Below are 108,745 nucleotides of genomic sequence, written 5' to 3'. Positions count from 1 at the left end.
GGGGGGGGGGGGGGGGGGGGGGCGGCGGGGGGGGGGGGGGGGCCCCCGAGGCGGATGAACTGACGGCGACTGGTGGTGTGCATGGCTTCCTCGCTGATGTTCCCGGCAAGCCACTGTATGTGCGACGCAACAACAGGTGAAATTTATTGTTTATATCGTTTTGATAAGCGGGCTTAATAGAACGATGCTCGCTCCGCTCGATCTTCGCCTGCTGCAGACCTTCATCGTCCTGGTTCAGACTGGCAGCTTCTCGGAAACATCGCGCCGGCTTGGAAGAACCCAGCCGGCCGTCAGCCTGCAACTAAACCGGCTGGAGGAAGCCACCGGCGCGCCGCTGTTCTCAAAGGTCGGCCGCAGGCTTGTGTTGACCAATCACGGCGAGCTGGTGCTCGGCTATGCGCGCACCATCATGGGTCTGCAGGACGAGCTACGCGCACGGCTCGCTGCACCTAAGCTCGACGGCGTCGTCGTGCTCGGAATACCGGATCTATACGCAGCGTATTTGCTTCCCGGCATCCTGGCCGAGTTTCGCAGCGCCTATCCTAATGTCGACGTCGAACTCAGATGCACGCTGTCGAGCAAGCTGATGGCGGCGGTCGAGCGTGCAGAGATCGATCTTGCGATCGTCACCGGCATGCCGGCGTTCAAGGTCGGCGAGTTGGTAGCACAGGAAACGCTGGTGTGGGTGGCGTCCGAGCGCGGTTCGGTCCACCTCGACAATCCGGTGCCGCTGGCGATGCTGCCGCCCGGCAACATCTTCCGCGATTTCGGACTGGCTGCGCTGGAAAGCATCGGCCGGACGTGGCGGCTCAGCTGCGTCAGCGAAAGCATCAGCGGCATTCAAGCCGCGGTGTTCGCCGGGATTGCCGTCAGCGTGGTCGGAAAGAGTTCAGTGCTGCCGGGGATGCGTGTGTTGGGCCGAGGCGACACCTTCCCAGCGCTGCCGAAAGTCGACCTCGTGCTCTATCGGTCTGCTCGCAGTTCCAATGCCGCTGCGGAGGCCTTAGCCAGCGTCATAGTTCGTCACTTTGCCAACTCGGCAATCGCACCCGCCGCGCGGGTCGTGCGAACCCAGGCCGGCAGCGGCTCTCACGACTGATGCTACGGCAGCCGCAAATGCGGAGCGCCGATGACGATTGCAGCGATCAGGCCGAAGGCAGCGCTGACCATCAGAACCTCGGCATTGGCAAGGAACGCCGGCCAGGTCCGCTCACGCGGGGCCGCCTGGGTCTGAATCGGTGAAACCTGCCGTCGCATCGTTCGCACTCCCGTGTTCCAGAGCAACAGAAAAGCCTGAACGCCTGCGTCCGCAAGGCGGCCGCCGTAATAACAATGAACCTGTCGCTCGGGTCCCCGTGCTAGAACGAATTCTCTCAGGGGAACCGGCTTCGGAGATGTCCGTTCTAGCGCGGCTTCAGTTCCGGGCAGGCTTGCCAGGACAGTCGAACCGGTTTAGCTCGGGGCCTTCAATCAGGCAGTTTTGGACCAATGCAGCAGGCCGCAGCGCCAAAGATCAGTTTCGTCTCGTTGGGATGCCCGAAAGCGCTGGTGGATTCCGAGCGGATCATCACCCGGTTGCGCGCCGAGGGTTACGAACTCGCGCGGCAGCACGACGGCGCTGATCTGGTGATCGTGAACACCTGCGGCTTCCTCGACAGCGCCAAGCAGGAGTCGCTGGCGGCGATCGGCGAAGCGATGGCCAGCAACGGCAAGGTGATCGTCACCGGCTGCATGGGTGCCGAGCCCGAGCAGATCGAGCAGGCCTATCCGGGCGTGCTGTCGATCACCGGTCCGCAGCAATATGAGAGCGTGCTCGATGCGGTGCACCGCGCCAAGCCGGCGCTGCACAATCCGCATCTCGACCTCGTGCCCGAGCAAGGCATCCGGCTGACGCCGCGGCACTACGCGTATTTGAAGATTTCCGAGGGCTGCAACAATCGCTGCAGCTTCTGCATAATTCCGAAGCTGCGCGGCGATCTCGTCTCGCGCCCCGCCGCCGAAGTGCTGCGCGAAGCCGAGAAGCTGGTCGCGGCCGGCGTCAAGGAACTGCTGGTGATCTCGCAGGACACCTCGGCCTATGGCGTCGACCTGAAATACGCCGAGAGCACCTGGAAGGATCGCTCGGTCCGTGCCAAGTTCATCGACCTCGCCCGCGAACTCGGCGAGCTCGGCGCCTGGGTGCGGCTGCACTACGTCTATCCCTATCCGCATGTCGACGAAGTGATCGGCCTGATGGCCGAAGGCAAGGTGCTGCCCTATCTCGACATCCCGTTCCAGCACGCCAGCCCCGACGTGCTCAAACTGATGAAGCGCCCGGCCGCGCAGGACAAGACGCTCGACCGGATCAAGCGCTGGCGCGCCGAATGTCCCGAGCTGGCGCTGCGCTCGACCTTCATCGTCGGCTTCCCTGGCGAAACCGAGCGCGACTTCGAGTTCCTGCTCGACTGGCTCGACGAAGCGGAGATCGACCGACTGGGCGCGTTCAAATACGAGCCGGTCGCCGGCGCACCGTCGAACGCGATCGAGGGCCAGGTCAGCGACGAGGTCAAGCAGGACCGCTGGAACCGGCTGATGTCACGCCAGCAAGCGATCTCGGCGCGGCGGCTGAAGCGCAAGGTCGGCACGCGCCAGCAGGTGATCATCGACGAGATCGGCCCCACTGTCGCCAAGGGGCGCTCCAAGGCGGACGCACCCGAAATCGACGGCAGCGTCTATCTAACCAGCCGCCGCCCGCTCCGCGTCGGCGAAATCGTCACCGCCAAGATCGACCGCGCCGACGCGTATGATCTGCACGGGACGGTGGCGGGGTTCTGAGTCGAGTAGCAAAGTCGGGCGATCGCGCCAGCGTCTTCTCCCCGCGGCAGTCGACACACTTTCAGTAGTCATCGCCCGGCTTGACCGGGCGACCCAGTATCCAGAGCGCTGGCGATCGGCCCTCAACTCTCTGCAATACTGGATCCCCCGCTTTCGCGGGGGACGACGACGTCTTGTGAGACAGCCGCTGTGCCTTACGGCTTCAAGATCGACGCACCTGTCGTCACGCGCCCTTCCAGATCGATATGCGCCTTGGCGGCGTCCTTCAGCGCGTAGGCGTGATTGATCGGCACGTGCAGCTTGCCCTCGATCACCGCCGAGAACAGCGTGTCGGCGCCTTCGATCAGTTCCTTGCGGGTGCCGATGTAGTCGTTGAGCTTCGGACGGGTCGCGAACAGCGAGCCGTGGGCGTTGAGTTCGGCGAGCGAGAACGGCGGCACCGGGCCTGAGGCATTGCCGAACGACACGAACAGGCCGCGCGGCTTGATGCACTTCAGCGAGCCCGGGAACGTGGTCTTGCCGACGCCGTCATAGACCACGTCGCAGAGTTCGTTGCGGCTGATCTGCTTCACCCGCGCGACGAAGTCTTCCTCGTTGTAAAGGATGACGTGATCGCAGCCATTGGCGAGCGCCAGATCAGCCTTCGCCTTGGAACCGACGGTGCCGATCACATGAGCACCGAGCGCCCGTGCCCACTGGCACGCGAGCAGGCCTATGCCGCCAGCCGCCGCATGGATCAAGACGCGATGGCCGGACTCGACCTTGAAGGTCTTGTGCAGCAGATACCACACAGTCAGCCCCTTGAGCATGAGCACGGCGCCTTGCTCATAGGTGATATGATCGGGCAGCTTGACCAGCCTCGCGGCCTCGATGTTGCGCTCGGTCGCATAGCCGCCGAGGTTCGAGTAATAGGCGACGCGGTCACCGGGGTGGAAATTGGTGACGTGCGGACCGACCGCCACCACCTCGCCGGCCGCCTCGTTGCCGGCGACGAACGGCATCGTCGGCGCCTTGTACAGGCCGGTGCGGAAGTACACGTCGATATAGTTCAGCCCGACGGCATGCTGGCGGATGCGGACTTCGCCATCGCCGGGAGGCGTCAGTTCGACGTCCTCATAGACCAGCGCCTCCGGCCCGCCAACCTGATGCACCCGCACCGCTTTTGTCATTCTCGTCCCCTTGGGAATAAATCTGCCCGGCAACCGAATGCCATCCCCATGGCATTGTCAACCGACCGTCGTTGGGGAGGAGCGGCCTCCGCAGCAGGCGTCAGAGCGCTTTGCTGCGGTTGCGTTTCGCCAGGACGTTGAACAGTTCGACCGCGGCCGAGAACAGGATCGCGAAGTAGATGTAGCCGCGCGGAATGTGAAACTCGAAGCCGTCTGCCACCAGCGCGACACCGATCAGCACCAGGAATGCCAGCGCCAGCATCTTCGTGGTCGGATGTTCGGAGACGAACCGCGCCACCGGGCCGGACGAGATGTACATCACCGCCATCGCGATCAGCACCGCGGCGACCATGATCTCGATATGCTCGGCCATGCCGATCGCCGTGATGATCGAGTCGACCGAGAACACCAGGTCGATGATGACAATCTGCACGATCACCCAGAAGAACGCCTTCTGCACGTCCGAGGTCTTGTGCTCGGCGTCGCGTGCTTCGACCTCGGCGTGGATCTCGTGCGTCGCCTTGGCGATCAGGAACAGACCGCCGAGGATCAGGATGATGTCGCGCCATGAGAAGTCCTGCCCGGCCAGACTGAAGACCGGTGCCGTGAGCCCGGTCAGCCAGACCAGCAGGCTGAGGAGAATCAGGCGGAAGATCAGCGCGAGCGCCAGACCGATCCGGCGGGCGCGAGTCGCCTGCGGTTCGGGGATGCGGGACACCAGCACCGAGAGGAAGATGATGTTGTCGATGCCGAGCACGATCTCGAGCGCGGTCAGGGTCAGCAGTGCAGCCCAGGCTTCCGGGCTGTAGATCAGGTCGATCATCTTCGGACTCGTTGATAGATGCGGATTGCGGCGTCAGCCGCGACTATATAGAGCGCTATCGCACAAAGCGTGATGGTGATTGGGGCCGGCACGGCGAAGTGTCGCACGAGGGCATAGGCCGCCAGCACACTCCAGAGCGCCATCAGCGTCAGGTTGAATTCGCGTAGTCGCGCTACCCGAACCGGGTGCAGTACATGCACAGGAACAAACGTCAGCACGATCAGAGCGGCAATGGCGAGACTTCCGATCAGCGCGGGCGGATGCAGCAGGAACAGGTAGAACGCCGCCGCATTCCACAACGCAGGGAACCCGCGAAAGTGATTGTCGTCCGTCTTCATCCGCCGGTCGGCGAAATAGAGTGCCGAACTGACCACGATGCCGACACCAAGCACCGGCGCGGCGATCGGCAGCAGCAGCCCGCTGGCCGCGATCGCGTAGGCCGGGACGAACACATAGGTCAGGAAGTCGACAACGAGATCGAGCACGTCGCCCGACCAGTCTGGCTGCAGCCGGCCGACGTCGAGGCGGCGGGCGAGCGGACCGTCGATCGCGTCCACCAGCAGCGCCAGCCCGAGCCAGCCGAACATCGCGGCCCAATGGGCGCGGACAGCCTCCAGCATCGCCAACAGCGCAATGCCGGCGCCGGCGGCGGTCAGCAGATGCACCGAGAACGCGGCCAGGCGGCGGGTGCGCGTGGCCGGCGGCGATGGCGTCTGGTCCAGCGGATTCATCTGATCATCGGCATATCAGGTTCGCAGCGGGTCTGCCTATCCGTCCGCCTGAACGGCCGCGCCAAACCGCAGCAGCGTTAATGTTCCGGTACGGGCTTGAAATCGGCGCGGCGACTGACGATTGTCTCCAGCATGACCCAGAGCCTGATCGAACCCAACCGTTATGATGTCATCGTCGTCGGCGGCGGCCCCGCCGGACTGGCGGCCGCGCTCGCGGTGGCCGGCACCGGTGCCTTGACCGCCCTGGTCGCCCGCAAGGCGCCCTACGCCGACAACCGCACCACGGCACTGCTCGGCGATTCGATCGACCTGTTGGAGAAGCTCGGCGTCTGGGGCCGCTGCGCCGGCAAGGCCGCGGCGCTGCGCACGATGCGGCTGGTCGACGACACCGGCCGGCTGATCCGCGCCCCGGAGGTTCGGTTCACCTCCGCCGAAATCGGCATGGACGCGTTCGGCTATAACATCGAGAACCGCAATTTGATGGTGGCGCTGGAAGCGGCCGCCGAGGAGATCGGCAATCTCGATCGCTTCGACGACGAGGCCGAGTCGGTCGCGCCGCGGGACGACTCCGCTGTTGTCCGCACCCGGCAGGGCGAGACGATTGCCGGCCGGCTGGTGATCGGCGCCGACGGCCGCCACTCGCCGTGCCGCAAGGCCGCCGGCATCACGGTTCGCAGTCGCGCGCTGAACCAGTCCGCCCTCACCTTCAACATCACAACGTCACGGCCGCACAACGAGATCTCGACCGAATTCCACACCGCCGAAGGCCCGTGCGTGTTCGTTCCGCTGCCCGGCCGTCGCATGAGCATCGTCTGGGTCGCCGCGCCGAAAGAAGCGCAGCGGCTGATGGCGCTCAGCGACGACGAATTGTCGGCCGCCGCCGAGAAACAATCGCATTCGATCTTCGGCAAGGTCAGCGTCGAGCCGGGGCGCAATCTGTTTCCGCTCGCGATCGAAAAGCCGAGCGCCTATGGCCGCAACCGTATCGTTCTGGTCGGCGAAGCCGCCCATGTGGTGCCGCCGATCGGCGCGCAGGGACTGAATATGGGCCTACGCGACGCCGGCGACATTGCCGACATCGTCGAGGACGCGATGGCGCGCGATCAAGATCCTGGCAGCGACGCGGTGATCGCGCGGTTCGGCCGTGCCCGCGGCGCCGACGTCGCCAGCCGCACCTTCGCGATCGATATGGCCAATCGCACGCTACTGAGCAATCTGTTGCCGGCGCAGGCGGCTCGCGCGGCCGGCATGCAACTGATCAGTTCGGTCGGACCGCTGCGGCGGATGGCGATGCGCGAAGGTCTGTCGCCGTTCTGGCGGTCGCTCTGATCGTTACAGCAGCGGCATGTGGCCGGTCTTGATCAACCACATCACGGTGGTCAGCGTGATGACCGACACGAACGTGCCGATCAGCACTGCGACCGACGCCGGCTCGACCCAGGTGTTGTACTGACGCGCGATCACGAAGACGTTGAGCGCAGGCGGCAGCGACGCCATCAGCACTGCGGTGCCGGCCCATTCCGGCGTGAACGGTCCGAACGCCAGCATCAGGCCGAGCGCGATCACCGGATGCAGCAGCAGCTTCACGCCGATCAGTGACGGAATCTCCCACGGCACGCGACCGAACGGGCGTAGCGCGACGGTGACGCCGAGCGTGAACAGCGCCACCGGCGCGGCGGCGTTCTGCAGAAACTGCAGCGTGTTGTCGACCGCTGCCGGCAAATGCAGGTGCAGCGCGGCGGCCGCGGCGCCGAGATAGGCCGCGACGATCAGCGGATGCAGCACGATCTCGCGCACGACGTGCAGGATCGTCGGCAGCAGCGGCCGCCGCTGGCCCGCGGTCAGCGCCATCGCAACCGGGACGATCGAGAACAGGAAGATGCTGTCGAAGCAGAAGATCAGCGCCACCGGCACGGCGGCCTTGGGCCCCAGCACCGCCAGCGCCAGCCCCGGCCCCATATAGCCGATATTGCCATAGCCGCCGGCGAGGCTCGCCATGGTCGCTTCGCGGATCGACAGCCCGCCGATGATCCGGCCGAGCGCGCCGGATAGAAAGAACGCGATGGCGGTGCCGAGCGTCGTCGCCAGCACGAACGGCAGGTTGTTCAGTTCCTCGAACGGCGTCTTCGACATGATGCGGAAGAACAGCGCCGGCAGCGACACGTACAGCAGGAAGAAGTTCATCCAGGCCAGGCCGTTCTCCGGAAGCCGTTTCAGCCGGCCACAGGCGAAGCCGACGAAGATCAGCCCGAAATACGGAAGCGCCAGATTGAGGATATCGATCATGTGCGGGGGATCACGGTCAGAGCGGCAACGACGGCGGTGCTGGGACACCGAAAATTCTGGACTTTCGAGCCAAAGGTCTGTGGCACATCGGACTATGGTCCAATCGGCCGTTGAGAACACTAGGCAATTTACCGAAGCACCTCTCAGGCCTCTCCGGCAAGATGCGGCTGCAGCAAACGGCCTCGGCCTTTCCCTGCCAGTATCTTTCCGCCAGGGCCGCCAAAGCGGCAGTTTGCTTCCAAATCGATTGACAGGCCGAAGACTCTATCGTCCCGCGCTACCCCCGCTTCGGCGCTGATTAAGACAACGCAAGAACATCGCAGGAACATTGGCGTGCGATGGTCCTAGCACGTAGAGCGTGTTCTGAGGTTTTGAAGAATTGTCTCGAGGAGAACAAGCGTGAGGCTTTGCAAGGCGATGGTTTTGGCTTCCTCCCGACACCGAAGGAAGAGCCCAGAAACATTTGCCTCGACCAGCTGATCACGGCCGCAGAGGCGATGCCCGAACGACTATTCGATCAAGCTCGGCGTTTTCGGCCGCAAATTCAAACGAACGAACCGCCTCAATACAGGTTTCGCTTGGCGTCCTGGCCGATCACGAAGTCGATCAGTTTGGCCGGCACGAATGCGCGTCCCTGCTTTCGCAGCATCTGCCCCCAGGTCGGCAGCACCGATCGATCGATGCGCTTGTCTGGATTCCACAGCTCGGACCGCTTCAGCGCCTTGCTACAATGTAGATAGACTTCGACCACCTCCACCACGATGACCGAACGCGGCAGTTTGCCATCGGCCATAAAGCGCTCCATCAGTTCAGCATCGGTTGTGATCGAAGCCGTCCCGTTGATGCGCAGGGTCTCCTCGAAGCCGGGGATCAGGAACAGCAATCCTGCCGCTGGCGCATGCACGAGGTTGGTCAGCGTATCCAGCCGGTTGTTGCCGGGCCGGTCCGGAAATGCGATCCGTTTGTCGTCGAGCACATGGACAAAGCCCGGCTCGCCGCCGCGCGGCGACACATCCGCGAGGCTGTCGGGTCGGCTCGATCCGATGCAGAAAAACGGCGAGAGCGCGATGAACTGCCGCGCGAAGTCGTCGATATGATCAATCGCCTTGTCGCGCACCGGATTGGACACTTCGGGATACACCGTGCGTAAAGCTGCCTCATCAGCGATGACCTGTCCCGCGCGCGGGCCCTTGAAGCCGAATCCCATGCTGATGCCCCCCTGTATGAACGCGCTCACGACATGCGGCGCGGCCGAAGCAGAAAGTAAGCGAACAACGCAATCGCAAGGCCCAGCGTTAGCCACGACACGCCATCCCATACGTCGTCGCCGACCAGCGCGGACACCAGGCCGATCGAGCTGAGCACGCCGATCACAGTCGGCATGCGGAAGATCTGCCCGATGGTCTGACGATCGGAACGCGCGCTGTGTTGCGGCAACGCCGGATCCGTCATGACGAGAGCACCTGCTCGGCTTGGCTCGCCTCAGCATGCGATCGCGTGCGAGCCCTGACCGGTTGTCGTCGCCGGAGCCACAGATAGAGTCCTGTGATCAGCACCACGATGGTGACGATATCGAGGATTGCCCAGATGATCCGCAGCGGCAGTCCGCCATAGTCGCCGAAATGTAGCGGCTGCGAGATCAGCAGGGTTTTGACATACCATGGCAGGTCCCTGGTCTCGGTAAAGGCGCCGGTCTGCGCGTCGATCAGCACCGGCCGGGCAAGCCGCGACGTCAGTGGCGTGTTGCCGCGCATGAAGACGGCATAGTGCGCGCGGCTGCTGAAGATCGAACCGGGAAATGCGACAAAAGCCGGCTTCATGTCTGGCGCGATCTTGCGCGCAAGATTGACTGCGGCATCGATGGACGCGGGATTCACCGGCAGTGGCCGATCCTTGTAGGGCGCCGTCATTTCGCCGAGCTGGCCGAACTCCCACACCTTGAGCACGAGATCGGCCCAGGTGTTGATCACCCCGGTGAAGCCGACCACCAGCATCCACATCACCAGCAGGATGCCGGACAAATTATGAATATCGAGCCATCGCACGATCCGCGGCCGATCCCTGCGATAGGCCCCGAAGCGAAGCTTCCGCATCGAAGGCGCATACACAACGATGCCGGAAACGATGGCGATGCAGAACAGAAAGCCCATCAGACCGAGGAACAGCTTGCCCGGCAGCCCTGCGAACATGTCGGTGTGCAGTTTCAGCATGATGTAAGTGAAGCGGCCCGTGACATCGGGCGCTTCAAGATAGGTGGCGCGATAGGCATCCACTTTGGCGAGGCGATTGTCGGCCGGGTCGCCGTCGATTGACTTGCCGATGCTGACCAGCACCGTCGCAGCATCATCCGGATCCCAGATCAGGAAATGCGGGACATGGCCGGGCTCATGCGCAAGCGTGCTCGCGATCACCTGATCGAGATTGGCCAACGGAGTTCCCGCCGCCACCGGCGCCGGTTTCACTTGCTCATGCAACAGATCATCGATCTCGTGATGGAAGATCAATGGCAGTCCGGTCACGCACAGCATCAGCATGAGGGTGGTGCAGATGATGCTGGACCATTTATGCACCCACATCCATTTGCGCAGCGATGAATGACCGGACGTCAAGCCAGCGCTCCCTTAGTTCCAGGCATAGGTCAGCGTACCGAGCACCGCGCGGCCGGCGCCCAATCCGCAATAGGCCAGACCACTGCGACAGGACGTGACGTAATAGGTGTTGGCCAGGTTGGTGGCGTTAATCTGCGCCCGGAAGCCCTTCAAATCCGGCCGCAGATAACCGAAATCGTAGCTGATGGCAGCGTCGACTACCGTATAGGACGGGATATAGAGCGCATTGGCGGAGTCGCCGTAATTCTCGCCGACATAACGGACACCGGCACCAAGGCCGAGACCTGCCAGCCCGCCATCGTACCAAGTGTATTTGCCCCAGAGCGAGGCCTGGTCGCGATTGACGTTGGGCAGATACTTGCCGCTATTGCCGGCAATGCTGTTCGTCACCTTCGGATCGAGGTGGCTGTAGCCGGCGACGACCTCGAATTCGCGGGTGACATTGCCACGCGCCTCGAATTCGATGCCGCGCACGCGCGCCGAGTCCGTCTGCACGTTATAGAATGGATTGCTGGGGTTGGACGTCAGCACATCCTTCTGCTCGATATCGAACAGTGCTGCGGTGAACATCAGGTTGGTCCCGCGCGGCATGAACTTGATGCCGATTTCCTTGCCTTCGCCCGTCGTCGGCCTGAACGTGCTACCCGTGATGGTCGCGCCCGAATTCGGGACGAACGAGGTCGAGTAATTGGCATAGGGCGACAGGCCGATGTCGAACAGATAGTTGAGACCGACGCGTCCAGTCATCGCAGAATCGCTCTGCACATAGCGTCCCGGCGGCGGGAAGAAGCCGTCGATGCTGTTGACGTTGCTGCTGGCCCAGTCCTGCCTGCCGGTCAGCGACAGCGTCCAGCGGTCGAGCTTGATCTGGTCCTGCAGATAGATGCCGGCCTGGCTTGCCCTGCTGTCGAAATTGATTGCTTGGAATAGCGAGCTGACCGGCGGGATCGGGCGGCCATAGACGGGATTGAAGACGTCGATCGGCGATACCGGCGCGCCGTATTTGCTGTCATTCGTGCTGCGCGTGTTCAAATAGTCGAATCCGGCAAGCACCTTATGCGTCATCGGCCCGGTCCGGAAATCGGCCTGCAGCTGATTGTCGATGGTGAAGTTGCTAGCCTTGGTGTTGACGAGGATCGGCGTGCGCAGAAAGGTGCGGGGCGCCATGAAGGCATCGCCGCGCATCGCAACCATGTCGTTCGACACTTCCATGTAGCGCAGGTTCTGGCGGAACTGCAGATTGTTGTCGAAACGATGCTCGAATGCATAGCCGACCGACGACTGCTCCAGCACGTAACGGTCGTGGCCGGGCTCACCGAGATAAGTGCTGCGCGACAGCCGACCGGCTGCGCTCGGCAACAGCGTCACCTGGCCGGGCACATATTGCTGATAGCCCTTGTTGTCGATCTTCTGATAGTGCGACAGCACCGTGAAGCTGGTGTCCACGGACGGCCGCCAGGTCAGGCTCGGCGCGATGAAGAGCTTGTTGTCCTGGACGAAATTGGTCTGGGTGTCGCTCTGCCTGGCTAGACCCACGATGCGGTAAAGCAACTCGCCATTCTTGTCGACGGGACCGCCGATGTCGAACGCGCCCTGCAGACGATCGAACGATCCGAACGTGCCCTGCACTTCGTAGTGCGCGCGATCCTGCGGCCGCTTGCTGATCATGTTGAGAAGGCCGCCGGGCTCGGACTGGCCATAAAGGCCCGACGACGGGCCCTTCAGCACCTCGATCCGCTTCAGGCCATAAGTCTCGATCCGCGGCACTGCGAACATCGAGGAGTCCGTGGGAATCCGCAGGCCGTCGAGGTAGCGCGGCGCATCGAAGCCCCGGATCTTGACCGAGTCGAAGAAGGCGCCGTCGTTGTAGGACTCCAGCGACACCGCAGGCGTGTAGTGCAGCGCCTCCATCACCGTCTGCGCCCCCTGCGTCCGGATCTGGTCACGGGTGACGATGGAGATCGCCTGCGGCGTTTCGAGCAGTGGCGTATCGGTCTTGGTGCCGCTGGCGCTGCGGGTGGCGAGATAACCTGCCACGGGCCCATTGGCGCGCTCGCCCGCCGTATGCTCCCCGGTTGGCGCAACCGGCGCAGCGATGCCCGCATTGCGACGCACCCTGCTCTGTCCGGTCGCGGCCGTGGGAGCGCGCCGCGTTGCCTGCGCCGCTGGGCGTGACCGGTTTGGCGCATCGACCATCACGGCTGGAAGCGCTGTTCCTGATGCCCTCTGCGACGACTGCGCCCATGCCGGAGCGACCTGCAAGCCAAGCCCGACGGCAGCCAGAGTGAGTGCCGCTTTGAACGTGTTCGGCGCCAGGTCGCCTGATCGCAGTGTCATCGAAATCCCCATCGCGACCACAGTGGCCGTGCTCAGGGAATAACCAAATTTGACAGAGACTCGCCTTTGCGCTTGCGCCGATTATCTTTGATCGCGTGTTGAAGCGTTCGAGATCCGGCAGACTATGACCCGCGGATCACGTGCGGCCGATCAAGCCATCTTCTCGTCCCGACATTGGCTCGGCGCGCAGCCGAAACGGCGTCGGAATGCGGTGGCGAAGTTGGCAGGATGGGTATAGCCGACGTGATAGGCGGCATCCGCAATCGACATGTTCTGATGCACCAGGGCATCCCTGGCCGCGTCGAGCCGCAGTGCACGTAGATAGTCGCTGGCGCTCACCCCGTACGCCGCGCGGAACTGCAGATTGAAGGTGCGGCGGCTAAAACCGGCGCGATCGGCTAATTCCGCAATACTCCAGGAGTGTCGCAGATCTGACTGCACCAATTCCCGGATCGCCTGCAGCCTGTCGCGCTTGTTCCCGGTCGGGCCGTCGAGGTCGATCTGATGCCGCAGCACGAACATCGATCGGGTCAGAATCTCGGTCGCCTGCGCCCCGAGCAGCAATTGCCCGGCGTGCCCCCCGATAGTGGGCTTCAGCATCTCCGCGGCGACAGCCTGCACGCGCGGCGGCGCTTTTGCCTTCGTATAGAGAAGCGTCTGATCGGTCTTGCTGAACAGGTCCATGAAATCGGGCTCGAGCCCGAGCGCGCTGATCGAGGTCAACGGAAATGCGACCCCGATCGCGCGCATATGCGCGCCCCGCACGGCCGCACCACCGCATCGCGTGGCTTCACGCAGCGCCATGGCGATCAAGTCGTTCTCACCGTAACGCTGCCGTCCATCGCCCTCCAGCGGACCACCCTCGCCTGCGCCCTCCAGCACGATCGACAGATAGAGACCGGGTTTCAGGACACCGTCGGTGCGCATGTCGCCCGGCAACTCGAAATCCGTGCGCTGGATCGCGCAACCCGGTTGGTCGAGCCAGAGCGCATGTTGGGCGAAGACATCCTCGATGAGCTGATTGTTGCTGTCGAGGATCCGAAAACTATCGAAAATTCGGTCGTAAGCGTGATGCATCATGCTGTTCCATCGAGAACACATTATGCTGCAGTTCAAAGATCGACGGAATGCCAGCGAATTAGAACGCTTTCAAATCCCCCAGCCTGCGGACGAGGCGACCCACAAGAACGATTATGTCATTTTCTTCGCTGTCCGCTTTGCGCCGAGCGGTAAGAAGTTAGCCCGCGAGGGCTAACAGCCAACCGACCGTCCGGGCACGGGATCGTGACATGGCAGCCCGGCGCGCCGGACGAGCTCCGAAAAGCCCGGCGCCGGCGGCAAGAAAACGCACGAAAACAACGTTCTAGCACTTCAGTTGAAAGATCGTTCAAACCGAGGCACTAGCATCGGCAGCAATCCTGGTCTATGCGACTCCGATGATCAAAACGCGAACCGCCAAATTCCAGATCGGACAGATCGTCCGCCACCGGATATTTTCATTCCGCGGCGTGGTGTTCGATATCGATCCTGAGTTCAACAACACCGAGGAATGGTGGCTGTCGATCCCGGAAGAGGTCCGGCCGCACAAGGACCAGCCATTCTATCACCTGCTCGCCGAGAACGCGGAGTCGGAATACGTCGCCTATGTGTCCGAGCAGAATTTGCTGCCCGATGATTCCGGCGAGCCGATCCGGCATTCGCAGGTCGCCGAAATCTTCGTGAGGGACAAGGGCGGCGGCTATCGGCCACGCAACTCGTCGCTCAATTAGTTCGCACGGATTCTGGCTGCGCGCCGCGGACCTCGCTGCTGCATCGACCTTACCCACCTCCACAAACACAAAGGGCGCCCGTTGGGGCGCCCTCTTTTATTCGCGAAAGACCCGCCGTTACTTGGCGGCCGGATTGGCGCCGGCAGGCGCCTGCGCTTCGAGCTTCTTGCGCTGCTCTTCGGCACGCTTCTGCAGCTCTTCCTGCAGCTTCTTCTGGGTCTCTTCGAACTGCTTCGGGTCGGTCGGCGGGCCGTCATAGGCCTTGGCGAACTCGGCCAGCGGCAGCGGCAGCGTCAGCGGCGCGCCGTTGGAATTGATCGCCTGAACCACGAGGTTCTGGCCCTTCTTCATGTTGGCGATCATTTCCGGCGTGGCTTCGTAGTCTGACATGCAGCCGTTGGCGAAGCAGATCACATAGGGGCTCTGCTGCGGCGGGTTGTTGTCGACGATGATGCGGGTGCCGTGCACGAGCTGCATGCCGAGCGGCAGCGTCACGCGCAGGATCTTCTTCGGCTCGCCTTCCGGCTCGATGATCACGGCGGCGATCACCGGCTGGCCGGACTCGATGCGGCCGTCCTTGCCGGTGAAGCAGACCTGCTTGGCGTTCGCGTCCTGGCCCTTCAGACAGAACTTGGTCCAGGGCGCGTAGATCAACTGAACCTGCTGCTGTTCCTGCGCCTGACCGGCGGCCGGCGCTCCAGCGGCCGGCGCCTGCGCGGCAGGACCGCCTTTCGGCGCGGCCTTGGGTGCCGCCTTCGGGGCGGGAGCGGCCTTTTGGGCTGCCGGCGGCTGCGGGGCTTGCGCTTGCGCGGCGGAAGCGACGGCCAGGGCGGAAACAGCCGCCGCCGTCAGCAGAGCTAATGCCCGCCCGCGCGGCCCGGCCGACGCGACCAAGTTGCAAGACTTCATTGCGGAAAACCCTTTCTGAAACGGTCGCGCCCCCCGCAGCGTCGCGGGGGCCGGAATCTGGCCGTTGGGCCGGTGTCTCTGAGCCAATTGAGGCAGTTACGTGACGATCCGGTCAGGCGTCGCCGCGTGCTCGCTTTCAATACAACGGCATACGAAAAGATCAATGGCGGCAATCATCCGCGACCCGTTCGATCACTCCCTTGTGGTAAATCCTTTTGGGTGGACGACACCGAATCACACAGCCGATTCGCGACCGGCGCACGCCTGCTGGCGGCCGCGCTGGCGATTTTGATCGCTCAGGTGATGGCGAGTGTGCCCGGCAGCGACGCCGAAGCCGGAACGGGCGCAGCCCAACCCTCGCATGCGATGGCGATGCACGGCGAGCCGGCCCTGCCCGCCGACTTCACCGCGCTGCCCTACGCCAACCCGGACGCGCCTAAAGGCGGCCGGCTGGTCGAGGGCGTGCTCGGGACCTTCGACAGCCTCAATCCCTTCATCGTGCGCGGGCTCGCGGTGCAGCGTATCCGCGGCTATGTGGTCGAAAGCCTGATGGCCCGCGGCAATGACGAGCCGTTCACGCTGTATGGCTTGCTCGCACGATCGGTCGAGACCGACGACGCCCGCAGCTACGTCACCTTCCACATTGATCCGCGCGCCAAATTTTCGGACGGCATGCCGGTGACGGCCGACGACGTGTTGTTCTCCTGGCAATTGCTGCGCGACAAGGGCCGCCCTAACCATCGGCTCTATTACGCCAAGGTGGTCCGGGCCGCGGCTCCCGATCTTCGTACGGTGCGGTTCGATTTCGGCGACGTGCCGGATCGCGAGCTGCCGCTGATCCTCGGGCTGATGCCGATCTTCCCCAAACACGCGGTGAACACCGAGACGTTCGAGGACACGTCGCTGACGCCGCCGATCGGATCGGGACCGTATCGCGTCAGCGCCGTGAAGGCCGGCAGCAGTGTCACGCTGACGCGCAATCCGGATTACTGGGGCCGCGAGCTGCCGATCAATCGCGGACTGTGGAACTTCGACGAGGTCCGCATCGAGTATTTCCGTGAGGCGAACTCACAGTTCGAAGCGTTCAAACGTTCGATCTACGACTACCGCGTCGAAACCGAGCCGCTGCGCTGGCACGACGGCTACGACTTTCCGGCAGCGCGCAGCGGCGATGTGATCCGCGACGTCATCAAGCCCGGAACCCCGCAGCCGACGGAGTTCCTGGTCTTCAACACCCGCCGGCCGGTGTTCGCCGACATCCGCGTGCGCGAAGCACTGATGCAGATGTTCGACTTTGCCTGGATCAACCGCAACTACTTCTTCGATCTTTACAGCCGCGCCGGCGGTTACTTCGCCGGCTCGGAATTGTCCGCTTATGGTCGCCCCGCCGGACCCGAGGAATTGAAGCTGCTTCATCCGTATCTGGCGCGGCTGCGGCGCGACTTCGTCGACGGCAGCTACCGGCTGCCGGTCAGCGATGCGTCCGGCCGCGACCGCACCGCGCTGCGCCGCGCGCTGATGCTGCTGTCCGAGGCCGGTTATCAACTCGACGGCACGGTGATGCGACGGCGTGACACGCATCAGCCGCTGAGCTTCGAGATCCTCGTCACCAGCCGTGAGCAGGAACGCATCGCGCTGGCTTTTGCGCGCGACGTCAAGCGGATCGGCGTGCAGGCCACGGTCCGTGTGGTCGATGCGGTGCAGTTCGACCAACGACGGATCACGTTCGACTTCGACATGATACCGAACCGCTGGGACCAATCGCTGTCGCCGGGCAACGAGCAGTCGTTCTACTGGGGGGCAGAAGCTGCCGACATCCAGGGAACGCGTAACTACATGGGCGTCAAGGACCCGGCGATCGATGCGCTGATCGCAACGATGGTCGCTGCGCGAGGCCGGCCTGATTTCGTGGCGGCGGTGCGTGCGCTCGACCGCGTGCTGACCTCGGGCTTCTACGTGATCCCGCTCTACAACATCCAAGAGCAATGGATCGCCCGCTGGAATCGGATAGAACGACCCGACGCAACCGCGGTGACTGGTTATCTGCCCGAAACCTGGTGGGCGCGCCCGACGGCGCCGTAGCGTTGACGCAGCAAGGTGATGCAAGCAGAGGTGATCCATTGAGCCAGCCCAACGCTTCACCGACTCTAGACGGCTTGTTTCGGCGCACCCTGGCGCGGCAGCCCGATGCGATCGCGCTGATCGACCCGGCCGACAAGCAGCGCATCACCGGCCAACAACCCGCCCGCCTCACCTACGCACAGGCCGACCGGGCGATCTCCGCGCTCGCCGCCCATTTCACCGCGGCCGGTCTGCCGGCCAATGCGGTGATCGCGATGCAGCTGGCGAACACCATCGAATTTCCGCTGGCGATCCTCGCCGCCCACCGCGCCGGACTGGTGGTGGCGCTGTTGCCGCAGCTGTGGCGCCAGGCCGATATCACCACCGCGCTGAACCGCACCGGCGCCAGAGCGATCATCTCGTCGCGCTGGATCGACGGAGTCAGCCATGCGGATCTGGCGATGAATGCCGCAGCCGAGGCGTTCGCGATCCGCTATGTCGGCGGGTTCGGCGACGATCTGCCCGAGGGCATGGCGTCGCTCGACGTCGCGATGACCGATGAGGTGCCGGATACCGAACCAGCCGCGCAGGATGCACGCCGCGCCGCGATCATCACCTTTGACACCACGCCGGATGGCGTCCGGGCGATCCCGCGAACACATCTGCACATGATCGCCGGCGGTCTGGCAGTGTTCCTCGAAGCCCGCCTGCCGCAAGGCGCGATGCTGATGTCGGCGCAAACCTTGTCATCCTTCGCCGGCCTCGCGTCCTCGATGGTGACCTGGCTGCTCAGCGGCGGCACGCTGGCGTTGCATCATCCGTTCGACGAAGCGATGCTGGAATCTGATATCCAAGAACTCGGCTGCGACACGCTGGTCGCGCCGGCGCCGCTGGCTCTGCGGCTGGGCGATGCGGGGCTGCCGTTTCGGGCGCCGACGCTGCAGAACGTGATCGGGATGTGGCGCGCGCCCGAGCAGGTCGCGGCCAGCCCCGCCTGGACCGCTGGACCATCGGGCTTCACCGACGTCTATCTGTTTGGCGAGGCCGGCCTGTTCGGCGCACGACGCGGCGCGGATGGCGCAGCGGTGCCGATCATGCCTGGCCCACACACCGCTCCGCGAGGTCAGCCCGGCGGCAGCATCGCCGGCGAGGTGCTGATCACCGCGAAGGGCACGCTGGGACTACGCGGTCCCATGGTGACGTTGGCGGCCTACGTGCCGCTGCCGCCATTGAACGGTGCGGCAAAGCCTCTGCCCGCTCCGGACTTCGTCGACACCGGTTTCGCCGCACGGCTCGACCGCACGACCGGCGCCGTCTGCATCACCGCGCCGCCATCCGGCATCATGGCGGTCGGCGGCTATCGATTCCTGGCTCAGGATCTCCAGGAATGGGCCAAGCGGCTCGGCCAAGGCGCCCTGCTGACCGCGCTGCCGGATCGCTGGAGCGGATACCGGCTCGCCGGCCGCGCCCAGGATAATCCACGAGCTCGCGAAGCACTTTCAGAACTCGGGCTAAATCCATTGATGGTCGAGGCCTTCCGGGATGGCCCCGCACGCTCCGAAGAATCCGCGGGTTCACATTGACGCTGCGTTAACAGTGCAGAACTAGGGTCGACCGCTGTGACTGCGGAGAACCGGCTTTCGTCGATGTCGTATCACGCGCCCATTCTCGTCATCTCCGATGACGACAGCTCGCCCCTGCTCGCGGCGCTTTCCGAGGCCCGGCTGGAACCTTCGGCGATCGCCGGCTGGCACGACGCGGTGGATGCGGTAACGCGGCTGCGGCCGTCCGCCGTTGTCGCGACCGCTGGGCATGATGCCACGCTCCATACGCTGGCTCGCCTGGTCGCCACCATTAAGCCCTACGTCCCGCTGATCGCGCTCGGGCCGCGCAGTGATCTTCCTGAAAACGCCATTGGGTTCGACGGTATTGGCTTCGACGGCGATGATCTCGCCCGCCTCACCGCCCGGCTTCGTGCGGCGCTACGGGTCCGCACCCTGCACGCTACGACGCTGCGCCGGCTGATCGAAGACGGCGGCGTCACGCCCACCCAGGCTCACGACCCGGCGCAGGACGCGACCGTGCTGCTGATCGGCCGCGGCGCCGCCTACCCGGCGCTATCGGTCGCGCTCGGCGAGCGCGTCGGCGTGGTCGGCGCGCTGTCGATCGAGGCCGCCGCAAAGCATCTCAACGCACGCGAACTCGACGGCATCATTTTGGCCGAAGGCTTCAGCCCCCGCGTGGTCGATGCGTTTCTCACCGTGCTGTCCGAGGACGCGCGGTTTCGCAATCTGCCGATCGTCGTCACCGCGCCGCCGCCGGAGCGGCCGATCGATCTGCCCAATCTCGATTTCGCACAGGGCGAACCGACGCGCATCATCACGCGAGCGCTGCCGCTGATCCGCCAGCACGCATTCGAGGCCCAGCTCGGCCGCGTGTTGCGGTCGCTCGACGCCGGCGGTCTGCTCGAACCGCGCACCGGTCTGCTCACGCCCGCCGCGTTCGAACGCGATTTCGCCGCCGCGGTGTATCACGCGCAATCGCGCGGCGACGGCCTGTCGGTGGCGAAATTCGTGCTGCACCGGGCGGACCCGCGCTCGCGCTTCGACACCGCCCGCATCGTCAGCCGCCTGATGCGCAAGATGGACTTCGGCACGCTGCAGGACGACGGCAGCATTCTCGTGGTGTTCGCCGAAACAGATCTGCGCGGCGCGCAGACCATCGCTAGGCGGCTGATGGCGGTGATGAAGCAGACCTCGCATTCCGCACGTCGCGAGACCCGCATCGACCCCGACGTCTCCCTTGCGACGCTGCAGCCCGACGACTCCGCCCGCGCCATCCTGTCCCGCCTGACCAAACTCGACACCCGCCGCGCGGCGTCGTAGGCGACCGCTATTTTCTCACAGCCCTTTCCCCGTCATTGCGAGCGAAGCGAAGCAATCCAAAAGCGCCGTGGACGGAGCTGGATTGCTTCGTCGCGGAGCCTGCTCGGACGGCGCGAAGCGCCGATCCGAGTGCTCCTCGCAATGACGGGGGGAGGTTGAGGCGTCAGTGAGCCAACTACGTCCCTACGCCGCCTTCTTCGTCCCAGCCAACTCCGCCAGCTGCTTCATAATGTTGGTCGTCCCGGCAAGCCGCTCCTCCGGGGTCTTCCAGACCTGGAAGAACACCACTTTCATGTCGGGCCGCACCTTGGCGGCCTCGCCGTGGCGCTTGATGAAGAACACCAGCTTGTCCGGATGCGCGAAGGAATTGTCGCGGAAGGTGATCACGACGCCCTTGGGGCCGGCGTCGACCTTCTCGACATTGGCGTGGCGGCAATACGCCTTGATGGCAGCGACCTGGAACAGATAGCGGACCTCGTCCGGCGGCGGGCCGAAGCGGTCGCGTAGCTCGGCGCCGAAATTCGCGATCTCCTCGTCGGAGTCGAGATCCGCCAGTCGGCGATACAGCGACAGCCGCACCGCCAGATCCGGCACGAACTCCTCGGGGATCAGCACCGGCATGCCGATGGTGATCTGCGGCGACCAACGGTCGGAAACAGGCTCGTCGACGATGCCGGCCTTGAGGTTGGTGATCGCCTCCTCGAGCATCTGCTGATACAACTCGAAGCCGACTTCCTTGATGTGGCCGGATTGCTCCTCGCCGAGCAGATTGCCGGCGCCGCGGATGTCGAGATCGTGCGAGGCCAGCTGGAAGCCGGCGCCGAGCGTCTCCAGCGACTGCAGCACCTTGAGCCGGCGTTCCGCCTGCGCGGTGATGCCGTGCTGCGGCAGCGTGAACAGCGCATAGGCGCGCAGCTTGGAGCGGCCGACGCGGCCGCGGAGCTGATACAGCTGCGCCAGACCGAACATATCGGCGCGGTGCACGATCAGCGTGTTGGCGTTGGGAATGTCGAGACCGGATTCGACGATGGTGGTCGACAGCAGGATGTCGAACTTGCCCTCGTAGAACGCCGACATGATGTCCTCGATCACCGTCGGCGGCATCTGGCCATGCGCGACCGCGACCTTCATTTCCGGCACGTGCTTGTCGAGGAAGTCCTTGACCTCGGCGAGGTCGTCGATCCGCGGCACGACATAGAACGCCTGGCCGCCGCGATAGCGCTCGCGTAGCAGCGCTTCGCGGATCATCAACGGATCGTGCGGCGCCACGAAGGTGCGTACCGCAAGCCGATCGACCGGCGGCGACGCGATGATCGACAGGTCCCGCACGCCGGTCATGGCGAGCTGCAGCGTACGCGGGATCGGCGTCGCGCTCAGCGTCAGCACATGGACCTCGGCGCGCAGCTGCTTCAGCTTCTCCTTGTGGGTGACGCCGAAATGCTGCTCCTCGTCGACGATGACGAGGCCGAGATCCTTGAACTTGATCGACTTGCCGAGCAGCGCGTGGGTGCCAACGACGATGTCGAGCGTGCCGTCGGCGATGCCCTTCTTGACCTGCGTCAGCTCCTTCGGCGACACCAGCCGCGAGGCTTGGCCGACATGGACCGGGAAGCCGCGGAAGCGCTCGCTGAAGGTCTTGGCGTGCTGCCGCGCCAGCAACGTGGTCGGCACCACGACGGCGACCTGCTTGCCGTCGAGCGCGACCGCGAAGGCGGCGCGCAGCGCCACCTCGGTCTTGCCGAAGCCGACGTCGCCGCAGACCAGGCGGTCCATCGGCGCGCCCTTTTCGAGATCGCCCAGCGCGGCGTTGATCGCGGCGAGCTGATCCTCGGTTTCGTCATAGGGAAAGCGCGCGCAGAATTCGTCGTAGAGATGCGGCGTGACAGCGAGCTTCGGCGCCTGGCGCAGATGCCGCTCGGCCGCGATCTTGATCAGCTCGCCGGCGATCTCGCGGATTCGCTTCTTCAGCTTGGCCTTGCGCGCCTGCCAGCCCGAACCGCCGAGCTTGTCGAGTTCGACATTCGTGCCGTCCGAGCCGTAGCGCGAAAGTAGTTCGATGTTCTCGACCGGCAGAAACAGCTTGGTGTCGTTGGCGTAGTGCAGCTCGACGCAGTCGTGCGGCGCGCCGCCGACCTCCAGCGTCTGCAGCCCGATGAAACGGCCGATGCCGTGTTCGACATGCACGACGATGTCGCCGGCCGACAGGCTGGTGACTTCGGAAATGAAGTTGTCGAGCTTCTTGCTGGCCTTGCGTTGCCGGACCAGCCGATCGCCGAGCACGTCCTGCTCGGTGATCACCGCGAAAGCGTCGGTCTCGAAGCCGGATTCGAGGCCGACCACCGCCAGCATTGCTTCGTTGCGCGGCGTCGCCTGCACGGTGCGCCAGGAATTGACGCTGGTGAGATTCACCAGCTTGTGATCCTTCAACATGCTGGCCATGCGGTCGCGCGAGCCTTCGCTCCACAGCGCGATCACCACCTTCTTGCGCACCGCCTGGAGGCTTTGCACGTGGGCGACCAGCTTCTCGAACACGTTGATATTGGCGTCTGCGCGCTCCGGCGCGAAGCTGCGCCCAGCCCGCGCGCCGGCGTCGATCACCGCGCCGCCTTCGGTCGGCACGTCGAACGGCGTCAGCCGCGCCAGCGGCCGGCCCTCCAGCCGCTCGCCCCATTCCTTTTCGGTCAGATAGAGCTGATCCGGCGGCAGCGGCTTGTAGATCGCGCCGGAGCCCGGGTGATCCATCGCCTCGCGCCGCGCGTCGAAGTAATCGGCGATCTGCTTGAAGCGCTCACGCGCCGCGTCCTCGCTCTGCGGCTCGATCGCCACAGGCGTGCCGCCGAGATAATCGAACAGCGTGTCCATCCGCTCCTGGAAGAGCGGCAGCCAGTGCTCCATGCCGGGATGGCGGCGGCCTTCGCTCACGGCAGTGTAAAGCTGGTCGGCGGGGTTGGGCGCGCCGAAGGCGGCGACGTAGCCCATGCGGAAACGGCGGATCGTTTCGGTGACGAGCTGGAATTCCGACACCGGGACGAGGTCCAGGCCGCGCATCGTGTGCAGCGTGCGCTGGGTCTCGGCGTCGAAGGTGCGGATCGATTCGAGCTGATCGCCGAAGAAGTCGAACCGCACCGGCTGGTCGAGGCCGGCCGGAAACAGATCGAGAATGCCGCCGCGCACCGCGTATTCGCCGGCCTCGCGCACCGTCGAGGCGCGGCTGTAGCCGTTGTGCTCGAGCCAGGCGACGATCGAATCCATCGGCACGATGTTGCCCGGCGCGACCGACAGCGCCTGCGCGGCGATGATCTCGCGCACCGGCACGCGCTGCACGGCGGCGTTGACGGTGGTCAGCACGATCAGCGGCTTGTCGCTGCCGGTCAGGCGCGACAGCTTCGCCAGCGTGGTGACGCGCTGCGCCAGAATGCCGGCATGCGGCGAGACGCGGTCGTAGGGCTGGCAGTCCCAGGCCGGAAACTGCATCACGCCAACGTCCGGCGCGAAGAATTCCAGGCTTCGGGCGAGCTGCTGCATCCGCGGGCCGTCGCGGCAGATCACCATCAGGCTGACTGCCGGCGGCTTCGGCCGCGCCGCGACCGCGCGGGCGAGATCGGAGACGATCAGCCCCTCGGCGCCCTCGGCGACATTGGCAAAAGTCAGCGCCTTGCCGGGCGCGAGCAATTCCGCGGGCGACCGCGCCGGGGTCTTCATGCCGCGCCGCCCTGGTGGCCGTAGGTCCGGACCCGCTCGAACAGCCCGCCCTTGAACTCGGCGGGCAGCGTGTCGCCGCCGGCGACGGCCGCATAGAGGTCGTGATCGTTCAGCTCGATCAGCCCTTCGAGCTCGTCCAGCTCGGTATCGGTCAGGGTCCCGATCTCGGCATCGGCGAACTGGCCGAGAATCAGGTCCATCTCGCGGGTGCCGCGGTGCCAGCAGCGGAACAGAAGCCGCTTGCGACGCTCATCGAGCCCGCCGCTCGATCGTGTGGTGCCGGTCATTGGGGAAACCCTCGGTCAACGACGAAAGCCCGGACGTGCCGGGCGGGATCGATATAGCGGTCGCCGGGACGGCTGTCAGCCCGCCGCAACGCATTGCAATCCGCGCGAAATGCATTCAAGCCTGCTGCAAACCTCCGTTCACCCGAACCGGTTCGATGCGCCCCGCTCTGCTCAATCCCCTGTTCGCAGCGGTCACCACCCTCACCGGGGTCGGACCGAAGCAGGACAAACTGTTCCGCTATCTGCTGGACCGCGACGACACCCCGCGGCTGGCCGACCTGCTGCTGCATCTGCCGGTCAGCGTCATCGACCGCCGCTCGCGGCCGACGATTCGCGACGCCCAGCCCGGCACCGTGGTGACGCTCGAGGTGACGGTCGACCGCCACCGCCCGCCGCCGCCCGGCCGCTCGCGTGCGCCGTATCTGGTCTATGCCAGCGACGACACCGGCGACGTCATCCTGGCGTTCTTCCGTGCGAAGGCGGAGTACATCGAGAAGCTGCTGCCGGTCGGTGAAAAACGCTACGTCTCCGGCACCGGCCAGCTCTATGACGGCACGCTGCAGATCGTGCATCCGGACCGCGTCGTCGACGAGGACGGCTTCGCCAAGTTGCCGAAGATCGACCCGGTGTATCCGCTCACCGAAGGGCTGGCGATCGGATCCCTGCGCCGCGCGGTGGCGCAGGCGCTGACCAAGCTGCCGGCGATGCCGGAATGGATCAGCCCCGAGGTGCTGCGCCGCTGCAGCTTTCCGCCGTTCGCCGAGGCGCTGCAGCGCGTCCATATCCCGAATGACCCGACCGACATCCTGCCGGCGGGCCCGTTCTGGTCGCGCCTCGCCTATGATGAGCTGCTCGCCGGCCAGTTGGCGTTGGCGCTGGTCCGCGCGCAGCTCCGCCGTCCCGCCGGCGCCCGCAATGCAGGCGACGGCAGGTTGCGCCACAAGATCATCGACGCGCTGCCCTATGCGCTGACAAATTCGCAGCGCGACGCCGCCGCGGCAATCGCCGAGGATCTGCAGCAGCCGGTGCGGATGCTGCGGCTGCTTCAGGGCGACGTCGGCTCCGGCAAGACCGTGGTGGCGTTGCTCGCCGCGGCCGCGGTCGCCGAGGCCGGCAAGCAGACGGCGCTGATGGCGCCGACCGAAATCCTCGCCCGCCAGCACATCAAGACCATCGCTCCGCTGGCCGAGCGCGCCGGCATGCAGGTCGCGATTCTGACCGGCCGCGAGAAGGGCAAGGAGCGCCGCGAGATTCTGGCGCGGCTGGAAAGCGGCGAGATCGACTTCCTGGTCGGCACCCACGCGTTGATCCAGGACGATGTTATCTACAAATCGCTGGCGCTGGCGGTGGTCGACGAGCAGCACCGTTTCGGCGTCCGCGAGCGGCTGGCGCTGACCAGCAAGGGCGCGGACGTCGACGTGCTGGTGTTGTCGGCGACGCCGATCCCGCGCACGCTGGTGCTGACTTATTTCGGCGACATGGACGTCTCGGAGCTGCGCGAGAAGCCGGCCGGCCGGCAGCCGATCGATACCCGCGCCCTGTCGGAGCAGCGTCTGCCCGAAGTGATCGACGGCATCGGCCGCGCGATCGCCTCGGGCAAACGCGTTTACTGGATCTGCCCGCTGGTGGAGGAATCCGAGAACGTCAAACTCACCGACGCCGAGCAGCGCTACGAGTCGCTGCGGCAGCGCTTCGGCGACCATCAGGTCGGCCTCGTGCACGGCCGGATGAAGGGCACCGAGAAAGACAGCGTGATGGCGCAGTTCGCCAGCGGCGAAATCAGCGTACTGGTCGCCACCACCGTCGTTGAAGTCGGCGTCGATGTGCCGGAAGCCAGCATCATGGTGATCGAGAACGCCGAGCGTTTCGGGCTGGCGCAACTCCATCAGCTCCGCGGCCGCATCGGCCGCGGCAGCGAGGCATCGACCTGCCTGCTGCTCTACAAGGAGCCGCTCGGCGAGATGTCGGCGGCGCGGCTGCGGGTGATCCGCGAGACCACCGACGGCTTTCGCATCGCCGAGGAAGATCTGAAGCTGCGCGGCGAAGGCGACGTGCTCGGCACACGGCAGAGCGGCCTGCCCGGCTACCGCATCGCGCGCTCGGAGGTTCACGGCCAGCTGATCACCCAGGCGCGCGACGAAGCGCTGCGCATCCTGAAGGACAATCCGAAGCTGGGCGGCCCGCAAGGCGAAGCACTGCGCTGCCTGCTGTATCTGTACGAACGCGACGAAGCGATCCCGCTGCTGGGTGCGGGGTAGAAACACCGCGTGATAATCACCTCGTCTTCACCGCAACGTTCGACGCCGTAGGGTGGGCAAAGGTCTGCCGAAGGCGCGCCGTGCCCACGCCGAAGCGCCGCGCGTGGGCACGGCGCAAGAGCGCCTTTGCCCACCCTACAATTTCAATTGACGATTAGGATGCACACGCCAACCGGTCCGACACGCCGACCTAATCGACCTTGTCGGCCGCCTTGATCTTGCGCCGCGCGAACGCGGATTCCGGCTCGCCAGTGGCCTTCTTGGCGGCCAGCGCGGTCGCGGCGAGTGCGGCGATCTTCTTCTGCGGGTCGGAGCCGGGCTGCACCACACCGGCCGACATGATCAGCGTCGCGGCTTCTTCGGCGCTGAGGTCGATCGGGATGACCTTGCTGCGCGGCACGTAAAAGAAGAAGCCGGTGGTCGGGTTTGGTGCGCACGGCAGAAACACGGAGATGTGCTCGTCCTGGCTCGGAATCTTGGTCGCGACCTCCGGATTGGGCGGCAGCGAGATCAGCACGATCGACCACATTCCCGGCGACGGAAACTCGACCAGGCCGACCTTGCGCAGGCTGTTGCCGTTGCCTGAGAACAGCGTCTCGAACACCTGCTTGAGGCCGCGATAGATCGCCCGCACCACCGGCATCCGGCCGAGCAGTCGCTCGCCGAGATCCACCAGCGACCGACCGATCAGGTTGGCCGTGAGGAAGCCCAGCAACGTCAGCGCGACGAACGCGACCACCAGACCCGAGCCGGGAACGGCGAACGGCAGATAGGTTTCGGGCCGGTAATCCATCGGCACGAACGGACGGACGAAGCCGTCCACCCAGTTCACGAACCACCATGTCAGATAGAAGGTGATCGCGACCGGGCCGGCAACGATCAGGCCGGTCAGAAAGTAATTTCGGATTCGTCCCATGAATCCGCGCGGCGGATCCTGGACGGTCTCACCGGGGGGCAGATTGGGCGTATCGTTCATGCGGCGTCCAGGTCGGCAACATTCAAATTCGCGGCGAAGCGCCTGCGCGCGGCCAATCTAGTGCAGTTTGAAGTCCAATGGCATTGGAACCACACCTCACAACCAGGTTCGGAGGCCTTTTTCCACGCGATCCGCTGCCGTCGTCTATGCGACAGAAGGGTATGGACAGGCTTCCTTGCGCCATCGGTCAAGCCGCGAGGCCCGCGCCGATGCAACGAGATATAGGCGGTTCGAACCGTCCCGCCAACAGCCGCTTGGAACAGATTTCCGGCGGCGCCTATTCGACCGTCACCGACTTCGCCAGATTGCGCGGCTGGTCGACGTCCGTGCCCATCACGACGGCCGTATGGTACGCGAGCAGTTGCACTGGGATCGCATACACCAGCGGCGTGAACGCTGCCGCCATATCAGGCAGCACGATCGTCACCAGCGATTCGACCGTCGCCTCCTCGGCGCCCTTGGCGTCGGTGATCAGGATGATGCGGCCGCCGCGGGCGGCGACTTCCTGCATGTTCGACACCGTCTTTTCGAACACCCGGTCGTAGGGCGCGATCACCACCACCGGCATCTTCTCGTCGATCAGCGCGATCGGGCCGTGCTTGAGCTCGCCGGCGGCATAGCCCTCGGCGTGAATATAGGAGATTTCCTTGAGCTTCAGCGCGCCTTCCAGCGCCAGCGGATAGGACGTGCCGCGGCCGAGATAGAGTACGTCCTGCGACTTGGCGATGTCGCGCGCCAGCTTCTCGACCTGATGCTCGGTGGCAAGCGCCGCGGCCATCAGTCGCGGCAGCTCGATCAGGCCACGAACCAGCTTGGCCTCGTCCAGTTCGGACAATTCGCCGCGCGCCCGCCCGGCAGCCACGGCTAGCGCAGCGAGCACGGTGAGCTGGCAGGTGAAGGCCTTGGTCGAGGCGACGCCGATCTCGGGGCCGGCCAAAGTCGGCATCACCGTTTCGCTGTCGCGGGCGATCGTCGAGGTCGGCACGTTGACGACCGACAGCGTGTGCAGCCCCTGCTCCTTCGCGTAACGCAGCGCGGCGAGCGTGTCGGCGGTCTCGCCCGATTGCGAGATGAAGATCGCCAGATCGCCCTTGCGCAGCGGCGCCTCGCGATAGCGAAACTCGGATGCAATATCGATCTCGACCGGCAGCCGCGCGAACCGCTCGAACCAGTACTTGCCGATATAGCCGGCGTAGTTCGCGGTGCCGCAGGCGGTGATCGAGATCCGCTGGATGTCCTTGAAGTCGAACGGCAGCTTGGTCGGCAGCGACACGCACTCGTTGCCCATATCGAGATAGCGCGCCAGCGTGTGGCCGACGACTTCCGGCTGCTCGTGAATCTCTTTCGCCATGAAGTGGCGATAGTTGGCCTTGTCGACCACGAAGGACGACGCACCGGACTTCATCACGCCGCGCTGGACGACATCGCCCTTGGCGTCGCGGACCTCGGCGCCCTTGCGGGTCAGCACCACCCAGTCGTCGTCGTCCAGATAGCTGATGTCGTCGGTCAGCGGCGCCAGCGCGATGGCGTCGGAGCCGAGATACATCTCGCCATCGCCATAGCCGATCGCCAGCGGCGAGCCCTTGCGGGCGCCGATCATCAGGTCGTTGTGGCCCTTGAACAGGAACGCCAACGCAAACGCGCCGCGCAGCCGTGGCAGCGCCGCCTTCACCGCGTCGACCGGCGATGCGCCCTTGCGGATGTAGCTGTTGACCAGATGTGCGACGACCTCCGTGTCAGTCTCGCTGGCGAATTGGGCGCCTTCGGCCTGCAACTCGTTCCGCAGCTCGCGGAAGTTCTCGATGATGCCGTTATGCACGACGGCGACGCCGTCGGCGGCGTGCGGATGCGCGTTGGTCTCGTTCGGCTTGCCGTGGGTCGCCCAACGGGTATGGCCGATGCCGGAATGGCCCGACAACGGTTCGCGCGCCAGCCTTGCCTCGAGATTCTTCAGCTTGCCTTCGGCGCGGCGGCGTTCGAGCTGCTCGCCCTCCAGCGTGGCGACGCCGGCGGAATCGTAGCCGCGATACTCCAAGCGCTTGAGTGAATCGACCAGCTGCCCAGCAACAGGTCCGCGTCCGAGAATGCCGATGATGCCGCACATGCGGTTGAAGTTCTCCCGACGGCCGGCGGGTCCGGCCCTGCTGCTATCTAGCGAGTTCGACGAAACCGAAGGTAGTCAATAATTATTGCCGATTGCGACAGGGTTAAGCATCACAGCGTTAACCAGCCCGCATCGTCACTCCGGCTTCGGCTTCTTGGCTCGCGCCTTGGCTTCGCGGAAACGCTTGGCCCAGCCTTCGCGCATCGACTGCACGTTGCGCTCGACTGCGAGCGCATCATCCGGCACAGGCTTGGTGATCACCGAGCCGGAACCGATATAGGCGCCCGCGCCGATTTTGACCGGCGCCACCAGCGACGAGTTGGAGCCGACGAAAGCGCCGGCGCCGATTTCGGTCTTGTGCTTGTTGAAGCCGTCGTAATTGCAGGTGATGGTGCCGGCGCCGATATTGGCGCCCGCGCCGATATGCGCGTCGCCGATATAGGTCAAATGATTGACCTTGGCGCCGGCGTCGATCTGCGCCGCCTTGGTCTCGACGAAGTTGCCGATCTTGGCACCATCCCCGAGCGAGGTCCCCGGCCGCAGCCGGGCATAGGGGCCGACCGACGTCTTGCTGCCAAGCGACGTCTCGACGATATGCGAGAACGAGTGCACCATCGCGCCGTCGCCGATCGAAACGCCGGGGCCGATCACCACGAACGGCTCGATGGTGACGTCGCGGCCGAAGGTCGTATCGGCCGCCAGATGAATCGTCTCCGGCGAGATCAGCGTGACGCCGGCGGTCATCGCCGCCTGACGCAGCCGGTTCTGCATCACCGCCTCGGCTTCGGCGAGCTGCGCCTTGGTGTTGATGCCGCGGACTTCGTCCTCGTCGGTCTCGATCACACTGGCGGTCAGATGGCGCGCACGCACGAGCCCGACCGCGTCGGTCAGGTAGTACTCGCCCTTCTTGTTGGCATTGCCGACCTGGCCGAGCACATCGAGCGCGATCTTGCCGTCGACCGCCATCACGCCGGCGTTGCACAGCTTGATGGTCAGCTCCTCGGCGCTGGCGTCGGCCTGCTCGCGGATCGCCGCCAGTTGGTCGCCCTCCACGACCAGCCGGCCATAACCTGTCGGGTCGGCCGCGCGGAAGCCGAGCACCACCAGCGACGCGCCCTGGCTGAGCGGCGCGCGCAGCCGCGCGAAGGTCGCGGCGGAAATCAGCGGCGTATCGCCGAACGCAATCAAGAGATCGTCGGCGCCCTTGGCAATGGCATCCTTCGCGGCCAGCACCGCATGTGCGGTACCGAGCCGTTCGCGCTGCACGAATATCTCGGCATCGGGGCGAACGCGTTTGACCTCGTCGGCGACCGCCTGATGGTCGGGTCCGATCACCACGGCGATCCGGTCGCCGGCGCCCTGTGGCGCTGCGGCCAGCACATGCGCCAGCAGCGGGCGGCCCGCCACCGGATGCAGCACCTTCGGCAGCGACGATCGCATCCGCGTGCCCTCGCCGGCCGCAAGGACGATCGTCAGGCTGGATCTCGTGGTCATATCAAATCCCGTCAGCTCGATTTGCTGCCCTCATAATGGGTTTTGTGCTGAAGGGGAAACGGCTTTGACGCCGCCAAAGTGACTCCTCGGCGACAGCGCCCGGACATTTCCCTGATAATGTTGGAGGCCTGATTCGTTCGGGCGACAGGGGCTTTTAGGCGTTCGGATGGCGAGGAACAGCGACGATCTGGAGGACAGCTTCGCCACCGATGAGCACGGTGGCTGGCTGGCACGTATGCTGGCGGACGACGAGGAATTCGACGGCCGCACTAAATGGCGGCTGGCGTCGTGGGCGGTCGGCTCGCTCGGCGCGCTGGTGATTGCGATCCTGGCCAGTCAGAGCTCGCTCGAGCGCCGCCGCGATCAGGTCGCCGCCGCCGATCTGGCGCGGCAGTCGCAGCAGCTCCAGCGCCTCGCCAGGGACAGCCAGAGCGAAGCCACGCGGCTGGCCGCGGCGATCGAGACGCTCAATGCCGACCGTGACCGGCTCTATACGAGGCTGGGTTCTCTTGAACAAAACCTCGATTCGGTGACGGGCTCGATCGCAAAGGTGCAGGCCTCACCGAAATCGCAAGCCGCCAGTGATAAAGCGATTGCCGCGTCGCTGCCGGAAATCCCCATCAAGGAAGCCCCACCGTCGGTGGCGAACGTCATGTCCAAAGCGTCGGCGCCGCAAGCCGCAGGCTACGCCCCCGCTTCAGTTCCCGCTCCCGCCAAGCGTGCCGCCGAAGCTACGCCACTCGGCGCATCGGCGGAGTCGTCGACGCCAAGCGCGGCCCAGCCGCCCGCCGCCGCGCCGCAGGCGGTCGCAGCGGCTCCGCTATCGGACCCGACCGAGTCCAAGCTGGAGCCAAAGGGGGCTGAAAAGCCTGGTCTCGGCGCCATCGCGTCGATGCCGCCGCGCACCCAGCCGCTGATGGCGTCGCGCTCGATGCTGGCACCGCCCGATGCAGGCGCCAGCAAGCTGAGCGTGCCGGCGGCCACTGCCGCACCTGCGGCTCAGGACGCCGAGCCGGAGCCCGATGCGCCGGACGAAAAACCGGTGGCCGTTCCGCGTACTTCATTCGGCGTCGAACTCGGCGGGGCCAATTCGGTCGACGGTCTACGCGCTCTGTGGCGCCGGGTGGCTAAGGCGCACAAGGAACTGAACGAGCTACGGCCGATCATCATGGTCAAGGAGAACGCCGCTGGCGGGCAGCTTCGGTTGGTGGCCGGACCTCTCGATAACGCTGCGGCGGCAGCGAGGCTGTGCGCCACGCTCGGCTCTGCCGATCGGAGCTGCGAGACGACTTTGTTCGACGGTCAGCGCCTGCCGCTGGCTTCGACCGCGCCGCCACGTCACTCGCGCAAGCGGCCGCCGAAGCTGACGGCCGCTCCAGCCGAGGCACCCGCCGCGGCCGAGGTGCCGTCCCCGCCACCTCAGCCGAAGCCGGGCCCGCTGTCGTCGCTTCTCGGCCTCCGCTGAACGCCGGCCGGGCCTCACCCATCCTGACGGGTTGTTCGCAGCTGCAAACCGCCGCATAATCACGCCATGAAGAAAGAACCCTTCCGTCTCTCCCCGTATCAGGTGCAATGGCTGCTGGTGGTCGGTTTCGTCACGGTCGGCTACGCGCTTTATCTGCGCTATCTGGCGATCGAATTGTCGACCGTCGCGCTCGCCTGCGATGCAGGCCAGCAGTCGATGCTGTGCAACACGCGGCTGCTGATAACCTACCTGTTCCGCAATTCCGTGTTCGGAATTGCGGCGGTGGTGATCGCCGTCCTGCACTTCATTCGGCCGTCGATCGTGCTGCTCACCGCCGGCCTGGTGGCCGCCGGCTTCGGCATCGTGCTCTACAATATCGGCCTGTCGGGGATCGCTATCGGGCTGCTTATTTTGGGGTTTGCGCGGCCCGCGCCTGCCACAGCGTGAGCGCAAGCATCACATAGACCGCGCAGGTCCACATTGACTGCCAGTTCTTCGGCCCTTCGTTGAACCCGGTGTAGACCGCGCAGATCCCGAAGATGCCGGCGAACGCCGCCTCGGCGATCGGCCGGACGCCATGCGACGGCCGATTCAGCAGCATCAGCAGAAACAACGGCAGCACCGCCATGGTCAGCGACGCGAACGGGAAATCGCGGTACCGCGGATCGAAGGTGAAGCCGAGCGCGGTCTGGGCGCCGATCAGCACCGTCACCGCCAGCGACAGCCCGAGCGCATAGGTCAGGAACGAGCGGTCTCGCATTTCGCGCGGACCGAACATCTCCAGGAAGGTCGGTGCCGGCCGCCCCACCATCAGCGCGTAGGCGGCCAGGATCGGCGTCAGCACGCCGCTGGCCAAGAGCAGCCCCCACTGCAGCCAACGGCCCCAGCCGTAGCTTTCCACCAGCATCTTGTCGACCGCGATGCCGAACAGCACGCCAGCCGCCGTCGCCGACGCACCGACTGCCAGCCACGACACCAGCCGCGGCGCCCACGGCTTGCGGCGAAGCGACAGCATCGCGGTGGCGAACACCAGAAGGCTCAGCCCCATGCCGGCCGCCATCGAAAGCTTCCATTGCGGGAAGTTGCTGATCGGCACGCCGGCCGGATATTTCAGCTGGCGATTGTCGGCATCGATCAGCCCCCAATAGCCGCCAACGGTGCCCTCGAGGTCGCGTTTCCACGGCTGGTCGTAGGCTTCGATCAGATTGACGCGGAAGTTCTCGATCTTGGCGAGTTGCAGGATCTCCGATACCACCCGCGCCTGGTTGGCACGCGACGGCAGCGCGCCTTCGCGCATCCGCCCGGCGCTCGGCCAGCCGGTTTCGCCGATCAGGATCTCCTTGCCCGGGAACGCCACGCCGACGCGCTTGCGGATCTGGTCAACATGGGCAGCGGCGTTGCGGGCGCGAATCGGGAGATCTTCCCAATAAGGCAGGATGTGGATCGTGACAAAGTCGACCGCGTCGTAGATCTCGCGATTGCGCAGCCAGTACTCCCAGACGTCGGCGTAAGTCACCGGCGTCTTCACCTGCGACTTCACCAGCCGGATCGTCGCGGCGAGGTCGCCGACGGTCAATTCACCGCGCAGCAGCACCTCGTTGCCGACCACCAGCGCGGTGATCACGTCCGGATAGTCCTTGGCGAGTCCGACCGCGACGGCAATCTGCGCCAGGTTCTTGGCACGCTCGTTGCCGAGCCAGATGCCTTGAATGACTTTCAAACCGACCCTGCCGGCGATCGCCGGCAGTTGCTCGAGACCATTGTCGATCGAATAAGTCCGCACGCATTTCGAGATTTTTGCGAGCTGGACCATGTCCTGCTCGATCTGCTCGGCCGGGATGCGTGTGGTCGGATCGAGCGGCGTCTGGGCGCCGCGGAACGGCGCGTACGAGACGCATTCGAGCTTGGCGCTCGGGTCGATCGGAGCGCGTGACAGCGTGACCGGCGTGGCGATCCACCACCAGACGCCGAAGATGATGCCAAGAGATATCGGGAGAAGCGCCAATGGCGTGCGAAGAGAAATGGGTTCCGTCCTCCAGAAGGACCGTCGATTACCCGCTCGCAGCCGATCTGCCAAGACCATAAGAGGACGCACGATAATATGCGACTCGCGCGCTGCCGGAATGAACGCGCATTAAGCTACATGAATTCGTCGCCATCTCCGATCCGATCAATTGTCATTGCTGGACAAATCCCGAAATGTCCGTCATGGGAATCGTGCAGGGTCACGCCGCAATGGCGACGACTTAAGGTGGCATCGGATGGATGGGGACCGACGCCGCCATGGCCCGGCCAACCAGATCGGGGACGCTATGCGACGAGTATTCCTTGAGTTCCAGAACGCGCTGTTGCGTGGCCTGGCCGCGACCGGACTTGCCCTGCTGATCGGGATCGGCGGTGCGATCGCCCAGAGCGGCGATCTACGCGCCCAGGATCAGAACGCCAAGCAGCCGGCGAATGCCAATCAGCCGGCGCAGGCCCCCGCCGATGCCCTCAAGGAAAGCCAGCGCAAGACCGACGAATTCGTCGAAGCCGCGCAGGCGATCAACGGCCCCGCCGGAAACCCGGAATGCGTCTGGCTCGGCCGCCGCGTCGTGGTGCTGATGTGGCGCGACGATCTCGACACCGCCTTCCGTCATCTCGATCTCTACGATCGCTTCGGCTGCCCGACCGGCCACATTCAGGCGGCGTTCCGCTGCCTCGTTCGCTCCGGCCCGATCGACCCGAAGGTGCCGGAAGGCCTGAGCGGCCGCGTCCATGCCTGCTGGATCAATCCGAGCGCCCAGCCGCAGCCCGCCGCTGCCACCGCGGCGCCCGCTGCGCCGTCCGGCAAGCCGGCCGGCGCCCCGCAGCAGCAACCTGCAACGCCTGCGCCCGCTCCGGCCACACCGGCGCCAGCGCCCACGACAGCACCTGCTCCCGCGCCGGCTAAATAAGCCGGCGCGTCCGAGGAACGTCTGCAAATCTTCGCGGTTTGGGTTGCAAACCGCCCTCAAATCGCCACGGCGTCGTATGATTTGATCGCTGACGGGGCCGAGCTTGATGCTTGAATTGCTACCGCCTTGGTCGGACCTCGGGGACGGGTCCGTTGACCAGCCATCAGGGCCCCGTATGGTTTAGTTGCGATGCGCGCCGTCGTCGCCGTTCTGCTGTTCGTCACTGCCGCTCACGCCGGTCTCTGGGGGCTCCTCCGAGACAAACAACAAGCCCCCGACTTCTCAGGCATCCTGCCGAGCGTGTCGTACGCGCCGTTCGACGGCTCGGCGCATCCGGACGTCGACAACATCCCCACCGCCGAGCGGATTCGCTCCGACCTCAAGACGCTGTCGCCGCTGACGCGCGCGATACGTCTGTATTCGTCGACCGGCGGTGTCGAACTGGTGCCGCCGATCGCCAACGAGGTCGGCCTCAAGGTCACGGTCGGCGCCTGGATCGATAAGTTCAACGACCGCAACGAACGCGAAATGCAGGCGGCGGTCGAACTCGCCAAGCGCAACAGCAACGTCAACGGCATTGTCGTCGGCAACGAAACCATCTACCGCGCCGACCAGAAGGTCGAAGACCTGATCAAGCTGATCCAGCGGGTGAAGAGCCAAGTCAACGTCCCGGTTACCACCGGTGAGATCTGGAACATCTGGCTCGAGAACCCTGAACTCGCCTCCTCGGTGGACTTCATCGCCGCGCACATCCTGCCCTATTGGGAAGGCTTCTCCGACAAGCAGGCGGTCGATCAGGCGCTGATCATCTATCAGAAGCTGCGCGATGCCTTCCCGGGCAAGCGCATCGTGATCGCCGAATTCGGCTGGCCGAGCTCCGGCTACAACCTCAAGGCCGCTGTGCCCGGCCCGTTCGAACAGGCGGTGACGCTGCGTAATTTCGTCAGCCGCGCCGAAGCGATCGGGATGGAATACAACATCGTCGAAGCGATCGATCAGCCCTGGAAATACTTCGAGGGCGGCGTCGGTCCGTATTGGGGCATCCTCAACGCCTCGCGTCAGCCGAAATTCGCCTGGACCGGCCCGGTGCTCGATCCGGCCTACTGGAAGCTCGCCGGCATCGCGCTTCTGGTCGGCATCCTGCTGTCGCTGCCGATCCTGCAGCTCGCCGCCCCGACCGTGATGCAAACCGCGCTTCTGTCCGCTTCCGCGCATGGCGTCGGCGCCTGGGCCGCGACCGTGTTCTCCTATTGGGCCGGGCATTATTTCGTATTCGGCTCGGCATTCGCGCTAACGCTCGGCATGATCCTGCTGACGCCGCTGGTGATCATCGCGCTGGCCCGAATCGAGGAAATCGCCGCAGTCGCGTTCGGCCGCAAGCCGCGTCGGCTGATCACCCGCGCGCTGACCGATGCACAGCAGGCCAAAGTGAAGGATGACGGCACGGCGCAGGTTCCCAAAGTCTCCATCCACGTCCCGGCCTATTTCGAACCGCCGGAGATGCTGAAGCAGACGCTGGATGCGCTGGCGCGGCTCGACTACCCGAATTTCGAAGTCGTGGTGATCATCAACAACACCCCCGACCCGGCTTTCACCCAGCCGATTCAGGACCATTGCCGCGAACTCGGCGAACGCTTCAAGTTCATCAACGCCGAGAAGGTCAAGGGCTTCAAGGCCGGCGCGCTGCGGATTGCGATGGAGCGCACCGCGGTCGACGCCGAGATCATCGGCATCATCGACGCCGACTACGTGGTCACCCCGGACTGGCTGAAGGACCTCGTCCCCGCCTTCGACGATCCCCGCGTCGGCCTGGTGCAGGCGCCGCAGGAGCATCGCGACGGCGATCGCTCGCTGATGCACTACATCATGAACGGTGAATATGCCGGGTTCTTCGACATCGGCATGGTCCAGCGCAACGAATACAACGGCATCATCGTGCACGGCACGATGTGCCTGATCCGCCGCGCCGCGATGGACATGGCCGGCGGCTGGTCCAGCGACACGATCTGCGAGGACAGCGATCTCGGCCTCGAGATCATGGAGCACGGCTGGCTGACCCACTACACCAACACGCGCTACGGATTCGGCCTGCTGCCGGACACCTACGAGGCGTTCAAGAAGCAGCGGCATCGCTGGGCCTATGGCGGCTTCCAGATCATCAAGAAGCACTGGCGGCGCTTCCTGCCCGGCAACAGCCGTCTGTCGCAGGACCAGAAGCGTGAGTTCGGCCTCGGCTGGTTGAATTGGCTCGGCGCTGAGAGCCTCGGCGTCGTGGTGGCGATCCTCAATCTGATCTGGGTGCCGATCGTCGCCTTCGCCGATATCGCTATTCCGGACCGGATCCTGACGCTGCCGATCATCGCGTCGTTCATCGTCACGCTGGCGCACTTCCTGACGCTGTACAGGCTGCGGGTGAAGATCAACGTCTGGCAGATGCTGGGCGCGATGATCGCCGCAATGTCGGTGCAGTGGACGGTGTGCCGCGCCGTCGCCCAGGGCCTGATCACCGAGCACCTCGCCTTCAACCGCACCTCCAAGGGCGGCCTGACGATGATGTCGGTCGAATTCCAGGCGTTCTGGGAGGCGGTGATCGGCGTGCTGCTGCTGATCGGCGCTGGCGTGCTGGTGGCGTCCAACAGCTTCCGCCAGATCACCGAAATCTACATATTCGCCGGCGTCCTGGTGCTGCAGAGCCTGCCGTTCCTGGCCGCGGTAGCGATTGCGATCCTGGAGAATTCGCGAATCAACGCGTTCCAGTGGTGGACCGACACCCGCATCCGCACCGCCGAACTGATCGGCCTGCGCCCGGTCCCGCTGCCCCCCGCCATCCCGGCGCGGCAGAAGGTCACCCAGGAGATCCACACGGACGCGGCGTGAGGGTCGCGAGCCTGCTCCACAACGCTCCCGCCGCGCATTTTCGCCGCTGCGGAGCCGGATGAGCATCCCCCCGCAAATCCCTGTGCAAACGAGCCAATCGGGACCAAACACGGAACCGACGCCGCTCCCGGCCTATTGACCCGCGCGCGCGCGCCCCCTACACAGCGCCCCACGTGAGCGCGTAGCTCAGCCGGTAGAGCACGTGACTTTTAATCATGGGGTCGAGGGTTCGAGTCCCTCCGCGCTCACCATGAAATCCATGTCCGGCACCAATGGATCCGCCGAGGGTCGGCTCTGCTGACGGATCGCTTCGTTGCGGGTCACGCCAAGCCGGCTTGGCGGTCGCGCAAGCTTCGTTCTGACGCATGGCTTTCGGGGCCCGCGCTTGCCATCTCCTCCGTCTGGGATGCCCTGAGGAGGGTGCGCATGCTTTGGGCTCTTTTAGCCATTCTGGTCGTCGCGGGTGTGGCGGCGGTCGTCAATGACGGGGTCTATTCGGGCAATCTGTTCGAGACCGACCTCGTGGTTCGAACCGCGGTGCTGATGGCGCTGGCGTTGTTCATCGGCCGCGGATTGTTCCGACGCGGGACGTCGACGAACTGGCTCAAGCACGGCGCGATCTGGCTAGCGATCGCACTCGGGATTGCGCTGCTGTATCGCTGGAGCAATTGACTGGCCCTGCGACGGTGCCCCTCAAAAACGCCTGACCACCCACCTGCCCGTTCCGCGCGAAACGCCATGCGCCAGTCGAGTCGTGTTCTGATGCGACGCGTTCGTACTTGCGCAGCAGCACATTTTCCTCATCAGCCATTCCGCCTCGCACGCGAAGTTTCATCCCGGCGCGCGGCCGAGGGATATCGACCTTATTTTTCGGGCCGCGTTGACTTGCCGTGCGCGTCTGGCAGAGTTTGCCTCGTTCGATCCGGTTTCGGGTCGGATCGCGGGATTTGACGGAGCAGCTTGCGCCGCGGGTTTAATCGCTAAAGCGCCACGACATGGTCGTGGGCTCCTTGTTACTTGGAGAACGACTCATGAAAGCCATCGTCTCGACGGCCCTTTCATCTCATCGCATCGCCCCCGGACTGATCACCTCCTCGTCGCGGTGTTGTTGTTGCTGTCCTCGCGCGCTCGACTGATCTCGGCGCTCACCAGCACATCGAACATCACCGATCTTCAGGAGGCACTGGCTTCGCCAGTTGAGAACTCATGTCCGACGCATACGTCATCGAAGTCTACTCGCGCACCGCCGGCATCGTCGTCCGGGAAGGCCGCAACTACTGCTTCTTCGCTTCGCATCGCGACTTCAACAGCCTGGAGCGCCAGGAATTCGGCTCTTTGGTCGCGGCCCAGAAGGCGGCGACGCGCTGCGCGAAAGAAGCACGCCCGCGGCTGCAATAGGCCCGGCACCGCGCTTCGGCGCTGAACCACGCGGCCGCCTCCGCCTCGTTGGCGGCGGCCGCCGGTTCCGAGCGATCTCTCACCCTCGCAAAACGAAAATCTCCCGGCGGCATCGCCGGGAAAACATCAGCCTTGTTTCAGGGCCGAATTCAAAATGGCCGCTGGCTGCAGCGGCTTGTAGTTTCCGTCCACCTTGACCACCGCGCTGGTCACCACTCGAAGGTTCGCATCACATGACACGGAAGTTTGGTTTCGCCGCCGCCGCGCTCGCCGCGCTGTCGGCCCTCTCGCCCGCCTGGGGCAGCGAAGTGGTCCGCATCGGCACCACCGCCGGCCCCTATGCGGAGATCCTGCGCTATGCCGGCGATCTCGCCGCCAAGCAGGGCATCGAGCTGAAGATCACCGAGTTCACAGACTACACGGTGCCCAACGCGGCGCTGGCGCAGGACGATCTCGACATCAACAATTTCCAGCACCAGCCCTATCTCGACAACCAGGTGGCGCAGCGCGGCTACGACATCGTGTCGATCGCCAAGAGCATCATCGTGCCGATCGGGATCTACTCGAACAAGGTCAAGAGCATCGCCGAGATCAAGGACGGCGCCACCGCCGCGATCCCGAACGATCCGTCGAACGGTGCACGCGCGCTGCAATTGTTCGAGAAGGCCGGGCTTATCAAGCTGAAGCCGGGCATCGGCATCAAGGCGACGCCGGCGGACATCGCCGAGAACCCCAAGAAGCTGAAATTCATCGAACTCGACGCCGCACAGCTGCCGCGCTCGCTGAACGACCTCGACATCTCGGCCGTCAACCTCAACTACGCGCTGAGCGCCGGGCTCGATCCCAAGTCCGCGCTGCTGCTGGAAGGCGCCGACACCAACTGGAATCTGGTGTTCGCGGTGCGGGCCAAGAACAAGGACAATCCGACGCTGAAGAAATTCGTCGAGATCTATCGCTCGCCGGAGGTGAAGGAATTCACCGACAAGCGCTTCAACGGCAGCATTCTGACGACCTGGTAACAGCTCCCTCGCCACATCGTGACGACCGGCCGCCGCTGCGCGGCCGGTCTGCGTTCAGGACAAATATATGACTCATTCCGCCGACGATCGTCCCTATTGGGACGCCAAGCTCGAAACCCAGTCGCGCGCCGACTGGGACGCGTTGAAACTGTCGCTGCTGCAAACCCACGTCGCCCACGCCTATGCGGGCTCGCCGGCCTATCGGGCCGCGTTCGACGCCGCCAAGGTGACGCCGGGCCAGATCAAATCGCTCGATGACATCCGCCGCTTCCCGATGATCGACAAGCGCACCCTGCGCGACCGTCAGCTTGCGTTGCCGCCGTTCGGCGATCTTGTCGCCGTGCCGGAGCGCGACATCGTCTACATCTCCGCCTCCTCCGGCTCGACCGGCGTGCCGACCGCCTCGCCGTTTACGCAAGCCGATTTCGACGGCTGGATCGACTACGAAGCGCGGCAGTTCTGGTCGTCCGGGATGCGGCCGTCCGATCGTTACGTGCATTCGCTCAACTTCTCGCTATTCATCGGCGGCCCCTGCGTGCTCGGCGCGCAGAAGCTCGGCGCGCTGACGATCCACGCCGGCACGCTGCCGTCCGACCGGCTGCTGCAGATCCTCAAGCAGTTCCAGGCCACGGTGATCTGGACCACGCCGTCCTATGCCTGGTACCTCGGCGAGACCGCCATCAAGGAAGGCTACGATCTGCGCAAGGACCTCGCCGTCCGCCGCATTTTTGTCGCCGGCGAGCCCGGCGGCTCGATCCCGGAGACGCGCGACCGCATCGAGCAGCTCTGGGGCGCCTCGGTCTACGATTACTACGGGCTGTCGGATATCTTCGGCTCGTGCGCCGGCATGTGCGAGCACAAGGACGGGCTGCACTGGGCCGAGGATCACATCCTGGTCGAGGTGATCGACCCCGATAGCGGCGAGCCGGTGAAGCCCGGCGACCGCGGCGAGATGGTGCTGACCACGCTGCAGAAGACGGCGCGGCCGATGATCCGCTTCCGCACCGGCGACATCGTCAGCTTCAATCCCGAGCCGTGCCGCTGCGGCCGCACCGCGATCCGCCTCAATGGCGTCCACGGCCGCCGTGACGACATGCTGATCATCAAGGGAGTCAACCTGTTCCCGAGCGACGTCGAGGCGGTGGCGCGGCAGGACCACGAGCTGACCGGCGAGTACCGGCTGGTGGTCGACCGCATCAACCACCTCGACAGCCTCACCGTCGAGGTCGAGCACATCCACGGCTACAACGGCGCGCCCGAGCATCTGGCCGACCGGTTCGGCCGCAAGCTCAAGGCTGTCACCGGCGTCTCGGCCGCGGTCTCGGTGCTGAAGCCCGACACGCTGCCCCGCGCCACCCACAAGGCCAAGCGCGTCGAGGATCGACGCAGCGGCGTCTGGAACTGACGCCGCTGCTCGGCGCAGACAACGTGCGCCCGGCCTGATCGGTCGGGTGCGCGCGCGGCTCAGGCCCGCTGCTTCGGCGCGGCGAGCTGCGTCGCAGTACGCTTGATGGTCTTGGCCACCAGCAGTGCCTGCTCCTTGGTCAGCGCGAAGTCCTGCACGCCCTTCTGCGTGGTCAGCGACAGGATCATCACCTCGGGCTGGTTCTCCGGCCAGCCAGTGGCGAAGCCTTGGACGAAATCGGCCGCGGTGGAACGCTGGGTCATGGGTCGAACTCCTTGCAAGCTGGCGGGCTTGTTGGCCGAAACCCGCCGGCCTTGCAAGCCGCTTCGCCGTCCGGGACGCCCCTAGCGCGCCGGCACGAAAGCGGTGACCTCGATCTCGACCTTGGCGCGGGGATCGACCAGCCCGGAGATGTACAGCAGCGTCGACGGTGGGAAATGCCGCCCGAGCGTCTCGCGCCACGCCGCGGCGATGCCTGCGCCCGCGGCGGCGTAGTCCTCGCGGCTGGTCAGATACCAGGTCAGCCGCACGACGTGCTCCGGCCCTGCCCCCGCCTCACGCAGCAGCGTCACGATACGCTTCAGCGCCGCGCTGACCTGGGCCGCGAGATCGTCCGATTCGTATTCGCCCTGATCGTTGGTGCCGGTCTGGCCAGCGAGCACCAGCCACTGTCCCGGCCCGATGAACGCCACGCCGTGCGAAAAGCCCTTCGGCTTCGCCCAATCCGCCGGCTGCAAAGTCCGCATGCATTTCCCCCTTTGTTGAGCCGACTTCAGCGGCTCTTTTTGACTTGAAGATCGACATCGGGACACAGGACATCGCGGAAATCAACCGCGCGGATACGCGCAGCGGTTGCCAAGCGCGGCGCTGTCGCCGATAGAGCAGACGGAAACGCCGCGGCGATCAGAACAGCAGAAAAAGCCACCGCCCATGACCCGACAACCTTCGAAGAGCATGGCCGCGCTGTGGATGGCCGGTTGGCTCGGCCTGATGGTGATCATCGCCGTCGCCGGGCGCGAAGCAGCGCGTGGGCTGCATCTATTCCAGGTCATGGAACTGCGCTCGACGATCGGCTTCCTGCTGCTGTATCCGCTGATTCACGCCGCCGGCGGCTTCGCCGCTATGGGCACAGCGCGGCCATGGTCGCATGTCGGCCGCAACGTGGTGCACTATGCGGCCCAATATTGCTGGTTCGCGGCCCTGCTGATGATCCCGATCGGCCAAGTGGTCGCAATCGAGTTCACAATGCCGATCTGGATCGCGATCCTCGCCGCGTTGTTTCTGGGCGAGCGCCTCAACCTCGGCAAGATCACCGCTGTCGTGCTCGGCCTGATCGGCGTGATCGTGATCGTGCGTCCCGCGACGGGCTCGGTCGAACCCGGCCAACTGATCGCCCTTGCGGCGGCGTTTGGCTTCGCGATTTCGATCACGCTCGTGAAGTCGCTGACCCGGATCGACAGCACCCTGACCATCATGTTCTGGATGCTCGTCATCCAATCTGCAATTGGGTTCCTGCCGGCGATCTATGTCTGGCAGTGGCCGTCGACGATCGGCTGGATATGGATCGTGGTGATCGCATTCTGCGGCACGTTCTCGCACTACTGCATGGCGCGGGCGCTGACCTATGCGGACGCGACGATCGTAATTCCGATGGATTTCCTGCGCGTACCGCTCACCGCGACCGCCGGCTGGCTGATCTACGGCGAGCGGCTCGACCTCTACACCGTGCTCGGCGCCGTTCTGATCCTGTCCGGCAATCTGCTGAACCTCCGCAGCGCACCTCGCTCACCGCCCGCCGGCAAGGCGCCATAAGCGACGCGGCAGCACGACGTCGCGCGATCGTTACAACCCCGCGGCCTTGCGTAGCGCGACATTGATGCGGTCTTGCCAGCCGGGGCCGTCAGACTGGAAGTGTTCGAGCACGTCCTGATCGATCCGCAGCGACACCATTTCCTTGACGCCGGGCAGCGTCTGCCGCTTCAGCATCGGCGCTTCGACCGGCTTGGTGGTCACCTTCTTGAAGGCGGCCTCCGCTTCGGTTCGGGCGTCGTTCAATGTGCGGGGGCGGCGGGGCAGTTGAGCCATAGTGTCCTCTCGGCGTAGTGTGTGTCAGCAGCGCTGACAAATAAACGAAAATCGTCGGACGTTTGAACTCAAACAAAACCGGCGCGAGTTGGTGACTAACCGTTCACCACGCAGGCATGCGACACGCCTCATGCGCGGCCGACACGCGCGCGAACCGTGCACAGAGCCGAGCGCTGCGACGCATGCGCTGCATTGCAAAATCGAATTTCTCGAAAGCAACGCATTTCTGTTGCGACATCGTCAGAGTTCCAGGTGTATAGTTAGGGCAACTCGGAAGATCAGTCCCACAGGATGTGAGGAGGTCACGATGCCAGCGCTTGCTGAATTCCTGTCGACCAAAACCCCTCGTCCGGCGCCGCGTGGTTGCGATCTGCCGGCCTGCCCGGTCTGCGCCGACTCGATGATCGCGGCCGAAGCCTCTGCGTACCTGACCGAGAACGTCATCAGCTATCTGTGGACCTGCGACACCTGCGGGTTCGGCTTCGTGACCAAGCATGCACTGAAGCGGTTCGCCTGCAATTGATGGGAAGCCGACAAAGCCGGCCATCTGGGTGTCCTGTTTGACCATCTTGCAACGTGTCCGATGACCAGCGGAATCGGATGCTTAAACAATATGGGCAAAATAGCCAGATCAACATGGCCGGCTTTTGAATCAGGGCGCCGGATCGTTATCCGCACCCTCCCCACGCGTGTCGCGCGAGACCATGACGGCCGGATCGGCACCACGACTGCTTGATATTTCGGATGTTGCTGACGATCCGATTTCTAATGGTCGGACCGTTGACGCGACGCAGCCCGTTTCCGCGCCTGCCCAATTGCACCTACTGTTGCGTCGGCACCTGCTCTTGCGTCCGCATGGACTCGGGTTTTGCGAACTTCCGGCCCACGAGAACGTGGGCGCCCTCGGCTTCGATCCACTCGTCGTGCAGTTCGCCGTCGGCCACGGCGAAGACCTGTCCCGAACGATAGACGACGGGCTCGCCGGCCTGCCGCACGACGAACACGCCCGAGAGGACAAGCCCGCGGATTTCGAAGTGATGGCGATGCCGCCCCTTACCGGGACGCGGGTCGAGCTTCTGATACTCGATTTCGTCGAAGCCGTCCGCCTTCAGCTGCATCTCGAAGTCTCGCGCGTCCATGCACCTCGTCCTTCCCATGTGGGCGGTTGCGTCACGCAACATCAAACCCTGTTCTAGCGGAGTTGTTTCTGAGCGATCCGGGCATCTGCTCCGCGAAGCGTGCGATAGGCAAACTCCGTGAGATAATCATTGAGCGCCAGCGATGCGGCGGCAGCGGCTTCCTCGTCGCCCTCGCTGATGGCCCTCAGGGTCGCCGAATGTCTTTGGGATGCGGCCCTTAGTTCCTTCCGGCGATCCGAAATGTTGGCGAACCAGAAGCGGCGCGACAGGCTTTGCAGCGGCGCCATGCTGGACGTCAGATATTCGTTCTGTGCCGCCGCAACGGTGATCTGGTGAACCCGCTTCAAGAGGTCGCCGTACAGGACGACGTCGTCGGCCTCTGCGACTTCATCAAACTCCCGGGCCAGTTCGAGCATCATCTGCTTCTGCACGGAGGTGGCGCGATGCACGCATGTTCGCACCGCAAATTCCTCGACGACCCGGCGCAGTTCGAGAAGCTTGAGTTGCACCTCGACCGAGATCAACGGGATGAAAGCGCCCTTCCTGGGATGGATCTCGACCATCCGCTCCCATGCGAGACGTTGCAGGGCTTCGCGCACAGGCGTTCGGCCGAAACCGGTCGCCTCCATCAGCGTCACCTCGCTGACCATCTGGCCGGGCTTCAGCTCCTGGAACGTGATCATGCGTTCGATCACGTCGTAGACCTGTTCGGATTTGTTCGTGTGCTCGGTCATCGATGGGCCGTCCGGTGGGAAACTGTCGCCTGGTTCCGCCTTGGCGTGAGGCCAGACCGCAGGGCGTCGGCCCGCGAGCCGCTGAGGCTGAATGATTCGGTGCCGCTGGTCAGCGAATCATCAATCCGGGCGTCGCACATTTGGCCGAAACGGATGTCGCCATCGGCTGCCTTCCGCAAGCGCATGAATGCCGACGGCGGAGGCTGCGAACGCACGTGACTGTTCGCAGGCCGTCCCGGCTCATTATCTGGCTCGCCATTGTCCCCCTGCCGCTCCCAGTGCCGGCTCCGCAATCCACACGCGAAGCGCAAGCGAACCGCTTCAACGCGCTGGACTCTACTGCCATATCTGTAATATATCAGCATATATCATTGATATATCAATGAGCGATGAACCGATAAGTCCGTCGAGAAGGGGGAACATCCATGGCTGAGGTTTTACAGCGCCAACACACTGTTGGCAGAGATCAGAAATCGCGCAGGGCGGCGCTCGCCGCTTTGATCGGCACCGTGCTGGAGTGGTACGACTTCATCATCTACGGCACCGCCGCAGCGATCGTCCTGAACAAGGTCTTCTTCCCATCGAGCGACCCCTATGTCGGAACGCTCGCCGTGTTCGCGACCTATGCGGTCGGCTTCCTCGCGCGGCCCTTGGGCGGTCTGTTCCTCGGCTATCTCGGCGATCGATATGGCCGCAAGCTGGTTCTCGTGCTGACGCTCGTCATCATGGGCACCGCGACGTTCCTGCTGGGCTGCCTGCCCTCCTACGCGCAAATCGGAATCTGGGCCCCGGTGCTCCTCGTCGCCTTGCGCCTTCTGCAAGGGTTCGGTGCGGGCGGCGAGTACGCTGGCGCCGTGGTCCTCTCGGTCGAACACGCTCAGGACGGTAAGCGCGGCGCCGCCGGCGCGTGGGCTCCGATGGGCTTCGCGCTCGCGACCTTGCTGGCCAACGCCGTGTTCTTTTCCGTCATTGCGTTGATGCCCGAAGATGACTTCCTGCAGTGGGGCTGGCGCATTCCCTTCCTGTTCGGCGGCGTCTGTGTGCTGGTCGGTTACTTCATCCGCCGGGGTGTCGAAGAGCCGCCGGTCTATGAACGCGCGGTCGAGCAGGCCAAGACTGAGAAGATCGGTCTGTTCTCGTCGATCAAGCGCAACCCGCGCAGCTTCGTGATCGTCCTTCTGACGCGGATGGGTGAGAACGGCTTTGCGTATCTCTATCCGGTGTTCTGCGTCTCCTATGTGATCACGACGCTCGGGCAGCCCCGCTCCACGGCGCTGTGGGCAGTCATCATCGCATCGATGATTCAGGTCGCCACCATCCCGTTCTTCGGCGTGCTGTCCGACCGCTTGGGCCGCAAGACGGTCTATCTGGCCGGGACGCTGCTCTCGATGGCGTGGCTGGTGCCGTTCTTCCTTCTGCTCGACACCGGCGGCGCTGCGGCCATCATCCTGGGATTCGGAGTCGGCCTCGGCATCGCGTATCCGGCGATGCTCGCACCGCAAGCCTCCTGGTATGCCGAACTGTTCGACACGCAATTCCGGCTTTCGGGGTTTGCGTTCTCCCGGGAGCTCGGTTCGTTGCTCGCGGGCGGCGTCGCCCCCTTCATCGCCACGGCGCTTGCCGCATGGGCACATCATTGGTGGCCGATCGTTGCCTACATGTGGCTGCTCGGCATCATCACGCTGATCGGTTTGAAGCTCGGGCCGGAAACGGTCAGCAAGAAACTGGGATGAGTTCGGACGCGTTCCGGCATCGCGCCGGAACGCTCCTGCTCCCGCATCTTTGGAGATTTCGCGATGAACGAACTCAGAAGCAACTTCGAGCCGGGTTCGACCCGGTGGGCCGTGCGGCGTGCGCAATGGCTGGCGATGGGCATCAAGGAAGAAGATTTCCACAAGCCCAAGATCGCGGTCGTGAACTCGTCCAGCGGTCTGTCGGTCTGCTACCAGCATCTCGACGGGATCTCCAAGACGGTGCAGCAGGCGATCCGCGACGCAGGCGGGCTTCCGTTTGAAATCCGCACCGTCGCGCCGTCGGACTTCGTCACCTCCGCCGGGCGCAAGGCGCGCTATCTGATGCCGTCGCGCGATCTCCTCGTGAACGACGTCGAGGTCCAGGTCGAAGGCGCCGAGCTGGACGGCATGGTCCTGCTCGCCTCATGCGACAAGACCACTCCCGGCCAGCTGATGGCCGCGGGTCGCTTGAACATTCCGTCGATCGTGCTGGCCTGCGGTTATCAGCTCGGCGGCCATTGCGCCGGCAAGGACGTCGATATCGAAGACCTCTACAACAGCGTCGGCACCTACAAATCGGGCCAGATCAGCTTGCAGGATCTGACCGACATGTCCTGCGTTGCGATCAAGGGACCCGGCGTTTGCGCCGGTCTCGCAACCGCCAATTCCATGCACTGCCTCGCCGAGGCACTGGGCATGGCCCTCCCCGGCAATTCACCGATCCGCGCTGGCGGAGAGCGGTTGGCCGACTACGCGTCGCAGGTCGGCCAGGCGATCGTCCGCCTCATTGAACAGGATCTGAGGCCGCGGCAAATCCTGACCAAGGCGTCGATCCAGAACGGAATCCGAATCGCGCAGGCGCTGGGCCTTTCCGTCAACACGGTGCGGCATTTGACGGCGATCGCCATCGAAAGCCGCATCGAGATGGACGTCGTTGCGGAATACGAAGCGCTGTCGAAGGGCGCCGTCCAGATCACGCATGTTCGTCCCAACGGTCCCCATCGGATCGAGATGCTGGAAGCCGCCGGCGGCGTCCGCGGCGCGATGAAGCAGCTCGCCAGCAAGCTCGATCTCACGGCGATGACGGTCACCGGAAAGACTCTCGGCGAGAATCTGGATGAAGCTCCTGCACCCGACGAACGTGTGATCCGGCCGCTGTCCAATCCGTTCCGGAGGGAGCCGGGTCTCATCATCATCCGCGGCAACCTCGCGCCGGACGGCGCCGTGGTGAAGCTCTCCGCGGTCCCGAGCTCGATCCGCCGCTTCGAGGGCGTGGCGAAGGTGTTCGAAGACGAGGACCAGGCGATCGCAGGCCTCAGCGACGGCTCGATCCAGAAGGGCCAGGCTATCGTCCTGCGGCACATGGGCCCGAAGGGCGGCCCGGGCACCGTGTTCGCCTGCTCGTTCATGGCGGCTCTGGTCGGCGCCGGCCTCTCGAGCGGGGTCGCGGTTCTGACGGACGGTGAGTTGTCCGGCCTCAACTCCGGCATCACTGTCGGCCAGATCATGCCGGAGGCTGCCGAGGGCGGCCCTCTCGCGGTGATCGCCGATGGCGATCGCATTACGATCGATCTCGCGGCCGAAACCATCGAACTGATGATTTCCGCCGACGAACTCGCCACCAGACTGGCCGAATGGACGCCGCGCACCCTGCCCGCCGAATATGGCTGGCTCGCGCAATACGCCCAGCTCGTCCAGCCGCTCTCGAAGGGAGCCGTGCTCGGCGATCGGACCACGCGCCGATAGCCGAGACCGTGCACCCCCCGGGACGTTAGTTACACGCGAGGTTATTCTGATGGACTCCACATGCGTCAACATTCCGGCCTGGGAAATCCGAAACCGGATATCCCTTGATGAAGCCAGTTCGTTACCGTGTCTTGCGGAGACCGATGTCCTCGTCATTGGTGGCGGCGCATCCGGCGTGGCTGCAGCGACCATTTCGGCAGAGTCCAACTGCTCCACCATCCTAGTGGAGCGCTACGGGTTCTGCGGCGGTGCGGCCGTTGCAGGCCTGTCAGGCACGATCTGCGGACTGTTTCTCGCCAGCGACCAGAGCAAGCCGAAGCAGGTCGTGTTCGGATTTTCCGAGCGCTTCAGGTCCGAGCTCGCCAGGCGCGGCGGCATCACCGCGCCGCAGAAATACGGCAAGACCTTCGTCGTCACGCACGACCCCTTGAAATGGCGCGAGACCGCCGACTCCCTGCTGATGATGTCGGGCGTGAGAATCCTGTTCCACACCGTCGTGGTCGCGGTGATCATGGACGGCGATCGCCACCTCGGCGTGGTGATCGAATCGAATGCAGGTCGCTCGGTGATCCTCGCGAAGCGCACGATCGACGCATCCGGCGATGCGGCGGTCGTGGCCCGCGCCGGTCACCCATGGCGCTTCGGCGATCAGGGCCGCATCCAGAATCCGACGATGTTCTTTCGACTCGGCGGCGTCGACGTCGAACGGTTTGTAGCACATTGGGGCGAGGACACGATCTCTCCGCCGGACATCGTCGAGGCGCTCACCACGGCCGGGCGCAGGAACTACGATCTTCCTCGAAAGAAGATCTGGATCTTTCCGACCACGCAGCCCGGTGAACTGCTCGTCAACGCGACCAGGCTCTCGGCGCGCAACGGCTCGATGCTCAATGTGATCAACCCGGAGGATTGGACCGTCGCCGAAATCGACGGGCGTCGTCAGGTTCGCGAATACGCCCGCTTCCTGGCGGCTCACGTCGAGGGCTGCGAACGCAGCTTCGTCATCGACACCGGCGTCGAGTGCGGCGTTCGGCAGACGCGATCCATCGACGGGCTCGAGACCTTGAAGAACGAAGACGTCGTCGAGGGGACGAAGCGGCCGGATTCGATCTGCCGCTCGCCCTGGCCGATCGAGCTGCACGCCGGCGAGAAGCCGAAGCTGCATTGGCTGCTGGACGATTACTACGACGTCCCGTTCGGAACGCTGGTGCCCGCGGTCGGGGAAAACATCATCGTCGCCGGCCGCTGCCTGTCAGCCGAACATGAAGCTTTGGCCTCCGCGCGCGTGACTGCTCAATGCTTCGAATACGGGCACGCCGCCGGTGTTGCAGCAGCCCTTTCGATCTCCAGCGACGTTCCGCTTCATGCTCTCGAGCCTCGCTCGATCGCAGACCAGATGAAGAAAAGCGGCAGCGCACTTTAGTTGAAGAAAATGCTGAGTCGTCATCCTGAGGTGCGCGCGTAGCGCGCCTCGAAGGATGCGGCCAAGGCTTGATGCTCATCCTTCGAGGCACGTAGCGCCGAGCAGCGTCAGGATGTGCTGTCCCGGGGTGCGATGTCGCCGCGGGCCCACCCGTCCCGCGTCTGCGCGCGAAATTCCTCGAAGGTGCCGGCCGCGATCGCGCCGCGCATGTCGCGCATCATGTGCTGGTAGTACGCGATGTTGATCTCGGACAGCAGCATCGCGCCGAGCGTCTCGCCCGACTTGATCAGGTGATGCAGATAGGCCCGTGAACAGCTCCGGGTCGACGGCCAGTCGCTGGTCTCGTCGAGCGGACGCGGATCGTCGGCGTGGCGGGCGTTGCGCAGATTGACCGGACCAAATTTCGTGAAGGCGACGCCGTGGCGTCCGTTCCGGGTCGGCATCACGCAGTCGAACATGTCGATGCCGCGGGCGACGGCTTCGAGAATATCCTCGGGCGTGCCGACGCCCATCAAATAGCGGGGCCGGTCGGCCGGCAGGATCGGGGCCGCCTCCTCGATCATCGCCAGCATCACCTCCTGCGGCTCGCCGACCGCGAGGCCGCCGATCGCGTAGCCGTGGAAGCCGAGCTCGATCAGGCCCCGCGCCGAGGCGTGGCGCAGCTCCGGCACGTCGCCGCCCTGGACGATGCCGAACAGCATGTGGCCGTCGGGCGCGCGCTCGAACGCGCGTTTGCAGCGCTCCGCCCAGCGCAGCGACAGCTGCATCGCGCGTTCGATGTCGGCATGCTCCGCGGGTAGACGCACGCATTCGTCGAGCTGCATCGCGATGTCGCTGCCGAGCAGCAGCTGCACCTCGATGGCGCGCTCCGGCGACAATTCGATCGCGGCGCCGTCGATATGCGAGCGGAAATTCACCGCCTTCTCGGACACCTTGCGCAGCTGCGCCAGCGACATCACCTGGAAGCCGCCCGAGTCGGTCAGCATCGGCCCGTTCCAGGTGGTGAAGCGCTGCAGGCCGCCGAGCGCGGCGATCCGCTCCGCGCCGGGGCGAAGCATCAGGTGATAGGTGTTGCCGAGCACGATATCGGCGCCGGCGTCGCGCACCTCGCGCCAGTGCAGGCCCTTCATCGCGCCGGCGGTGCCGACCGGCATGAAGGCCGGCGTGCGCACCACACCATGCGGCGTGGTCAGCCGGCCGGTGCGCGCCGTGCCGTCAGTCCCGAGAAGTTCGAAATGGTTCGGCACGCTCATGCGGAGGCAGGCTCCCGGAATAGCAGGCTGGCATCGCCATAGGAGTAGAAGCGATAGCCGGTTTCGATGGCGTGGCGATAGGCCGCCTGCATCGTCTCGAGCCCGCAGAACGCCGATACCAGCATGAACAGCGTCGAGCGCGGCAGATGGAAGTTGGTCATCAGGATATCCACGGCGCGAAACCGATAGCCCGGCGTGATGAAGATCGAGGTTTCGTCGGCGAACGGCGCGATCGTGCCGTCTGCGCGCGCGGCACTCTCCAGCAGGCGCAGCGAGGTGGTGCCGACCGCAATGATGCGGCCGCCCTGCGCTCGCGCCGCGTTGAGCGCGTCGGCGGTGGCTTTGCTGATCGTCCCCCACTCGGCGTGCATCTTGTGCTCGGCGGTGTTGTCGGCCTTCACCGGGAGGAACGTCCCTGCCCCGACATGCAACGTCACCCGGTGCACCGTCACACCCTGCGCCGCCAGTGCGGCGTCGAGTTCGGGCGTGAAGTGCAGCCCCGCGGTCGGCGCCGCGACGGCGCCCTCGTTGGCGGCAAACATGGTCTGATAATCGGCAGCATCCTGCGCGTCCGGAGCGCGCTTCGACGCGATGTAGGGTGGCAGCGGCGTCGCGCCGAGTTCGGCGATCGCCTGATCCAGCGCGGGACCGTGGAAGCTGAAGCTGAGCGTCACCTCGCCGGCGTCGCCCTTGGCCTCGACGGTGGCGTCGAGATGGCCGAGCAGGCAGACCCGGCCGTCATGGCCGAACCGCACCACATCGCCTTCGCTGAGCTTCTTGGCCGGCTTCACCAGCGCCTGCCAGCGCGAGCCATCGAGCCGCTTGATCAGGGTGGCGTCGATCTTGGGCTCGGTGGCGCGGCCGATGCGCCGCCCGCTGAGCTGCGCCGCGATCACCCGCGTGTCGTTGACGACGAGCTGATCGCCCGGCTGCAGCAGCGCCGGCAGATCGCGCACGACGCGATCCTCGAGCTGCGCACCGGGACGCACCACCAGCATCCGCGCGGCATCGCGCGGGGTCACCGGCCGCAGCGCGATGTTGTCCGTCGGCAGATCGAAGTCGAACAGGTCGGTGCGCATGATCCCAGTACGTCATTGCCGGGCTCGACCCTGCAATCCATCCTCTTCAAAAAGATGGATGCCCGGGTCCAGCCCGGGCATGACACCTTCTTAGTTGAGACGGCGGCGGCGACAGCGTGCCAACGCCAGCAGCAGCTTACGCCGCCGCGTCGGCGGCCATCGAGGCCTTGACGATCTTGTCGGGGTTCTGCACTGGCTCGCCGCGCTTGATCTTGTCGACGTTGTCCATGCCTTCGATCACCTTGCCCCACACCGTGTACTGATTGTCGAGGAAGCGGGCGTCGTCGAAGCAGATGAAGAACTGGCTGTCGCCGGAGTCCGGATTGGCGGCGCGGGCCATCGAGGTGGTACCGCGGACGTGCGGCTCCTTGTTGAACTCGGCCTTCAGTTTCTTGCCCGAGCCGCCGGTGCCGGTGCCCTGCGGGCAGCCGGTCTGCGCCATGAAGCCTTCGATCACGCGATGGAACACGATGCCGTCGTAGAAGCCCTCGCGCACCAGCTCCTTGATCCGGGCGACGTGGTTCGGCGCCAGATCCGGGCGCATCTCGATCTTGACCGGGCCCTGGGTGGTTTCGAGGATCAGGATGTTGTCGTTGTCAGCCATGGTGTCTTCTCATCTGGTTTGGGGAATGTCCTGCGATCGAAGAACCGCAGCGTGCAGGCGCCGTCGTCCCGCGACGGCGTGGCCGATGCCGTCTTGCGACGACACAAGCGTGAACGGAGCTATCTGTTTCTATCAACACGATCGGCGTCGCCGCGCCGACGTCAAGTCAGCACGGCGCGTGACTGCCGATTACTTGATGTCGGAGGCGACCTGCACCTTGACCATTTTGTCCGGGTCGGTCACCGAACCGCCCGGCGAACCGGCCGAGGCCTTCTTCAGCTTGTCGACCACGTCCATGCCCGACACCACCTGCCCGACCACCGTGTACTGGCCGTTCAGGCTCGGGCCGTCGTCGAACATGATGAAGAACTGCGAGTTGGCGCTGTCGACGCTGTCGCCACGGCGGGCCATGCCGACCACGCCGCGCTTGAACGGCACGTTCGAGAATTCCTGCTTCAGGTTCGGATATTTCGAACCACCGGTGCCGTTGAACTTCTCGCCGTCGCCGGTCTGCGCCATGAAGCCGGCCATCACGCGGTGGAACGGCACGTTGTTGTAGTAGCCCTCGCGCGCCAGCTGCTTCAGCCGCTCGGCATGCTGCGGCGCGATATCCGGCCGGACCTGAATAACGATGCGCCCCTTGGTGCTGTCGATGACGAGGGCGTTGGCCTTGTCGAGATTGGCGGGCAGCGGCTGCGCCAGCGCCGGCACGGCAAACAGCAGCGCGGCGAAAAGGCCCATCAGACGGATCATGCAAACTCCGATCGGAAAAACGCAGCCGGCTCAGCCGGCCACTTTTGATTTCAGGGCGACCGCGACCTCCGCCGGCACAAACGCCGAGACGTCACCGCCCATGGCAGCGATCTGCCGCACCAGTGTGGCGGTGATCGGGCGGACCGCGACAGACGCTGGCACGAACACGGTGTGGATCGCTGGCGCCATGGTCTCGTTCATGCCGGCGATCTGCATCTCATAGTCGAGATCGGTGCCGTCGCGCAGACCGCGGATCATGATGGTGGCCCCGACCTGCTGTGCCGAGGTCACGGTGAGGTTATCGTAGGTGGTACAATCGAACTCACAGCCGGCCTGCCGGGCAACCGGCTCGAACACCGCGCGCACCATTTCTAGCCGCTCGTCGGTGGTGAACAGCGGCTTCTTGCCGGGATGGATGCCGATCGCCACCACAAGTTTGTCACATAACGCGACCGCTTGGCGGACGACGTCGAGGTGACCATTGGTGACGGGATCGAAGGAGCCAGGATACAGCGCGATACGGGACATACCTCCGTCTAGCGCGGTCGCAAGACGCCCGCAAGCCGGTCTGGTTCCGGCGTTAAGGCAGCTTTTATTTCGCACTGCGGATCGAACCGAATACCGGGCCTGCGCGTCTACCTCAGCACAACGGGAGCGCTGAAATATCTACGGTTTTTGATCGGATTGTTTCATCGGCCTTGGCGGACAAACAATTCGGCGGCGCGACGAAACCATATTGGGCGGCGACGAAGACGTTCTGAAACCGGCTTTGGCTAAACCACCCTCACTGAGAAGCGACGAATACGTCCGGGACCACCATCTAGGCAGCCCGGGGCTGGAACACAGGGGACCGCTATGATCAAGGCTTTTTCTGCAGTGGCAATTGCAGCCTTCGTGGCCGCCGCCCTCACGATCTTGCCGGGCTTTGCGCCGCGCGTGGAAGCCAGCGTGCCGGTCGCACTCGCCAAGGGCGACCGCCTGGACATCCGTCCGCTCGGCACCAGCTGTTCCGAGCAGGCCTGGCCGAACTTTGAGCCGTCCTGCCTGCGTAACGCCAATCGCCGCACCGCCCCCATCAATCAGGCCCGCCTGGTGACGGCGGAACGTCCGTGAGATTTGTGCGTTAAGACTCTGAGTTCACCAAGCGCCTTCCCTCCAGGAGCGCTCTTCGAAGGCCCTCGGTATGCCCACCGGGGGCCTTTCGATTCGTACAGCCGAGCGGCGGCTCAGCCGCCGTTGCTGGTCTCCGCCTCTTCGGCTTCCGGAATGTGCTCGACCGACACCACCTTCTCGTCGTCCGCGGTGTCGAACACGATCACGCCCTGAGTCGAGCGGCCTGCGACGCGGATGCCTTCGACCGGGCAGCGGATCAGTTGGCCAGCGTCGGTCACCAGCATGATTTGGTCCGAGTCCTCGACCGGAAACGACGCCACCAGCTTGCCATTGCGGCTGTTCACCGACATCGCGCCGATGCCTTTGCCGCCGCGGCCCGTGGTGCGGTACTCGTACGACGAGGTCCGCTTGCCGTAGCCGTTTTCCGAGATCGTCAGCACGAACTGCTCGGAGGCCGACATCTCGGCGTAGCGGTCCTGCGACAACGACGTCGGCACCTCGCCCTCCTCGGCTTCCACCTCGGGCGTCTCGACGACTTCGGCTTCCTCGCCTGTCGCGGCACGGCGGAAGGCGCCGGATTGCTTCAGATAGGTGGTTCGCTCGGCCGGGGTCGCTTCGAAGTGACGCAGGATGCAGAGCGAGATCACCTTGTCACCGGAGGCGAGCGCGATGCCGCGCACGCCCATCGACGTACGCCCGCTGAACACGCGGACATCCGGCACGGGGAAGCGGATGCATTGGCCACCGGAGGCGGTCAGCAACACGTCGTCGCGTTCGGTGCAGATCTGCACGTCGACGATCGCCTCGCCCTCGTCGAGCTTCATCGCGATGATGCCGGAGCGGCGCACGTCGACGAAGTCGGAGAGTTTGTTGCGGCGGACATTGCCGCCGGTGGTGGCGAACATCACGTCGAGCGCGGCCCAGGACTCTTCGTCCTCCGGCAGCGGCATGATCGTGGTGATACGCTCGCCCTGCTCCAGCGGCAGGATGTTGATCAGCGCCTTGCCGCGGCCGTTCGGCGGCGCGATCGGCAGACGCCAGACCTTCTCCTTGTAGACCTGGCCGTGCGACGAGAAGAAAAGCACCGGCGTGTGCGTCGAGGCGACGAATAGCCTGGAGACGAAATCCTCCTCGCGGGTCGCCATGCCGGAGCGTCCCTTGCCGCCGCGGCGCTGCGCCCGATAGGTCGACAGCGGCACGCGCTTGACGTAGCCGGCGTGCGACACGGTCACCACCATGTCCTCGCGCTGGATCAGGTCTTCGTCTTCGACCTCGCCTTCCTGCTCGATGATCACGGTCTTGCGCGGCGTGGCGAACTCCGCCTTCACAGCACCGAGTTCGTCCTTAACGATCGTCTGCACCCGCGCGCGCGAGCGCAAGATGTCGAGATAGTCGGCGATCTCGACGGCGAGCTTGTCGAGCTCTTCGGAGATCTCCTCGCGGCCCAGAGCCGTCAGGCGCTGCAGCCGCAGATCGAGAATGGCCTTCGCCTGCTCGAACGACAGCCGTGCGGTGCCGTCTTCGTTGAGCTTGTGACGCGGATCGTCGATCAGCGTGATCATCGCCGCAACGTCGGCCGCCGGCCAGTCGCGCGACATCAGGGTTTCGCGTGCCGTGTTCGGATCGGGCGAATTACGAATGACCCTGATGATCTCGTCGATATTCGCCACCGCGATCGCGAGGCCGACGAGGATGTGGGCGCGGTCGCGCGCCTTGTTGAGCAGATACTTGGTCCGCCGCGTGACGACCTGCTCGCGGAACGCGACGAACAGCGTCAGCAGATCCTTGAGGTTCATCAATTGCGGACGGCCGGCGTCGAGCGCCACCATGTTGGCGCCGAAATTGGTCTGCAGCGGCGTGAAGCGATAGAGCTGGTTCAGCACCACGTCCGGCACTGCATCGCGGCGCAGTTCGATCACCACGCGGAAACCGTCGCGATCGCTCTCGTCGCGCAGGTCGGAGATGCCTTCGATCTTCTTCTCGCGTACCAGGTCGGCGATGCGCTCGACCATGGTGGCCTTGTTCACCTGATATGGGATCTCCGAGACGATGATCGCTTCGCGATCCTTGCGGACCGTCTCGATCTCGACCTTGCCGCGCATCACGATAGAGCCGCGGCCGGTGTTGTAAGCAGAGCGAATGCCGGCGCGGCCGAGAATGATGCCGCCGGTCGGGAAATCGGGACCGGGTATGATGCCGTTGAGATCTTCGATCGATAGCGCCGGATCGTCGATCAGTGCGATGCAGGCGTCGATCACCTCGCCGAGATTGTGCGGCGGGATGTTTGTGGCCATGCCGACGGCGATGCCGCCGGCGCCGTTGACGAGCAGGTTCGGGAATTTCGCCGGCAACACCTGCGGTTCGCGGAACGAGCCGTCGTAGTTGTCCTGATAGTCGACGGTGTCCTTGTCGAGATCGTCGAGCAGCAGTTGCGCGATCTTGGTCAGTCGCGATTCGGTGTATCGCATCGCGGCCGGCGCATCGCCGTCGACCGAGCCGAAATTGCCCTGACCGTCGATCAGCGGCACGCGCATGGAAAAGTCCTGCGCCATGCGGACCATCGCGTCGTAAACCGACTGGTCGCCGTGCGGGTGATACTTACCGATGACGTCGCCGACGGTGCGCGCAGATTTCCGATACGGCTTGTTCCACTCGAAGCCGTTCTCGTACATGCCGTAGAGAATGCGCCGGTGCACCGGCTTCAACCCGTCGCGGGCATCCGGCAGCGCGCGCGCCACGATCACGCTCATCGCGTAATCGAGGTAGCTCCGCTTCATCTCATCGAGAATGGAAACGGGGCGGATATCCGAGGGGGCCTGCGGCTCCCCGGTCTTCTCGTCGTCTTTGTCGGACAAGGGTGAGTTCCGGTCAGAATCTGATGCGACTCATATACCGCATCGGGCCGGGTCAAGCCACCCTGACGGGCTCACCCGAGCAGGTTTTTATTGCCGTTTTTCCAATGACTTAGCGGCCGCGTGAGCAGAGCTCTCAAACACTCGCTTGCGGCGACTCCGGCTGCGCCCGGAAACGCCCCGCTAATTCTCGCGCGGCAGCGCGCCGAAGCGTTCGATGATGGCGTCGCGCTTGGTCTCATCGGCCCGCACCGTCATGGCGTAGCGGCCGTCCTGCAGCTCTTTCGAGAGCACCTCGGCGTTGCGATGCAGCCAGCTGACGCCGGCGCCGTCGGCGGCGTCGATGGTCAGATCGAGCACCGTGCGGGTCGCGGCGAGGCGCTGCTCGATCGCGTGTAGCAGATCATCGACGCCTTCTCCGCTGACGGCGGAGACCAGAAACACCGGACGATCCGGATCGCGCCGAGCCGCGATATTGGCCAGTTCCTCGCGCTTTTCCGGCTCGAAGCGATCGATCTTGTTCCAAACTTCGAGGATGCGGCCGCCGCTCGAATCGACGCCGAGCTGACGTAGCACGGTGTCGACGTCGTTCTCCTGGGCGTCGGCGTCTTCGTGGCTGATATCGCGGACGTGCAGGATCAGGTCGGCTTCGAGAACCTCTTCCAGCGTGGCGCGGAAGGCCGCGACGAGCTGGGTCGGCAGGTTGGAAATGAAGCCCACCGTGTCCGACAACATGGCTTTTCCACCATGAGGCAAACTCAAGGCACGCAGCGTCGGGTCGAGCGTGGCGAACAGCATGTCGGCCGCCTGCACGTCGGCGCGCGTCAGGCGGTTGAAGAGCGTGGATTTGCCGGCATTGGTGTACCCGACCAGCGCGACAACCCGGTACGGCACCCGCTGCCGGCCTGCACGGTGCAGCCGGCGCGTCGCCTGGACCTTCTTCAGCTCGTTCTCGAGCCTTGTGATGCGTTCGCCGATCAACCGGCGGTCGGCCTCGATTTGAGTCTCGCCGGGGCCGCCCATGAAGCCGAAGCCGCCGCGCTGGCGTTCGAGATGGGTCCAGGACCGGACCAGCCGCGAGCGTTGATAGTTGAGGTGCGCCAATTCGACCTGCAGCGAACCTTCCTTGGTCTTGGCGCGGCGGCCGAAGATTTCCAGAATCAGGCCGGTGCGATCGAGCACCTTGGTATTCCAGGCCTTCTCGAGGTTACGCTGCTGGATCGGCGACAGCGCGCAGTCCATCACCACCAGATCGACGTGATGCGCCGCGATGAGGCCGACGATTTCCTCGACCTTGCCTTTGCCCAGATAGGTCGCCGGCCTGATCTGGCTGATCGGCGTCAGCACCGCCTCGGCGATCTCCAGATCGATGGCGCGCGCCAACCCCGCCGCCTCGTCGAGGCGTGCGTCGTTGTCGCGCACAGCGCGGTGATCGACAGCGTCGGGGTCGCCCTTGCGGACACGCAAATACGGCCCGACGACGATCACGCGTCCGGTCTGGCCGTCTGCCGACGCCTGCGGGCGGTCGGCGCCCCCGTCGAAGCTACGGGGTTCCAATCAGAACCGTCTCAAGCTGGAGAATCCTCACCGCCCTCGAACAACTGGATCGGGGCGCCGGGCATGATCGTCGAGATTGCATGCTTGTACACAAGTTGTGAATGACCATCGCGTCGCAGCAATAGGCAGAAATTATCGAACCAAGTGACAATGCCTTGCAACTTGACTCCGTTCACAAGAAAAATCGTCAAAGGAGTCTTCGTCTTACGAACATGGTTGAGGAAGGTGTCTTGTAGATTTTGTGCGCGGTCTGCCGCCATTTTTATTCCCGCAATTGGAATTGGTATTTTCTTGCCACAGCGCATCTCTCTTCGGAGCTTCGCCGCGGTTGCCGTCTTCCCTGAGATCCCCCTCCGGAAGCCGAGAGTCGATTAGAGGGTACGCGTGCTTTTTAGGCAAGCAGCTAAATCGGACACGCCGCCTTCCGTGAGACGAAAAATCAGGAAAAGACCGCGAAGCGGTGAAACTGCTCGCGGAGCCGGAGCGCAATCGGTCCGGGCTGGCCGCTGCCGATGGCCTGGCCGTCGATCGCCACGACCGGCATCACGATCATGCTCGCCGCGGTGGTGAAGGCTTCGGCTGCGCCGGCGGCCTCCTGAGGCGTGAACGGGCGTTCCTCGAATCGGAGCTGCAGCGCTTCCAAGGCTTCGATCAGTACGCCCCGGGTGATGCCCGAAAGAATGCCCGAGTTGTCGGAGCGCGTGACGACGCGGCCTTCCCGGGTGACGATCCAGGCGTTGCTGGACGAGCCTTCCGTCACGAACCCGTCGCCGTCGACGTACCAGGCCTCGTAGGCCCCCGCCTCGCGCGCGGCCTGCTTGGCCAGCACGTTCGGCAGCAGCGCCGTGCTCTTGATGTCGACCCGCGGCCAGCGATTCTCCGGCACGGTGATCACCTTGATGCCGCGCGCCGCATTGTCGGCGCCCTTGGCCGGGTCGATGCTACGCGCCGTCACCACCACGCTCGGCTTCACGGTGCTCGCCGGAAAGCCGTGATCGCGCCGCGCGACGCCGCGGCTGACCTGCAGATAGACGATGCCGAACCGCACGCGGTTGCGCCGAACCACTTCGTGCATCACCACCGACAGCGCCGCCAGCGGCATCGGCTCGGCGATCCGCAATTCGCCGAGCGAGCGTTGCAGCCGGGCCAGATGCCGCGGCATGTCGACCAGCTTGCCGCCGCGGATCTCGCAGACTTCGTAGACGCCGTCGGCGAACTGATAGCCGCGGTCCTCGATATTCACGCTGGCGTCGCGCATCTCCTGATAGCGGCCGTTCACATAGGCGATACGCGACATCGGTTCGGTCCAATGTTGATTATTGTTCGAGACGACGATCAGCCGACGCCGAGCGCCTTCAGCTTGCGATGCAGTGCCGAGCGCTCCATGCCGACGAATTCGGCGGTGCGCGAGATGTTGCCCGAGAACCGGCTGATCTGCGCGATCAAGTAATCGCGCTCGAACACTTCGCGCGCCTCGCGCAGCGGCAGCCCCATGATGTGCTCGCCATTGTTGCCGGTCGGCATCGTCGGCACCATCGAGCCGACGTCCTGCGGCAGCATGTCGGCAGTGATCACCGCGTCGGGCCCCCCGCCGGCCAAGATCATCACCCGCTCGACGTTGTTGCGCAACTGGCGGACGTTGCCGGGCCAGACGTGCGACTGCAGCACGGCCATCGCGTCCTGCCCCATCTGCCGTTTCGGCAAGCCGGTCGCGGCCGAGATCTGATCCATGAAGTACTCGATCAGCTCGGGAATGTCTTCGCGCCGCTCCGACAGTGGCGGCACCCGGATCGGCACCACCGAAAGCCGATGATACAGATCTTCGCGGAATCGCCCAGCCGAGATCTCCTCTTCGAGGTTGCGCGCCGTCGACGAGACGATGCGGACGTCGACATTGAGCTTTGCGGATCCGCCCGAGCGCTGGAAGGTCTGCTCGACCAGCACGCGCAAAATCTTGTTCTGAGTTTCGCGTGGCATGTCGGCGATTTCATCGATGAACAGCGTGCCGCCATGCGCCTCTTCGAGCGCCCCCGCCTTACGCGGATGTTCGCCGTTCGGCTCGATGCCGAACAGCTCGACCTCCATTCGTTCCGGCGTGATCGCCGCAGCGTTGATCACCACGAACGGGCCATCGGCGCGGCTCGACGCGTTGTGCAGCGTGCGCGCGGCCAATTCCTTGCCGGAGCCGGACGGGCCGACGATCATGATACGGCTGTTGGCCTTGGCGGCGCGCTCGATGGTCTGCCGCAGCTGATTCATGCAGGCCGAGCGGCCCATCAGCGTCGAGGCCGATGGCGCCTGCTGCTTGAGCTCGCGCACCTCGCGCTTCAGCCGCGAGGTTTCGAGCGCGCGGGTCGCCACCAGGATCAGGCGATCGGCCTTGAACGGCTTTTCGATGAAGTCGTAAGCGCCACGTTTGATCGCCGCGACCGCGGTTTCGATGTTGCCGTGACCGGAGATCATCACCACCGGCACTTCGGCATGATCCCGCTTGATCTGCTCCAGCAGCTGCAGACCGTCGAGCTTGCTGCCCTGCAGCCAGATGTCGAGGAAGATCAGGTTCGGCCGACGCGTCGCGATCTCCGCCAACGCGGAATCGCTGTCGCGCGCGGTCCGCGTGCTGAAGCCCTCGTCCTCGAGAATGCCGGCAACGAGATCGCGGATGTCCGCTTCGTCGTCGACGATCAGGATTTCATTCGCCATGTGTCACGCCTGTCAGTTCAGCCGCTGCTCGCGACTTCTCTCGTTGGTTCGTTGCCCGCTTTGGCTTTTGGTTCACCGGCTGGCGGTGCCACGGGCTGGCCGGACATCGCGAACCGCAATCGCATCCACGCCCCGCGCTGGCCGGGCCGAATATCGGATGCGTCGTTGAGTTCAATTCCGCCGCCATGGTCGACCAGCACGCGTCCGACGATCGCGAGCCCGAGCCCGGTGCCCTTCTCGCGCGTGGTCACGTAGGGTTCGAGCAGACGCGAACGGCTTTGTTTGGGCAGACCGATGCCATTGTCGATGACGTCGATGATAATATCCTCGCCGTCGCGTGCAGCGACGACTTCGATCTTGCCCTTGCCGAGTTCGTCCTGCGGCACTGCTTCGATCGCCTCGGCGGCGTTCTTGATGATGTTGGTCAGCGCCTGCGAGATCAATCGGCGGTCGAACCGCGCGCGTAGCGGATCGTCCTTGATATCGGCCTCGATATCGACGTCGGGATGACCGACGCGCATCAGGAACACCACCTGCCGCACCGTATCGGCGACATCCTCGCCCTCGATTACCGGCTTCGGCATCCGGGCGAAGCGCGAGAACTCGTCCACCATGCGACGGATATCGTCGACCTGGCGCACGATGGTATCGGTACACTGTTCGAAGATGCCCTTATCCTCGACGATGACCTTGCCGAACTTGCGTTTGATGCGCTCCGCGGATAGCTGGATCGGCGTCAACGGGTTCTTGATTTCATGCGCGATACGCCGCGCGACGTCGCCCCACGCCGAGGTGCGCTGCGCCGACACCAGCTCGGTGATGTCGTCGAGCGTGATGATGTAGCTGTCTCGGGTGTGCCCGGTCTGCTCCGGCGTCACCCGGACAGACAGGATGCGCTCGCGACCTTCGCGATTGATCGTGATCTGGCCCTGGATCAGACGCTGCGACCCTTCGCGCGCATTGGCCATCATCTCGTCGAGCTCGGGAATGACCTCCGACAACGGATGGCCGAGCGTCTCCGACTCCGAATGGCCGATCAGCTTCTCGGCCGAGCGGTTGAGGATGCCGATCGAGAGCGAACCGTCGACCCCGATGATGCCGGCGCTGGCCGACGACAGCACCGCCTCGATGAAGCGGCGACGGCTGTCGATCAGGTCGCTGGCGCTGACCAATTCGTTGCGCTGGGTCCGCAGCTCCTGGGTCATCTTGTTGAAGGTTTCGCCGAGCTGCGACAGGTCGCCCTCGGATTTGAACACCGGCACCTGCACCTGCAGGTCACCGGTCGAGACCAGCTTGGCGGCGCCCATCAGCCGACGGATCGGCGCGACCAGCCAGTTGGCGAAGTTCAGACCGATCAGCACCGCCGACATCAGCACCGTCAGCGCGATCACCGTGAACATCAGCGCGAAGGCGACCTGCACGCCGAGCCGGCGCGATTCGATCTCGGCATATTCGGCGACGCTCGCCTGCGTCTGGCGCAGTTGCGCCACCACCCGCGGATCGAGCAGCCGCGCCACGTAAAGGAAGGTGTCTTCGAAACCGCGCAACCGGATCACCGCGGCGACGTAGTTGGCCTCGATGAACACCGCGATCTGCGGTTCGTTGTCGTCGACATTGCTGAGAAATTCCGGCGCCGGCGTATCGAACTCGCGTTGGATGCCGGTCTGTGCCGAGGCCAGGATATGGCGGTCCTTGTCGATCAGCATTGCGCCCGGCAGGTTGCGGGTCTTGGCGCTGGCAGTCAGAAATTCCTGGAACGACTTGCGGTCCTGATCGAACAGCGGCCGCGCATGCGAAATATCGTTCGCCATCCCGAGGATGTCGCCGCGGATCAGTTGGCCGTGCTCGTGCAGATAGGCGTTGGCGACGATCAGCGAATTCTGGATCACCGCGCGGGTCGGACCGGAGAACAGCCGGTCGAGGCCGCGGTCGAGCGTCACATTGGCGACGATCGACACCAGCACCGCCGGCAGAACGGCAATCACGGAAAACAGGCTGACGATCTGGACGTGCAGCCGCGCCGCCGCCCGGCCGCGCCGTCGGGCCTGGATGATCTTCCAGACCTCGTGGACGATGATCCCGACCAGCAGCAGGATGGTGGCGCCGTTGATCAGCAGAAAGGTGACCACCACCTCGCGGCTTGGCGAGATCGGCGTCAGTCCGGTCAGGACCACGAAGGTCAGGAAGGCCGACAGCAGCGCCAGCCCAACGGCGATCGGCGCCAGCAGCTTGCGCCAGGTGGCGGTGCGCGGCTCGGCGATCGACGTGTCTTCAACGGTTTGGGCCGAGGCCTCTGCGCTGGTCATTCTGGCAATGGATCAGTGAATGCGATGCGAACAGCCGCCCTATCAGGCAACCAGGTGATGCATTCCTACAACATTGTTGCTCAATTGCGACAATATCGCGGCGCGTCGCCCAAACCACCTCGGGCGACTACGCGGTCCACAGCCAAAAGACGGGTCACCTACGCGCTTACCCGACGTTTATTCGATTGATTAAGGCAGGACGGCCGTGCGCCCTTGTGTGGGGCAATCCGCCTCCACACGTCATGCCCGGCCTTGTGCCGGGCATCCACGCCTTTGCTGAAGGCGACGCAGAAAAGGCGTGGATGGCCGGGACAAGCCCGGCCATGACGGAAACCGTGAGGAATCTGTCCGAAGTTAAATCCAGTATCCTCAGAACACGCCGTTTCTCAGCCGCCGGTCCGGTACACCTGAATGTCGAGATCCCGGATCTTCTTCCGCAAGGTGTTGCGGTTCAGCCCGAGCAGATCGGCGGCCCGAATCTGGTTGCCGCGGGTGGCTGCCAGGGCGGCCGTGAGCAACGGCACCTCGATCTCGCGCAGCACGCGGTGGTAGAGGCCCGGCGGCGGCACGCCGTTCGGGAAGCCGGAGAAGTGCGACGCCAGATACATTTCGACCGCGCCGCCGAGATTATCGACGGTGTGCGAGACGCTGCCGCCGGAGACGACCGCCGGCGGCGCCAGTTCGCCGTCGATCACCGAGGCGGTGATGACGTCCTGCGGGTACAGCGCCGCAAGCCGGCGGGCGAGATTCTCGAGTTCGCGGACATTACCGGGCCAGCGATGCTGCTTCAGCCGCTCCAGCGCCGCGGCGTCGAGCTTCTTGGCCGGCAGGCCGTCCTTTTCGGCCAGCGCGAAAAAGTGCCGCACCAGATCCGGCAGATCCTCGATGTGCTCGCGCAGCGGCGGCAACCGCAGCGGCACGACGTTGAGGCGGAAAAAAAGGTCTTCGCGGAACAGACCCTGCTGGATCAGGATCCGCAGATCCTTGTTCGAGGCCGCCACGATCCGCACGTCCGTCTTGATCGGGGTGCGGCCGCCAACCGTGGTGTATTCGCCCTGCTGCAGCACGCGCAGCAGCCGGGTCTGCGCCTCCATCGGCATGTCGCCGATTTCGTCGAGAAACAGCGTGCCGCCCTCGGCCTGCTCGAACCGGCCGGACGCGCGGGTGTTGGCGCCGGTGAAGGCGCCGCGCTCGTGACCGAACAATTCGGATTCGATCAGGTCACGCGGGATCGCCGCCATGTTGACGGCGACGAACGGGCCGTTGCGGCGCTTGCCGTAGTCGTGCAGCGCGCGTGCGACCAACTCCTTGCCGGTGCCGGACTCGCCGGAGATCATCACCGTAAGGTCGGTCTGCATCAGCCGCGCCAGTACGCGGTAGATTTCCTGCATCGCCGGCGAGCGGCCGACCAGCGGGATCGAGTCGAACTCGCCTTCGTCGTTCGCGTTACTGGCACGCTCCTTCGGCTCGGCCAGCGCGCGGCCGACGATCGCGATCAGCTCCTTGAGGTCGAACGGTTTCGGCAGATACTCGTAGGCGCCCTTCTCGGACGCGCGGATCGCCGTCATGAAGGTGTTCTGCGCGCTCATCACGATGACCGGCAAATTCGGCCGCATCTTCTTGATACGTGGCAGAAGGTCGAAGGCGTTTTCGTCCGGCATCACCACATCGGTGATCACCAGATCGCCCTCGCCCTGGCTGACCCATCGCCACAGCGTCGCCGCGTTGCCGGTCAGCCGCACCTCGTATCCGGCGCGCGACAGCGCCTGGTTGAGCACCGTGCGGATGGCGGTGTCGTCGTCCGCGACGAGAATACTACCTGCAGGCATTAGTTAGTCCTCATCTTGAGTTCTGTGAGGCCGACGACGACGCCGGCTCGTCCTCGCCGCTACCCTGATTGTAGGCTTTTGCCGTGTTGTACATCGGCAGCAGCACGCGGAACGTGGTCTTGCGCGGCTGCGATTCGCATTCGATGATTCCGCCGTGGTCGCCGACGATCTTGGCGACCAGCGCGAGGCCGAGGCCGCTGCCGGACGCCTTGGTGGTGACGAACGGATCGAACAGGTTTGGTAGCAAGTCCTCGGGCACGCCCGGGCCGTTGTCCTTGACGCAGAACTCCAGCGGCAGTGACACGCGGGTCTTCTTGCCCGGCACCGATAACCGCACCCCGGGGCGGAACGCGGTGGTGAGCTGAATTTCGCCCTCAGTGCCGAGATCGACGAGTGCCTCGGCGGCGTTTTTCACCAGATTGAGAAAGACCTGAATCAGCTGATCCTGATTGGCCAGCACCGGCGGAAGCGACGGATCGTAGTCCTCGACGAACTTGATATTGCGCGCGAAGCCGGACTGCGCCAGCCGCTTCACGTGATCGAGCACCGAATGGATGTTGACCGGCCCCCGCGCCACCGGGCGGTCGTCGCCGAACACTTCCATGCGGTCGACCAGCGTGACGATGCGGTCGGCCTCGTCACAGATCAGCCGCGTCAGCATACGGTCTTCCGACGACGCCTGCTGTTCGAGAAGCTGCGCCGCACCGCGAATGCCGGACAGCGGATTTTTGATCTCGTGCGCCAGCATCGCCGCCAGCGCGATCACCGAGCGGGCGGCGCTGCGATGAGTGAGTTGACGATCCATCTTGTCGGCGATGGTGCGCTCCTGCAGCATCACCACGATGTGGCCCGGCCGCTCGTTGAGCGGCGCGACGTGCAGATCGACCTGACGGTCGGCACCGATGCGCGGCGTGCCGAGATCGACTTTGTATTCGTTGACCGGCGAATTGCCGCTGCGCACCTGCTCGATCAGCGCCAGCAGCGGACTGCCGAACGGCACCAGCTCGGTCAGCGACTGCCGACGTAACAACTGCGTCGAGATTTCGAAAAACGATTCGGCCGCCATGTTGGCGTCGATGATCTTGCCGTCCGGGCCGACCAGCAGCACCGGGTTCGGCAGCGCGTTGAGGATCGCATCGCTCTCGTTCGGCTTGGATGCGCGCGGTTCGAGGATGGCGTTCATGCTGCGGCTCTCCAGGCAAAGTCATCGTAGGCATCGGCAAGCGCGCGATGCACACGGGCCGGATTGTCTTCAGTCAGGATCTGCGTGCGCCACTGCTTCAGCGTCGGCGCAGGTGCACCGCTGGCGGCGGCGGCGACGTCGAGCGACCAGCCGAGATGTTTTCGGGCATGGCGCAGGCCGATGCGTTCGCCATACAGGCCGAGCACACCGTCATAGAGCTCGCGCAGATAAGCGAACTGATCGGCGAGCGGCGGCGTCGCCTCGGCGGCGCCGCCCGCGAGTCGCCGGCCGATCTGGCCGGGAAGCCACGGCTGCCCCTGCGCGCCGCGGCCGATCATGACCGCGTCGGCGCCGGATTGATCGAGCGCCGCGACCGCGGCCTCATAGGTCGTGATGTCGCCGTTGACCACGAGCGGGATGCTGATCGCCTCGCGCACCGCACGAACCGCAGCCCAATCGGCATCGCCCTTGTAGAACTGGCTGCGGGTGCGGCCGTGCACCGTGACGAGCTGCACGCCGGCATCCTGCGCGCGGCGCGCCAGCTCCGGCGCGTTGCGCGAGCGATCGTCCCAGCCGAGTCGCATCTTCAGAGTCACCGGCACGCGGACGGCGCCGATCGTCGCCTCGATGAGCGTCAGCGCGTGATCGAGATCACGCATCAACGCCGAGCCGGACTGGCCGCCGGTCACATGACGCGCCGGGCAGCCCATGTTGATGTCGATGATGTCTGCTCCGCTGCCCTCGGCAATCCGGGCCCCCTCCGCCATCCAACGCGGTGCGCAGCCGGCAAGCTGAACGACATGCGGACCGCCCTCGATCGCATCACAGCGTCGGATCGACATCGGACGACCGTGCACAAGGTCTTCGCTGGCAGTCATCTCTGAGACGACCAGACCGGCTCCAAGTGCTGCGACCTGGTTGCGAAAAGGTGCGTCGGTAATCCCGGACATCGGCGCCAGCAGAACCCGGTTGGCCACCGCAATTTTGCCGATTTTCAAAGGCGGCGAACCTGTTATTGTGGAGCGGGTCACAAGCTGCTCATTCTGTCGCCAGCGCTCCATTGCGACTGGCCTAGCTCAATGTTTGAGCATCATATGCCATTGCCTACAGTTTAGCCAGTTATAGCAGACATGCAAGTGCGTTGCAGCATTCGTCCCCAGTGGACACCGGCCGAAACCTGCTGAAACCCGTCACGGCGTGCTAAGGGGTTGCCCGCCTGCCGATTTGTCCCCCTTGCCTTGCCCCCCTGTCTTGCCCCTTGCCCCTTGCCCTTCGCCCTTCGTCCCCTCGCCTTGCGCTCAGCTGACCCCGAGACCGATGTCTAACTCTCCCCGTACCGTCGCCATCATTGTCGCCGCCGGCCGTGGCCTGCGCGCCGGCGCTGGCGGCCCCAAACAATACCGCACTCTCGCCGGACGGCCCGTGATTGCGCGGTCTTTGCAGCCGTTCTGCAGCCAACCGGAAATCCTGGCGGTGCAGCCCGTGACCAACCCGGATGATACCGCGCTGTTCAATGAGGCAGTCGCCGGCCTCAGCTTCCGTCCCGCCGTCGGCGGCGGCGCGACCCGGCAGGCTTCGGTCCGCGCCGGGCTGGAAGCTGTTGCCGAACTCGCACCGGACATCGTGCTGATCCACGATGCGGCGCGTCCCTTTGTCACGCCTGCGCTGATCTCACGCGCAATCGCCGCCGCAGGCTCGACCGGCGCGGCGCTGCCGGTGGTGGCGATCAGCGACACCGTGAAGCAGATCAACGCCGCCGGCGAGGTCGAAGCCACCCCGGACCGCGCCACATTGCGAATCGCCCAGACGCCGCAGGCCTTCCGCTACGACGTCATCCTCGACGCCCACCGCCGCGCCGCGCAGGACGGCCGTGACGATTTCACCGACGACGCCGCGATCGCCGAATGGGCGGGATTGACGGTTGCAACTTTCGAAGGCGATGCTGCCAACATGAAACTGACCACGCCGGACGATTTTGCCCGCGAAGAGAGCCGTCTGACGGCGATGCTCGGTGATATCCGCACCGGCACCGGCTACGACGTCCACGCGTTCGGCGACGGCGACCACGTCTGGCTGTGCGGCCTCAAGGTGCCGCACAATCGCGGTTTCCTGGCGCATTCCGACGGCGACGTCGGACTGCATGCGCTGGTCGACGCGATCCTCGGCGCGCTGGCGGATGGCGACATCGGCTCGCACTTCCCGCCGACCGATCCGCAATGGAAGGGCGCGGCGTCCGACAAGTTTCTGAAGTACGCAGTCGACCGCGTCGCCGCGCGCGGCGGCCGCATCGCCAATCTCGAAGTGACGATGATCTGCGAGCGGCCGAAGATCGGTCCGCTGCGCGATCCGATGCGCGCCCGCATTGCCGAAATCACCGGCCTGCCGGTGTCGCGGATTGCCGTGAAGGCGACGACCAGCGAGCGGCTCGGCTTCACCGGCCGCGAGGAAGGCATCGCCGCCACCGCCAGCGCGACCATCCGGCTGCCCTGGGGCGCCGACGGACTGGCCGGCTGAGATGGCCAGCAACGACGCCCGCACCCTCGCCCGCGCGTTGCTCGATCTGTGCCGTTCGCGCAAGCTGATGATCGCGACGGCTGAATCCTGCACCGGCGGCCTGGTCGCCGGCGCGCTCACCGACATCCCCGGCTCGTCCGACGTCATCGACCGCGGCTTCGTGACCTACTCGAACGCCGCCAAGCACGACCTGCTCGGCGTCGAGACCGCGACGCTGAATACGTTCGGCGCCGTCAGCAAGGAGACGGCGATCGCGATGGCGGTCGGCGCGCTCGAAAAGGCCGACGTCGATCTGGCGGTGTCGATCACCGGCATCGCCGGCCCCGGCGGCGCCGTGCCGGGCAAGCCGGTCGGCCTCGTGCACTTCAGCGTCGCCGCGCGCGACGGCCGCATCGCGCATCGCGAACACCGCTTCGGCGCGATCGGCCGCAGCAACGTCCGCCAACGCTCGGTAGTGGAAGCGCTGCGGATGCTGCTGGAACTGGCGCGCGGCCCGAAGCCGCCGGCCAAACCCAAGCCCACTCCCACCGCCGGCGTCCACAAACGCGTCGCCCGCACGCCGCGACGAGCAGCGGCCGTCAAACGCGTCGCGCCGAAGCGGACGGTGAAGCCGAAGAAGACTTAGCGACGAAGGTCATTTGGCGGAAACGCCAGTCTTCGCGACGAAGCCAATCTTGGGGGAGCCTGAGATGCACGGCATCTCCCCACCACCGCCGTCACCCTCCGCGGAAGCGGAGGGCCCAGTATCCCAGAGCGCTCGTTACTGAGCCGCAGCCGCTCCGGAATACTGGGTCGCCCGGTCAAGCCGGGCGATGACGACGGAGTGTGTGGATCATTCAGTGCTCAACCTCTCCGTCATTGCGAGGAGCACTCGGATCGGCGCTCTGCGCCGTCCGAGCACAGGCTCCGCGACGAAGCAATCCAGCGCCGAGCACTGGGGCTGGATTGCTTCGCTGCGCTCGCAATGACGGCGGGACTGGTGGCGACGGAGACTAACTACGCCCGCGACAGCTTCGGGGCGCCGCCATAGACCTGATCGGCGCGCGTTTCGAAAGCCGCGGCGAAGCGGTGGAAGGCGGTGTCGAACATCGCGCCCATCAGGGTCGCCAGCATCCGGCTCTTGAATTCATAGGCGAGGAAGAAGCCGACCTCGCAGGCGCGCTCGGTCTTCGGCACAAAGGTCCAGCGGTTCTCGAGATTCGAGAATGGCCCCCGCAAGTACTCGACAAGGATTTTCAGGTTCGCGGGATCGAGCGTGACGCGGCTGGTGAAGGTTTCCTGCACCAGCTTGAACGACACCGTCATGTCGGCGATCACGACTTCGGTGCCGTCCGGCTGCACATTGCGCTCGCGGATCTTCAGCGCCTTGCACAGCGGCACGAATTGCGGATAGCGCTCGACGTCGGCGACGAGGTCGAACATCTGCTGGGCGCTGTGCGGCACGCGGCGCTTGCTGGAAAACTGCGGCATGGTCGAAACTCAGCGCGCCAGCGCGGCGCGGGCCGCCTTCAGCTTGGCAAAATCCTCGCCGGCATGATGCGACGAGCGCGTCATCGGCGACGCCGACACCATCAGGAAGCCCTTGGCATAAGCGGTGGTCTGATAGCCGGCGAACTCGTCCGGCGTGACGTAGCGCATCACCGCGTGATGCTTGCGGGTCGGCTGCAGATACTGGCCGATGGTGAGGAAGTCGACGTCCGCCGAGCGCAAATCGTCCATCACCTGCAGCACCTCGTGGCGCTCCTCGCCGAGCCCGACCATGATGCCGGACTTGGTGAAGATGGTCGGATCGAGCTCCTTCACGCGCTGCAGCAGCCGGATCGAATGGAAATAGCGCGCGCCGGGCCGCACCGACAGATAGCGCGACGGCACGGTTTCGAGATTGTGGTTGAACACGTCCGGCTTGGCGGCGACGACGACTTCGAGCGCGCCGTCCTTGCGCAGGAAGTCCGGCGTCAGGATTTCGATCGTGGTGGTCGGGCACGCCGCACGCACCGCGCGGATCGTCGCGGCGAAATGCGCCGCGCCGCCGTCGGCGAGATCGTCGCGATCGACAGAGGTGATGACGAGATGCTGCAGGCCGAGCTTGCGGGTCGCCTCGGCGACGTAGGCCGGCTCGTTGGCGTCGAGCGCGCCGGGCATGCCGGTCTTGACGTTGCAGAACGCGCAGGCCCGGGTGCAGGTGTCCCCCATGATCATGAAGGTGGCGTGCTTCTTGTCCCAGCACTCGCCGATATTCGGGCAGCCGGCCTCCTCGCACACCGTGACGAGGCCGTTCTCCTTGACGATGCTGCGGGTCTCGCCATAGCCGCGGGTGGTCGGCGCGCGGACGCGGATCCAGTCCGGCTTCTTCGGCGACAGCGTATCCGGCCGCGCCGCCTTCTCCGGATGCCGGGGGCGGACGGGATTGGCGGAGACGGTATCGACGAGAACGACCATGCTGGCCCCGATTGGATGCGAGAACCCTACCTAATCCCCCCGCCAGCGTCCCGCAACCCGCCGCGCTTGCAGGCCGTTATCCCTTGGAATAATGCTCGAATTCTCGGCAAATTGCGCTGCCGACGTCTCACACCGCACCCTGCCCGGCATGATGGCCCGCCTCCGCGTTCCCGCCGCACCAACCGAGGCGACGCCTGCCCGTCTCGGCCCGTTGCTGACGAAGAGATTCTTCGCCCGCAGCGTGCACGAGGTCGCGCCGGACCTGATCGGGGCAACGCTGCTGTTCGATGGTGTCGGCGGTGTCATCGTCGAGGTCGAGGCCTATCACCACACCGACCCGGCGGCGCATTCGTTCGGCGGACAGACGCCGCGCAACGCGGTGATGTTCGGCCCGCCGGGCTTCGCCTATGTGTACCGGTCCTACGGCATCCATTGGTGCGTGAACTTTGTCTGCGAGGCCGAGGGCTCCGCCAGCGCGGTGCTGATCCGCGCGCTGGAGCCGACCCACGGGCTGGCCGAGATGCGCACGCGCCGCGGCCTCGACGAGGCCCGCCTGCTCTGCTCCGGTCCCGGCAAGCTGACCCAGGCACTCAGCATCACCATTGCCGCCAATGCCGTGCCGCTCGACGCGCCGCCATTCGCGATCCATCGGCGCACGACGACGCCCGAGATCGTTACCGGCCCGCGCATCGGCATCACCAAGGCAGCGGACTATCCGTGGCGGTTCGGGCTGAAGGGCTCGCGGTTTTTGAGCAAGCCGTTTCCGCGATCAATTTGATCGAAGCTGGCCCCCAACAAAACCCGTCATCGCCCGGCTCGACCGGGCGACCCAGTATTCCAGAGCGCCGCGGCTAAATAACGAACGCTCTGGAATACTGGGCCCTCCGCTTTCGCGGAGGGTGACGGTTGGTTGTGGGGCGACGCCCTTCACTCGCTGAGCAGCGCCTACGACGCGTTCTTGATCCGCAGCAGCGCTTCGAGGATCTTCATTTTACGGGCGAGCGCGGCTTCGCGCTTTTCGCGTTCTTCCTCGACCACCTCTTCGGCGGCGTTGGCGACGAACTTCTCGTTCGCCAGCTTGGCCTCGGCACGCTTGATGTCGGCTTCGGCCTTGCCGAGTTCCTTTTCGAGCCGGGCCTGCTCGACCGCGAAGTCGATCACGCCCTTCAGCGGCAGCGCCGCGACGTCGCCGCGGACCAAGAGCTGCACCGCGCCCTGCGGCGCCGCATCGGCGAACGAGATATCACCGACGCGCGCCAGCCGCTTGATCACGTCGCTCCAACGCTCGGCGCGGAGCTGCGTCTCGGCGGGCACGCCGGCGAGCACCAGCGGCGTCAGCGTCGACGGCGCGATGTTCATCTCGGCGCGCACCGAGCGGATCGCGGTGACGAGATCGACTACCCAGCCGATCTCGGCCTCGGCCGCATCGTCGGTGAAGTCGGGCTGCTCGGTCGGGATGTTGAGCAGCGCCGGCGCGACCATCGGATCGCTCGCCGCAGACGCGGTCATCACCGCGAGCTGCTCGTCACTGAAGCCGGCCTTGCGCGACCACGGCGCCAGCACCAGCAGGTTGTCACGCGGCGCCGTGACGGCCCACAGCTCCTCGGTGATGAACGGCATGAACGGATGCAGCAGCTTGAGGATCTCGTCGCGCGCCCACGCCACCATCGCGCGGGTCTCGGCCTTGGCGGGGCTGTCCTCGCCCATCAGCACCGGCTTGGCGAGTTCGAGATACCAGTCGCAATACACGTTCCAGACGAACCGATAGGCCGCGCCCGCAGCGTCGTTGAACCGATAGGTCTCGATCGCTTCCGTCACTTCGCGCACGGCACGTACCGTCTCGTGCGCGATCCAGCGGTTCAGCGTTTCCTTGGCCGATGTGTAGTCGAAGCCGGCCGGCGTCGCGCAGCCGTTCATTTCGGCGAAGCGGCATGCGTTCCAAAGCTTGGTGGCGAAGTTGCGATAGCCTTCGACGCGGGATGAGGCGAGCTTGATGTCGCGGCCCTGCGCCGCCATCGCGGCCAGCGTGAAGCGCAGCGCGTCGGCGCCGTACTGATCGATCAGGTTCAAGGGATCGATGACGTTGCCCTTCGACTTCGACATCTTGGCGCCCTTCTCGTCGCGGACGAGGGCGTGGATGTAGACGGTCGGGAACGGCACGTCGTCCATGAAGTGCAGGCCCATCATCATCATCCGGGCGACCCAGAAGAAGATGATATCGAAGCCGGTGACCAGCACGTTGGTCGGGTAGTAGCGCGCAATCTCCGGCGCCTCGTCGGGCCAGCCGAGCGTCGAGAACGGCCACAGCGCCGAGGAGAACCAGGTGTCGAGCACGTCCTCATCACGGGTGATGAAGCCGTCGCGCTTGCCGGCGTCCTGCGTCATCTCGTGCGCCTGCGCCGGCGTGATGACTTCCTGCTCGACGTAATAGCCGAGCGCGTTGCCGATCGCCTCTTCCTCGGTCTCGGCGACGAACACCTTGCCGTCCGGGCCGTACCAGGCCGGGATCTGATGGCCCCACCACAGCTGGCGCGAGATGCACCACGGCTGGATGTTCTCCATCCACTCGAAGTAAGTCTTCTCCCAGTTCTTCGGCACGAAGGTGGTGGCGCCCGAGCGCACCGCGGCGATCGCCGGCTGCGCCATGGTCTTGGCGTCGACGTACCACTGGTCGGTCAGGAACGGCTCGATCACCACGCCCGAACGGTCGCCATGCGGCACCATGTGGACGTTGGGCTCGATCTTCTCCAGGAAGCCGAAATCGTCGAGCCGCTGCACGATGATTTTTCGCGCGGCGAAGCGGTCGGTGCCTTCCATCTCATCGGCGAATTCATGGGCGCCTTCGGGCAGGCCTTCGAGATACGCACTATTGTCGGCGATCGAGATCTTGCCCTCGATATCGAGCACGCTGATCTGCGGCAGATGATGCCGCTTGCCGACCTCGAAGTCGTTGAAGTCGTGCGCCGGCGTGATCTTCACCGCGCCCGAGCCCTTCTCGGGATCGGAATACTCATCGCCGACGATCGGAATCCGCCGGCCGACCAGCGGCAGGACGACGTGCTTGCCGATCAGATGGGTGTAGCGCTCGTCCTCGGGATTCACCGCGACCGCGGTGTCGCCCAGCATCGTCTCGGGCCGCGTGGTCGCGACGACGATGAAGCTCGACGGATCGGCGGGATCGAAGCTCTTGCCCTCGATCGGATAGCGCAGGTGCCAGAGATTGCCCTTCACCTCGATCTGCTGCACTTCGAGATCGGAGATCGCGGTGAGCAGCTTCGGGTCCCAGTTGACCAGCCGCTTGTCCTTGTAGATCAGGCCCTGGCGGTGCAGCTCGACGAACACTTTGACGACGGCGCGCGACAGCCCCTCGTCCATGGTGAAGCGCTCGCGCGACCAGTCGCACGACGCGCCGAGCCGCTTGAGCTGGTTGACGATGACGCCGCCGCTCTCGGCCTTCCACTGCCACACCCGCTCGAGGAATTTGGCGCGGCCCATGTCGCGCCGGCCCGGCTCCTGGCGCTCCATCAGCTGGCGCTCGACCACCATCTGGGTGGCGATGCCGGCGTGGTCGGTGCCGGGCTGCCACAGCACGTCGCGGCCGCGCATCCGCTCGAACCGGCACAGGATGTCCTGCAGCGTATTGTTGAGCGCGTGGCCCATGTGCAGCGAGCCGGTGACGTTCGGCGGCGGGATCACGATCGAATACGGTTCGGCGTTGCGGCGGTCGGGGCGCCCTGCCTTGAAGGCGTCGGCTTCGTCCCAGGCGCGCGCGATGCGGCCTTCGATCTCGGCGGGCTGATAGGTTTTCTCGATCATGGCCATGCAATCAGATAATGCGCGTGCGGGCGGCAGACGCGCGGTAGCGGCTAAAAACCTTCCGTGGCGCCGCGAGTCAACGGCGCAAGTCAACGGCACAGGTCGAGGCTGCCGGTCGGAGGGGCCCCGGAGACGTTCTGCAGCGGGGTGAGAGCGAAGTCCCGGCCTAGCGTCCCCGAGACACCCGCTCGATTTCCTGGCGAACGATGCGCTCGACCAGGGTCGGCAGATTGTCGTCGAGCCAGGACTTCAGCATCGGCCGCAGCATCTCCTTGACGAGATCCTCCAGGGTGCGGGCATTGTTGCTGAGCACGGTATTGGCAAGCGAATTGAAGGCGGATTCAACCGCCGACATCGTCGCGTTCGACATGATCGCCGCCTGCGGCTCCTCCGACCAGGCGGCCTGCGACGGCGGCGAAACCTGAAAGGCCGGCTCCGGGGCGCGCGGTTCCGGTGGGCGTTGGTCCTGCACGCGCGGTTCCGGGGCACGCGGCTTCGGCGCGGCCTCGGCGAATTCCAGATCGTCGGGGCGCGCCTTGTTGAATTGGGCGTGCGGCAACGGCGTCGGCGCGGCAGACGGCTCGGGCTCCGGCAGCGCCATCTCGTCGGTCAATTCCAGCACATCGCCGTCCGGCTGCGGCGGCCGCACCTCGTCCTCGGCGGTGGCCGCGTCGAGGCCGGCAAGCAGCGCGTCGATATCGTCCTGGCTGTTGCCCTCCGCGGCCGGCGGCGGCGCGGGCACGGGCTTCGGCGCATCGGGTTTGGCAGCGACGGGCTTCGGCGCGGCGGGCTTCGGCGCAACGGCTTGCGGAGGAGCGGAAGGTGGTGTCATGGCCGCGGGCTTGCTCGGCGGAGGAGCCGGTTTCGGCGGCTCGGGCTTCGGAGCGACCGCGGCGACCGGCTTCGCCGTGTTCGCAGGCTTGGCTTCATCATCCGCGATGATACGACGGATCGACGCGAGAATCTCCTCCATCGAGGGCTCTTGGGCCTTTGCAGGCTGCGTCATTTCCGACTCCACATCATCACGCTGTCTTCGGCGTTGTACACCAAAGCGCTGCAGGATTGCCCAGTTCCGGATCGACCCGCGCGACTTTCAATCGCGAACGCCCGACTTGTCCCCAGCAGAAGTGCCACGCCGCGGACGCCCCGGTTGGTCAGCGCCGCAGCGCGCAATGCACACGCATAGCGACACGAATCGCCCGCATCACAAACGATACGCTACGGCACAGGGCGAACAGCTGGCAAGGAACGGCGCGCAAGGACCGATAGCCTGGAAACGGATAGCCGGGAAACCGATGCTCTGGAAGCGCACGGCCAAGAAATGAGCGGCAAGAAACCAGGCATTAACTACGCGCCGATCGGCGCGTCGCCAGTGGATCGATCAGCGGCCGTCCGGCGTCCGGACGCCGACCCAGGAGTCACGAACCTGCTGATAGTGAACGCTGGGATCGTAGACCTCAGTCTTCAGGTTGAGGACCTGCGGCGACAGCCGGCCCACCGCGTTCAACACGGCGTAGGACGCGACCACGCGATCGTGCTGCGCGGTGACCAGCGACACGCGGGCATTCACCAAGGCCTGCTGCGCGTTCAGCACGTCGAGCGTGGTGCGCTGCCCTGCCCGCGCCTCTTCGCGCACGCCGTTCAGCGCAATCTCCGAAGCCTTCACCTGGGACTGCGCCGAAAGCACCTGCGCCCGTCCAGCCTGCAGCTGGCCCCACGCCTGCACCACCGTGGCGCGGGCCTGGTCGCGGACCTGCTCCAGATTGAGACGCTGCTGCGCCAGCGACTCTTTGGACTGGCGGATCAGCGCGTATTCGGCGCCGCCCTGATAAATCGGAACCGTGACCTGGGCGAGCGCCGATGCGGTGAACTGGCGCGGCGTGGTGATCGACTGCTCGTAGCCTTGCTGGGCATTGGCCTGCAGCGTCACGACCGGGAACAGCGCACCCTCGTTGATTTTGACGTTCAGGAAGCTGACGTCGATCCCGAACATCGCCGCCGTGACGTTCGGATTCTGCGTGAGACCAAGCTCGACGGCCTGCGCCAGCGTCGAGGGCAGAAAACGATCGACCGGCGACCCGGGTGCCAGCGCGGTCGGCTCGCTGCCGATGATGCGACGGAAATTGGCGCGGGTGGTGGTGAGGTTGGATTCGGCGGTGAGCAACTGGGTGTTGCCGGCGGCGAGCTGGGCCTGCGACTGGGCGACGTCGGTGCGGGTCACCTCGCCGACATTGAAGCGGTCGTTGGTCTGCTTCAGCGTCTGCTCGAGCACCCGAACGTTGGATTTCTGCACTTCGACGGTGGCCGAGTCGCGCAGATAGTCCATGTAGACCGTCGCCGCCGCGAGCAGCACCGACTGTTCCAGCACGCGCAATCCCTCGCGCGCCGACGACACCTGGCTCTCGGCCGCGCGCGTGCGGTTTGCGGTCTGATTGCCGTTGAACAGCGTCTGCGTGGCGGTGACGCCGACGGCGCGCGGATAGTTGCTGCCGTTGAGATGGATATTGTTGCCACCCACCACCGAATTGACGTCGGTGTACTGATAGCCGCCGCTCGCGGTGATCGACACTTTGGGCCTGTATCCGGACAGCGCCTGGGGAACCGACTCGTCGGTGGAGCGCACCGAGGCGCGTTGGGCATTCAGCTGCGGATTGGTCTGGTAGGCGCGGACCAGCGCCGCTTCCATGGTATCGGCCAGCACGGGCACCGGTCCCAGACACGCCAGAATGAGGCCGGCAGTGGCGAGGCCCGAGAAGCGCTTCATCCGATTCATACTGGAGGTCCAATCTGCATTTACTAAACCGCGCGGCTCACGGGCACACGCCATATAACGCGACGTGCAGAGGCCGACGTGAGTCCCCGCTCACCATAAGGGAGGGCACGCGGCGAAGGAACCACCCGCGGGACCGGCATGAACGAAACTTGTGGGCTGGGACCTCTAAGCCACACTTCTGATTCAACACAGAAAAATGGCCCCGCCGGACCATCTGGGAGGTTCCTCGGCGCGCACGCTGCGCCACTCCTCAAGCCCTCGCCCGGGGCAAGGGCCGGTGGCCGCTAGAACACGAACGCGGGCGCGCGATGCAGGCCCGGCAACACCGGCGCCGAGGTATCAAACAGGACCCGCGGTCCGAAATCGTGCGGAGAGCGGGTGACAACCGTCGCCTTCTGCGGACGGGTCATGGCGAATGCCCCGACCAGCCGGCCGCCAAGCTTGAGCTGCTCGTACAGCTTCACCGGCTCGATCTCGGTCGCGCCGTTGAGCACGATGACGTCATAGGGCCCATCTGCCGGAGCGCCGTCCGGATTCGGCGCCACCCGCACAGTGATGTCACCCAGGCCGAGCGCCGACAACGTCTGGCTGGCCCGCGCCGCGATCTCCGGGTCGTCCACCGTGGTGACCACCGAGGCGCCGATCTTCGCCACCACCGCCGCCAGATAGCCGGTCGCGCCGCCCACCACCATCACGCGGTCGCCTTGCGCGATATCCGCTTCCTGCAGCATCCGCGCGGTGACGGTCGGATTGAGGATGACGTGGCGGAAGTCGCCTTTACCGCCGAGATCGATGTCCTGGTCGAGATAGGCCAGCGATTCCTGGCCCTCGCCGACGAACAGCTCGCGCGGAACCAACCGCATCGCGTCGATGATTCGCCAGTCGGTCACGCTGTGCGGCCGAATCTGACCATCGACCATGTTCAGGCGAGCGCGCGCGAAATCCGACATCGGTGTTTCCTGTGGAGTGAAGCCGCGCCATCCATGATGCAATGCGGCTAAAAACGCAACATCCCGGGATCTTGCGAGGCCCAATGCCCACGGCCCTTTTCACCCTGTGGATGTTTGCTACATGGAGCAGATCGAGGCCGCGGCCAACAAAGCTGTCGCGGGACATTCACGAAGCGTGGATTTCCCCTTCCCATCCCCGAACGGCTTTGTTATACGCACCCCGCGAAGCAAGCTTCGCGCTCGTTCCCTGGTAGCTCAGTGGTAGAGCAACCGGCTGTTAACCGGTTGGTCGCTGGTTCGAATCCGGCCCGGGGAGCCATTTCAATTCAGGCACTTATCTAGCGTCGTGCTCGTTCTAAAACGGACGAGCTTATAGTCTGGGCAACATCCCGGGCAACAACAACGCTCACAGATTTCCGAGTTTGAGCGCCTCCTGATCGCGGACGCGCTAGCAGCTCTCCTTCGGCGGGTTTTCTGCAGATGAGCGCGTGCTTGGTGGCTCTCACCCTGCCCGCCCCCTCAGTTCACCAGCACCGCGCCGTCGCACCGGATGCCGTTGACCGAAACGTCCGCCTGGCCGACACCGACTCCGAGCGCCGCCAGCACGCTCGAGATCGACAGATCGATCGACGGCAACGTGGCGAAGAGCAAATTGGTGACCGAGGACGTCAGGCCGCCAATCGGCAGGCCGATGCCCGCGACGCTGAGCGACAAATCGCCGAGCAGGCTCGCCGTCAATGACGACGTGAAGTTGCGGGTGCTGACGGTCTTGATCGTGGCGGGATTGATCTCCGAATAGCTGAAGCGCGTCGGCGTCGGCGACGTATTGGCGATCTGCGCATGGGCGATGCCGTTGACGTTCAGTCCCGCGACGCTCACCAGCGTCGCCGGAGTTGCGGTCGGCTTGCTGGCGAAGTTCATCATCTGGGCGGGCGCGACCGTGCCGATCCAGGCATCGACTACGCCCGGCGTGACGCCAAGCGTCACCGACGAATTGGACACATCCGGCCGTGTGCAGGAAACCGAATCGAGCGTCGCCGTGCCCTGCGCGACCTCGACATACAGCGGCAGGTTCACCGACGGGATCAGCCCCGATCCGCCGATCTTGAGCGTCAGGAGCAGCCGCGTCTGCGCCGTATGAACGGTCGCGCCCTCGTTCCCGACGGCGATCCAGCTCGATCCGGCCGGCCGCTCGCCGATCGTCGCCATCAGGCTCGCGGATGTAATGCCGGGAAGACCAAGATCGACCGCCGCCGCAACCTGGTTCTTGCCGTTAGCGACCTGGGCGATCGCTGAGACCAGATCGAACAGCGAGACCTTGACGCCGACCTGCGGCCTCTGGTCCGTCGTCATGCCGCCGTAGGGCCCGAGATCCACCAATGAGCGCAGACTTGCCTTCGTCGACAAGCTCGATGCGGCGCGCGACAGCGACGACAGAGCGGTCGTCGCCGGGCTCGCCCCGTTGGTCGCCTGTTGAGTGGCGAGCGTCGCGGCCAGAATGTCCGAGACCTTGAGATTGGCCGAGAGCAAGTTGTCGTAGCTCCCGCCGGTCACGTTCGCGCGCGTCGCCACCCCGGACAGGAAGTCGAACGCATCGATCCGCGCATCGGCGAGCGCCCTATAATCCATCGCCGACAGCGACACCGACGTCCCCAGCAGAGCGCCCAGCATCGCGTTCAGCAGCCCGCCATTGAGCGACGCCAGACGCGAACCGATCCAGAAAGATGCGATCGCCGTGTTCGACGCGGTCGCGCTCGTCGTGATGGTGAAGGCATTGCTGCCCGTGAACAGCCGCGCAAAGTACAGCGGCGTCTGCATCTGCACGCTAACGCGGGCCGCATTGGTCACGCCCGCGGCCGGCGCGACGAACCGGGCCTGCGGAGCAACGCCGCTGTTCGCCGTATAAGTCCCGAGATCGACCGCAAGCAGCGCGCTCGCCGGAAGCTTGTTCTGCACGACCGTCGCCGACGCGGCGTTGTAAGCGTTGCCGAGATTGCTCGCGGCGACGATCGCAGCGAGATCGGCCACGCTCTGGGCCTTACGCCTGTCTGCGAAGATCGTACCGACATCGACGCCGAGCGCCGTGCATCCGAGCACGAGCGTCATCACGCCCGCCCCCATGATGGCAATATTGCCGGACCGATCGCCAGCGAAACGACGCAGCAGCTGCCAGGCCATCTTAGAATCCTCCGTATGGAATCACGGCCGAGCGTGTGACCGGAAACGGAGGACGCGGCACAAACGGCAGGCTGAAGAGGAAATCCGAAGACCCGTCGTACTTGATCGTCACGATATAGGCGTTCGCAGGGGCAGGCGATGGTCCGGCGACGACGTCGATCTTGGCCGGCTCCAGGAGCGGATAGCTGCCCACGCTCGACGTCACATACCCCGTCGCCAGCTGGCTCCGCTCGGCATCGGTGAGCCCGGCCACCGACTTGCGCGCGGCTTCGGCGGCAAGCTGCTGAACGCCGTGCACGATGGCCAGATACGAGCCGAACGTGACGATGCCAAACACGATCGTCAGAAAGACCGGCAGGATCATCGCGAATTCGACCGCGGTCGCGCCGCGATCGTCTTGATCGAACCTCATGGGACCGCCTCGGGTGTTACCGTGGAGGCCGGACCATAAAAGGAGCGTCTTGACAATGAGTCGACGATTATCGTCGGCCGCGTGATGGCGCTATCGCATTCTATATGGCCATAAACACCGGGACGAGCCACGCCCGGCAGATTGCCCGCAACTCTCCACTTAAGTACACAGTTGAACCCGATTTTGGGCTCCCCTATACTGACACCGATAATTAATTGCATTTCAGTGAGGCGAAGATGCTTCGCAAGCCGGCCGCGAATATTCCGATCGATGTCGTACGCACGGTTGTTGCTATCGCGGAGACCGGCAGCCTTTCAAAGGCCGCAGCACGACTCAACCTGACGCAGCCGGCGATCAGCGCCCAGATTAGACGGCTGCAAGGCATAGTCGGGGGTGAGTTGTTCATCCGAGGGGCGAACGGCACGATGCTCACGGAGCTCGGCAAACTCGCGCTGCAGCACGCCCGTCGAATCCTCGAATCAAACGATCAACTGCTTCGACTGTGCGGGTCCGATTTAGCGCCGGTGCTCAGGCTTGGCATGAGTCAGCTCCTGGCTCCGCTTCTGTTCGAAGATTTGAAGCGGGAGCGTCTGTCTAACGTCTTCCTACTGGCCGAACGAGCAAATGAGATCCAGCGCGGTCTGACCGAGGGGTTCATCGATGTCGCCTGCCTGTTTCTGTATGACCGCTATCAGCCCGAGGTCGACCGCATGATTGTCCGGCAGGCTGAAATCGACACCTGCTGGATCAAATCGAAAGCTTTCGTTCTCAGCCCTGGCGCGCCAGTGCCTCTCGTCACCCATCCTGGCGACGAATGGATTGTCGGATCCCTCGATCGCGCTGGAACCGGCTATCGGGTCATTATGAGCAGCACGGACTCGGCGGCGCGACTCAGCGCCGTTCGCGCCGGGCTCGGAATTACCGCGATCCCAAGTCCCGCTCTCCCGCCGGATTTGGTCAAAGCGCACGATTACTATCTGCCGAAACTGGCGCAGGCGCGGTTGGTGGTTTGCAAACGGGACGGACTGTCCGATCCGTCCGCCGAGCAATTGATATCGTGGCTCTGGCAACTGTTCGGCCGCTTCGTTGGAACCGATGATTGCATTATCGCCCCTGCGCCGGCAATCGTACCCTGCCGGTCGACCCGGGGCCGTTCGGGCTGACGGGCGCCGGTGCCGCCTTCCCCAACATAGCGCTCACCCCGCAGGTCGCCGCTCTCACGGCAGCTCGCAGCGCCTGCGAAGGCTTGCTTACCTGCCCGACGAACCACAATCGGCGGATACGTGACAGACAGGACGGGTGACGGTTGCAACGTCAGCTCAAGGCTGACCGAGGCGTAAGTCCGGGACGTGCCGCGCCAGGCACCTTTAGCCGCGTAGAGTGCGAGATGGGCGGTCTGCAGCAGTTCGCTCGGCGATCCGCAACCGGTCCTAGGGCGCGGCCGAGTTTCAGATTTATAAAGGGCGAGGTCGAAATTCCAAGCGATTGGGCGGGCATAATCAACGAGCGCGACGACGATCTGAACGGTGCTTGGAAGCTTTTACTTGCCCGCGAACTTCGAGCGGCGAAGTACGACGTCGACGTGAACAAGATCTCCTGAGTTCTACCAAGCCAGCTAATGATCAAGCACTGAACGAAAGGTGACGGCGCGTCCACACGAGGCAATTAGATCCAGCGTCCTGCATAATCCGGCTAAGGGGCATATCACCCCTTCATAGAGGGCATGTAGTTCAAGACAGACGCAACGCCTTTCGCGCCGGCGGGACGAGCGGTACGTGGCGATCTCATCGGCCGTGTAGAAGTCGCTGCGATTTGGATCAGACGAGATCGACTTCATCGACGATCCCACCGGGAGCCGAAGCCAAAGGTCCTCAACGCGGTGGCGCAGGATGTGCGCTCGCGCGACCGCAATCGCGGCAGGCGGTCACGCGGCACTTGCCGCGCTTGTCGGCCTTGCCTTTCGCTCCACATCCCGGCGACGGGACCTCGGCCACCACGGCCGGGCCGAGCAGGATTTCCCTTGCTTCGGTCGGCACGATGACGGCCCCGAGGACGATGGTCTCGCGGGTTCGGCTGCGCCAGTCCCAGGGCGGAATGAAAGCTCCGGCCCAGAGCCCGGACCGTGCCTCGCGGGCGACGGCTTCCGGCTTCTCGTAGTTGCGCGTGTAGCGGGTGAACGCCAACGCCCAGCCTGAGCCTGCCATCCACTCCTCGACACTCTCGGATTGCACCAGACACGTCCCGAGCGATCGGCCGTCTTCGTCGGCACCGGAGACCCTGCAGGTCCAGGGTTTGTCGCCGAACCGCCGCGCAAGCTGGTCGCGCGCGGCGATGCCGCAGCTCCAGCGATCGCCTTTGGCATCGAAACACAGCTGATCCATCTCGGGCGCGTCGATCCCCCGCAGCCGAATCTTCGCGCCGCTGATCTCGACCGTGTCGCCGTCGACGATCTGCGGGACGCCGGCGACCTCGATGGCCTCGTTGCCGTGCAGGCAAACGTATTGGGTGTTCCGCATCCCGAGGCATCGCGCCGCGCCGGTGGCGAAGTCGATCTTCACGCCGACCTGCCGCGACTTTCCGTACGGGCCGCGATCATTGACGCGGATGCCGCAGGTGCGCCCGTTGACCGGATTGGTGACCATGACGGTGGTGCCGAGCGGATAATCGTGGGACGCCGCGGTCAGGGCGTCGCGGGTGAGCGGTTCGCCGCTCGCCGTCCGTGTTCCGATCGAGTACATCGACGCCAGAACTTCAGTGTGCGGGCCGCATCTGTTGGTTTTGTGCACATACCGATGCACGGTGTCCCAGCCGCCGGCCTCGGCCCGGCCGCCGGCGAAACAGCAGATCGCCGCAACCACCGCGCAACTCGTCAGAATCCACAGGCGTCGCATCACATCCATTTCTCCACCGCGGACCGTCTAGCACAGACGTTCGGAGAAATGGACATCCGACAAACGCGGCAATGCCGAGCCGAAATTGCGGCATTCCCAGCATGGAACTCGCGCCAGCCGACCAAAGACGCCACCTGCCCGCACTGGCCTTGATGCGCATGGCCGTCATGGCGACATTTCAGGAAGGTCGAAAACTCACGCCTGATCGAAGAAGGTCCGTCGTCGACGCCGGATGCGCTTCGCTCAAACTGCGAGCGCCCACACGGGCCGCAGTGTCCGACTCGCGGAAAGGACCGCAACCGGGTCGTTATTTCAGCGACCCGAGCCTCCGCGACGCGCGGGTGGCCGATGCCTTGACCAGTTCGCAAAGCTCTTCGATCGCGCGGGACGATAGGCGTTGGCGTGGCACGGCGCCGCTGAGGGCCGCGATGATGCCGCCGGTCGCGTCACGGATCGGAGCTCCGACGGCGAAGACGTTATCGAGGTTCTCCTCGTCGCAGATGACGTAGCCGAGCCGACGACCTTCCTTGAGATCCTTGAGGATCGCGGAGACCGAGCGTTTTGTCTTCTTGGTGAGCTGTTTGAGCGGAGCCGCGCCGATCAGCGCGTGGACCTCGTCGTCCGGACAGTCGAACAGCAGGGCTTTGCCGAGCGCCGTCGAATGGATGTAGGTCCGCGAGCCCGGCGCATTGGTAATCGAAATCGGGCCGCCGCTTTGCACCGCCGCCAAATACACGACGTCCGGCGCGCGCAGCACGCCGAGGAAGCTGTTGACCTGATGCTGCTCGGCTAGCAGATGCAGTTCCGGCGCGGTGGCGGCGTTGAGATCGGTCGATGCCAGAAATGCCGAACCGATCTGAAAGGCCTTGTAGCCGATCTTCCACTTCGAATTGCCGAGCGACTTCTCGACGAAGCCGGCTTCGGCCAGGGTATTGATCAGCCGCTGCGCGATGCTCGGCGCGACGCCGAGCTGACGGCCCAATTCGCGCACGCCGAGTTCGCCTTCGCGGCCGAGCAACTCCAGCACCGCCAAGGCACGCGCGACCGTCTGGCTGCCGGTCGAGGTCTTTCCCACGCTGATCATTCGGATTGCCATCCCCGTGACAAACGGTTGCCGCGCCCGCGATCCAGCCGCTTCGACGAGCGATGCGGATACTCGGTTGCCGGGATCATTTCAAAGCCTATTTGGTCGAGGCCGGGGCCGCTTCCGCACCGGGTGTTCGGGGCAGCGTGCGGGCGAAGGCAAGGCAACTGCCGGCCAACTCCACCCGATCGGCCTTCGAGCGCATCACGGTCGGCACCACGTGAACGGCGATGCCGAGCGCGGCGATCTCCGGCGCCAGCGCTTCATCGCAGCTGTCGATGACGATGCCGTCGGCGAGACCTTGATAATGCGCAGCGACGCCGAGCGCCGACACCGGCGCGTCGAGCTCCTGCATGATCTTGGCCGCCGGGCCCTTGATGGCAGCGCCGCCGACGATCGGCGACACCACCACGATCGGCACGCCGAGCCCCTTCAGCCAATCCCGGGCGCCGGGCACTGCCAGGATCGGATCGATGCTGAGATAGGGATTCGACGGGCAGATGATCACGGCCGCCGGCCGAGGCAGCGCGCCGATCGCAGGATTGAGCTGCGCTGCCGCGGCGCCGGCAAACGCGATGCGATCGACCGGGACGCCGCAGGCCAGCCGGACGAAATATTCCTGAAAGGCGATACTGCGGCCGCCGCTGTGGATCACGGTCCGCACCGCATCGTCCGACATCGGGAGCAGGCGCGAGGTGACGCCGAGTGCGGCACTCAGCTCGGCGGTAACTTCGGTCAGCGTCGCGCCCTCGCGGAGCCGATTGGTCCGGTAGGCATGCGTCGCGAGATCGCGGTCGCCGAGCTTGAACCAGGCCGGCCCGCCGAGCCGCGCCAGCTGCTCCATGAAGCGCCACGTTTCGCCTTCGAGCCCCCAGCCCTGCTGGCTGTTGGCGACGCCGCCGAGCGTGTAGGTGACCGTGTCGAGATCGGGGCTGATGTGAAATCCGAGGTGCTCGAAATCATCGCCGGTGTTGACGACGACGGTGAGCTTGTCGCCAAGCAGATGCGACAGGCCGTCGGCCAGCTTGGCGCCGCCGACACCGCCGGCCAACGCAATGATGCGATCGTTCGCTGCGGTCGTGGTCATCTGAACATATCCATGCGCTTTGGCCGCAACAGATCACGCGCGGTGCCGGAGCCGGCGAGATCGATCCCGCGGACCACCACCACTGGCGTGGCCTCGGCGGCCTGACCCATCACCAGCGATGCGGCTGCCGCGACTTCGTCGGCGGCGCCGACCTCGGTGGTTTCGAGCTTGCGGCCGAACAGGTCGGGCTGACCGCGCAGGTCGCTCATCGTGACGATGCCGCTTGCGCCGATCGTGGTGCCGATCGTGCCGTTGCGCCAGGCGCGGCCGATGCTGTCGATGATCATCACGCCGACCGCCGCGCCGGTTTCGGCGACCAGCCGCGCGCGGATTTGTTCGGCCGAAGCGTCGGGATCAAGCGGCAGCAGCAGCGCGGCCTCGCCTTCGACATTGGAGCGGTCGATGCCGGCATTGGCGAGCACCAGGCCCAACCGATGCTCGACGATGATCACGCCCGGCCGAACGCGCAGCACCTCGCTCGACTCCGCAAGGATCAGTTCGACGACGCGCGGATCCTTATGCGCCTGCGCGGCGATCTCGACGGCGCGCGGTGACGGCGTCACCGCCGCCAGATCGACGCTGCGGCCCTCGGCCTTGGACACCACCTTCTGGGCGATGACGACGATGTCGCCGTCTTGCAGCCGCGCCTCGGCCGACGTCAATGACTCCAGGATCAGACCCGCGAGGTCATCACCCGGGGCCACCATGGGCAGCCCCTCTACGGCATAAAGCTCGACAGCACGTCTGACCAAGATGGCCCTCCTCAGGGGAGGCCGGTGATCCGCACTCCCGCGTCGGGAATCTTATAGAACTTGTTGATCCAGATCAGCGCCGAAGTGAGGCTCTCCGACACCACCGAATTCGCCAGCGGCCCGATGTCGATGCCGCGCAGCCCGGCGTCGACGGCAAGCTGCATCACGGTGGCGCGCGCCTCCTTGTCGTCGCCGGCAACCAGCACGTCGCAATCGATGGCGTAGTCCGGGTCCTTGAGCTTGTGGGCCGACACGTTCTGGAACGCCGACACCACCCGCACGCCCTCACCGAGCAGCGTCTGCACCGCGACGACGCAGGAATCGGTTTCCGGCAATTGCACCCGCGTGACCTTCGGCGGCACCAGCGGCACCGTGACGTCGACCAGGATCTTGCCCTGCAGCGCGTCCTTCAGCCCCTGCACGGTCGCGATCTGTGCCCGGTACGGCACGGTCAGCACCACGATATCGGCCTGCGCGACGCCGGTCGCGCTGTCGGCGCCTTCCGCTGTGCCGCTGCCGAGCCGGGCATTGAGTTCGTCGGCCGCCGCCTTGGCCTTCGCGGCGTCGCGCGAGGCGATGATCACGCGGTGGCCGTGCTTGGCCCAGCGCAGCGCCAGGCCGCCGCCTTCGGCGCCGGTGCCGCCGACGACACAGATCGTATGAGTTTTTGTAGTCATGGCATCCTCTGTTCTTGACGCCGGCAGCGCAGGCTGCGCCGGCCTTTACACCCCGACGATGTCGCCGAGCCGCACGTAGTTGCGGCCGCCGATGCGGGCGACCGGGGCATAGGCCCTGGGATCGATCTTGTGGTTCTGCGTCAGCCCTGCGGCGACGTGCATGTCGACGATCCGTCCCACCACCAGATGGTTGGGCGCGTCGCCGAAGGTCAGTACCTGGTCGAGCGTGCACTCGAACTGGATCTTGCTGCCGGCGAGCCGCGGCGTCCGGATGTGGCACGACGGCAGCGTCGTGAAGCCGAGCAGATCGACCTCGCTGACATCCGGCGGATACTCCTCGCTCGCCTGCTGGACGATCTCTTCCCAGCCCTCCGGCACCATGTTGATCACGAACTCGCCGGTGCGCTGCACATTGGCGAGCGTGTCCTTGGCGGCGTCGCTGCCGGTGCGCGGCCCGACCGAAAATCCGAGCAGGCCAGGATCGACCGCGAGGATCACGAATTGACTGAACGGCGCGGCGTTGACGATGTCGCCCGGGCCGAGCGAGGTGACGAACGCGATCGGCCGCGGGATCACCGCGCCGGTCAGCATCTTGTAGCGGTCGGCGCGGCTGAGCGCGGCGAGATCGATCTGATCGAACCGCTGCTCGTCTGCCGCGCCTGCCGCCGGATCGCTCATGCCGGCACCTTGGCCATCACCTCGGTGCCGAACCATTCGATCTGCTCGTTCATCTCCTCGACCGTGTCGGCCGGGAACATCAGCGCGCTGCAATGCTGGATGCCGATCGCGCGCAGCTTCTCGATCTTCTCGAGGATGACGTCGGGCGAGCCGACCAGATTGGCGACGACCTGATGGCTGAGGTCGCGGCCGGTGTAGGCGAGCGACACGCGGTGCGCGACCAGACCGCTCTCCATATAGCGCTTCTCGGCCTCTTCCATCGTCTTGGCGATGGTGCAGGAAAACTGCGGGGCGATCTCGATCGAGTCCGGATCGCGGCCGAGCTCGGCCGCCCGCGCCTTGAGATCCTTGATGCGCTGCTCCATTTCGGTGAGCGGCCGCCAGCCCGGCAGCCAGCCCTGGCCGTAGCGCGCGGCGCGCTCGATCGCTTCGAGATTGTGTCCGCCGATGTACAGCGGGAACGGCTGCGCCCTGCTCTTCGGGAACATCTCGACGTCCTTGAACGAGTAGTAAGCGCCCTCGTGGCTGGCGCTCGGCTCGGTGAACAGCATGTCGAGCGCCTTCAGCCCCTCGTCCATCATGTCGCCGCGCCGCGCCTTGGCGGCGCGCGATCCGCCCCAGGCGAGAAACTCTTCGCGATACGCGCCGAGCCCGACCGCCATGATGAAGCGGCCGTTGGACATCTGGTCGAGAGAGATCGCCTGCTTGGCGAGATACACCGGATCGCGCATCGGCAACACGGTCAGCGCGGTGCCGAGCTTGATGGTCTTGGTGGCGCCGGCGATCGCGGCCAGCACGATCAGCGGCTCGTAGAAATTCGGCGGCTTGCCGGGAAACAGGTCGCGGACGTAGTTCTGCGTGGTGATGTGATCGTTGCCCCACACCGAATCGTAACCGAGCCGTTCGCAGAGCTGCGCCTGGGCGATGAAATCCTCGGGTCGCGCGAACGGGATCGGATACATCACGCCTTCGAAACCGGTCGATAGACAGACACTGAACTTCATGCGTTTCCTCATGACGATTTTAGGATGGCTTTGATCTGGGCGCCGTCTCGCACCCCGGCGATGACGATCTCGTCGAGGCCGGAGGCGTGATACTCGGCGAGCCGGCGGCGCAACTGCTCGGGCGTGCCGCTGGCCGCGTGGCGCGCGACGATGTCGTCGCCGATCAACGCCTCGGCGCGGCTCCAATCCTCCGCCACCACGGCGGCGTTGAGCGCGCTCTGGTCCAGCACACTGCCGGCGAGATCGAGATTGGCCTTATGGTGCGCGCCGCGCAGCAGGATCGCCAGGATGCGGCGGACGCGGTCGTTGGCGCGCTGCTCCTCGGCATCGACCGACGCATAGACCAGACCCGAGGTCTTGACCTTGCGACCCTTGGCGCCGCGCGCGACGCTGCCCAGCGTCTGCTGCACGAACGGCACCGACGCTCCGGCGCTGATCAGCACGCCGTCGGCTTCGGCGCCGGCGAGCTCGAGCATCTGCGGCCCGGACGCCGCCAGCACGATCGGAATGTGGGCCGCCGCGGCCGCAAGCCGGCGACGATCGACACGAAAGCTCTCGCCCTGAAACGTCACGCTCTCGCCGGATAGGAGCGCGCGGACCAGCTGCAGTGCCTCGCGCATCGCCCGCAGCGGCTTGGCGCCGTCGACGCCGATCGCCGAGAGATCGGCCGGCGCGCCGACGCCGAGGCACAGCTTGACCCGCCCCGGGAAGCGCTCCGCCAGCGTCGCCGTCGCCATGGCGATCTGCACCGGATGCTGAGTGAGCGGGCTCACCGCCATCAGCGCCACTTTGAGACGCTGCGTCTCCGACAGCGTGAGTGCACCGAGCACGGACGGATCGCGCAGAAAAAGATGGTTGGCGATCCAGATCGTGTCGGCACCGCCGGCCTCGCCGGCCGCGACCTTGTCACGAAACACGGCCGGATCGTCGCGGCCGTCGCTGGAGATGGAGAGCTCAGACAAGGCTTTTCACCGCTTCGAGAATCTTGATGTAGCCGGTGCAGCGGCAGATGTTGCCGCGCAGATAGTGACGGATCTCCTGCTCGGTCGGATGCGGATGGCTCTCCAGCAAAGCCGTCGTCGCCAGCACCATACCCGGCGTGCAGAACCCGCACTGCATCGCCGCGTGATCGACGAACGCCTGCTGCACCGGGCTAAGCTCGCCGTGCTGCGCCAGGCCTTCGACCGTGATGACCGATTTGCCGTCGATGTCGGCGGCGAGCGACGTGCAGCTGCTCACCGGCAGGCCATCGACCAGCACCGTGCAGGCGCCGCACACCTGCACGTCGCAGGAGCGCTTGGTGCCGGTCAGCGCCAGATCGTCGCGCAGGAAATCGATCAGCAACGCGAACGCCGCCACCGTACGGGTTTGCGGCGCGCCGTTCAGTGTGAAGGATATGTCGAGCGAAGCGGAATCGGCCATGTCAGCGCCCTGCCTCGACGCCGGCGCTTTCCAGCACCGCGCGCTTGATAAAAACGGCGGCGAGATGCCGCTTGTAGTCGGCGCTGCCGTAGATGTCGTCGGTGGCCGGCAGGTCCGCCGCCATCGCATCGGCCGCTTGCGGCAGAACGTCGGACAACGCACCGGGCGGCACGCCGTCGAGCGCGGCCTCGACCGCTTCGGCTTGGATGGGATTGTCGCCGATGCAGCCGATCCAGACGCGGTAGCGCCCTTTCGCCTGCGCGCGATACGACGCCGCCACGCCGACGGCGGGATATTCGAGATGACCGAAGCTGCGATAGCAGATCCGCTCATCCGCGGCCGGCAGCGGAATGCGGATCGCGGTGAGGATCTCGTCGTCGGCGCGCGCGGTGGTGAACGGGCCGAGGATGAATTCGGCCATCGGCACGCTGCGCTCGCCGTCCGGCCCGTGCAACATCAGCGTTGCGCCGAGCAGGCAGAGCAGCGCCGGCGGATCGGCGTGCGGCTCGGAGAAACAAAGATTGCCGGCGAGCGTGCCCGATGCCCGCACGCGAATGTTGCCGACGTTGTCGGCGAGCTTCGCATAAGCGGGAAGCCGGTCGCGGATCAGCGGATCGGTGGCCAGCCGCAGATGCGTCACCAGCGGCCCGATCACCACTTCGTTGCCGTCGAGGGCGAGCCGGTCGAACCCGGCGATCCGCTTCAGATCGATCAGATGGTCATAGCGCAGCACACGCGCCTTGAGCGCCAGCAGCAGCTCCGTCCCGCCCGCGTAGTAAGCGCTGTCGTCGCCGAATTTTTCGCGCAGCGCCAGTGCAGCTTGCAGCTCGTTCGGACGATGCAATTGGAACGGGGCCAGTCGCACGATCAGATCTCTTCCAGCCGCTTGCGGAAATTGGTTTCGAATTCGGCGAAGTTCTCCTGCGCCTTCTTCTTGATCATCGAGTGACCGAGCGACGCCAGTCGGCCGGCGATTTGCAGATCGGCCGTCACCGCCAGCCGCGTCAGCTGCGCTTCAACCGCCTCGAGCCGCAGGTCGAAATTGACGCGCAGCGTCGTACCGGTGAACTTGTCCCGGCCGGTTGCCTGCGCGATCACGAATTCGAGCTCGCGATAGTCCTCGACCACGATCTCGGCCGGCACCTCCAGCTTGAACGGCCCGATCTTCTGCTTCATCAGCGCCGAATAGGCTCTGAGCCGCTCCTTCTCTTCGATCGTCTCGATGCCCGGGATGCAGCCGGCCATCTCCCGGATGTCGAGCATGATCGGCCACAGCCGGTCGGGCGCGCAGGGCAGATCGGCCTCCATGCGGAATTCCATCTCAGCTGTCCTTCTTGTCCTTCAGCGCGCGCCAGACACGCTCCGGCGTCAGCGGCAGCTGCTTGACGCGGATGCCGAAGCCGGTGGCCAGCGCATTGGCGATCGCCGGCGCGATCGGCAAGATTGCGCCCTCGCCCATGCCGCGCATGCCGCCCGGTCCGGGGCCGCCGCCGTTTTCGATCAGCACGGTCTCGAACTGCTCGGGCACGTCGTCGATGGTGGGGACGTGATAATCGATCATGGTGCCGTTGACCGGCTGGCCGTCCGCGTAGATCAGTTCTTCGAATAGCGCGTGGCCGAGGCCCATGATCGCGGCGCCTTCGTCCTGACCTTCGGCGCCGCTGCGATTGATGGCGCGGCCGATGTCGGCGACGCTGACATAGCGCTTCACCGCGATCTCGCCGGTGTCCTCGTCGAGCGTGATGCCGCAGCGCCCGGCAGCGGTTTCCCAGAACAGCGGTGCCCTGGCGAGCGCGCCGCCGCGCGACCGCGGCGAGATCCGGCCGATGCCAATCAGTTCGCCGCTGTCGATGCCGACGTAAGCATGCAGCAGATCGGCGAAGCTGTAGCGCTTGCCGGCCGCGGTGAAGCCGCCCGCGACCAGCGCGATGCCGGCCGGATCGAGATTGAGCGTCGACGCCGCGATGTCGCCGATCTGCGCCTTGATGTCGGCGGCGGCGTCCTCGATCGCCAGCGCCATCATCAGCGATGAGCGGCTGGCGCCGGTGCCCCAGTCGAACGGCGCGATGGCGCTATCCGGCGTCAGCGCGCTGACCATGGCAACCGGCTGGTTGAGTTGCTCGGCGGCGACGCGGCACAGCACCTCGCGAATGCCCTGCCCGACCTCGATGCTCGATGAAATCACCGCGATCGAGCCGTCGATCTTCAGCCGCAGCAGCACGCCGGCCACCGGCGAGTTCGCCGGGTCGGCGACGCCGAGCGCGGTGCCGTGGATCATCCGGGCTTGCGGATGCTGTGCGTCGAGCCGGCTCATCGCCTGCGACGCCAGCCCCATCGCCTCCGCCATATCCACGTCGATCGGCGTCAGATCAGGCCGGACGTGCTCGCCGCGCTTGAGCATATTGCGATAGCGCAGCTCGGTCGGATCGATGCCGAGTGCCTCGGCGATGATATCCATCTGGGACTCGGTCGCCCACACGCCCTGCGGGCCGCCGATCGAGCGAAATGCCGCGCCCGGCACAGTGTTGGTGTAGACCGCCGTGCTGCGAAGCCGCAGGTTCGGGATCTTGTACGGACCGATCGCGCGGATCGCCGCCTTGATCGCCACCGCCGGTCCGGTGTCGGCATAGGCGCCGCCGTTCATCAGCACGTCGACCGACTTCGCCTGCAGCATGCCGTCGGCGCTGACCGCGGTCTTGACGCTGATCGTCGCACTGAGCCGCCGCGCCGTCAGCATCGACTCGGAGGCCGAAAAACAGATCCGCACCGGGCGCCCGACCTTCCACGCCACCGTGGCAACCAGCGGATCGATCTTGACCGAGGCCTTGCCGCCGAAGCCGCCGCCGATCAGCGGCGTGATGATCCGCACCCTGGCGATCGGCAAATTGAAGATCCGCGACAACACCTTCTGCACCGCGGTCGGAGCCTGGCCGCAGCTCCACACCGTCAGGCCGTCGTCGCCGAACGACGCGATGCCGCAATGCGGCTCCATCGCGTAGTGATAGACCATCGGGAAGTCGAAGCTGTCCTCGAACACGCGGTCGGCCGAGGCGAACGCCGCTTCGACGTCGCCGGTGTCGTAGGCGTAGGACTGGAAGATGTTGGTGCCGGGGACCGGCTTGGCTTCGCCCTTGAAGTAGAAGTCCTTCAGCGGCTGGACCGCGTCGTGCAGCAGCGGTGCATCCGGCGCCAGGGCCTCAGCCGCCTCGGTGACGTAGGGCAGCGGGTCGTAGTCGACTATCACCGCGTCGAGCGCCTCCTCGGCGGCGGCTTCGGTCTCGGCCACCACCACGGCAACCGGCTCGCCGACATAGCGGACGCGGTCCATCGCGATCAGCGGCCGATCCTTCAGCGATACGCCCCAGATCGGGTCGATGCCGCCGAAATCCGCGCCGGTGACGACGGCGATCACGCCCGGCATCGCAAGCGCGGCGTCGATGTCGATGCTTACGATCCGCGCATGCGGCATCGTGCTACGCAGCACCTTGCCGTGGACCATGCCGGGGACGGCCAGATCGGAGATGAACGCGGCGCGGCCGGTCACCTTGTCGAGGAAGTCGACGCGATCGGGACGCTCCGCGGCGGTCATCTCAGCTCTCCGACGGCACGGTGCGGACGCGGGTGCGGCCGAAATACGACCACAGCTGCCCCACCAGGATGAGCATTGCGACCGTCAGGATGGTCAGCGACAGCGGCCGCTGCAGCACGATCATCAGGCTGCCGTCGCCCATCAGCATCGACTGCCGCAGCGCGGTGTCGAGGATGTTGGCGAGGATGAACGCCATGATCAGCGGACCGGCGTCGAGGCTGGCCTTGCGCAGCAGATAGCCAATGCCGCCGAACAGCATCAGCGTCGTCACGTCGGCGAAATTGCTGCGCAGGCTGTAAGTGCCGAAGATCGCGATCAGCAGGATGGTGGCGCTGAGCAGCCAGGATGGCACGCGCAGCAGCTGCACCCACAGCCCGACCAGCGGCAGATTGAGCACCAGCAACATGATGTTGCCGACATACATCGACGCGATCACGCCCCAGAACACGTCGGGATTCTTCACCAGCATCAGCGGACCTGGCTGCACGTTCTGGATCAGCAGGCCCGCGAACAGCACAGCGGTCACCGCATTGCCCGGCAGGCCGAGCGTCAGCAGCGGAATGAACGAGGCCGTCGCCGCCGAATTGTTGGCTGACTCGGGTCCGGCGACGCCGGCGATGGCGCCGTGGCCGAACTGCTCCGGCGTCTTCGACAGCTTCTTCTCCAGCGTGTAGCTCATCAGCGACGCCAGGATGGCACCGCCGCCGGGGATCAGGCCGACGAAGAATCCGATCACCGAGCCGCGCGCGATCGGACCGGCGGACTCGCTCCAATCCTGACGGCTCGGAAACAGCCGGCCGATCTTGGTCGACAGCAGCGAACCGCGCGACTTGTCCTCGAGATTGTGCAGGATCTCGGCGACGCCGAACAGCCCCATCAGCATCGGCACCAGATCGATGCCGTCGGTGATCGCCATGATGTTGAAGGTGTAGCGCTCGACGCCGGTGATGGTGTCGATACCGACCAGGCCGAGCAGCAGCCCGACCAGCACCATGGTGATGCCACGCACCGGTGAGCCGCCGGATAGCGTCGCACTCAGCGACAATCCGAACAACGCCAGCGCGAAATACTCGGGCGGTCCGAACGTAACCGCGAATTTGGCGAACAGCGGACCGACCAGCGCCAGCGCACACACCGCGACGGTGCCGGCGATGAACGAGCCGATCGCTGCGATCGCCAGCGCCGGACCGGCGCGGCCCTTCTTGGCCATCTGGTAGCCGTCGATGCAAGTAATCACCGAGGCGGCTTCGCCCGGCACCTTGAGCAGGATCGAGGTGGTCGACCCGCCATACATCGCGCCGTAATAGATCGAGGCCAGCATGATGATGGCGCCGAGCGGCGAGCCGGCGTGATAGGTGAGCGGCAGCAGCACCGCGATGGTCGTCACCGGGCCGAGCCCGGGCAGCACCCCGACGAGTGTGCCGAGCACCGAGCCGATCGCCGCATACAGCAGGTTCGACGGCTCGAGCGACAGCGAGATTCCGTAGCCGAGTTTTTCGAGGGCTTCGAACATTACCAGGCGGGCCCCAATTGCATCGGCACCTTGAGCAGCAACGGGAAGATCACGAGCCCGCTGGCGGTCAGCCCGACGCCGGCGACGACGGCGCGCAGCATGCTCTGGCGATAGAAGCCGCGAATCCAGACGATCAGCAGCGCCAGCGTCGCGATCACGAAGCCGGTGTAGGGAACGACGATCGCGTAAACGATCGTCGCCAGGATCGCCGCGGCCGGTGCGAGCGCGAACGCGCTCTCATCCGCCGGCAGCGGCTCACGCACGACCAGGACCAACAGGACCAGCAGCGCGATCGACACCGCCAGCGGCAGCACGCCCGGGCCCGGCGCGTCGTCGACCCAGAAGCCGAGGCGGAAGGCGCCGAGCCCGAAGGTCAGCGCCAGCACCAGCAGCATCAGGACGGCGACGTAGGTCGGCGTGGTGAGCCGTACCATGGCGACAGGGCCGCTCATTTGGCCTTGCCGATTTCCTGCAGGATCTCACGCGCCGAATTGTACTCGCCTTCGACCAGCTTCTTGACCTCGGCGCCCGGCAGGTCGAGCGGCACCATGCCGAGCCGGTCCATCGTGTCCTGGAAAGCCTTGTCGCTCATCGCCTTGCGGAACGCGGTTTCAAGCTTCATGCGGACGTTCTCCGGAATCCCGGCCGGCCCGATGATCGCCTGAACCGAGCGCAGCGACTTGAGGCCCTTCTCGGACAGGCTGGGAACGTCCGGATACATCTTGGAGCGCTGCGGCGTGGTCACCGCCAGCAGCCGCACCTCCTTGCTCTCAATAAAGGGAGCCCAGACCGACGTCTCCATGATGAAGTCGACATGGCCACCGAGCAGCGCCGGCACCGAAGCGGCGGAGCCCTGCTGCGGCACATGGACGAACTTCGCCTTGGTGGCGAATTGCAGCGCTTCGCTGGTGAGATGCTGGGTCGTGCCGACGCCGGCGGTGCCGTACTTGATCGCGCCCGGCTTCGCCTTGCCCTCGGCGATCAGATCGTCGATCGTCTTCCAGCGCGCATCGGCCTTCACGGCGATGCCGATCAGATTGTCGCCATAGTAACTGATGTACGAAAACGCGTTGATCGGGTCGAACGGCAGCTGCCGACCCTGCAGCGCGGCCAGATAGCTGGTGCTCGACAGCGTGCCGATGGTGTAGCCGTCCGGTGCGGCCTTGGCGAGCGCGGCCATGCCGATCGAGGTCGAGGCGCCCGGCTGGTTGATCACCACGATGGTCTGGCCGAGCGAGGCCTCGGCCGCTTTGGCCAGTACGCGCGCGGTCTGGTCCGTGCTGCCGCCGGCGGCCCACGGCACGATCAGCGTGATCGGCTTGTCGGGATACTCCGCGGCCGCGGCTTGCGGCAGCAGCGCTGCGATGACCAGACCAACAGCTCCGATGATTTTCGACTTCATATGCATCTTCACCTCGCCCCCTCAGATGATCGGAAACACTCCCGCGGACTGCAGGATTTGCGTGGCCGTCGGAAGATCCGACGGCACCTGAATCGTGTCACCCTGCGTCGCCGCGGTGACCGCCGGGTCTTTCAACCCGGACGCCGTGAGAAGCGAGACGACAGTGTCATCGCTCTTGATCACGCCCGCTCTGACCAATCGCTCGACCGCAACCAGCCCTCCGGCAGAAGCCGGCTCAAGATAGCGACCTTCGCGAGCTGCCAGAAGCTGCTGCCAGCGCATCGTATCATCGTTCGAGATCGTCACGGCGCGGCCCTGAGACGTCCTCACGATCTGCAGCGCCTGATAGGTCCCCTGCACTGCGCCGATCGAACCCGACACCGTATCGAATGTCTTGGGCATTGCTGGCGGCGCTTCGAGGTCGTGGTCAATGGCCTGGCCGATCGAGCCGTAGACTTCCGCCGCGACCATCTTCGGCATGCGGTCGATCCAGCCCGCCGCCATCATCTCGCTGAAACCGCGCCACATCCCGATCAGGGCGTCGCCGTAGCACACCGGCAGGATGCACCAATCCGGCGCGCGCCAGCCGAGCTGCTCCACGGTTTCGTAGGCCAGCGTCTTGTAGCCCTCGATGCCGTAAGGGTTGGAGCCGACCGCGGGGCCGAAGAACGGCGAGGTCGGGAACCAGCCATACTGCCTCACGGCGTGTTCCATGAACCGCCAGCGGTCTTCCTTTTCCGGCACGGTGACGACCTTGGCGCCGTAGGCGCGCATCTGCGTCACCATCGGCCCGGCAGCCCAGCCGAACGTGAAGACGACGCAGGGAATGCCGGCCTTCGCCGCATAAGCGGCGGCGGCCGCGCCGGCGTTGCCAGAGGAACTCGACACGATGGTCCTGGCGCCCATCTGCTTGGCGACCGACACCGCCATGCAGGCGAGACGATCCTTGAACGACCAGGTCGGATTGCCGCTCTCGTCCTTGCCGTAGAGTTGCTTGAGGCCGAGCTGCTCACCAACGTTCCGCAGATGATGCAGAGGCGAGCCGCCCTCGCCGAGCGACACGGCTTCAGCCTCGCTCACCGGCAGCACGTCGCCGTAGCGCCACAGCCCGGTCGACAGCCCGGCGCCGGCCGCGCCCGGCTTGCGCAAGGCGATCGGCTGATCATAGGCGACCACCAGATTGCTCCGCACCACCGGCCGGCACACCGGGCAGTCGTCGGCGTAGTGATCCGGGGGATAAAGGGCGTCGCAGCGCAGGCACTGCAGCCCTTTGACCTTCGCCATCAGAGCACCCGCAGCGCCGTGTCGGACAGCATGAACGAATCCACACCGTCCCTGGTGACAACCAGCGTGTCCTCGACCTGGAGGCCCGCATAGCCGATCTCGTAGTACGGCGTCTCCACGCAGATCACCATGCCCTCCTCGAACACGTCCTTGCTGGACGGCGCGATGTTCGGCGCGTCGTAGCCGTCGAGCCCGATGCCGTGACCGACATGGCTGCGCTGATAATGCGGAATGCCCTCGCGGCGCACGGTCTCCACCGCCGCGTTGAACACATCGGCGGCCTTGACGCCCGGCTTGATCATCTCGATGGCGCGGTCGAGCCCGACGCAGATCGCGCGATGATACTTGACGGTCTTCGCGTCCGGCTCGCCGAGCACGCCATTGCGCGCGATGTCGGCGCGGTAGTGCTTGTAGCGCCCGCCGACGTCGAAGCGGATGATGTCGCCGGCGATCAGCTCGCGATCGGTCGGCTGCACATTGGTGCCGGCGCTGCGCGCGCCGACGCCGATGCAGCCGAGCACGGGCATTCCGCCCTCGACGATGGTCTTGGTGTGAAACGCCCGCGCCAGATCGTTCTCGGTGGCACCAACTTTGGCGACCGCGAGCGCCGCACTGATCGACATGTCGGCGATCTGCGCGGACTTGCGCAGCCGCACGATCTCCTCCGTCGTCTTGATCGCCCGCGCGTAGCGGAAGATGTCGGCCGCCCGCACCAGCGTCGCGCCCGGCAGCGCCTCGGCGAGCTGATCCCAATATTGCGGCAGGATGCCGATTTCGTCGACGCCGATGCGCGCGTTCTGCAGCCCGCGATCCTTGATCACCTTGACCAGCGCCTTGACGGCGTCGCCGTCGTCCTGCTGCGCCAGCAAGGCGTCGATGCGCTGATCATGCGGCTCGAGCTCCACGCCCTCCGTCTTGTTCACCGAAAATCCGCCGAAGCGGCGAATGTCCTTCACCCAGACTTCGGCGTCGGCGACCAGATCGATCAGGCCGGTCGAGGCGATCACCGCCGGCTCGCCGCTGCCCGGCGCCGGCAGCAGCGCGTAAGCCTGCGGGCCGCGGCGGATCCACTGGCTCATCGCCCAGAACCCGCTCGCATAGGTGACGTTCTCCGGCATCGTCGCGACCAGCGCCGCGAGCGACGCCTGCTTCATTCCCGCATTGAGCCGATCGATATTGGCGAGCATTGCAACGTCCATACTTTGATACGTTCCGTTTTTCGGAACGTCGTTCCCGTAGCAAGAACACTAAAAGATTTTGGGCGGCGCCGTCAAGTTCGCGCACCAGCTTTCGTTGGTGATGAGTTGTGCAAGAATATGCTGCAATCGGCAGCAGTTTCGCCACCCAAGCGGCGGCAACGACGGAACGGCGCGGCGCAACCGCACACTCGCTTGTCGTCGCGCGGGGATGCGTAGCGACGATCAGCTCCGCCTTCTGTCAGGCGGCGACGTGCTCAGCCCACTGTCGATAATCGTCGGGCAAGTCGAGGTCGAAGGCGAGACGCTGATCGACCAGAATGGCGGGCGTCACACCGAGCCTGCGCGCTGCGCCGAAGTGATGCTGAAAACTGCGCGGGCCATAAGCGAACGGAAATGAAGCCGCGGTGCGCGCGTCGACGCAAAGCAGATTGGTGCCATCGAATTTGCGGTCCGGCACGATCACGACCGCGGCCTGCTCGGCGGCGACGCGGCGCAGGATGACGGGCTCGACGTAAGGCAGATCGATCGGCAGGATCATCAGGCGCGTGAGCGTCGCGATGGTGCGCTGCAACTCGTGCCGCGCATTGCCCAGCGCGCCGTTGAGATCATGGGTCCTGTCGTCGATCACGCCGACGCCCCACGTCGCCGCGACGCGGCGGACCTGCGCGTCCGCGCTCACCACCCTCACCTGCTCCGCCCCGAAAGCCGCCGCGGCCGCCGCCAGCGTCTGGCGCAGCATGCGCTCGCACAGCCAGCGCCGGCCGCTCGGATCGAGCGCACCGGCCAGCCGCGACTTGCCGCAATCGAGCGGTTTGCAGGGGATCAGGACGTGGGTCATCGCGCCACGGCCATCTGCTTCGGCACGAACGGCGTCATCACCAGATCCTGCAGCTCCGGCGCGGCGAAGCTGGCATCGCGGCGCTCGGCGTCGACCGCGCGATACAGCGTCGTGCGCTGCTCGACGACGCGCCCGGCTCGCGTGATCAGCGCTTCCATCGCCTCCGGCGGCAGCTCCTGACCATGCTGGGTGCCGGCGGCGCGCGAGATGCTCTCGTTCATCAGCGTGCCGCCGAGATCGTTGACCCCGGAGCGCAGCAGACTGGCGACGCCGGGCTCGCCGAGCTTCACCCAGGAGGCCTGGATGTTGGTGATCAGCGGATGCAGCACCAGCCGCGCCACCGCGTGCATCAGCCGGACCTCACGCCAGGTCGGCCCGCTGCGCGCCTGGCCGCGCAGCGACATCGGCGCTTCCATGTGGATGAACGGCAGCGGCACGAACTCGGTGAAGCCGCCGGTCTCTTCCTGCAAGTCCCGAATCCGCAGCAGATGCGCGGCCCAGCTGTCGGAGCCTTCGACATGCCCGAACATGATCGTCGCCGTGGTGCGCAGACCGACCTGGTGGGCACTGCGCACGATATCGAGCCAGATCTGCGTGTTGAGCTTGTCGGCGCAGATGATCTGCCGCACCTTGTCGTCGAGGATCTCGGCAGCGGTGCCGGGCAGCGAGCCGAGGCCTTCGTCGCGCAGCATCGCCAGATAATCGACCACCGGCATGCCGAGCGTCGCGGCGCCCTGGCTCACTTCCAGGGGAGAGAACGCGTGAACGTGCATCTGCGGCACTTCGTTCTTCACGGCGCGCAGCAGGTCCACATAGGTCCGGCCGGTGTAGTGCGGATTGATGCCGCCCTGCATGCAGACTTCGGTCGCGCCGCGCTCCCACGCCTCGCGGGCGCGCCGCGCCACCTCTTCGAGCGACAGGTCGTAAGGCCGCCCGCGCAGATGGTCGTGGGTCTTGCCTTTGGAGAACGCGCAGAATTTGCAGGTGTAGCTGCAGACATTGGTGTAGTTGATATTGCGGTTGACGACGTAGCGCACGATCTCGCCGCTCGATGCCGCGCGCACCGCGTCCGCCGCCTCGCAGATCATCTCGACATCGCCGCCGCGGGCGCCGAACAGCGCCTGCACCTCGCTCTGCGCCAGCCGCGCGCCACCCGCGGCCCGGGCAACGAGGGCATCCAGTGACATATCGCTGCGACGCGCAGCGCGGGCCGCCGGGATCCCGGCCAATCCGCCCGGCATCCAGCCGTCGTCGCGCGCGAAGCCGTCGGCATCGACGGCTTTGAGGACCTTGGGTCGCAACGCGGGATCGATCCAGTCCGCCGCACCACGGACATAGGCGGGATACACCGCAAGTCGCGGCTGCAGCGTCAGCCCGGCGGCCTCGGTCGCCTGCCGCAGCCGCTCGATCTCCGGCCATGGCGCCTCCGGATTGACGTGATCGGCTGTGACCGGCGAAATCCCGCCCCAGTCGTTGATGCCGGCTTCCAGCAGCCGTGGGAAATCCGCGTAGCTGAGATTGGGCGGGACCTGGATGTTCATCTGCGGCCCGAAGATCAGCCGCGTCACGGCCGTGGTCCACAGCAGGTCGTCGAGCCCCGGCTCGTGGTGACCGGCAAACTTTGTATCCGCTTTGGCGCGGAAATTCTGCACGATGATTTCCTGCAGATGACCATAGCGCCGATGCAGAGAGCGCAGCGCCAGCAGCGATTGCACCCGCTCGAGCCGGGTTTCGCCGATGCCGATCAGAATGCCGCTGGTGAACGGCACCCGCAGCCGGCCCGCGGCCGCGATCGCCTCAAGCCGCACCTCCGGCAATTTGTCCGGCGAGCCGAAATGCGCCTCGCCGCGCTCGCACAGCCGCTCGGAGATGCTCTCCAGCATGATGCCCTGCGATACGCTCACCTTGCGCAGCCGCGCGGTCTCGGCCTCGCTCATCACCCCGGCATTGACGTGCGGCAGCAGGCCGGTCTCGGCAAGAATGAGCTTGCAGATCTTCTCGACATACTCGGCCGTGGTGGCGACGCCCTGCGCGGCGAGAAACTCGCGCGCCGCGGCGTAGCGCAGCTCCGGCTTGTCGCCGAGCGTCAGCAGCGCCTCGTGGCAGCCGGCGGCCTGCCCGGCGCGCACGATCGTCAGCACCTCCTCGGGCGACAGATACGCCGCCTCGACCTGGCGCGGCGTCTTGGCGAAGGTGCAATAGCCGCAGCTGTCGCGGCACAGCCGCGTCAGAGGCACGAACACCTTGCGCGAGTAGCTGATCACATGGCGATGGCCATCGCGCGCCAGCGTCGCGGCCTCGGCGAGCAGGTCCGCCAACGGCGTCGCCTCATAGGTCCGCAACAGAGCTTCGGCGTCCCCGGTGTCCCACAGCATGTCGTCGCCCTCATTTCACGCGCAGACGCACCAGGGATGCGTCCTGCAGATCAGTTCACCTGCGGTCGCTTCGCCGCTCAATAGCGAGCGCGAACGGCCCATTCTTCGGTCGCCCCGTCAGCCGACACGGCGTGCAGTCGGCTGAACAGATTGACGGTCGGATCGCAATGCGTCGCTCCGATCAGCACGCGCTGCCCGGGCTGCGGCGGCGCCGTGCCCGCCGGCAGGCTGATGACGCCGTGCTCATCGCCGGCAAAGCGATAGCTCGATCCCTCCGGCAGGCCGCCGAACACATCCGGCAACGGTCCGTTCAGCGCCAACGCCTTCACGCCTGCATCCACCGTGAGCTCACCCGCCCGGTTGACCGAGGTCACCGTCGCCAGCACGTACAGCGTGCGCCGAAACGGCAGTGCCTGACCGTCGTGGTTTTGCACGCGGCCGTAGTCTGCGTCCATGAAGATGTAGGAGCCGACCTGCAGTTCCGTGAACGGCCCCGCGATGTCGAATTCAAAAGTTCCTGTTCCGCTGCCGGTGACGTCAGCGCAAGCGAAGCCGGCCTCGCCGAGAGCCTGCGCATGATCGCACAAGGTCGCCGCCACCGCCGCGTTTCCGGATTTGCGTTCCGCCGGATCCAGAACGTGCTGGACCTGCCCGGCGAAGCCTTGCAGGCCGCCGAAGACTGCGTCCGGCCAATCGCCGATCAGCCTGGCGAGAGCGACACTGTCTGTGGCACTACACACGCCGGTGCGACGCTGACCGACATCGACGTCGATCAAAATCGTCAGCGGACGACCGCCGGCCTGCATCTGCTCGCGTAGCAGCTCGATCTGGCTCGGATGATCGACGACGACCGACAGCTTTGCCAACCGCGCGGCGGCGATCAGCGCCGACGTCTTGGCGACGTCCTGCATCGGCGAAGTCAGCAGCAGATCCTGCACGCCGCCATTCGCCATGGCGAGGATTTCCAGCGGCGTCGCACAAGCGATGCCGCGCGCACCGGCGGCGAGTTGCCGGCGTGCGATCTCCACGGTCTTATGCGTTTTCGCGTGCGGGCGCAGCAGCACGCCGGCATCGCGCGCCTGCGCCGCCATGGCGTCGATATTGGCCTGCAGCGCGTCGCTATCGACCACCAGCGCCGGCGTCGGGACGTGCCTCAGCACCTCACAAACAATGGCCGAAAAGCCAGCGGCGTCGCGGATCCCGGCCATCTCAGCTCCCGGCAGGGCGCAGCGCGTCGCCGAGCAAGCGCATCTGATCGGTTTGGGTCGGCCCGGAGAAAGTCAGCGCCAGTTCGGTGACGCCGGCGGCCGCGTACTCCGCGGCGCGCGCCAGGCAGGACTCCGGCGTGCCGCACAGCACGAACGCGCGCGCAATGCGGGCGTCGAGCTGTTCCGGCGAACCGCCGGCTTGCAGCTTCTGCACCGCGCGCTCGTACTCGTCGGCCGACACCGTTCCTTCCGACAGGATCGCATCGCGCGCCGAGGGCACGCGCTCACCAAGCCGCCAGAACGACGTCAGCATCTCGGCCACCGCGAACTTCGCCCGGCTCACCGCCTGCTGCTCATCCGCGTCGACCGAACAGGGCATGTACTGCACCGCGTGCGCCGCCCCGGATCGTCCGCCCGCGCTGCGGCCGGCATTGACCCGCTGCGCCGTGCGCGACGCAAACGGCAGCGAGCACATATTCGAGATCAGAACGCCGTCGGCGAGTTCGCCGCTCATCTTCGAGGTGATCTCGCCGCGACCGGCGACGAGGATCGGCAGGTCGGCGCGGGTCGGATGTTCGAGCTTGACGCCGCGCGCGGAGAATTGCGCGCCGGGGTGATCGACAGTCTCGCCGGCGAACAGCTTGCGCAGGATGACGACGGTGTCACGCAGCGCCGGTGCCGGTTTCTCGGGATCGAGGCCGAGCTTTCGCACCGCCGATGCGATGCCGGCGCCGATGCCCAGCATGGTGCGGCCGCCACTCAGCTCATCGAGCGCGGCGACCTCCATCGCCATCAGCGTCGGGTGACGGCTGAACGGGTTGAATACACCCGCCCCGATGGCGATCCGCCGGGTCGCCACCGCACAGGCGGCCGCCGATGGCAGAATGCCGCGCGCGAACGCGTTTTCGGCGAACCACAGCGAGGCGAACCCCGCCGTCTCGGCCACCTCTGCGAGTTCGACGCACTCCCGCGCGGTCAAGCCGCCGTGCAAGCGCACGGACAGCTTGGGGAGATTTCCGCCTGTCGGCATCGACCTCATCCGGATCACTTCATCTTGCTGATGTCGAACGCCACCGCCTGCTTGCGAACCTCGTCCTTGTCGAACTTGTTGATCTCGGCGATCAGATCGTTGGTGTAGATGCGATTCAGCGGAATGTCGGTCTTCAGCACGCCGCTGGTCTTCATGTAGTCGAGCAGCCGGCGCCAGTCGGCGTCGATGAAGGTGCCGAGCATGCCTTTGGTCTTGGGCGAATCCCAGATTTCCATGCGACGCTTGTTGACCATCACGCCGCCTGCGAGCGCTTCCTTAGGATCCATGTTCTTCGGTTCGGATTCCGGAAACAGCTTCCAGCTGATCTTCACGGCCGCCTCCGGATTGGCCAGCGAGAACAGATAGCCCTTCGCCACCGCCCGGGCGAAGCCGACCAGCATCGTGCGGTTGCTATCGAACGCCTCGCGGCGGGCCAGCAAGCCGACGTCGGGAAGACTGGCGAAACCCTCGCCCGTGTCGAGATATCGGATTTTGAAGCCGTTGGCCTCGAACTTGGAGGTCTCCTGCGAGGAGAACACCAGCGCGTCGACGACCTTCTGGTTCAGCGCCGTCATCGCCTGCGCGCCGCTGCCGACCGCCACGAACGACACGTCGGTGTTCGGGTTGAGGCCGGCTTCGGCCGCCATCGCCTTGCCGAAATTGCTGCCGGCACTGCCCATCGCGGCGATGCCGATCCGTTTGCCCTTGAGGTCCTTCATGGTCTGGATCGGGCTGTCGGGAGCGACGGTGACGGTCCAGATGCTGCGATAATTGCACTCGTAGAAGTACTTCAGATTGAGGCCCTGCTCCGACTGCAGGCCGACCAGCGCCTGACCGGGCGACGCGGCGCCGACATCACCGGCGCCGGAATTGATCGCGAGCGCCACTTCGTTGGAACCGCCGACGGCGATCAGATTGACATCGAGACCTTCCTGGGAGAAGTAGCCCATGTACTTGGCGACGCTGAATGGCGAGAACGCCTCGTTGATCAGCTTCGCGGGGATCAGCGCTTTCACCGGGGTGTCGGCCTGAGCCGCACCAACCGTCAGTAGCAGGCCGACAAGCGGCATGGCGACTCGGCAAAGTCTTGACGTCCGTTTCATCTCACCTCCTTACGATGGGCTTCACTGGAAGAATGCATCAGATGCCACAGGCGGGGTGGCGTGAACGGCAGGTGGCAAGGCTCGCAGCCGAACGATCGCAGCGCGCCAGCGATGGCATTGC

Annotated in this window: 94 protein-coding genes and 2 tRNA genes (1 of these 96 cut by a window edge); 29 read left to right on the top strand and 67 right to left on the bottom strand. The window is 65.3% G+C overall.

Annotated elements, in window-relative coordinates; translation table 11 throughout:
* Positions 1–184 precede the first annotated feature (184 nt).
* Positions 185–1,099 carry a LysR substrate-binding domain-containing protein gene (locus LPW26_RS06710; RefSeq protein WP_238733655.1) on the top strand — a complete coding sequence of 305 codons (915 nt, stop codon included), beginning with the start codon at positions 185–187 and terminating at the stop codon, positions 1,097–1,099.
* A 2-nt stretch (positions 1,100–1,101) separates the two neighbouring features.
* Here LPW26_RS06710 and LPW26_RS06705 read toward each other — a convergent pair whose 3' ends face one another.
* Positions 1,102–1,257, bottom strand: coding sequence for a hypothetical protein (locus tag LPW26_RS06705; RefSeq protein ID WP_238733653.1), 156 nt, complete (start codon positions 1,255–1,257; stop codon positions 1,102–1,104).
* A gap of 231 nt (positions 1,258–1,488) precedes the next feature.
* Between LPW26_RS06705 and rimO the strand changes: the two genes are divergently transcribed.
* Positions 1,489–2,814, top strand: coding sequence for a 30S ribosomal protein S12 methylthiotransferase RimO (gene rimO, locus LPW26_RS06700; protein ID WP_238733651.1), 1,326 nt, complete (start codon positions 1,489–1,491; stop codon positions 2,812–2,814).
* 194 nt (positions 2,815–3,008) lie between these two features.
* On the opposite strand, the gene LPW26_RS06695 is transcribed toward rimO, so the two are convergent.
* The 3 genes from LPW26_RS06695 to pcsA all read right to left on the bottom strand — a co-directional run bounded on the left by LPW26_RS06695 (position 3,009) and on the right by pcsA (position 5,537).
* Positions 3,009–3,983: a quinone oxidoreductase family protein gene (locus LPW26_RS06695; RefSeq protein ID WP_238733648.1), complete on the bottom strand. Its 975-nt coding sequence runs from the start codon at positions 3,981–3,983 to the stop codon at positions 3,009–3,011.
* 100 nt (positions 3,984–4,083) lie between these two features.
* Complete coding sequence (locus tag LPW26_RS06690; RefSeq protein ID WP_238733647.1) at positions 4,084–4,806, bottom strand: TerC family protein; 723 nt, start codon at positions 4,804–4,806, stop codon at positions 4,084–4,086.
* Positions 4,803–5,537 (bottom strand): phosphatidylcholine synthase, encoded by a 735-nt coding sequence (pcsA, locus tag LPW26_RS06685; protein WP_238733645.1) that lies wholly within the window; start codon positions 5,535–5,537, stop codon positions 4,803–4,805. Before pcsA ends, LPW26_RS06690 begins: the two co-directional genes overlap by 4 nt.
* Positions 5,538–5,669: 132 nt before the next feature.
* On the opposite strand from pcsA, the gene LPW26_RS06680 reads away from it, so the two are divergent.
* On the top strand, positions 5,670–6,866 hold the full coding sequence (locus tag LPW26_RS06680) for a UbiH/UbiF family hydroxylase (RefSeq protein WP_238733643.1): 1,197 nt from the start codon (positions 5,670–5,672) through the stop codon (positions 6,864–6,866).
* A gap of 3 nt (positions 6,867–6,869) precedes the next feature.
* Here LPW26_RS06680 and LPW26_RS06675 read toward each other — a convergent pair whose 3' ends face one another.
* The 6 genes from LPW26_RS06675 to LPW26_RS06650 all read right to left on the bottom strand — a co-directional run bounded on the left by LPW26_RS06675 (position 6,870) and on the right by LPW26_RS06650 (position 13,846).
* Positions 6,870–7,823 carry an AEC family transporter gene (locus LPW26_RS06675; protein ID WP_238733639.1) on the bottom strand — a complete coding sequence of 318 codons (954 nt, stop codon included), beginning with the start codon at positions 7,821–7,823 and terminating at the stop codon, positions 6,870–6,872.
* A gap of 562 nt (positions 7,824–8,385) precedes the next feature.
* Positions 8,386–9,141, bottom strand: a complete 756-nt coding sequence (locus tag LPW26_RS06670; RefSeq protein WP_238733637.1) for an MSMEG_1061 family FMN-dependent PPOX-type flavoprotein — start codon at positions 9,139–9,141, stop codon at positions 8,386–8,388.
* Positions 9,057–9,275: a hypothetical protein gene (locus LPW26_RS06665; protein WP_238733635.1), complete on the bottom strand. Its 219-nt coding sequence runs from the start codon at positions 9,273–9,275 to the stop codon at positions 9,057–9,059. The genes LPW26_RS06670 and LPW26_RS06665 overlap by 85 nt, the downstream gene beginning before the upstream one ends.
* A complete protein-coding gene (locus tag LPW26_RS06660; protein ID WP_263858967.1) occupies positions 9,272–10,399 on the bottom strand; it encodes a PepSY-associated TM helix domain-containing protein in 1,128 nt (375 codons plus the stop codon). The genes LPW26_RS06665 and LPW26_RS06660 overlap by 4 nt, the downstream gene beginning before the upstream one ends.
* Positions 10,400–10,444: 45 nt before the next feature.
* Complete coding sequence (locus LPW26_RS06655) at positions 10,445–12,469, bottom strand: TonB-dependent siderophore receptor (RefSeq protein ID WP_238733634.1); 2,025 nt, start codon at positions 12,467–12,469, stop codon at positions 10,445–10,447.
* Positions 12,470–12,919: 450 nt separating this feature from the next.
* Positions 12,920–13,846, bottom strand: coding sequence for a helix-turn-helix transcriptional regulator (locus LPW26_RS06650; RefSeq protein ID WP_238733632.1), 927 nt, complete (start codon positions 13,844–13,846; stop codon positions 12,920–12,922).
* 25 nt (positions 13,847–13,871) lie between these two features.
* Between LPW26_RS06650 and LPW26_RS06645 the strand changes: the two genes are divergently transcribed.
* Both LPW26_RS06645 and hspQ read left to right on the top strand, forming a co-directional pair.
* The gene (locus tag LPW26_RS06645) at positions 13,872–14,024 is read left to right on the top strand and encodes a hypothetical protein (protein WP_238733630.1); all 153 of its coding nucleotides are present in this window, start codon (positions 13,872–13,874) and stop codon (positions 14,022–14,024) included.
* A gap of 181 nt (positions 14,025–14,205) precedes the next feature.
* On the top strand, positions 14,206–14,538 hold the full coding sequence (hspQ, locus tag LPW26_RS06640) for a heat shock protein HspQ (protein WP_238733627.1): 333 nt from the start codon (positions 14,206–14,208) through the stop codon (positions 14,536–14,538).
* Positions 14,539–14,655: 117 nt separating this feature from the next.
* Here the strand turns inward: hspQ and LPW26_RS06635 are convergent, their stop codons facing one another.
* Entirely contained in the window at positions 14,656–15,447 is a 792-nt protein-coding gene (locus LPW26_RS06635) for an invasion associated locus B family protein (RefSeq protein ID WP_238733625.1), read from the bottom strand.
* A gap of 303 nt (positions 15,448–15,750) precedes the next feature.
* Here LPW26_RS06635 and LPW26_RS06630 point away from each other — a divergent pair, with 303 nt between their 5' ends.
* The 3 genes from LPW26_RS06630 (at position 15,751) to LPW26_RS06620 (ending at position 20,393) form a co-directional block, all read left to right on the top strand.
* Complete coding sequence (locus tag LPW26_RS06630) at positions 15,751–17,529, top strand: extracellular solute-binding protein (RefSeq protein WP_238733659.1); 1,779 nt, start codon at positions 15,751–15,753, stop codon at positions 17,527–17,529.
* 38 nt (positions 17,530–17,567) lie between these two features.
* Positions 17,568–19,091 (top strand): class I adenylate-forming enzyme family protein, encoded by a 1,524-nt coding sequence (locus LPW26_RS06625; RefSeq protein ID WP_238733623.1) that lies wholly within the window; start codon positions 17,568–17,570, stop codon positions 19,089–19,091.
* A gap of 63 nt (positions 19,092–19,154) precedes the next feature.
* Positions 19,155–20,393, top strand: a complete 1,239-nt coding sequence (locus LPW26_RS06620; protein ID WP_238733621.1) for a GGDEF domain-containing protein — start codon at positions 19,155–19,157, stop codon at positions 20,391–20,393.
* Between the two features lie 183 nt (positions 20,394–20,576).
* On the opposite strand, the gene mfd is transcribed toward LPW26_RS06620, so the two are convergent.
* Positions 20,577–24,095, bottom strand: coding sequence for a transcription-repair coupling factor (mfd, locus tag LPW26_RS06615; protein WP_238733619.1), 3,519 nt, complete (start codon positions 24,093–24,095; stop codon positions 20,577–20,579).
* Positions 24,092–24,382: an FAD assembly factor SdhE gene (locus LPW26_RS06610; protein ID WP_238733615.1), complete on the bottom strand. Its 291-nt coding sequence runs from the start codon at positions 24,380–24,382 to the stop codon at positions 24,092–24,094. Before LPW26_RS06610 ends, mfd begins: the two co-directional genes overlap by 4 nt.
* A gap of 155 nt (positions 24,383–24,537) precedes the next feature.
* On the opposite strand from LPW26_RS06610, the gene recG reads away from it, so the two are divergent.
* Positions 24,538–26,640: an ATP-dependent DNA helicase RecG gene (gene recG, locus LPW26_RS06605; RefSeq protein ID WP_238733613.1), complete on the top strand. Its 2,103-nt coding sequence runs from the start codon at positions 24,538–24,540 to the stop codon at positions 26,638–26,640.
* Between the two features lie 190 nt (positions 26,641–26,830).
* Here the strand turns inward: recG and LPW26_RS06600 are convergent, their stop codons facing one another.
* The 3 genes from LPW26_RS06600 to glmU all read right to left on the bottom strand — a co-directional run bounded on the left by LPW26_RS06600 (position 26,831) and on the right by glmU (position 31,214).
* Complete coding sequence (locus tag LPW26_RS06600; RefSeq protein WP_238733611.1) at positions 26,831–27,616, bottom strand: DUF502 domain-containing protein; 786 nt, start codon at positions 27,614–27,616, stop codon at positions 26,831–26,833.
* 277 nt (positions 27,617–27,893) lie between these two features.
* Positions 27,894–29,720: a glutamine--fructose-6-phosphate transaminase (isomerizing) gene (glmS, locus tag LPW26_RS06595; protein WP_238733609.1), complete on the bottom strand. Its 1,827-nt coding sequence runs from the start codon at positions 29,718–29,720 to the stop codon at positions 27,894–27,896.
* 135 nt (positions 29,721–29,855) lie between these two features.
* Complete coding sequence (gene glmU, locus LPW26_RS06590; protein ID WP_238733607.1) at positions 29,856–31,214, bottom strand: bifunctional UDP-N-acetylglucosamine diphosphorylase/glucosamine-1-phosphate N-acetyltransferase GlmU; 1,359 nt, start codon at positions 31,212–31,214, stop codon at positions 29,856–29,858.
* A gap of 166 nt (positions 31,215–31,380) precedes the next feature.
* On the opposite strand from glmU, the gene LPW26_RS06585 reads away from it, so the two are divergent.
* The gene (locus LPW26_RS06585; RefSeq protein ID WP_238733603.1) at positions 31,381–32,679 is read left to right on the top strand and encodes an SPOR domain-containing protein; all 1,299 of its coding nucleotides are present in this window, start codon (positions 31,381–31,383) and stop codon (positions 32,677–32,679) included.
* A 66-nt stretch (positions 32,680–32,745) separates the two neighbouring features.
* Positions 32,746–33,126 (top strand): hypothetical protein, encoded by a 381-nt coding sequence (locus LPW26_RS06580; RefSeq protein WP_238733601.1) that lies wholly within the window; start codon positions 32,746–32,748, stop codon positions 33,124–33,126.
* Here the strand turns inward: LPW26_RS06580 and LPW26_RS06575 are convergent.
* On the bottom strand, positions 33,086–34,762 hold the full coding sequence (locus LPW26_RS06575; protein ID WP_238733599.1) for a glycoside hydrolase family 17 protein: 1,677 nt from the start codon (positions 34,760–34,762) through the stop codon (positions 33,086–33,088). The two genes, LPW26_RS06580 and LPW26_RS06575, sit on opposite strands and share 41 nt — an antisense overlap.
* A gap of 229 nt (positions 34,763–34,991) precedes the next feature.
* Here LPW26_RS06575 and LPW26_RS06570 point away from each other — a divergent pair, with 229 nt between their 5' ends.
* From LPW26_RS06570 to LPW26_RS06540, 7 genes are all read left to right on the top strand, one after another.
* Positions 34,992–35,615: a beta-1-3, beta-1-6-glucan biosynthesis protein gene (locus LPW26_RS06570; protein WP_238733597.1), complete on the top strand. Its 624-nt coding sequence runs from the start codon at positions 34,992–34,994 to the stop codon at positions 35,613–35,615.
* Between the two features lie 189 nt (positions 35,616–35,804).
* Complete coding sequence (locus LPW26_RS06565) at positions 35,805–38,492, top strand: glycosyltransferase (RefSeq protein WP_238733595.1); 2,688 nt, start codon at positions 35,805–35,807, stop codon at positions 38,490–38,492.
* A gap of 175 nt (positions 38,493–38,667) precedes the next feature.
* Positions 38,668–38,743: transfer RNA gene (locus tag LPW26_RS06560), tRNA-Lys, on the top strand.
* Positions 38,744–38,918: 175 nt separating this feature from the next.
* Positions 38,919–39,164, top strand: coding sequence for a hypothetical protein (locus LPW26_RS06555; protein ID WP_238733594.1), 246 nt, complete (start codon positions 38,919–38,921; stop codon positions 39,162–39,164).
* A 534-nt stretch (positions 39,165–39,698) separates the two neighbouring features.
* Positions 39,699–39,890: a hypothetical protein gene (locus LPW26_RS06550; RefSeq protein ID WP_238733593.1), complete on the top strand. Its 192-nt coding sequence runs from the start codon at positions 39,699–39,701 to the stop codon at positions 39,888–39,890.
* 233 nt (positions 39,891–40,123) lie between these two features.
* Positions 40,124–40,909: a MetQ/NlpA family ABC transporter substrate-binding protein gene (locus LPW26_RS06545; RefSeq protein ID WP_238733592.1), complete on the top strand. Its 786-nt coding sequence runs from the start codon at positions 40,124–40,126 to the stop codon at positions 40,907–40,909.
* Positions 40,910–40,976: 67 nt separating this feature from the next.
* Complete coding sequence (locus tag LPW26_RS06540; protein ID WP_238733591.1) at positions 40,977–42,314, top strand: phenylacetate--CoA ligase family protein; 1,338 nt, start codon at positions 40,977–40,979, stop codon at positions 42,312–42,314.
* 59 nt (positions 42,315–42,373) lie between these two features.
* Here LPW26_RS06540 and LPW26_RS06535 read toward each other — a convergent pair whose 3' ends face one another.
* Positions 42,374–42,577: a hypothetical protein gene (locus LPW26_RS06535; RefSeq protein ID WP_238733589.1), complete on the bottom strand. Its 204-nt coding sequence runs from the start codon at positions 42,575–42,577 to the stop codon at positions 42,374–42,376.
* Between the two features lie 81 nt (positions 42,578–42,658).
* Complete coding sequence (locus tag LPW26_RS06530; protein WP_238733587.1) at positions 42,659–43,060, bottom strand: RidA family protein; 402 nt, start codon at positions 43,058–43,060, stop codon at positions 42,659–42,661.
* 184 nt (positions 43,061–43,244) lie between these two features.
* Between LPW26_RS06530 and LPW26_RS06525 the strand changes: the two genes are divergently transcribed.
* Positions 43,245–44,126 (top strand): DMT family transporter, encoded by an 882-nt coding sequence (locus LPW26_RS06525; protein ID WP_238733585.1) that lies wholly within the window; start codon positions 43,245–43,247, stop codon positions 44,124–44,126.
* A gap of 30 nt (positions 44,127–44,156) precedes the next feature.
* Here the strand turns inward: LPW26_RS06525 and LPW26_RS06520 are convergent, their stop codons facing one another.
* Positions 44,157–44,399 carry a BrnA antitoxin family protein gene (locus LPW26_RS06520; protein WP_238733583.1) on the bottom strand — a complete coding sequence of 81 codons (243 nt, stop codon included), beginning with the start codon at positions 44,397–44,399 and terminating at the stop codon, positions 44,157–44,159.
* Between the two features lie 307 nt (positions 44,400–44,706).
* On the opposite strand from LPW26_RS06520, the gene LPW26_RS06515 reads away from it, so the two are divergent.
* Entirely contained in the window at positions 44,707–44,922 is a 216-nt protein-coding gene (locus tag LPW26_RS06515; protein ID WP_238733582.1) for a hypothetical protein, read from the top strand.
* Positions 44,923–45,220: 298 nt separating this feature from the next.
* Here LPW26_RS06515 and LPW26_RS06510 read toward each other — a convergent pair whose 3' ends face one another.
* A complete protein-coding gene (locus tag LPW26_RS06510) occupies positions 45,221–45,538 on the bottom strand; it encodes a cupin domain-containing protein (protein ID WP_238733580.1) in 318 nt (105 codons plus the stop codon).
* A 53-nt stretch (positions 45,539–45,591) separates the two neighbouring features.
* Positions 45,592–46,272 (bottom strand): GntR family transcriptional regulator, encoded by a 681-nt coding sequence (locus LPW26_RS06505; RefSeq protein ID WP_238733578.1) that lies wholly within the window; start codon positions 46,270–46,272, stop codon positions 45,592–45,594.
* A gap of 425 nt (positions 46,273–46,697) precedes the next feature.
* Between LPW26_RS06505 and LPW26_RS06500 the strand changes: the two genes are divergently transcribed.
* The 3 genes from LPW26_RS06500 (at position 46,698) to LPW26_RS06490 (ending at position 51,174) form a co-directional block, all read left to right on the top strand.
* Positions 46,698–48,005, top strand: coding sequence for an MFS transporter (locus LPW26_RS06500; RefSeq protein WP_238733576.1), 1,308 nt, complete (start codon positions 46,698–46,700; stop codon positions 48,003–48,005).
* A 63-nt stretch (positions 48,006–48,068) separates the two neighbouring features.
* The gene (gene ilvD / locus LPW26_RS06495; protein WP_238733575.1) at positions 48,069–49,751 is read left to right on the top strand and encodes a dihydroxy-acid dehydratase; all 1,683 of its coding nucleotides are present in this window, start codon (positions 48,069–48,071) and stop codon (positions 49,749–49,751) included.
* A gap of 49 nt (positions 49,752–49,800) precedes the next feature.
* Complete coding sequence (locus tag LPW26_RS06490; protein WP_406677128.1) at positions 49,801–51,174, top strand: FAD-dependent oxidoreductase; 1,374 nt, start codon at positions 49,801–49,803, stop codon at positions 51,172–51,174.
* Positions 51,175–51,281: 107 nt separating this feature from the next.
* On the opposite strand, the gene tgt is transcribed toward LPW26_RS06490, so the two are convergent.
* The 5 genes from tgt to coaD form a co-directional block, all read right to left on the bottom strand.
* Entirely contained in the window at positions 51,282–52,427 is a 1,146-nt protein-coding gene (gene tgt / locus LPW26_RS06485; RefSeq protein ID WP_238733573.1) for a tRNA guanosine(34) transglycosylase Tgt, read from the bottom strand.
* Positions 52,424–53,506: a tRNA preQ1(34) S-adenosylmethionine ribosyltransferase-isomerase QueA gene (queA, locus tag LPW26_RS06480; protein ID WP_238733571.1), complete on the bottom strand. Its 1,083-nt coding sequence runs from the start codon at positions 53,504–53,506 to the stop codon at positions 52,424–52,426. Before queA ends, tgt begins: the two co-directional genes overlap by 4 nt.
* 136 nt (positions 53,507–53,642) lie before the next feature.
* On the bottom strand, positions 53,643–54,110 hold the full coding sequence (locus LPW26_RS06475; protein WP_238733569.1) for a peptidylprolyl isomerase: 468 nt from the start codon (positions 54,108–54,110) through the stop codon (positions 53,643–53,645).
* A 189-nt stretch (positions 54,111–54,299) separates the two neighbouring features.
* The gene (locus LPW26_RS06470; protein ID WP_238733567.1) at positions 54,300–54,863 is read right to left on the bottom strand and encodes a peptidylprolyl isomerase; all 564 of its coding nucleotides are present in this window, start codon (positions 54,861–54,863) and stop codon (positions 54,300–54,302) included.
* 30 nt (positions 54,864–54,893) lie between these two features.
* Positions 54,894–55,391: a pantetheine-phosphate adenylyltransferase gene (coaD, locus tag LPW26_RS06465; RefSeq protein WP_238733565.1), complete on the bottom strand. Its 498-nt coding sequence runs from the start codon at positions 55,389–55,391 to the stop codon at positions 54,894–54,896.
* Between the two features lie 327 nt (positions 55,392–55,718).
* On the opposite strand from coaD, the gene LPW26_RS06460 reads away from it, so the two are divergent.
* A complete protein-coding gene (locus tag LPW26_RS06460) occupies positions 55,719–55,976 on the top strand; it encodes a hypothetical protein (RefSeq protein ID WP_238733564.1) in 258 nt (85 codons plus the stop codon).
* A gap of 113 nt (positions 55,977–56,089) precedes the next feature.
* On the opposite strand, the gene gyrA is transcribed toward LPW26_RS06460, so the two are convergent.
* The 9 genes from gyrA to dusB form a co-directional block, all read right to left on the bottom strand.
* The gene (gene gyrA, locus LPW26_RS06455) at positions 56,090–58,831 is read right to left on the bottom strand and encodes a DNA gyrase subunit A (protein WP_238733563.1); all 2,742 of its coding nucleotides are present in this window, start codon (positions 58,829–58,831) and stop codon (positions 56,090–56,092) included.
* A gap of 180 nt (positions 58,832–59,011) precedes the next feature.
* Positions 59,012–60,385 carry a GTPase HflX gene (gene hflX, locus LPW26_RS06450; protein ID WP_238733561.1) on the bottom strand — a complete coding sequence of 458 codons (1,374 nt, stop codon included), beginning with the start codon at positions 60,383–60,385 and terminating at the stop codon, positions 59,012–59,014.
* Between the two features lie 11 nt (positions 60,386–60,396).
* Entirely contained in the window at positions 60,397–60,645 is a 249-nt protein-coding gene (hfq, locus tag LPW26_RS06445; RefSeq protein ID WP_002711839.1) for an RNA chaperone Hfq, read from the bottom strand.
* Between the two features lie 179 nt (positions 60,646–60,824).
* On the bottom strand, positions 60,825–61,682 hold the full coding sequence (locus LPW26_RS06440) for a D-amino-acid transaminase (RefSeq protein WP_238733559.1): 858 nt from the start codon (positions 61,680–61,682) through the stop codon (positions 60,825–60,827).
* Between the two features lie 38 nt (positions 61,683–61,720).
* Positions 61,721–63,088, bottom strand: a complete 1,368-nt coding sequence (gene ntrX / locus LPW26_RS06435; protein WP_238733556.1) for a nitrogen assimilation response regulator NtrX — start codon at positions 63,086–63,088, stop codon at positions 61,721–61,723.
* Between the two features lie 17 nt (positions 63,089–63,105).
* Positions 63,106–65,394, bottom strand: a complete 2,289-nt coding sequence (locus LPW26_RS06430) for a sensor histidine kinase NtrY-like (RefSeq protein ID WP_238733554.1) — start codon at positions 65,392–65,394, stop codon at positions 63,106–63,108.
* Between the two features lie 386 nt (positions 65,395–65,780).
* Positions 65,781–67,223, bottom strand: a complete 1,443-nt coding sequence (gene ntrC, locus LPW26_RS06425) for a nitrogen regulation protein NR(I) (RefSeq protein WP_238733551.1) — start codon at positions 67,221–67,223, stop codon at positions 65,781–65,783.
* Positions 67,224–67,233: 10 nt separating this feature from the next.
* Positions 67,234–68,406: a two-component system sensor histidine kinase NtrB gene (locus LPW26_RS06420; RefSeq protein ID WP_238733548.1), complete on the bottom strand. Its 1,173-nt coding sequence runs from the start codon at positions 68,404–68,406 to the stop codon at positions 67,234–67,236.
* Entirely contained in the window at positions 68,403–69,467 is a 1,065-nt protein-coding gene (dusB, locus tag LPW26_RS06415) for a tRNA dihydrouridine synthase DusB (protein WP_238733545.1), read from the bottom strand. The genes LPW26_RS06420 and dusB overlap by 4 nt, the downstream gene beginning before the upstream one ends.
* A 256-nt stretch (positions 69,468–69,723) precedes the next feature.
* On the opposite strand from dusB, the gene LPW26_RS06410 reads away from it, so the two are divergent.
* Positions 69,724–70,920 carry a bifunctional 2-C-methyl-D-erythritol 4-phosphate cytidylyltransferase/2-C-methyl-D-erythritol 2,4-cyclodiphosphate synthase gene (locus LPW26_RS06410; protein ID WP_238733543.1) on the top strand — a complete coding sequence of 399 codons (1,197 nt, stop codon included), beginning with the start codon at positions 69,724–69,726 and terminating at the stop codon, positions 70,918–70,920.
* A 1-nt stretch (position 70,921) separates the two neighbouring features.
* Entirely contained in the window at positions 70,922–71,545 is a 624-nt protein-coding gene (locus tag LPW26_RS06405) for a CinA family protein (protein ID WP_238733541.1), read from the top strand.
* 371 nt (positions 71,546–71,916) lie between these two features.
* On the opposite strand, the gene LPW26_RS06400 is transcribed toward LPW26_RS06405, so the two are convergent.
* A complete protein-coding gene (locus tag LPW26_RS06400) occupies positions 71,917–72,390 on the bottom strand; it encodes a type II toxin-antitoxin system RatA family toxin (protein WP_238733540.1) in 474 nt (157 codons plus the stop codon).
* 9 nt (positions 72,391–72,399) lie between these two features.
* Entirely contained in the window at positions 72,400–73,359 is a 960-nt protein-coding gene (gene lipA / locus LPW26_RS06395; RefSeq protein WP_238733538.1) for a lipoyl synthase, read from the bottom strand.
* Between the two features lie 151 nt (positions 73,360–73,510).
* On the opposite strand from lipA, the gene LPW26_RS06390 reads away from it, so the two are divergent.
* Positions 73,511–74,137 carry a DNA-3-methyladenine glycosylase gene (locus tag LPW26_RS06390; protein ID WP_238733535.1) on the top strand — a complete coding sequence of 209 codons (627 nt, stop codon included), beginning with the start codon at positions 73,511–73,513 and terminating at the stop codon, positions 74,135–74,137.
* A 167-nt stretch (positions 74,138–74,304) separates the two neighbouring features.
* Here LPW26_RS06390 and LPW26_RS06385 read toward each other — a convergent pair whose 3' ends face one another.
* The 4 genes from LPW26_RS06385 to LPW26_RS06370 all read right to left on the bottom strand — a co-directional run bounded on the left by LPW26_RS06385 (position 74,305) and on the right by LPW26_RS06370 (position 80,898).
* Entirely contained in the window at positions 74,305–77,175 is a 2,871-nt protein-coding gene (locus tag LPW26_RS06385; RefSeq protein WP_238733532.1) for a valine--tRNA ligase, read from the bottom strand.
* Between the two features lie 166 nt (positions 77,176–77,341).
* Positions 77,342–78,181, bottom strand: coding sequence for a PopZ family protein (locus LPW26_RS06380; protein ID WP_238733526.1), 840 nt, complete (start codon positions 78,179–78,181; stop codon positions 77,342–77,344).
* 375 nt (positions 78,182–78,556) lie between these two features.
* Positions 78,557–79,948: a TolC family outer membrane protein gene (locus LPW26_RS06375; RefSeq protein ID WP_238733523.1), complete on the bottom strand. Its 1,392-nt coding sequence runs from the start codon at positions 79,946–79,948 to the stop codon at positions 78,557–78,559.
* 284 nt (positions 79,949–80,232) lie between these two features.
* A complete protein-coding gene (locus tag LPW26_RS06370) occupies positions 80,233–80,898 on the bottom strand; it encodes a protein-L-isoaspartate O-methyltransferase family protein (RefSeq protein WP_238733520.1) in 666 nt (221 codons plus the stop codon).
* Between the two features lie 244 nt (positions 80,899–81,142).
* Here LPW26_RS06370 and LPW26_RS06365 point away from each other — a divergent pair.
* Positions 81,143–81,217, top strand: a tRNA-Asn gene (locus LPW26_RS06365).
* Positions 81,218–81,417: 200 nt separating this feature from the next.
* On the opposite strand, the gene LPW26_RS06360 is transcribed toward LPW26_RS06365, so the two are convergent.
* Positions 81,418–83,076, bottom strand: coding sequence for a pilus assembly protein TadG-related protein (locus LPW26_RS06360; protein ID WP_238733517.1), 1,659 nt, complete (start codon positions 83,074–83,076; stop codon positions 81,418–81,420).
* A 1-nt stretch (position 83,077) separates the two neighbouring features.
* Positions 83,078–83,488 carry a TadE/TadG family type IV pilus assembly protein gene (locus LPW26_RS06355; protein WP_238733515.1) on the bottom strand — a complete coding sequence of 137 codons (411 nt, stop codon included), beginning with the start codon at positions 83,486–83,488 and terminating at the stop codon, positions 83,078–83,080.
* A 215-nt stretch (positions 83,489–83,703) separates the two neighbouring features.
* On the opposite strand from LPW26_RS06355, the gene LPW26_RS06350 reads away from it, so the two are divergent.
* On the top strand, positions 83,704–84,651 hold the full coding sequence (locus LPW26_RS06350; protein ID WP_238733512.1) for a LysR family transcriptional regulator: 948 nt from the start codon (positions 83,704–83,706) through the stop codon (positions 84,649–84,651).
* 708 nt (positions 84,652–85,359) lie between these two features.
* On the opposite strand, the gene LPW26_RS06345 is transcribed toward LPW26_RS06350, so the two are convergent.
* The 23 genes from LPW26_RS06345 to LPW26_RS06235 all read right to left on the bottom strand — a co-directional run.
* Positions 85,360–86,379, bottom strand: a complete 1,020-nt coding sequence (locus LPW26_RS06345; RefSeq protein WP_238733511.1) for an RlpA-like double-psi beta-barrel domain-containing protein — start codon at positions 86,377–86,379, stop codon at positions 85,360–85,362.
* A 307-nt stretch (positions 86,380–86,686) separates the two neighbouring features.
* Complete coding sequence (locus tag LPW26_RS06340; protein WP_238733509.1) at positions 86,687–87,463, bottom strand: IclR family transcriptional regulator; 777 nt, start codon at positions 87,461–87,463, stop codon at positions 86,687–86,689.
* 97 nt (positions 87,464–87,560) lie between these two features.
* Complete coding sequence (gene cofD / locus LPW26_RS06335) at positions 87,561–88,550, bottom strand: 2-phospho-L-lactate transferase (protein ID WP_238733506.1); 990 nt, start codon at positions 88,548–88,550, stop codon at positions 87,561–87,563.
* The gene (cofE, locus tag LPW26_RS06330) at positions 88,547–89,305 is read right to left on the bottom strand and encodes a coenzyme F420-0:L-glutamate ligase (RefSeq protein WP_238733657.1); all 759 of its coding nucleotides are present in this window, start codon (positions 89,303–89,305) and stop codon (positions 88,547–88,549) included. Before cofE ends, cofD begins: the two co-directional genes overlap by 4 nt.
* A gap of 8 nt (positions 89,306–89,313) precedes the next feature.
* Positions 89,314–89,979: an NADPH-dependent F420 reductase gene (gene npdG, locus LPW26_RS06325; protein WP_238733503.1), complete on the bottom strand. Its 666-nt coding sequence runs from the start codon at positions 89,977–89,979 to the stop codon at positions 89,314–89,316.
* A 45-nt stretch (positions 89,980–90,024) separates the two neighbouring features.
* Positions 90,025–90,657 (bottom strand): flavin reductase family protein, encoded by a 633-nt coding sequence (locus LPW26_RS06320; protein ID WP_238733501.1) that lies wholly within the window; start codon positions 90,655–90,657, stop codon positions 90,025–90,027.
* Positions 90,654–91,661: an LLM class flavin-dependent oxidoreductase gene (locus LPW26_RS06315; protein WP_238733498.1), complete on the bottom strand. Its 1,008-nt coding sequence runs from the start codon at positions 91,659–91,661 to the stop codon at positions 90,654–90,656. The genes LPW26_RS06320 and LPW26_RS06315 overlap by 4 nt, the downstream gene beginning before the upstream one ends.
* Positions 91,662–91,669: 8 nt before the next feature.
* Complete coding sequence (locus tag LPW26_RS06310) at positions 91,670–92,623, bottom strand: LLM class flavin-dependent oxidoreductase (protein ID WP_238733496.1); 954 nt, start codon at positions 92,621–92,623, stop codon at positions 91,670–91,672.
* The gene (locus tag LPW26_RS06305; RefSeq protein ID WP_238733492.1) at positions 92,616–93,083 is read right to left on the bottom strand and encodes a (2Fe-2S)-binding protein; all 468 of its coding nucleotides are present in this window, start codon (positions 93,081–93,083) and stop codon (positions 92,616–92,618) included. The genes LPW26_RS06310 and LPW26_RS06305 overlap by 8 nt, the downstream gene beginning before the upstream one ends.
* 1 nt (position 93,084) lies before the next feature.
* Complete coding sequence (locus LPW26_RS06300; RefSeq protein WP_238733489.1) at positions 93,085–93,948, bottom strand: FAD binding domain-containing protein; 864 nt, start codon at positions 93,946–93,948, stop codon at positions 93,085–93,087.
* 2 nt (positions 93,949–93,950) lie between these two features.
* Positions 93,951–94,403, bottom strand: a complete 453-nt coding sequence (locus LPW26_RS06295) for an SRPBCC family protein (protein WP_238733486.1) — start codon at positions 94,401–94,403, stop codon at positions 93,951–93,953.
* Between the two features lies 1 nt (position 94,404).
* Positions 94,405–96,672: a xanthine dehydrogenase family protein molybdopterin-binding subunit gene (locus LPW26_RS06290; RefSeq protein ID WP_238733481.1), complete on the bottom strand. Its 2,268-nt coding sequence runs from the start codon at positions 96,670–96,672 to the stop codon at positions 94,405–94,407.
* 1 nt (position 96,673) lies between these two features.
* Complete coding sequence (locus LPW26_RS06285; RefSeq protein ID WP_238733479.1) at positions 96,674–98,185, bottom strand: tripartite tricarboxylate transporter permease; 1,512 nt, start codon at positions 98,183–98,185, stop codon at positions 96,674–96,676.
* Positions 98,185–98,637: a tripartite tricarboxylate transporter TctB family protein gene (locus LPW26_RS06280; protein WP_238733477.1), complete on the bottom strand. Its 453-nt coding sequence runs from the start codon at positions 98,635–98,637 to the stop codon at positions 98,185–98,187. The genes LPW26_RS06285 and LPW26_RS06280 overlap by 1 nt, the downstream gene beginning before the upstream one ends.
* Complete coding sequence (locus tag LPW26_RS06275; protein ID WP_238733476.1) at positions 98,634–99,587, bottom strand: tripartite tricarboxylate transporter substrate binding protein; 954 nt, start codon at positions 99,585–99,587, stop codon at positions 98,634–98,636. Before LPW26_RS06275 ends, LPW26_RS06280 begins: the two co-directional genes overlap by 4 nt.
* A 21-nt stretch (positions 99,588–99,608) precedes the next feature.
* Positions 99,609–100,871, bottom strand: a complete 1,263-nt coding sequence (locus LPW26_RS06270) for a pyridoxal-phosphate dependent enzyme (RefSeq protein ID WP_238733475.1) — start codon at positions 100,869–100,871, stop codon at positions 99,609–99,611.
* The gene (locus LPW26_RS06265) at positions 100,871–102,070 is read right to left on the bottom strand and encodes a M24 family metallopeptidase (protein ID WP_238733474.1); all 1,200 of its coding nucleotides are present in this window, start codon (positions 102,068–102,070) and stop codon (positions 100,871–100,873) included. Before LPW26_RS06265 ends, LPW26_RS06270 begins: the two co-directional genes overlap by 1 nt.
* A gap of 238 nt (positions 102,071–102,308) precedes the next feature.
* Complete coding sequence (gene cofC / locus LPW26_RS06260; RefSeq protein WP_238733471.1) at positions 102,309–102,908, bottom strand: 2-phospho-L-lactate guanylyltransferase; 600 nt, start codon at positions 102,906–102,908, stop codon at positions 102,309–102,311.
* Positions 102,905–105,283, bottom strand: a complete 2,379-nt coding sequence (cofH, locus tag LPW26_RS06255) for a 5-amino-6-(D-ribitylamino)uracil--L-tyrosine 4-hydroxyphenyl transferase CofH (protein ID WP_238733468.1) — start codon at positions 105,281–105,283, stop codon at positions 102,905–102,907. The genes cofC and cofH overlap by 4 nt, the downstream gene beginning before the upstream one ends.
* A gap of 77 nt (positions 105,284–105,360) precedes the next feature.
* Complete coding sequence (locus LPW26_RS06250) at positions 105,361–106,491, bottom strand: DSD1 family PLP-dependent enzyme (protein WP_238733464.1); 1,131 nt, start codon at positions 106,489–106,491, stop codon at positions 105,361–105,363.
* Between the two features lies 1 nt (position 106,492).
* Positions 106,493–107,521, bottom strand: coding sequence for an LLM class flavin-dependent oxidoreductase (locus LPW26_RS06245; RefSeq protein WP_238733461.1), 1,029 nt, complete (start codon positions 107,519–107,521; stop codon positions 106,493–106,495).
* Positions 107,522–107,535: 14 nt separating this feature from the next.
* The gene (locus LPW26_RS06240) at positions 107,536–108,591 is read right to left on the bottom strand and encodes an ABC transporter substrate-binding protein (protein ID WP_238733459.1); all 1,056 of its coding nucleotides are present in this window, start codon (positions 108,589–108,591) and stop codon (positions 107,536–107,538) included.
* Positions 108,592–108,620: 29 nt separating this feature from the next.
* On the bottom strand, positions 108,621–108,745 hold the 3' end of the coding sequence (locus tag LPW26_RS06235) for a xanthine dehydrogenase family protein molybdopterin-binding subunit (RefSeq protein WP_238733456.1). 2,176 nt of this gene lie beyond the right edge of the window; 125 of the gene's 2,301 nt are visible here — the last part of the coding sequence; the start codon falls outside the window, past its right edge; the stop codon is at positions 108,621–108,623.

Source organism: Rhodopseudomonas infernalis (assembly GCF_022271405.1).
Classification (GTDB): Bacteria; Pseudomonadota; Alphaproteobacteria; order Rhizobiales; family Xanthobacteraceae; genus Rhodopseudomonas; species Rhodopseudomonas infernalis.
The sequence above is the reverse complement of the archived record's forward strand: the minus strand, read 5'-3'. Positions and strand labels throughout refer to the sequence as shown.

Bases quoted from the DNA above. Each gene is read 5' to 3' on its own strand.
- LPW26_RS06710 (WP_238733655.1), top strand. From the start codon at position 185: ATGCTCGCTCCGCTCGATCTTCGCCTGCTGCAGACCTTCATCGTCCTG.
- LPW26_RS06705 (WP_238733653.1), bottom strand. From the start codon at position 1,257: ATGCGACGGCAGGTTTCACCGATTCAGACCCAGGCGGCCCCGCGTGAG.
- rimO (WP_238733651.1), top strand. From the start codon at position 1,489: ATGCAGCAGGCCGCAGCGCCAAAGATCAGTTTCGTCTCGTTGGGATGC.
- LPW26_RS06695 (WP_238733648.1), bottom strand. From the start codon at position 3,983: ATGACAAAAGCGGTGCGGGTGCATCAGGTTGGCGGGCCGGAGGCGCTG.
- LPW26_RS06690 (WP_238733647.1), bottom strand. From the start codon at position 4,806: ATGATCGACCTGATCTACAGCCCGGAAGCCTGGGCTGCACTGCTGACC.
- pcsA (WP_238733645.1), bottom strand. From the start codon at position 5,537: ATGAATCCGCTGGACCAGACGCCATCGCCGCCGGCCACGCGCACCCGC.
- LPW26_RS06680 (WP_238733643.1), top strand. From the start codon at position 5,670: ATGACCCAGAGCCTGATCGAACCCAACCGTTATGATGTCATCGTCGTC.
- LPW26_RS06675 (WP_238733639.1), bottom strand. From the start codon at position 7,823: ATGATCGATATCCTCAATCTGGCGCTTCCGTATTTCGGGCTGATCTTC.
- LPW26_RS06670 (WP_238733637.1), bottom strand. From the start codon at position 9,141: ATGGGATGGCGTGTCGTGGCTAACGCTGGGCCTTGCGATTGCGTTGTT.
- LPW26_RS06665 (WP_238733635.1), bottom strand. From the start codon at position 9,275: ATGACGGATCCGGCGTTGCCGCAACACAGCGCGCGTTCCGATCGTCAG.
- LPW26_RS06660 (WP_263858967.1), bottom strand. From the start codon at position 10,399: ATGTGGGTGCATAAATGGTCCAGCATCATCTGCACCACCCTCATGCTG.
- LPW26_RS06650 (WP_238733632.1), bottom strand. From the start codon at position 13,846: ATGCATCACGCTTACGACCGAATTTTCGATAGTTTTCGGATCCTCGAC.
- LPW26_RS06645 (WP_238733630.1), top strand. From the start codon at position 13,872: ATGCTGCAGTTCAAAGATCGACGGAATGCCAGCGAATTAGAACGCTTT.
- hspQ (WP_238733627.1), top strand. From the start codon at position 14,206: ATGATCAAAACGCGAACCGCCAAATTCCAGATCGGACAGATCGTCCGC.
- LPW26_RS06635 (WP_238733625.1), bottom strand. From the start codon at position 15,447: ATGAAGTCTTGCAACTTGGTCGCGTCGGCCGGGCCGCGCGGGCGGGCA.
- LPW26_RS06630 (WP_238733659.1), top strand. From the start codon at position 15,751: ATGGCGAGTGTGCCCGGCAGCGACGCCGAAGCCGGAACGGGCGCAGCC.
- LPW26_RS06620 (WP_238733621.1), top strand. From the start codon at position 19,155: ATGTCGTATCACGCGCCCATTCTCGTCATCTCCGATGACGACAGCTCG.
- mfd (WP_238733619.1), bottom strand. From the start codon at position 24,095: ATGAAGACCCCGGCGCGGTCGCCCGCGGAATTGCTCGCGCCCGGCAAG.
- LPW26_RS06610 (WP_238733615.1), bottom strand. From the start codon at position 24,382: ATGACCGGCACCACACGATCGAGCGGCGGGCTCGATGAGCGTCGCAAG.
- recG (WP_238733613.1), top strand. From the start codon at position 24,538: ATGCGCCCCGCTCTGCTCAATCCCCTGTTCGCAGCGGTCACCACCCTC.
- LPW26_RS06600 (WP_238733611.1), bottom strand. From the start codon at position 27,616: ATGAACGATACGCCCAATCTGCCCCCCGGTGAGACCGTCCAGGATCCG.
- glmS (WP_238733609.1), bottom strand. From the start codon at position 29,720: ATGTGCGGCATCATCGGCATTCTCGGACGCGGACCTGTTGCTGGGCAG.
- glmU (WP_238733607.1), bottom strand. From the start codon at position 31,214: ATGACCACGAGATCCAGCCTGACGATCGTCCTTGCGGCCGGCGAGGGC.
- LPW26_RS06585 (WP_238733603.1), top strand. From the start codon at position 31,381: ATGGCGAGGAACAGCGACGATCTGGAGGACAGCTTCGCCACCGATGAG.
- LPW26_RS06580 (WP_238733601.1), top strand. From the start codon at position 32,746: ATGAAGAAAGAACCCTTCCGTCTCTCCCCGTATCAGGTGCAATGGCTG.
- LPW26_RS06575 (WP_238733599.1), bottom strand. From the start codon at position 34,762: ATGGTCTTGGCAGATCGGCTGCGAGCGGGTAATCGACGGTCCTTCTGG.
- LPW26_RS06570 (WP_238733597.1), top strand. From the start codon at position 34,992: ATGCGACGAGTATTCCTTGAGTTCCAGAACGCGCTGTTGCGTGGCCTG.
- LPW26_RS06565 (WP_238733595.1), top strand. From the start codon at position 35,805: ATGCGCGCCGTCGTCGCCGTTCTGCTGTTCGTCACTGCCGCTCACGCC.
- LPW26_RS06555 (WP_238733594.1), top strand. From the start codon at position 38,919: ATGCTTTGGGCTCTTTTAGCCATTCTGGTCGTCGCGGGTGTGGCGGCG.
- LPW26_RS06550 (WP_238733593.1), top strand. From the start codon at position 39,699: ATGTCCGACGCATACGTCATCGAAGTCTACTCGCGCACCGCCGGCATC.
- LPW26_RS06545 (WP_238733592.1), top strand. From the start codon at position 40,124: ATGACACGGAAGTTTGGTTTCGCCGCCGCCGCGCTCGCCGCGCTGTCG.
- LPW26_RS06540 (WP_238733591.1), top strand. From the start codon at position 40,977: ATGACTCATTCCGCCGACGATCGTCCCTATTGGGACGCCAAGCTCGAA.
- LPW26_RS06535 (WP_238733589.1), bottom strand. From the start codon at position 42,577: ATGACCCAGCGTTCCACCGCGGCCGATTTCGTCCAAGGCTTCGCCACT.
- LPW26_RS06530 (WP_238733587.1), bottom strand. From the start codon at position 43,060: ATGCGGACTTTGCAGCCGGCGGATTGGGCGAAGCCGAAGGGCTTTTCG.
- LPW26_RS06525 (WP_238733585.1), top strand. From the start codon at position 43,245: ATGACCCGACAACCTTCGAAGAGCATGGCCGCGCTGTGGATGGCCGGT.
- LPW26_RS06520 (WP_238733583.1), bottom strand. From the start codon at position 44,399: ATGGCTCAACTGCCCCGCCGCCCCCGCACATTGAACGACGCCCGAACC.
- LPW26_RS06515 (WP_238733582.1), top strand. From the start codon at position 44,707: ATGCCAGCGCTTGCTGAATTCCTGTCGACCAAAACCCCTCGTCCGGCG.
- LPW26_RS06510 (WP_238733580.1), bottom strand. From the start codon at position 45,538: ATGGACGCGCGAGACTTCGAGATGCAGCTGAAGGCGGACGGCTTCGAC.
- LPW26_RS06505 (WP_238733578.1), bottom strand. From the start codon at position 46,272: ATGACCGAGCACACGAACAAATCCGAACAGGTCTACGACGTGATCGAA.
- LPW26_RS06500 (WP_238733576.1), top strand. From the start codon at position 46,698: ATGGCTGAGGTTTTACAGCGCCAACACACTGTTGGCAGAGATCAGAAA.
- ilvD (WP_238733575.1), top strand. From the start codon at position 48,069: ATGAACGAACTCAGAAGCAACTTCGAGCCGGGTTCGACCCGGTGGGCC.
- LPW26_RS06490 (WP_406677128.1), top strand. From the start codon at position 49,801: ATGGACTCCACATGCGTCAACATTCCGGCCTGGGAAATCCGAAACCGG.
- tgt (WP_238733573.1), bottom strand. From the start codon at position 52,427: ATGAGCGTGCCGAACCATTTCGAACTTCTCGGGACTGACGGCACGGCG.
- queA (WP_238733571.1), bottom strand. From the start codon at position 53,506: ATGCGCACCGACCTGTTCGACTTCGATCTGCCGACGGACAACATCGCG.
- LPW26_RS06475 (WP_238733569.1), bottom strand. From the start codon at position 54,110: ATGGCTGACAACGACAACATCCTGATCCTCGAAACCACCCAGGGCCCG.
- LPW26_RS06470 (WP_238733567.1), bottom strand. From the start codon at position 54,863: ATGATCCGTCTGATGGGCCTTTTCGCCGCGCTGCTGTTTGCCGTGCCG.
- coaD (WP_238733565.1), bottom strand. From the start codon at position 55,391: ATGTCCCGTATCGCGCTGTATCCTGGCTCCTTCGATCCCGTCACCAAT.
- LPW26_RS06460 (WP_238733564.1), top strand. From the start codon at position 55,719: ATGATCAAGGCTTTTTCTGCAGTGGCAATTGCAGCCTTCGTGGCCGCC.
- hfq (WP_002711839.1), bottom strand. From the start codon at position 60,645: ATGGCGGCAGACCGCGCACAAAATCTACAAGACACCTTCCTCAACCAT.
- LPW26_RS06440 (WP_238733559.1), bottom strand. From the start codon at position 61,682: ATGTCGCGTATCGCCTATGTGAACGGCCGCTATCAGGAGATGCGCGAC.
- ntrX (WP_238733556.1), bottom strand. From the start codon at position 63,088: ATGGCGAATGAAATCCTGATCGTCGACGACGAAGCGGACATCCGCGAT.
- LPW26_RS06430 (WP_238733554.1), bottom strand. From the start codon at position 65,394: ATGACCAGCGCAGAGGCCTCGGCCCAAACCGTTGAAGACACGTCGATC.
- ntrC (WP_238733551.1), bottom strand. From the start codon at position 67,223: ATGCCTGCAGGTAGTATTCTCGTCGCGGACGACGACACCGCCATCCGC.
- LPW26_RS06420 (WP_238733548.1), bottom strand. From the start codon at position 68,406: ATGAACGCCATCCTCGAACCGCGCGCATCCAAGCCGAACGAGAGCGAT.
- dusB (WP_238733545.1), bottom strand. From the start codon at position 69,467: ATGGAGCGCTGGCGACAGAATGAGCAGCTTGTGACCCGCTCCACAATA.
- LPW26_RS06410 (WP_238733543.1), top strand. From the start codon at position 69,724: ATGTCTAACTCTCCCCGTACCGTCGCCATCATTGTCGCCGCCGGCCGT.
- LPW26_RS06405 (WP_238733541.1), top strand. From the start codon at position 70,922: ATGGCCAGCAACGACGCCCGCACCCTCGCCCGCGCGTTGCTCGATCTG.
- LPW26_RS06400 (WP_238733540.1), bottom strand. From the start codon at position 72,390: ATGCCGCAGTTTTCCAGCAAGCGCCGCGTGCCGCACAGCGCCCAGCAG.
- lipA (WP_238733538.1), bottom strand. From the start codon at position 73,359: ATGGTCGTTCTCGTCGATACCGTCTCCGCCAATCCCGTCCGCCCCCGG.
- LPW26_RS06390 (WP_238733535.1), top strand. From the start codon at position 73,511: ATGGCCCGCCTCCGCGTTCCCGCCGCACCAACCGAGGCGACGCCTGCC.
- LPW26_RS06385 (WP_238733532.1), bottom strand. From the start codon at position 77,175: ATGATCGAGAAAACCTATCAGCCCGCCGAGATCGAAGGCCGCATCGCG.
- LPW26_RS06380 (WP_238733526.1), bottom strand. From the start codon at position 78,181: ATGACGCAGCCTGCAAAGGCCCAAGAGCCCTCGATGGAGGAGATTCTC.
- LPW26_RS06375 (WP_238733523.1), bottom strand. From the start codon at position 79,948: ATGAATCGGATGAAGCGCTTCTCGGGCCTCGCCACTGCCGGCCTCATT.
- LPW26_RS06370 (WP_238733520.1), bottom strand. From the start codon at position 80,898: ATGTCGGATTTCGCGCGCGCTCGCCTGAACATGGTCGATGGTCAGATT.
- LPW26_RS06360 (WP_238733517.1), bottom strand. From the start codon at position 83,076: ATGGCCTGGCAGCTGCTGCGTCGTTTCGCTGGCGATCGGTCCGGCAAT.
- LPW26_RS06355 (WP_238733515.1), bottom strand. From the start codon at position 83,488: ATGAGGTTCGATCAAGACGATCGCGGCGCGACCGCGGTCGAATTCGCG.
- LPW26_RS06345 (WP_238733511.1), bottom strand. From the start codon at position 86,379: ATGCGACGCCTGTGGATTCTGACGAGTTGCGCGGTGGTTGCGGCGATC.
- LPW26_RS06340 (WP_238733509.1), bottom strand. From the start codon at position 87,463: ATGATCAGCGTGGGAAAGACCTCGACCGGCAGCCAGACGGTCGCGCGT.
- cofD (WP_238733506.1), bottom strand. From the start codon at position 88,550: ATGACCACGACCGCAGCGAACGATCGCATCATTGCGTTGGCCGGCGGT.
- npdG (WP_238733503.1), bottom strand. From the start codon at position 89,979: ATGACTACAAAAACTCATACGATCTGTGTCGTCGGCGGCACCGGCGCC.
- LPW26_RS06320 (WP_238733501.1), bottom strand. From the start codon at position 90,657: ATGAGCGATCCGGCGGCAGGCGCGGCAGACGAGCAGCGGTTCGATCAG.
- LPW26_RS06315 (WP_238733498.1), bottom strand. From the start codon at position 91,661: ATGAAGTTCAGTGTCTGTCTATCGACCGGTTTCGAAGGCGTGATGTAT.
- LPW26_RS06305 (WP_238733492.1), bottom strand. From the start codon at position 93,083: ATGGCCGATTCCGCTTCGCTCGACATATCCTTCACACTGAACGGCGCG.
- LPW26_RS06295 (WP_238733486.1), bottom strand. From the start codon at position 94,403: ATGGAATTCCGCATGGAGGCCGATCTGCCCTGCGCGCCCGACCGGCTG.
- LPW26_RS06290 (WP_238733481.1), bottom strand. From the start codon at position 96,672: ATGACCGCCGCGGAGCGTCCCGATCGCGTCGACTTCCTCGACAAGGTG.
- LPW26_RS06285 (WP_238733479.1), bottom strand. From the start codon at position 98,185: ATGTTCGAAGCCCTCGAAAAACTCGGCTACGGAATCTCGCTGTCGCTC.
- LPW26_RS06280 (WP_238733477.1), bottom strand. From the start codon at position 98,637: ATGAGCGGCCCTGTCGCCATGGTACGGCTCACCACGCCGACCTACGTC.
- LPW26_RS06275 (WP_238733476.1), bottom strand. From the start codon at position 99,587: ATGAAGTCGAAAATCATCGGAGCTGTTGGTCTGGTCATCGCAGCGCTG.
- LPW26_RS06270 (WP_238733475.1), bottom strand. From the start codon at position 100,871: ATGGCGAAGGTCAAAGGGCTGCAGTGCCTGCGCTGCGACGCCCTTTAT.
- LPW26_RS06265 (WP_238733474.1), bottom strand. From the start codon at position 102,070: ATGGACGTTGCAATGCTCGCCAATATCGATCGGCTCAATGCGGGAATG.
- cofC (WP_238733471.1), bottom strand. From the start codon at position 102,908: ATGACCCACGTCCTGATCCCCTGCAAACCGCTCGATTGCGGCAAGTCG.
- cofH (WP_238733468.1), bottom strand. From the start codon at position 105,283: ATGCTGTGGGACACCGGGGACGCCGAAGCTCTGTTGCGGACCTATGAG.
- LPW26_RS06250 (WP_238733464.1), bottom strand. From the start codon at position 106,491: ATGGCCGGGATCCGCGACGCCGCTGGCTTTTCGGCCATTGTTTGTGAG.
- LPW26_RS06245 (WP_238733461.1), bottom strand. From the start codon at position 107,521: ATGCCGACAGGCGGAAATCTCCCCAAGCTGTCCGTGCGCTTGCACGGC.
- LPW26_RS06240 (WP_238733459.1), bottom strand. From the start codon at position 108,591: ATGCCGCTTGTCGGCCTGCTACTGACGGTTGGTGCGGCTCAGGCCGAC.